The sequence below is a fragment of the Xanthomonas sp. NCPPB 3959 genome (genome assembly GCF_056675575.1).
The window spans coordinates 169,555-284,897 of sequence record NZ_JBWWVR010000004.1 but is presented as its reverse complement, the minus strand read 5'-3'; the positions used below and the strand labels follow the sequence as shown (position 1 = coordinate 284,897).

90 protein-coding genes, 1 other RNA gene and 1 pseudogene (2 of these 92 only partly in view) are annotated in these 115,343 nt (G+C 62.8%); 65 read left to right on the top strand and 27 right to left on the bottom strand.

Going from position 1 to position 115,343, the window contains the following annotated elements; translation table 11 throughout:
• Together ligD and AC1KVG_RS07265 are read left to right on the top strand one after the other, a co-directional pair.
• Nucleotides 1-2,616: the 3' portion of a DNA ligase D gene (ligD, locus tag AC1KVG_RS07270; RefSeq protein ID WP_481093950.1), read on the top strand. It extends 159 nt beyond the left edge of the window; the window shows 2,616 of its 2,775 coding nt (coding positions 160-2,775); its start codon lies off the left edge, out of view; it ends in the stop codon at nucleotides 2,614-2,616.
• 60 nt (nucleotides 2,617-2,676) lie between these two features.
• A non-coding RNA gene (locus AC1KVG_RS07265) (sX9 sRNA) lies at nucleotides 2,677-2,753 on the top strand.
• A gap of 624 nt (nucleotides 2,754-3,377) precedes the next feature.
• Here the strand turns inward: AC1KVG_RS07265 and lldD are convergent.
• From lldD to AC1KVG_RS07245, 4 genes are all read right to left on the bottom strand, one after another.
• On the bottom strand, nucleotides 3,378-4,538 hold the full coding sequence (gene lldD, locus AC1KVG_RS07260; RefSeq protein WP_481093949.1) for an FMN-dependent L-lactate dehydrogenase LldD: 1,161 nt from the start codon (nucleotides 4,536-4,538) through the stop codon (nucleotides 3,378-3,380).
• 241 nt (nucleotides 4,539-4,779) lie between these two features.
• Complete coding sequence (locus tag AC1KVG_RS07255; protein WP_481093948.1) at nucleotides 4,780-6,297, bottom strand: carotenoid oxygenase family protein; 1,518 nt, start codon at nucleotides 6,295-6,297, stop codon at nucleotides 4,780-4,782.
• Nucleotides 6,298-6,324: 27 nt separating this feature from the next.
• On the bottom strand, nucleotides 6,325-6,747 hold the full coding sequence (locus AC1KVG_RS07250; RefSeq protein WP_481093947.1) for a DUF2141 domain-containing protein: 423 nt from the start codon (nucleotides 6,745-6,747) through the stop codon (nucleotides 6,325-6,327).
• Nucleotides 6,748-6,961: 214 nt separating this feature from the next.
• Entirely contained in the window at nucleotides 6,962-7,528 is a 567-nt protein-coding gene (locus AC1KVG_RS07245) for a methyltransferase family protein (RefSeq protein WP_268213612.1), read from the bottom strand.
• 33 nt (nucleotides 7,529-7,561) lie between these two features.
• On the opposite strand from AC1KVG_RS07245, the gene AC1KVG_RS07240 reads away from it, so the two are divergent.
• The 3 genes from AC1KVG_RS07240 to AC1KVG_RS07230 all read left to right on the top strand — a co-directional run bounded on the left by AC1KVG_RS07240 (nucleotide 7,562) and on the right by AC1KVG_RS07230 (nucleotide 10,434).
• Nucleotides 7,562-8,788, top strand: a complete 1,227-nt coding sequence (locus tag AC1KVG_RS07240) for a sensor histidine kinase (RefSeq protein ID WP_481093946.1) — start codon at nucleotides 7,562-7,564, stop codon at nucleotides 8,786-8,788.
• Nucleotides 8,785-9,417, top strand: coding sequence for a response regulator transcription factor (locus tag AC1KVG_RS07235; RefSeq protein ID WP_481093945.1), 633 nt, complete (start codon nucleotides 8,785-8,787; stop codon nucleotides 9,415-9,417). Before AC1KVG_RS07240 ends, AC1KVG_RS07235 begins: the two co-directional genes overlap by 4 nt.
• A 651-nt stretch (nucleotides 9,418-10,068) precedes the next feature.
• The gene (locus AC1KVG_RS07230) at nucleotides 10,069-10,434 is read left to right on the top strand and encodes a hypothetical protein (protein ID WP_481093944.1); all 366 of its coding nucleotides are present in this window, start codon (nucleotides 10,069-10,071) and stop codon (nucleotides 10,432-10,434) included.
• A 229-nt stretch (nucleotides 10,435-10,663) separates the two neighbouring features.
• Here AC1KVG_RS07230 and AC1KVG_RS07225 read toward each other — a convergent pair whose 3' ends face one another.
• Together AC1KVG_RS07225 and AC1KVG_RS07220 are read right to left on the bottom strand one after the other, a co-directional pair.
• Nucleotides 10,664-11,056 carry a hypothetical protein gene (locus AC1KVG_RS07225; protein WP_104551557.1) on the bottom strand — a complete coding sequence of 131 codons (393 nt, stop codon included), beginning with the start codon at nucleotides 11,054-11,056 and terminating at the stop codon, nucleotides 10,664-10,666.
• Entirely contained in the window at nucleotides 11,053-14,403 is a 3,351-nt protein-coding gene (locus AC1KVG_RS07220; RefSeq protein ID WP_481093943.1) for an nSTAND1 domain-containing NTPase, read from the bottom strand. The genes AC1KVG_RS07225 and AC1KVG_RS07220 overlap by 4 nt, the downstream gene beginning before the upstream one ends.
• Before the next feature lie 293 nt (nucleotides 14,404-14,696).
• Here AC1KVG_RS07220 and fabV point away from each other — a divergent pair, with 293 nt between their 5' ends.
• The gene (fabV, locus tag AC1KVG_RS07215) at nucleotides 14,697-15,905 is read left to right on the top strand and encodes an enoyl-ACP reductase FabV (protein WP_481093942.1); all 1,209 of its coding nucleotides are present in this window, start codon (nucleotides 14,697-14,699) and stop codon (nucleotides 15,903-15,905) included.
• 174 nt (nucleotides 15,906-16,079) lie between these two features.
• Nucleotides 16,080-16,367 (top strand): hypothetical protein, encoded by a 288-nt coding sequence (locus AC1KVG_RS07210; protein WP_481093941.1) that lies wholly within the window; start codon nucleotides 16,080-16,082, stop codon nucleotides 16,365-16,367.
• Between the two features lie 193 nt (nucleotides 16,368-16,560).
• Here AC1KVG_RS07210 and AC1KVG_RS07205 read toward each other — a convergent pair whose 3' ends face one another.
• Nucleotides 16,561-17,583 carry a PfkB family carbohydrate kinase gene (locus tag AC1KVG_RS07205; protein WP_481093940.1) on the bottom strand — a complete coding sequence of 341 codons (1,023 nt, stop codon included), beginning with the start codon at nucleotides 17,581-17,583 and terminating at the stop codon, nucleotides 16,561-16,563.
• A 287-nt stretch (nucleotides 17,584-17,870) separates the two neighbouring features.
• Here AC1KVG_RS07205 and AC1KVG_RS07200 point away from each other — a divergent pair, with 287 nt between their 5' ends.
• The 14 genes from AC1KVG_RS07200 to AC1KVG_RS07135 all read left to right on the top strand — a co-directional run bounded on the left by AC1KVG_RS07200 (nucleotide 17,871) and on the right by AC1KVG_RS07135 (nucleotide 36,884).
• A complete protein-coding gene (locus AC1KVG_RS07200) occupies nucleotides 17,871-20,618 on the top strand; it encodes a TonB-dependent receptor (RefSeq protein ID WP_481093939.1) in 2,748 nt (915 codons plus the stop codon).
• A 231-nt stretch (nucleotides 20,619-20,849) separates the two neighbouring features.
• Nucleotides 20,850-24,050 carry a TonB-dependent receptor gene (locus AC1KVG_RS07195; protein ID WP_481093938.1) on the top strand — a complete coding sequence of 1,067 codons (3,201 nt, stop codon included), beginning with the start codon at nucleotides 20,850-20,852 and terminating at the stop codon, nucleotides 24,048-24,050.
• Nucleotides 24,051-24,063: 13 nt separating this feature from the next.
• Nucleotides 24,064-25,041, top strand: a complete 978-nt coding sequence (locus AC1KVG_RS07190) for a pectinesterase family protein (protein WP_481093937.1) — start codon at nucleotides 24,064-24,066, stop codon at nucleotides 25,039-25,041.
• Nucleotides 25,041-26,069 carry a pectate lyase gene (gene pelA, locus AC1KVG_RS07185; protein WP_481093936.1) on the top strand — a complete coding sequence of 343 codons (1,029 nt, stop codon included), beginning with the start codon at nucleotides 25,041-25,043 and terminating at the stop codon, nucleotides 26,067-26,069. Before AC1KVG_RS07190 ends, pelA begins: the two co-directional genes overlap by 1 nt.
• 207 nt (nucleotides 26,070-26,276) lie before the next feature.
• On the top strand, nucleotides 26,277-30,140 hold the full coding sequence (locus AC1KVG_RS07180; protein WP_481093975.1) for a LamG-like jellyroll fold domain-containing protein: 3,864 nt from the start codon (nucleotides 26,277-26,279) through the stop codon (nucleotides 30,138-30,140).
• A 187-nt stretch (nucleotides 30,141-30,327) separates the two neighbouring features.
• Nucleotides 30,328-30,537 carry a hypothetical protein gene (locus AC1KVG_RS07175; RefSeq protein WP_181106940.1) on the top strand — a complete coding sequence of 70 codons (210 nt, stop codon included), beginning with the start codon at nucleotides 30,328-30,330 and terminating at the stop codon, nucleotides 30,535-30,537.
• Between the two features lie 60 nt (nucleotides 30,538-30,597).
• A complete protein-coding gene (locus tag AC1KVG_RS07170; protein ID WP_481093977.1) occupies nucleotides 30,598-30,747 on the top strand; it encodes a hypothetical protein in 150 nt (49 codons plus the stop codon).
• A gap of 370 nt (nucleotides 30,748-31,117) precedes the next feature.
• Nucleotides 31,118-32,020, top strand: coding sequence for a hypothetical protein (locus AC1KVG_RS07165; RefSeq protein ID WP_481093935.1), 903 nt, complete (start codon nucleotides 31,118-31,120; stop codon nucleotides 32,018-32,020).
• Between the two features lie 91 nt (nucleotides 32,021-32,111).
• Nucleotides 32,112-33,254 carry a hypothetical protein gene (locus tag AC1KVG_RS07160; RefSeq protein WP_481093934.1) on the top strand — a complete coding sequence of 381 codons (1,143 nt, stop codon included), beginning with the start codon at nucleotides 32,112-32,114 and terminating at the stop codon, nucleotides 33,252-33,254.
• A complete protein-coding gene (locus AC1KVG_RS07155) occupies nucleotides 33,199-34,533 on the top strand; it encodes a GNAT family protein (protein WP_481093933.1) in 1,335 nt (444 codons plus the stop codon). Before AC1KVG_RS07160 ends, AC1KVG_RS07155 begins: the two co-directional genes overlap by 56 nt.
• A 363-nt stretch (nucleotides 34,534-34,896) precedes the next feature.
• The gene (locus AC1KVG_RS07150; protein WP_481093932.1) at nucleotides 34,897-35,199 is read left to right on the top strand and encodes a hypothetical protein; all 303 of its coding nucleotides are present in this window, start codon (nucleotides 34,897-34,899) and stop codon (nucleotides 35,197-35,199) included.
• A gap of 404 nt (nucleotides 35,200-35,603) precedes the next feature.
• The gene (locus tag AC1KVG_RS07145) at nucleotides 35,604-35,954 is read left to right on the top strand and encodes a SymE family type I addiction module toxin (RefSeq protein ID WP_481093931.1); all 351 of its coding nucleotides are present in this window, start codon (nucleotides 35,604-35,606) and stop codon (nucleotides 35,952-35,954) included.
• 111 nt (nucleotides 35,955-36,065) lie between these two features.
• On the top strand, nucleotides 36,066-36,290 hold the full coding sequence (locus AC1KVG_RS07140) for a hypothetical protein (protein ID WP_481093930.1): 225 nt from the start codon (nucleotides 36,066-36,068) through the stop codon (nucleotides 36,288-36,290).
• A gap of 165 nt (nucleotides 36,291-36,455) precedes the next feature.
• The gene (locus AC1KVG_RS07135) at nucleotides 36,456-36,884 is read left to right on the top strand and encodes a hypothetical protein (RefSeq protein ID WP_481093929.1); all 429 of its coding nucleotides are present in this window, start codon (nucleotides 36,456-36,458) and stop codon (nucleotides 36,882-36,884) included.
• Between the two features lie 598 nt (nucleotides 36,885-37,482).
• On the opposite strand, the pseudogene AC1KVG_RS07130 reads toward AC1KVG_RS07135, so the two are convergent.
• A pseudogene (locus tag AC1KVG_RS07130) lies at nucleotides 37,483-37,746 on the bottom strand (XVIPCD domain-containing protein); the annotation flags it as partial.
• 328 nt (nucleotides 37,747-38,074) lie between these two features.
• Between AC1KVG_RS07130 and AC1KVG_RS07125 the strand changes: the two are divergent.
• The 6 genes from AC1KVG_RS07125 (at nucleotide 38,075) to AC1KVG_RS07100 (ending at nucleotide 47,270) form a co-directional block, all read left to right on the top strand.
• Nucleotides 38,075-38,461 carry a hypothetical protein gene (locus tag AC1KVG_RS07125; RefSeq protein WP_481093928.1) on the top strand — a complete coding sequence of 129 codons (387 nt, stop codon included), beginning with the start codon at nucleotides 38,075-38,077 and terminating at the stop codon, nucleotides 38,459-38,461.
• Between the two features lie 815 nt (nucleotides 38,462-39,276).
• On the top strand, nucleotides 39,277-39,660 hold the full coding sequence (locus tag AC1KVG_RS07120; RefSeq protein WP_481093927.1) for a SymE family type I addiction module toxin: 384 nt from the start codon (nucleotides 39,277-39,279) through the stop codon (nucleotides 39,658-39,660).
• Between the two features lie 240 nt (nucleotides 39,661-39,900).
• Complete coding sequence (locus AC1KVG_RS07115; protein ID WP_481093926.1) at nucleotides 39,901-40,611, top strand: hypothetical protein; 711 nt, start codon at nucleotides 39,901-39,903, stop codon at nucleotides 40,609-40,611.
• Nucleotides 40,612-40,988: 377 nt separating this feature from the next.
• Nucleotides 40,989-45,833, top strand: coding sequence for an RHS repeat-associated core domain-containing protein (locus tag AC1KVG_RS07110; RefSeq protein WP_481093925.1), 4,845 nt, complete (start codon nucleotides 40,989-40,991; stop codon nucleotides 45,831-45,833).
• Nucleotides 45,827-46,273, top strand: a complete 447-nt coding sequence (locus tag AC1KVG_RS07105) for a hypothetical protein (RefSeq protein ID WP_481093924.1) — start codon at nucleotides 45,827-45,829, stop codon at nucleotides 46,271-46,273. The genes AC1KVG_RS07110 and AC1KVG_RS07105 overlap by 7 nt, the downstream gene beginning before the upstream one ends.
• A 529-nt stretch (nucleotides 46,274-46,802) precedes the next feature.
• Nucleotides 46,803-47,270: a hypothetical protein gene (locus AC1KVG_RS07100; protein WP_481093923.1), complete on the top strand. Its 468-nt coding sequence runs from the start codon at nucleotides 46,803-46,805 to the stop codon at nucleotides 47,268-47,270.
• Between the two features lie 122 nt (nucleotides 47,271-47,392).
• Here AC1KVG_RS07100 and AC1KVG_RS07095 read toward each other — a convergent pair whose 3' ends face one another.
• The 3 genes from AC1KVG_RS07095 to AC1KVG_RS07085 all read right to left on the bottom strand — a co-directional run bounded on the left by AC1KVG_RS07095 (nucleotide 47,393) and on the right by AC1KVG_RS07085 (nucleotide 50,400).
• Nucleotides 47,393-48,124 carry a carbon-nitrogen hydrolase family protein gene (locus tag AC1KVG_RS07095; RefSeq protein WP_481093922.1) on the bottom strand — a complete coding sequence of 244 codons (732 nt, stop codon included), beginning with the start codon at nucleotides 48,122-48,124 and terminating at the stop codon, nucleotides 47,393-47,395.
• A 153-nt stretch (nucleotides 48,125-48,277) separates the two neighbouring features.
• Entirely contained in the window at nucleotides 48,278-49,603 is a 1,326-nt protein-coding gene (locus AC1KVG_RS07090; protein ID WP_481093921.1) for a hypothetical protein, read from the bottom strand.
• Between the two features lie 131 nt (nucleotides 49,604-49,734).
• On the bottom strand, nucleotides 49,735-50,400 hold the full coding sequence (locus tag AC1KVG_RS07085) for a hypothetical protein (RefSeq protein ID WP_481093920.1): 666 nt from the start codon (nucleotides 50,398-50,400) through the stop codon (nucleotides 49,735-49,737).
• A 280-nt stretch (nucleotides 50,401-50,680) separates the two neighbouring features.
• Here AC1KVG_RS07085 and AC1KVG_RS07080 point away from each other — a divergent pair, with 280 nt between their 5' ends.
• The gene (locus AC1KVG_RS07080) at nucleotides 50,681-51,301 is read left to right on the top strand and encodes a DUF4142 domain-containing protein (RefSeq protein WP_074058675.1); all 621 of its coding nucleotides are present in this window, start codon (nucleotides 50,681-50,683) and stop codon (nucleotides 51,299-51,301) included.
• Between the two features lie 78 nt (nucleotides 51,302-51,379).
• On the opposite strand, the gene AC1KVG_RS07075 is transcribed toward AC1KVG_RS07080, so the two are convergent.
• Nucleotides 51,380-51,679 carry a hypothetical protein gene (locus AC1KVG_RS07075; protein WP_481093919.1) on the bottom strand — a complete coding sequence of 100 codons (300 nt, stop codon included), beginning with the start codon at nucleotides 51,677-51,679 and terminating at the stop codon, nucleotides 51,380-51,382.
• A 24-nt stretch (nucleotides 51,680-51,703) separates the two neighbouring features.
• Between AC1KVG_RS07075 and AC1KVG_RS07070 the strand changes: the two genes are divergently transcribed.
• The 3 genes from AC1KVG_RS07070 (at nucleotide 51,704) to AC1KVG_RS07060 (ending at nucleotide 54,218) form a co-directional block, all read left to right on the top strand.
• On the top strand, nucleotides 51,704-52,012 hold the full coding sequence (locus tag AC1KVG_RS07070) for a DUF6959 family protein (protein ID WP_481093918.1): 309 nt from the start codon (nucleotides 51,704-51,706) through the stop codon (nucleotides 52,010-52,012).
• Between the two features lie 943 nt (nucleotides 52,013-52,955).
• Entirely contained in the window at nucleotides 52,956-53,321 is a 366-nt protein-coding gene (locus tag AC1KVG_RS07065; RefSeq protein WP_481093917.1) for an Imm10 family immunity protein, read from the top strand.
• A gap of 489 nt (nucleotides 53,322-53,810) precedes the next feature.
• Nucleotides 53,811-54,218: an MAPEG family protein gene (locus AC1KVG_RS07060; protein ID WP_481093916.1), complete on the top strand. Its 408-nt coding sequence runs from the start codon at nucleotides 53,811-53,813 to the stop codon at nucleotides 54,216-54,218.
• A gap of 21 nt (nucleotides 54,219-54,239) precedes the next feature.
• On the opposite strand, the gene AC1KVG_RS07055 is transcribed toward AC1KVG_RS07060, so the two are convergent.
• Together AC1KVG_RS07055 and AC1KVG_RS07050 are read right to left on the bottom strand one after the other, a co-directional pair.
• The gene (locus AC1KVG_RS07055) at nucleotides 54,240-54,923 is read right to left on the bottom strand and encodes a hypothetical protein (protein WP_055825755.1); all 684 of its coding nucleotides are present in this window, start codon (nucleotides 54,921-54,923) and stop codon (nucleotides 54,240-54,242) included.
• 80 nt (nucleotides 54,924-55,003) lie between these two features.
• Nucleotides 55,004-55,891, bottom strand: coding sequence for a hypothetical protein (locus AC1KVG_RS07050; RefSeq protein ID WP_481093915.1), 888 nt, complete (start codon nucleotides 55,889-55,891; stop codon nucleotides 55,004-55,006).
• A 551-nt stretch (nucleotides 55,892-56,442) separates the two neighbouring features.
• Between AC1KVG_RS07050 and AC1KVG_RS07045 the strand changes: the two genes are divergently transcribed.
• The 8 genes from AC1KVG_RS07045 (at nucleotide 56,443) to AC1KVG_RS07010 (ending at nucleotide 69,674) form a co-directional block, all read left to right on the top strand.
• Complete coding sequence (locus tag AC1KVG_RS07045) at nucleotides 56,443-59,559, top strand: maltotransferase domain-containing protein (RefSeq protein WP_481093914.1); 3,117 nt, start codon at nucleotides 56,443-56,445, stop codon at nucleotides 59,557-59,559.
• On the top strand, nucleotides 59,556-62,906 hold the full coding sequence (gene treS, locus AC1KVG_RS07040) for a maltose alpha-D-glucosyltransferase (protein WP_481093913.1): 3,351 nt from the start codon (nucleotides 59,556-59,558) through the stop codon (nucleotides 62,904-62,906). The genes AC1KVG_RS07045 and treS overlap by 4 nt, the downstream gene beginning before the upstream one ends.
• A gap of 11 nt (nucleotides 62,907-62,917) precedes the next feature.
• The gene (gene glgB, locus AC1KVG_RS07035; protein ID WP_481093974.1) at nucleotides 62,918-65,101 is read left to right on the top strand and encodes a 1,4-alpha-glucan branching protein GlgB; all 2,184 of its coding nucleotides are present in this window, start codon (nucleotides 62,918-62,920) and stop codon (nucleotides 65,099-65,101) included.
• Nucleotides 65,102-65,492: 391 nt separating this feature from the next.
• Entirely contained in the window at nucleotides 65,493-65,792 is a 300-nt protein-coding gene (locus tag AC1KVG_RS07030; RefSeq protein ID WP_481093912.1) for a hypothetical protein, read from the top strand.
• Complete coding sequence (locus AC1KVG_RS07025; RefSeq protein ID WP_481093911.1) at nucleotides 65,782-66,054, top strand: hypothetical protein; 273 nt, start codon at nucleotides 65,782-65,784, stop codon at nucleotides 66,052-66,054. Before AC1KVG_RS07030 ends, AC1KVG_RS07025 begins: the two co-directional genes overlap by 11 nt.
• The gene (locus AC1KVG_RS07020) at nucleotides 66,051-67,604 is read left to right on the top strand and encodes a PepSY-associated TM helix domain-containing protein (RefSeq protein WP_481093910.1); all 1,554 of its coding nucleotides are present in this window, start codon (nucleotides 66,051-66,053) and stop codon (nucleotides 67,602-67,604) included. Before AC1KVG_RS07025 ends, AC1KVG_RS07020 begins: the two co-directional genes overlap by 4 nt.
• Before the next feature lie 170 nt (nucleotides 67,605-67,774).
• Nucleotides 67,775-68,239: a metallophosphoesterase family protein gene (locus AC1KVG_RS07015; protein WP_481093909.1), complete on the top strand. Its 465-nt coding sequence runs from the start codon at nucleotides 67,775-67,777 to the stop codon at nucleotides 68,237-68,239.
• A 286-nt stretch (nucleotides 68,240-68,525) separates the two neighbouring features.
• Entirely contained in the window at nucleotides 68,526-69,674 is a 1,149-nt protein-coding gene (locus tag AC1KVG_RS07010; protein WP_481093908.1) for an aldo/keto reductase, read from the top strand.
• A gap of 567 nt (nucleotides 69,675-70,241) precedes the next feature.
• On the opposite strand, the gene AC1KVG_RS07005 is transcribed toward AC1KVG_RS07010, so the two are convergent.
• The 3 genes from AC1KVG_RS07005 to AC1KVG_RS06995 all read right to left on the bottom strand — a co-directional run bounded on the left by AC1KVG_RS07005 (nucleotide 70,242) and on the right by AC1KVG_RS06995 (nucleotide 74,118).
• Nucleotides 70,242-71,189 (bottom strand): rhamnogalacturonan acetylesterase, encoded by a 948-nt coding sequence (locus tag AC1KVG_RS07005; RefSeq protein WP_481093907.1) that lies wholly within the window; start codon nucleotides 71,187-71,189, stop codon nucleotides 70,242-70,244.
• A 200-nt stretch (nucleotides 71,190-71,389) separates the two neighbouring features.
• Nucleotides 71,390-73,012, bottom strand: a complete 1,623-nt coding sequence (locus AC1KVG_RS07000; RefSeq protein WP_481093906.1) for a carboxylesterase/lipase family protein — start codon at nucleotides 73,010-73,012, stop codon at nucleotides 71,390-71,392.
• Nucleotides 73,009-74,118 carry an alpha/beta hydrolase gene (locus tag AC1KVG_RS06995; RefSeq protein ID WP_481093905.1) on the bottom strand — a complete coding sequence of 370 codons (1,110 nt, stop codon included), beginning with the start codon at nucleotides 74,116-74,118 and terminating at the stop codon, nucleotides 73,009-73,011. The genes AC1KVG_RS07000 and AC1KVG_RS06995 overlap by 4 nt, the downstream gene beginning before the upstream one ends.
• A 139-nt stretch (nucleotides 74,119-74,257) precedes the next feature.
• Between AC1KVG_RS06995 and AC1KVG_RS06990 the strand changes: the two genes are divergently transcribed.
• The 10 genes from AC1KVG_RS06990 (at nucleotide 74,258) to AC1KVG_RS06945 (ending at nucleotide 85,349) form a co-directional block, all read left to right on the top strand.
• On the top strand, nucleotides 74,258-75,079 hold the full coding sequence (locus tag AC1KVG_RS06990; protein WP_023902089.1) for a 2-keto-4-pentenoate hydratase: 822 nt from the start codon (nucleotides 74,258-74,260) through the stop codon (nucleotides 75,077-75,079).
• A 36-nt stretch (nucleotides 75,080-75,115) separates the two neighbouring features.
• Nucleotides 75,116-76,114, top strand: coding sequence for a TRAP transporter substrate-binding protein (locus AC1KVG_RS06985; protein WP_006452154.1), 999 nt, complete (start codon nucleotides 75,116-75,118; stop codon nucleotides 76,112-76,114).
• A gap of 10 nt (nucleotides 76,115-76,124) precedes the next feature.
• A complete protein-coding gene (locus AC1KVG_RS06980) occupies nucleotides 76,125-76,646 on the top strand; it encodes a TRAP transporter small permease (protein WP_006452153.1) in 522 nt (173 codons plus the stop codon).
• A complete protein-coding gene (locus AC1KVG_RS06975) occupies nucleotides 76,646-77,929 on the top strand; it encodes a TRAP transporter large permease (RefSeq protein ID WP_481093904.1) in 1,284 nt (427 codons plus the stop codon). Before AC1KVG_RS06980 ends, AC1KVG_RS06975 begins: the two co-directional genes overlap by 1 nt.
• Nucleotides 77,930-78,166: 237 nt before the next feature.
• A complete protein-coding gene (locus AC1KVG_RS06970) occupies nucleotides 78,167-79,750 on the top strand; it encodes a family 43 glycosylhydrolase (protein ID WP_481093903.1) in 1,584 nt (527 codons plus the stop codon).
• Between the two features lie 140 nt (nucleotides 79,751-79,890).
• Nucleotides 79,891-80,949: a LacI family DNA-binding transcriptional regulator gene (locus AC1KVG_RS06965; protein WP_006452150.1), complete on the top strand. Its 1,059-nt coding sequence runs from the start codon at nucleotides 79,891-79,893 to the stop codon at nucleotides 80,947-80,949.
• Nucleotides 80,950-81,407: 458 nt separating this feature from the next.
• Entirely contained in the window at nucleotides 81,408-82,262 is an 855-nt protein-coding gene (gene kduI / locus AC1KVG_RS06960) for a 5-dehydro-4-deoxy-D-glucuronate isomerase (RefSeq protein WP_481093902.1), read from the top strand.
• 159 nt (nucleotides 82,263-82,421) lie between these two features.
• A complete protein-coding gene (gene kduD / locus AC1KVG_RS06955; protein WP_023902094.1) occupies nucleotides 82,422-83,177 on the top strand; it encodes a 2-dehydro-3-deoxy-D-gluconate 5-dehydrogenase KduD in 756 nt (251 codons plus the stop codon).
• Between the two features lie 165 nt (nucleotides 83,178-83,342).
• The gene (locus AC1KVG_RS06950) at nucleotides 83,343-84,005 is read left to right on the top strand and encodes an RpiB/LacA/LacB family sugar-phosphate isomerase (RefSeq protein WP_115037011.1); all 663 of its coding nucleotides are present in this window, start codon (nucleotides 83,343-83,345) and stop codon (nucleotides 84,003-84,005) included.
• 222 nt (nucleotides 84,006-84,227) lie between these two features.
• Nucleotides 84,228-85,349, top strand: a complete 1,122-nt coding sequence (locus AC1KVG_RS06945) for a GDSL-type esterase/lipase family protein (RefSeq protein ID WP_481093901.1) — start codon at nucleotides 84,228-84,230, stop codon at nucleotides 85,347-85,349.
• 69 nt (nucleotides 85,350-85,418) lie between these two features.
• Here the strand turns inward: AC1KVG_RS06945 and AC1KVG_RS06940 are convergent, their stop codons facing one another.
• The 4 genes from AC1KVG_RS06940 to phhA all read right to left on the bottom strand — a co-directional run bounded on the left by AC1KVG_RS06940 (nucleotide 85,419) and on the right by phhA (nucleotide 88,754).
• A complete protein-coding gene (locus AC1KVG_RS06940) occupies nucleotides 85,419-86,702 on the bottom strand; it encodes a type II toxin-antitoxin system HipA family toxin (protein WP_481093900.1) in 1,284 nt (427 codons plus the stop codon).
• Nucleotides 86,699-87,019, bottom strand: a complete 321-nt coding sequence (locus AC1KVG_RS06935) for a helix-turn-helix domain-containing protein (RefSeq protein WP_481093899.1) — start codon at nucleotides 87,017-87,019, stop codon at nucleotides 86,699-86,701. The genes AC1KVG_RS06940 and AC1KVG_RS06935 overlap by 4 nt, the downstream gene beginning before the upstream one ends.
• Before the next feature lie 108 nt (nucleotides 87,020-87,127).
• Complete coding sequence (locus AC1KVG_RS06930) at nucleotides 87,128-87,772, bottom strand: DMP19 family protein (RefSeq protein WP_481093898.1); 645 nt, start codon at nucleotides 87,770-87,772, stop codon at nucleotides 87,128-87,130.
• Nucleotides 87,773-87,863: 91 nt separating this feature from the next.
• Nucleotides 87,864-88,754 (bottom strand): phenylalanine 4-monooxygenase, encoded by an 891-nt coding sequence (phhA, locus tag AC1KVG_RS06925; protein ID WP_481093897.1) that lies wholly within the window; start codon nucleotides 88,752-88,754, stop codon nucleotides 87,864-87,866.
• A 127-nt stretch (nucleotides 88,755-88,881) separates the two neighbouring features.
• Between phhA and AC1KVG_RS06920 the strand changes: the two genes are divergently transcribed.
• Both AC1KVG_RS06920 and AC1KVG_RS06915 read left to right on the top strand, forming a co-directional pair.
• Nucleotides 88,882-89,364, top strand: coding sequence for an Lrp/AsnC family transcriptional regulator (locus tag AC1KVG_RS06920; protein ID WP_104549510.1), 483 nt, complete (start codon nucleotides 88,882-88,884; stop codon nucleotides 89,362-89,364).
• A 220-nt stretch (nucleotides 89,365-89,584) separates the two neighbouring features.
• A complete protein-coding gene (locus AC1KVG_RS06915; RefSeq protein ID WP_481093896.1) occupies nucleotides 89,585-91,789 on the top strand; it encodes a TonB-dependent siderophore receptor in 2,205 nt (734 codons plus the stop codon).
• A gap of 79 nt (nucleotides 91,790-91,868) precedes the next feature.
• Here AC1KVG_RS06915 and AC1KVG_RS06910 read toward each other — a convergent pair whose 3' ends face one another.
• Both AC1KVG_RS06910 and AC1KVG_RS06905 read right to left on the bottom strand, forming a co-directional pair.
• Nucleotides 91,869-92,906 carry a patatin-like phospholipase family protein gene (locus AC1KVG_RS06910; protein WP_481093895.1) on the bottom strand — a complete coding sequence of 346 codons (1,038 nt, stop codon included), beginning with the start codon at nucleotides 92,904-92,906 and terminating at the stop codon, nucleotides 91,869-91,871.
• Nucleotides 92,907-93,183: 277 nt separating this feature from the next.
• A complete protein-coding gene (locus AC1KVG_RS06905; protein WP_481093894.1) occupies nucleotides 93,184-94,029 on the bottom strand; it encodes an ABC transporter ATP-binding protein in 846 nt (281 codons plus the stop codon).
• 151 nt (nucleotides 94,030-94,180) lie between these two features.
• On the opposite strand from AC1KVG_RS06905, the gene AC1KVG_RS06900 reads away from it, so the two are divergent.
• The 4 genes from AC1KVG_RS06900 to AC1KVG_RS06885 all read left to right on the top strand — a co-directional run bounded on the left by AC1KVG_RS06900 (nucleotide 94,181) and on the right by AC1KVG_RS06885 (nucleotide 98,038).
• Nucleotides 94,181-95,386 (top strand): DesA family fatty acid desaturase, encoded by a 1,206-nt coding sequence (locus AC1KVG_RS06900; RefSeq protein WP_481093893.1) that lies wholly within the window; start codon nucleotides 94,181-94,183, stop codon nucleotides 95,384-95,386.
• Nucleotides 95,387-95,447: 61 nt separating this feature from the next.
• The gene (locus tag AC1KVG_RS06895; protein ID WP_481093973.1) at nucleotides 95,448-95,771 is read left to right on the top strand and encodes an EF-hand domain-containing protein; all 324 of its coding nucleotides are present in this window, start codon (nucleotides 95,448-95,450) and stop codon (nucleotides 95,769-95,771) included.
• 60 nt (nucleotides 95,772-95,831) lie between these two features.
• Nucleotides 95,832-96,569 (top strand): ATP-binding cassette domain-containing protein, encoded by a 738-nt coding sequence (locus tag AC1KVG_RS06890; protein WP_268213675.1) that lies wholly within the window; start codon nucleotides 95,832-95,834, stop codon nucleotides 96,567-96,569.
• On the top strand, nucleotides 96,566-98,038 hold the full coding sequence (locus tag AC1KVG_RS06885) for an ABC transporter permease/substrate-binding protein (RefSeq protein WP_481093892.1): 1,473 nt from the start codon (nucleotides 96,566-96,568) through the stop codon (nucleotides 98,036-98,038). Before AC1KVG_RS06890 ends, AC1KVG_RS06885 begins: the two co-directional genes overlap by 4 nt.
• A 121-nt stretch (nucleotides 98,039-98,159) precedes the next feature.
• Here the strand turns inward: AC1KVG_RS06885 and AC1KVG_RS06880 are convergent, their stop codons facing one another.
• Nucleotides 98,160-99,341 (bottom strand): aminotransferase class V-fold PLP-dependent enzyme, encoded by a 1,182-nt coding sequence (locus tag AC1KVG_RS06880; RefSeq protein ID WP_481093891.1) that lies wholly within the window; start codon nucleotides 99,339-99,341, stop codon nucleotides 98,160-98,162.
• Between the two features lie 65 nt (nucleotides 99,342-99,406).
• On the opposite strand from AC1KVG_RS06880, the gene egtB reads away from it, so the two are divergent.
• The gene (gene egtB / locus AC1KVG_RS06875; protein ID WP_481093890.1) at nucleotides 99,407-100,696 is read left to right on the top strand and encodes an ergothioneine biosynthesis protein EgtB; all 1,290 of its coding nucleotides are present in this window, start codon (nucleotides 99,407-99,409) and stop codon (nucleotides 100,694-100,696) included.
• Nucleotides 100,693-101,679: an L-histidine N(alpha)-methyltransferase gene (gene egtD / locus AC1KVG_RS06870; RefSeq protein WP_481093889.1), complete on the top strand. Its 987-nt coding sequence runs from the start codon at nucleotides 100,693-100,695 to the stop codon at nucleotides 101,677-101,679. The genes egtB and egtD overlap by 4 nt, the downstream gene beginning before the upstream one ends.
• A gap of 58 nt (nucleotides 101,680-101,737) precedes the next feature.
• On the opposite strand, the gene AC1KVG_RS06865 is transcribed toward egtD, so the two are convergent.
• From AC1KVG_RS06865 to AC1KVG_RS06855, 3 genes are all read right to left on the bottom strand, one after another.
• Nucleotides 101,738-103,015: a type II toxin-antitoxin system HipA family toxin gene (locus tag AC1KVG_RS06865; protein ID WP_481093888.1), complete on the bottom strand. Its 1,278-nt coding sequence runs from the start codon at nucleotides 103,013-103,015 to the stop codon at nucleotides 101,738-101,740.
• A complete protein-coding gene (locus AC1KVG_RS06860) occupies nucleotides 103,012-103,569 on the bottom strand; it encodes a type II toxin-antitoxin system Y4mF family antitoxin (protein ID WP_481093887.1) in 558 nt (185 codons plus the stop codon). Before AC1KVG_RS06860 ends, AC1KVG_RS06865 begins: the two co-directional genes overlap by 4 nt.
• Before the next feature lie 124 nt (nucleotides 103,570-103,693).
• The gene (locus AC1KVG_RS06855; protein WP_481093886.1) at nucleotides 103,694-107,401 is read right to left on the bottom strand and encodes an indolepyruvate ferredoxin oxidoreductase family protein; all 3,708 of its coding nucleotides are present in this window, start codon (nucleotides 107,399-107,401) and stop codon (nucleotides 103,694-103,696) included.
• 163 nt (nucleotides 107,402-107,564) lie between these two features.
• Between AC1KVG_RS06855 and AC1KVG_RS06850 the strand changes: the two genes are divergently transcribed.
• The 8 genes from AC1KVG_RS06850 to AC1KVG_RS06815 form a co-directional block, all read left to right on the top strand.
• Nucleotides 107,565-108,203, top strand: a complete 639-nt coding sequence (locus tag AC1KVG_RS06850; protein ID WP_317060859.1) for a tetratricopeptide repeat protein — start codon at nucleotides 107,565-107,567, stop codon at nucleotides 108,201-108,203.
• Nucleotides 108,204-108,860: 657 nt separating this feature from the next.
• Entirely contained in the window at nucleotides 108,861-109,778 is a 918-nt protein-coding gene (locus AC1KVG_RS06845) for an AEC family transporter (RefSeq protein WP_481093885.1), read from the top strand.
• Between the two features lie 331 nt (nucleotides 109,779-110,109).
• Complete coding sequence (locus AC1KVG_RS06840) at nucleotides 110,110-110,742, top strand: ParA family protein (protein ID WP_006449221.1); 633 nt, start codon at nucleotides 110,110-110,112, stop codon at nucleotides 110,740-110,742.
• A 14-nt stretch (nucleotides 110,743-110,756) separates the two neighbouring features.
• A complete protein-coding gene (locus AC1KVG_RS06835; RefSeq protein WP_023902098.1) occupies nucleotides 110,757-111,233 on the top strand; it encodes a SixA phosphatase family protein in 477 nt (158 codons plus the stop codon).
• Between the two features lie 3 nt (nucleotides 111,234-111,236).
• Entirely contained in the window at nucleotides 111,237-111,809 is a 573-nt protein-coding gene (locus tag AC1KVG_RS06830; protein ID WP_023902099.1) for a YceI family protein, read from the top strand.
• Entirely contained in the window at nucleotides 111,806-113,839 is a 2,034-nt protein-coding gene (locus AC1KVG_RS06825) for a phospholipase D family protein (protein ID WP_481093884.1), read from the top strand. The genes AC1KVG_RS06830 and AC1KVG_RS06825 overlap by 4 nt, the downstream gene beginning before the upstream one ends.
• Before the next feature lie 241 nt (nucleotides 113,840-114,080).
• A complete protein-coding gene (locus AC1KVG_RS06820) occupies nucleotides 114,081-114,509 on the top strand; it encodes a hotdog fold thioesterase (protein WP_104549524.1) in 429 nt (142 codons plus the stop codon).
• A gap of 21 nt (nucleotides 114,510-114,530) precedes the next feature.
• On the top strand, nucleotides 114,531-115,343 hold the 5' portion of the coding sequence (locus AC1KVG_RS06815) for a lysophospholipid acyltransferase family protein (RefSeq protein ID WP_172839254.1). It continues 87 nt past the right edge of the window; only the first 813 of its 900 coding nucleotides appear in the window; its start codon is at nucleotides 114,531-114,533; the stop codon falls past the right edge of the window.

Genomic DNA, 115,343 nt, shown 5'->3' with positions numbered 1-115,343 from the left:
CTCAAGAGTTGGGCAGTGCCGAAGGGTCCGTCGTTGCGCGTTGGCGAAAAACGCCTTGCGGTTCAGGTGGAAGATCATCCGTTGTCGTACGCCAGCTTTGAAGGTGATATCCCGCAAGGGCATTACGGTGCCGGGCATGTGGATGTCTTCGACCACGGCCATTGGCACTGCGAAGGCGATGCGTTGGCGGCGCTGGAGGCGGGCAAGCTGGAATTCGAGTTGCAGGGCACGCTGCTGCGCGGTGGCTTTGCGTTGGTGCGCACGCAAATGCGCGGCGGCAAACCGCAGTGGCTGTTGTTCAAGCGCATCGATGCCTATGCGGCCGATCTGGATGCCGATGCACTGGTGGCGCAGCAGGCCGCCGGTGCATCGGGTGTGGCAACTTCGGCAACGCGTGCCAAGACAGCGTCGGTGACAACGCGCGGCAAGGCTAGCCGTGCGCAACGTGTGCAGTCAGAAGCAATCGCCGAGACATCGAAAGTGACAAGCAAACGTGTGCGCTCAGGGCGTGCAGAATCCAAACAGTGGCGTACCCGCGCCCTGGCGCTGGACGGCGCGCGAGATGCGCCATGCCCAACCGAGCTGCGCGCGCAGCTGACCCTGCTGCGCGAGCAGGCGCCGGAGGGCGATCGCTGGTTGCACGAGATCAAGTGGGATGGCTATCGCCTGCTGGCCGATCTGGTCGATGGCAACGTGCAGTTGCGCTCACGCAACGACCAGGCCTGGACGCAGCGCTTTCCGGACGTGGTGCGCGCGTTGCAGGCATTGCCAGTGCGCGATGCGCGCCTGGATGGCGAGCTGGTGGTGCTGGACGCGCAAGGGCGCAGCGATTTCTCGGCGCTGCAACGCGCGCTCGATGGCAGCGTCACCCAGCCGCTGCGCTATATCGTGTTCGACCTGCTCGGGGTCGCCGGGGTGGATCTGCGCGAGACCCCGTTGCTTCAACGCAAGCAATTGCTGCGTGAGTTGCTGGGCGATCAACCGGGCACGCTGGCATTTAGCGACCATGTGATCGGTCACGGCCCGGAAGTGTTCGCGGCCAGCGCCGGCACCGGCTGGGAAGGCATCGTCAGCAAGTTGGCTGACGCCCCTTATCGCGAAGGACGCAGCGCCGATTGGGTCAAGACCAAGCACGCAGACAGCGACGAGTTCGTGGTGGTGGGCTACACCGACCCCAAGGGCGCACGTAGTGGTTTTGGCGCATTGCTGATGGCGCAACGCGACGGCAAGACGCTGCGCTATGTCGGGCGTGTAGGCACCGGTTTCGACGATGCCTTGCTCGGCAAGATCACCACGCTGTTGCAGGCGCTGCATAGCGACACCGCCACGCTGGAATTGCCCACGCACATCCCGGGGCGGCCACGCGATGTGCATTGGGTGCGACCGGTGTTGATCGCCGAGGTGGCGTTTCGCGGTTGGGCCAAGGAAGGGCTGCTGCGGCAAGCCGCGTTCAAGCGTTTGCGTGAGGACAAACCCATGAGCGAGTTGGGCGGCGATCGCGCCGCGCCGGGCCAGCCGCGTGCTGCGAGCAAAAGTGGCAGTGCGGCGACGGCCATTGCGCCTGCGTGCAAGACGGCGACGAAAAGAGCAACCAAAACGACAGTGGAAGCATCCACCAAGACAACCAGCAAACGCGTGCGTTCGACGGCATCGAAGACGACCGCCATATCGAAAACTGCAGTGCCCGGATCCAGGGCGTCGAAATCCGCAGCGTCCAAGTCCACTGAGTCCACATCCACGCCCACAGACGGCATCACCATCACTCATCCCGAGCGCGTGGTGTTTCCTGCGGTCGGTATCAGCAAGGGCGATGTGGCTGACTACTACCGCGCAGTGGCGCCGCTGGTGCTGGCGGAGATCGCAGGCCGCCCGTTGTCGCTGTTGCGCTGTCCCGACGGCGCCGGCGGCGAGTGCTTCTTCCAGAAGCACGAAGGTCGCCATCTGGGCGCGCATATCAAGGCGATTCCGCTAAAGCAAAAAAGCGGCACCGAGGACTACATCTACGTCGAAGATGCCGCCGGCCTGCTCGAGCTGGTGCAGATGAACACCCTTGAGCTGCATCCCTGGGGCGCGCAAATCGACGACCCGGAGCATCCGGATCGCCTGGTGTTCGACCTGGACCCCGGCGACGACGTGTCCTGGGCCGATGTGGTCGCCGCCGCGCGCGACATCCGCGCCAAGCTGCGCAGCGCAGGGTTGGAGAGCGCGGTGCGCCTGTCCGGCGGCAAGGGTCTGCACGTAGTGGTGCCGATCGTGCCGGAGGCGGGCTGGGAGCAGGCGCGCGATTTCTGCGAGGCGTTTGCACAGGCACTGGCAACGCACACCCCGGACCGCTACGTGGCGACCATGAGCAAGGCCAAGCGCCACGGCGTGATCTTCGTCGACTGGCTACGCAATGGGCGCGGTAACACCAGTGTGTGTTCGTGGTCGCTACGCGCCCGCGAAAAAGCCACCGTCGCCGTGCCGCTGCGCTGGGAAGAACTCGGCAAGATCAGCGGCCCGGACGCCTTCCCGATGGACAAGGCATTGCAACGTGCCAAGCGTCAACGCGCAGATCCATGGAAATCGGTGCTGGAGTTGCGGCAATACTTGCCCACCGGCGACGATAAGAACTAAGAGCGGCTAACAAACCTACTGCACAGCCCCACGCGGGCGCGGCCTGTGTTCGGAATCGGCATTACCACTCGTACACCCCGGTTCTGAGCGCGCTGTCCGCCCCCCACCTGACGAACGCTCGCTACGTTTTGTTAGCCGCTCTGAGTCGGAAGCTCAGGTCAAATGCCTGGTTGGTCGAGCGCGCGGTGCCCTCACCGCTCGCGGGACACGCCGCAAGTACGTCCATGTAGGCTCGGTGGCGGCATCCATGCCGCCACACGGTCCCGCAATCGGCGAGGACACCGCACCAGAAAGTTTGCGGGCTGTTTTATTGAAAGCTACGCACACCGACCATCTCGACTGGTCCTTGCCCGCCCACCGTCGCAGGACCTTACGCGGCATGGATGCCGCGTAAGAGCTTACAAGGACGTACTTGCAGCGTGTCCTGCGATGGTGGGCGGGCAAGGGCCCTGCAGCAAACTCACAGCGTCGAGGTCGCAGCGACGCCACCGCACCCGACAGTTTGCTGGCTGTTTATTGAAACTATGCGCACCGACCATCTCGACTGGTCCTTGCCCGCCTACCGTCGCAGGACCTTACGCGGCATGGATGCCGCGTAAGAGCCTACACGGACGTACTTGCGGCGTGTCCTGCGATGGTGGGCGGGCAAGGACCCCGCAGCCAAACCGCAGATCATCCGCTCTACAAACGACAGATCCGCACCGCTTAATCCCCGCAACACAACTGAGATCTCACAGTCTTAACTCCTGATTCGAATCTCATCAAGGCGAAACGGAAGTCTCCCGCGTCACTCGGCTCAACGCATCGCCACTGATCTCGGCAATCGAATGCGTGCCGGTCAAGGTCATTGCCACGCGCATCTCGCGTTCGATTAAGGTCAGCAGATTCTCCACACCGGCCTGGCCACCGGCTGCCAGCGCGTACACGAACGCACGCCCCAATAGCACCGCATCGGCGCCCAGCGCCAGCATGCGCACCACATCCAGCCCGCTGCGGATGCCCGAATCGGCCAGGATTTTCAGCTCACCCTTGACCGCATCGGCAATCGCCGGCAACGCCCGCGCACTGGACAGCACGCCGTCGAGCTGGCGGCCGCCATGGTTGGACACCACGATACCGTCGGCCCCGAAGCGCACCGCATCGCGCGCATCGTCCGGGTCCAGGATTCCCTTGATCACCATCGGCCCGGTCCAGAAGTCGCGGATCCATTCCAGATCCTTCCATGAAATCGACGGGTCGAAGTTCGCGCCCAGCCAGCCGATGTAATCCTGCAACCCGGTCGGGCTGCCGCGATACGCCGAGATATTGCCCAGATCGTGCGGCTTGCCGAGCAAGCCCACATCCCAGGCCCAGCGCGGATGCGTCACCGCCTGCAGCATGCGCCGCAGCGACGCGTTGGGCCCGCTCATGCCCGAGTGCGCATCGCGGTAGCGCGCGCCCGGCGTGGGCATGTCCACGGTGAACACCAGCGTGGTCACCCCGGCCGCCTTGGCGCGCTCCAGCGCATTGCGCATGAAGCCGCGGTCCTTGAGCACGTAGAGCTGGAACCACATCGGGCGCTCGATCGCCGGCGCCACTTCCTCGATCGGGCACACCGACACCGTGGACAACGTAAACGGAATCCCCCGCGCCGCCGCCGCACGCGCCGCCTGCACCTCGCCACGGCGCGCGTACATCCCGGTCAGCCCTACCGGCGCCAACGCCACCGGCATCGCCAGCGTCTCGCCGAACAGCTCGGTGCTCAAGCTCAGGTCGGACATATTGCGCAGCACCCGTTGGCGCAGCGCGATATCGGCCAGATCGGCGACATTGCGCCGCAAGGTGTGCTCGGCGTACGCACCGCCATCGATGTAGTGAAACAGGAACGGCGGCAAGCGCGCCTGCGCGGCGGCGCGGTAATCGGAAGCGGCAGAAATGATCATCGAAGACGCACGGCAGCTGCGGGGTAGCCGCTGAGTGTAAGACCATCGGTGTGGTGGGTGGACCGCGCTACAGCGTGCCTGGCGCAGCAGCAGGCCGATGCCGGGTGACTGGCGAGATGGACCAATGCGGCACGCTCGGCAAGTCGGCGTACTGCGCCAGCAGTGCACGCATTGCGGCTGCGGGCAAAGCGATAACAGGCGCCAGCTCAGCTTGCCGCATCACGGAAAAAGGCGCACCGACTCACCCGGCAGCAGCAAAGTGCCCATGAAATCCCAGCGGCACCGCATACGGCAACCAGGCCTGTGCGATCGGCCCGGCGTCCACGTGGCGTGCATCCAGCACCATCAGGCCGGTGCGCGCGCGGGTGGTGTCCAGCACGGTGCCGACCAGCCAGCCATCGTCTGGGCGGTCGCTGCCGGGGCGCGGCACGAACACGTGTTCTTCGGCCAGCATGTCCGGCCCGTAACGGTGCACCTGGCGACGGTCGCGGTCCAGATCGTAACTGGCCACCGCGTTGAGAAACGGCGATGCGGTGGGGCCATCGATGCACGGCGCATACAGCCGCGCGCCGCGCGTGCCGGGCGTACGCGCATCGAAGGTCGGCAGTTCCAGATTGTCCACCGCATGCGCCTGCCAGCGCGCGCGGCCGCTGCGTAGATCCAGGTGCAGGCTGCGCAGCTGCACCGGTGAGGGCGTGGCCGCCGGGTCGCCGTGCATCGCCGCCCGCAATGGCGAGCGCGCCTCCTCCGGGTCGGTGTGGACCAGCGCGCGCACCACGATACGGTTGCGATGTTCGTAGGCATCGGCGAAGTGATAGGCCACCGCGAAGTCGGCTTCGAACCAGCGCGGTTGGTCCAGCGCATCCTTGGGCACCACCGCAATCCGGCACGCGGCGTCGGGGGTGAAGCGCATCTGCTCGAAGAACGGGCCCTCGCCATCCAGCCGGCGGTAGGGCGCCAGCACGAAGATCAGATGCTGCTGCGTCATCGCAAAGCTGTGCAGGTAGCCCGGCGTGTCGGTCTGCAGCAGTTGCGCGCTGCGCAGCACCGCATCGGCGCCGATGTGCCAGATCAGCACCCCGGTGGCACCGATCACGCCGATCGAGCCGAAGTTCCAGGCACTGCCATCGCGGTCGATCAGCGGATGCGCCGAGAACGGCATCGCGGCCAGGTCGTCGCGCCAGGTCACCGGGCCGAGCGTGCCCAGCGCATCGGGATCCAGCTCGATCGCCGAGCCGGCCTCCCACAACGCGAACAGGCGCCCGTTGAGCATCGCCACCGAGGTATTGGCGGTGTTGACGTCGTCGTTGTTGCGCGCCGGTTGCTGGTCCGGCACCGCGGTGCCGGCCGCACGGTAGAGGAAGCGGCCTGCCTGCTGTTCCTGGGTGAACTTGTGGGTGGCCACCATGCGCGCGTGGTGCTGCACCTGGCCGCAATCCAGCCGCCAGCGGTGCACCATGCCGTCGCCGTCGAACCAGTGGTCGTAACGGAAGCCGGCGCGCTCGGTCCAGGCCGGGCCATTGCGGTACAAGCTGCCGGCCAGCCCCTCGGGCAGCGTGCCTTGCACCGCCACGCGGGTAGGGCCCAGGCTCGCCTGGGTGACGCTGCGCCAGCCCAGCAGCCACGGCGCGCGCTGCAGGCCGGCATGGAACTGCGCCGCCTCCATGGCCTGCGCCGGCAGGCTGCGCAGCGACCAACTGGCCAGCGCGGCACTGCCGGTGGCGGCCAACAGGGACTGCAGGAAGCGGCGTCGTTGCATGCGGATGTCCTCGCGTCTGGGCGGGTATCAGCGCATCTCGATGCTGATGCGCTTGCCGCCGGCCGGCAGCTCGAACACCGCCTCGTCGAAGGTCGGCTTGCGCATCGCGCGCGGATTGTTACTGAAGCCGTAGCCTTCCACCGGCATGCCGATCAGATTTGTATCGAGCTTACCGTTGGCGTTTTCGTCGTGATTGATCATTACTGCGTAGCGGCCGGGGGCAAGGTTCTTGAACTGGATGTGCGGCGTAGCGCTGGTGATCGGCACCGTTTGCGCCTGCACCGGCGGCTGTGCGCTCTCCAGCTGCGTAGCCGAGGCGATCACCGCAATGCGCAACTTGCCTTGTTGCGAACGCAGGCCACTGACGCCCACGTCCAGATCGGCGGCTTGAATGCCGGCGCTGCCGAGCAGGCCGACGAGTGCGACAACGACGTAGGTGCGGGCAAGCATGCAAGTCTCCTGACACGGGTGGGGATGCGACGCGTTGGGGGCGATGGTACGCAGCGCCTCGACCCGGCGGCGGTGGTGGCCGTCGCAGATCGCCCCACGCGTGGCTGACCACAGTGCGGCAACACGTCTGCCTGCATGCCACGTGGGCCGAACCCGTGTGCAAGCAGGCGAAGCGCTCCTCATCGCAGGCGCCAGACCGCTGCCTTTGCAACCCTCACCACACCAGCGGCAGCAGGCGCCGGCTCTGCGCCGCATACGCCGGGTACGCAACCGGAAACGCGCGCTGCAATGCGGCTTCTTCGATACGGATGCGGTGCAGGAAGACCCAGGTCACCGGCACCACGATCGCCGCCACCGACAACGCATTGCCCATGCCCAGCGCCAGCCCGTAAAAGGCCAGCAGCGCGCCGGTGTAGGAGGGATGGCGTAGCCAGCGATACGGGCCGCTGCGCACCAGCTGATGATCGGGCTGGATGGTCACATCCACCGTGAACCAGCGTGCCAGTACCTGGATGGCCCACACACGCAACGCCAGCCCACTGCCGATCAAGGCGCAGCCGGCCCACTGCAGCGGCGCGGCCCAGCCCTGCGGCCAATGGGCCAGGCCGCTGTAGGCCAGCACCACCGCCACCGCCACCGCTGCAGACAGCACGCGCCACAGGTGTTGCAGCGTGCCTTGATCGTGTGCGCCCCCATCGCTGGCGCGGCGGCGACGGCTGAGCAGCAGTTCGTAGCCGCCCCAGATCAGATTGAGCGCAAGAAACAGACTGGAAGCAGACATGGCGTGACTCCGTGGCGATGGGGTGGGTTGGTCATGCCAGTGTGCGCACGCACCGCATCCACGACAGGGGCCGCAGGTCATCGATCCCACCTGCCGGAAGTCACTTTCTGCATGCGCACCATTGCCGAGTGGCCGCGCGGCCGTCAGCATCGCCGCATGAACTCTTCCCTGCCGCATCTTTTGCATCCCCTGCGCCTGGCCGGCGCGTTCACCATTGCGGCGGTGGCGTTGTCGTTTATGCCCGATGCGTCAGCGCACGGCGCCTGGCGCTGGGGCGTGTTGGCCGGCTTCACCGCCTTGTTTCTGCTGCACTCCCTGTTGCGGCCGCTGCCTGCGTTGCGCAACGGCGCGTTGCTGCTGCAAGCGGTCCTGGCACTGCTGCTGGTGTGGATGGAGCCGCATGCCGGCACTGCGCCGGTGCTGCTGGTGTTGCTGGTGGCGCAGGCAGGGATGGCCTGGCCGCCGTTGCGCGTGCTGCTGTTGGCGCTGGCGTTGAACGCGGGCATGTACGCGGTGTTGGTGCAGGCCGGGTTCGATCGCGCCTTGTCGATCATCAGCATCTACGCCGGCTTCCAGGCCTTCGCCGCGCTCACCGCGCATTACGCGCGCACTGCCGAGCGTGCCCGCGATGCGCTGGCCTACGTCAATGCCGATCTGCTGGCAACGCGCGCGCTGCTGGCCGACAGCGCGCGCGATGCCGAGCGCCTGCGCCTGGCGCGCGAGTTGCACGACGTGGCCGGGCACAAACTCACCGCGATGAGCATCCATCTGCGCTTGCTGCGTGCCGACACCATGCTGGCGCCGCGCCAGGAGCTGGCGATGCTGGAAGGCCTTGCGCGTGAGTTGCTTGGCGACATCCGCAGCGTGGTGCAGTCGTTGCGCGACGATGCCGGGCTGGATCTGCACACCGCGCTGCATGCCCTGGCCGCGCCGTTTCCCAAACCGGTGCTGCAGCTGCAGATCGACCCGGCCGTACGCGTGAGCGACCCGCAAATCGCCGAAGCCCTGCTGCGGCTGGTACAGGAAGCGTTGACCAATGCAGCGCGCCATGGCGAGGCCGACACCGTGCAGGTGTCGCTGCACACCCGTGACGGCCAGCTGCACATCGACATCCAGGACGATGGCCACTGCGCCGAACAGATCCGCGAGGGCAACGGCATCGCCGGCATGCGCGAGCGGCTGGCGGCCTTGCATGGCCACCTGCAACTCGGCCGCGCCGCACACGGCGGCATGCAGTTGACCGCGAGGTTGCCGGCATGAGCGCGCGCCGCATCGCATTGGCCGACGACCAGGGGCTGGTCCGCGCCGGATTGCGCGCGCTGTTGCAGCAACAGGGCGTGGAGGTGGTCTGCGAGGCCGACGACGGCCAGAGCCTGCTGGACGCGCTCGTCATCAACACGGTGGACGTGGTGCTCAGCGACATCCGCATGCCCGGCCTGGACGGCATCCAGGCGCTGCAGCAATTGCGCGACCGGGGCGACCGCACGCCGGTGCTGCTGCTCACCACCTTCGACGACAGCGACCTGCTGCTGCGGGCGACCGAAGCCGGCGCACAGGGTTTCCTGCTCAAGGACGCCGCCCCGGAAGACCTGCGCGAGGCGATCGAACGGGTGGCCAACGGCGAGACCCTGCTGCAGCCGGTCAGCACCGACCCGGTGCGCGCCCGCTACCAGTTCCGCGACCAGCAGCCCCCGCGCGAGACCTTCAGCGAGCGCGAGGTGGCGATCCTGCGCCTGCTCGCGGGTGGCTATTCCAACAAGGAGATCGCCCGCACCCTGTTCCTGGCCGAGGGCACGGTGAAGAACTACGTCTCCACCATCCTGGAAAAGCTCGGCACCCGCGACCGCACGCGCGCGGTGTTGAAGGCGATCACGTTGCGGGTGATTTGAGGGTTGGGGAATCGGGAATGGGGAATGGGGAATTGGGAATTGGGAATGGGGATTAGGGAGTGGTCAGAGCGGTGCTGGAGCGGGCGCTGGCAGGGTGAGACCGGCGTTGAAGTCGAACCGCAAATCGGAAGCCGGAAGCCGGGAGCCCCTCTCCCTTCGGGAGAGGGGTTGGGGTGAGGGTACGGGGCGAAGCCACACGTGGAATGAGATGACACGAGGCTTCGCCCGTACCCTCATCCGCCCCTGCGGGGCACCTTCTCCCGGTGGGAGAAGGAACTGCACGTGGTCAGCCGGCTGTGACCAGCCGGGATGGCTTGGCATCTGCCTCCTCGCCTCTAGTCCCCAAGATTCGCCTTCGTCGATGGTGGCGCTAGCCCATTCGCCTCGGCCAAAAGGCGGAGCTATACGAGACTGTCACCGTCGCACGCAATGGTCAGGTCAATGCTCAGACACACCGCCACCACTTTGCATCACGCTATCCCACCAGATTGCATAACGTTGTTTCATAAAGGATTTCACGGCTTCGGCAGAATCAGCCAACAACCGTAAGGTTGCCGTCAGGTCGCACCAGCGGCCAGGCGAGAAGGTCGTCTGGCGGCCACCAACGCCGCTCGGGGACGCGCCGTGCTCCGGTCTGCCGCGGAGTCCGTCATGCGCCTGGTCCGATACCTGTTCGTGTTGATCGTCGTGCTGTCCACCAGTGCCTGGGCGGCACCTACCCAGCCCGAATTGCCGGGCAGCTGGCCCCGGGCCGCGCTGTTGACCCAACCCGCCACGGCCGAGCGTGACCTGCGGGTGGCCGTGGATCGCTGTGATCTGGCAGTGCAGGGAGCCGCGGCCGGAGCATGCGATAGCGCGGCCGCCCACTCCAATCAGCGCGGTTGCGCACAGGGCCTGGCGTGTCGGCAAGGGGCAGGGCGTGGAGCTGGCCGTAACGACCGCGACCGCATGCCTAGCGTGCTGGCAACACGCAGCCAGATCAACGTGGCTTTCAGCAACCTGTCTGATCGGGGATGACGGCACGCAGCTGCCGAAGTCGAATGCGACAGTCGGAATGCGGCACCGCACTGACAGACGCACCGGCAAGCGCCCAACCTCGGCGGCGTGACTGTCTGGGCTGAGTGCCTGCCGTTATCCAGTCCGCTTGCGACTTGGCGGCCGGCGTCGTCGTGGGGCAAGGCCCAACTGCCTGGTCCAGCACGCTGACTGCCTGGCGGCGAACCGCCAGACAGATGCCGGCGTGGGATTATTGCGGTGAGATTTGCGGATCGTTGCCGACCTGCGGGTCGCAGCTGAACAAGAGTTTGCGCTTCTCGTCTTCGATGATCACGGTCAAGAAAATCAGCGTCGCCTTGTTATTGCGATTGACGACCGACACGCTGCGCCCATCGTCGGCGATCTTCGGCTCCTCGAGCTGGTCGTGCGCGTCCGAACTCAGCAGACTGCGAATGCGAAACTGATAGGGCACGTCTACATCGAAACGGTAGACCAAGGTCACATCTTGTTGCCCCTTGCCCACCAGCAGCAGGTCCGGCGAGAAGCTGTAGAAATACTCGCCTTTCCCGGTGTTGCCGCCAAAATCTACACGCGCCACGGTGAGAGTGATGATGATGCTCGCGTTCTCATTCGATTCCGTCATGACTTGTCCTGTTCCTTGAATAGCGGGGCATAGAGGGAGACGAATCCCGGGTGGCGGTAGCCCGCGTGATACAGCCATCCGAGCTGTTGCGTAACGGCGCTGCGCTGGCCCAGGTGCACCTGCGCGCGAATCCAGGGGTCGAGCAGGTTCTTGTCGCGGCTGTTGGCGATGTCCTTGCCCAGCACCGCCACCGCGCGTTGCCACGCCGCGCGTGCACCGGCGCTGTTGCCGGCAGCGGCCTGCTGTTCGCCGTGCCAGACCAGCGCCTGGGCCAGGGCCGACAGGCCGAGCAGATCGTCGGGCCTGGCGCGATGCAACGCATCCAGCTGCGCAACGATCGGTGCAAGGCTGTCGGCATTCGTGTCCGAGCGGGCGGTGTGCACCCGCTGCAAGCGCAGCGCGATGATGGCGTCCAGCCATTGCCATTCCGGCAACGGTTGCGCCTGTTTCAGCACATCGGCCATGGTCTGGCGGGCCCGGTCGAGGTGGCGCTCGGCCAGATCGGGATGCCCGTCCAGAGCGGCCATCCAGCCGACCTGTGCGTCGGCGTGCGCCAGATCGCGGCGCCAGGCGACATTGTCCGGTTGCAACGCTACCAGTGCCTGCAGCATGCGCACGCTGTCCTGCGCATCGGCCTGCGCCTGCACCAGATGGCCGCGCGCCAGTGCCAGGTTGGAGGTGCGGATCAGCGATCCGGCCAGACGCCGCCGCCAGGCATGCGCGTCGGGATCTTGTTCGACCAGTGCGCCCAGCATGGCGATCTGCTCGCGGTAGCCCTGCTCGGCGGGTGCCAGCAAACCCTGCATCTCCTGCGTCAGGCTGAGCCAGGACAAGCTGTCGACCAGTTCGTAACGCAGCGATGCGTTGTCTGGCGTGCGTGCCAGCAACTGGCGTTTGAGTGCGATCGAGCGCGCGAAGAAACCGATCGCGGCGTTGGTCTGGCCTTGCTCCTTGGCCAGCGTGCCAAGGTTGTTGAGTGCGTAGGACAGCTCCAGTTGCCAGCGCGGATCCTGCGGCGCGGTGCGCACCAGCCATTCGCAGGCCGCCAGATACTGCGACCAATACCGGTGCGCCAGCGGCAACTGCTTGCCTTTGTAGGCAAGGTCCCCCAGCCAATATGCGGTTTGCCCGGTTTCGGCGTGCGCCTCCAACGACGCGGGCGCACGCACACGCGCCTGCTCGGCCGTGGCAGCGGCACGCGTGAATGCCGCATGCGCTTCGTCCAATTTTCCCTGATTCATCAGCACTTCGCCGGTGGTGCGCAGGGCGCGTGCGTGGTTGATCAGATCGCCGGGCTGCATGCTCGCGTTGGGCAGGCCCTCCAGATAGTGCAGCGCGCGGCTGCCCACGCTGTCGAGCAGTTTGAGGTTGCCCACCGTGCGCAATTGCTCGGCCAGATCGCCCAGCATGTAGCTCACCAGTTGCTGGGCCTGGTCGCGGCGTTGTTCGGCCACTTGCTGCGCTTGCCGCGCTTGCCAGCCGAGCAGCATCGAGGCGCTTGCCAGCACCACCAACAACGTCGCCGCCACCGCATACATCCCGCGCCGTTGCCGCTGCGAGCGCTCGCAGGCATGCAGGAACGCGTGATCCACCGCGCCCAACTCCTGCGGCATGCGCCGCGCCGCCTCGCGTGCTTCGCTCAACGGGCGCCCGCTGTTGAGCAGATGATCGGTGCGCCGGCCTTCGGCGGCCCAGCGCTGTGCGGCCAGTTGCAGGCGTTTGTGGGCCTGCAGCAGGCGGCGGTTTTCGTGGATCCATTCGGCCGCGCGCGGCCATTGCCGCAGCAAGGCCTCGTGCGCAACCGCAAACCCCGGCTCGCCTGCGACCAGTTCGCTGACGAACAACCGCGCATGCACGAAGGCATCCACCAGCACGCGTGCGGCGCTGTTCTGGGGCAATGCCGACCACAACGCACGCCGCGCGGTCACCGCATCGCTGTCGGGATGGATCACGCTCAGCAACGTCAGCACCTCACCCAGCGCGGCCTGCGCGGTGGCCGGCAAGGCACGGAAGGTGTGTTCGGCATGGTGCGCCAACGCGCCTTCCAGCCCACCCAATGCGCGGTAGGCCGCAAAGGTCAGCAGCCCATCGTCGCTGCGTTGCGCGTGCAGTGCATGCAACAAGTGCTGCAGCAACGGCAAGGCATCGGGCTGGCGCGCGGTGGCGTCGCGCAGCACATCGTCCAGGCGGCTGGCGCTGTCGCGGTCTTCTTCGAAGCGCAGCCCGGCCATCGCCGCAGGCACGCGGATGATCTGGCCAATCTCGCCATCGCGTGGCGGTAATAAATCCACATGCCCGTCGCCACGTTTGAGCTCCACGATCTGCGGCAAAGCATCGATCAGGCGCGGATAGAAATCGCTGCGGGTGAGCATCAACACCGCCACCTGCGCGCTGCTGCACAACGATTGCAATGCGGCCGCCAAAGCGGCGCGGTCGGCATCGGTGATACCGGGGGTGGCCACCATAGCTTCGGCATGGTCGATCACCAACAGCAGATGGCGTTGGGTCTGCAGGCTGTCGCGCGCCGGGGCGCTCTGGCGCATCGCCTCGCCGATGGCCGCATGCAGTGGTGCAGGGCGTTGCAACCAATCGGGCAGCAGCGCCGTCTGCGCTGGCGAAAACACCGCGCGCTCGCCCGGCGCCCAGTCGCCGAGTGCGCGTGCCAGTGTGTCGAGGACATCGCCGCCGCGGCATTGCGCCAGGTTGCAATACGCCACCGCCACCGCTTCCAGACCATCCAGGCCGCCGGGCTGCGACAGCAATGGCACCACGCCCGCCCGCAACAACGAGGTCTTGCCGCAGCCGCTGGCACCGCTCACCAGCACCAGCCCGCGTTGGCTGTGCAATTGCGCGCGCAGCGCGCCCAGCACCTGCGCAATCGCATGGCTACGGCCGAAAAACACCGCGGCGTGCGCGGGGTCGAACGCCTGCAGCCCCACATACGGGTTGCCGTGTCCCCACACCTGCGTGCCGATCACCGCACCGCGGTAATCCTCGGGAAAGATCACCTTCGGCAGCAGCCGGTAACCGCGCTTGCGGATGGTTTCGATGTAGCGCGGTTGGCGGCTGTCGTCGCCGAGCTTGCGGCGCAGCTGGGCGATGGTCTTGTGCACCGGGTTGTCGCCGTAAAAGCTGCCGTGCCAGACCTCGATCAACAACTGCTCGGCGCTGATGACCTCGCCAGCGCGCTCGGCCAGCGCGATCAGCACTTCCATCATGCGCGGTTCCAGCGTGATGGTCTGGCCGTCGTCGATCAGCGCAAGCCGTTCCGGTTCGACCAGTAATGGTCCAAGCCGAAACCGTGGGACGGAGCTCAGCTGCGTGACGCGCTCGCTTCGTAGAGACATCGCTCGGATACCGGTCGCACAGCTGGAAGGGACCTCGACGATCGCCAACAGGCGCAGCCAGGCACGGCACGGCAGGCGCAAAAAATAGCACAGGCAGCCCGGCAGGAAATCGATGGTGATCGCTGTTCGTTCGCGGCCGTGCGCTGAAGATGCATGCGTTGCACGCCACACCGTGTGGCGATACCGGCGTCTTCACGCACATCCATACAGCAGCGTGTGTTGCGTATCAGGCTGTTTCGCGCGCAGCCCACCGATTAAGATGCCGCCAGCATCTTGCTGACGAGGAGTACACGTTGATCATCCATCCCAAAGTGCGCGGCTTCATCTGCACCACCACGCATCCGCTTGGCTGCGAGCGCAATGTGCTCGAGCAGATCGCCGCCACGCGCGCGCACGGCGTGCGTAGCGACGGCCCGAAGAAGGTGCTGGTGATCGGCGCGTCCAGCGGCTATGGCCTGGCTTCGCGCATCACCTCCGCTTTCGGATTCGGCGCCGACACGCTGGGCGTGTTCTTCGAAAAGCCCGGCACAGCCACCAAGGCCGGTACCGCCGGCTGGTACAACTCGGCCGCCTTCGACAAGCATGCCAAGGCCGCAGGTCTGTACAGCAAGTCGATCAATGGCGATGCGTTTTCCGATGCCGCGCGTGCGCAGGTGATCGAGCTGATCAAGACCGAGATGGGCGGCCAGGTCGACCTGGTGGTGTATTCGCTGGCCTCGCCGGTGCGCAAGCTGCCAGGCAGCGGCGAAGTGAAGCGCTCGGCGCTCAAGCCGATTGGGCAGACCTACACCGCCACCGCTATCGACACCAACAAGGACGCCATCATCCAGGCCTCGATCGAGCCGGCGACAGAGCAGGAGATCGAAGACACCATCACCGTGATGGGCGGGCAGGATTGGGAGCTGTGGATCGACGCGCTGGAAGGCGCCGGTGTGCTCGCCGATGGCGCGCGCAGCGTGGCCTTCAGCTATATCGGCACCGAGATCACCTGGCCGATCTACTGGCACGGCGCATTGGGCAAGGCCAAGGTGGATCTGGACCACACCGCGCAGCGCTTGAATGCGCGCCTGGGCAAGCACGGCGGCAGCGCCAATGTGGCGGTGCTCAAGTCGGTGGTGACCCAGGCCAGTGCGGCCATTCCGGTGATGCCGCTTTATATCTCCATGGTCTACAAGATCATGAAGGAAAAGGGCCTGCACGAAGGCACCATCGACCAGCTGGACCGCCTGTTCCGCGAGCGCCTGTATCGCGAAGACGGCCAGCCTGCCGAGGTGGACGACGAAAACCGCCTGCGCCTGGACGACTGGGAACTGCGCGACGACGTGCAGGACGCCTGCAAGGCGTTGTGGCCGCAGGTCACCACCGAGAACCTGTTCGCCCTCACCGATTATGCCGGCTACAAGCACGAGTTCCTCAAGCTGTTCGGCTTCGAGCGCAGCGACGTGGATTACGACGCCGAGGTGGAGACGGACGTGAGGTTCGATTGCATCGAGTTGGCTTGATCGCCGGGAGTCGGGAGTCGGGATTTGGGATTCGCAAGAGCGGTGGGCACCACTACCACTACCACTGAGCTTGGCGGGTCCGACTGCGTTGCCTCAGGGACAATCGCCTCCCGCCGGTTGTCTTCAGATTGATGTTACGAATCCCCACTCCCGAATCCCAAATCCCAGCCCCCAATGGACAAACTGATCGCTATCCTGGTGCTGGCCCTCTTGGTCAGCGTGACCTGTGCCGTGCTGCTGCGTTTCGTCAAGCTGCACTGGTCACTCAAGGCAATCTGCAATTTTGTGATCACCACCGCCGTCGTCTGTGCCGTGGTCATGCAGGACGGCTCGGCGCCAGACTTGCAGTTCGCACTGATGCTCACGCTGTTTTTCAGCGTACCGGCGTCGCTGTGCGTTGTGCTGCTGAGCGCAGCGCTGAAATGGATCATCAACAAACGCCGCGCACCTGCGCCCGCCTGAAACGCGTGAGCGCAGCGAGCAATACGTAGAAAGCATCTGCCCGCCGCCCGCGATCGCGCATCACATCGCACAATCGCGCGTCAGCTCTGAGCGCACCGCGCGCTGTTAGCAACAAACCTGGCTAGAGCGCTGAAAGCCAGCGCTCTTACATGCTCTTACGATTCCCCAATCCCGACTCCCCAATCCCAGCTTTTCACCGCCTCACATCAAACCGCGCATCGCCCACACAGGCCTGCACATCGGCCACCGAGAGTGGATTGAAATCGCCGGGAATCGAGTGTTTCAAACACCCCGCCGCCAGGCCGAAGCGCACCGTGTCCTCCAGCGACCAGCCTGCGATCAGGCCATGCAGCACGCCGGCCGCGAACGCGTCGCCGCCACCGATGCGGTCGATGATCGGTGTCAGTTCTTCGCTCGGCGCACGTGCCACTTCACCGCTGCGCGGCACCAGCATCGCGCCCAGGCTGTGGTGGTCCACGTTGTGCGCTACGCGCTGCGTGCAGGCCATCAACTGAAGTTGCGGGAACGCCGCGAAGGCCTGCTGCGCGGCGGCTTCCACGCGCGCTTCCAGCGTGTCCTGCGGGAACTCGCCACCGAGCACCACACCGATGTCGCGGTAGTCGGCAAACACCACATCCGCACAGTCGAACAGCTGGTGCAGGATGCCGCGTGCATCGCCCTGCCAGCGTTGCCATAACTTGGGCCGGTAGTTGCCGTCGAACGAGACCTTGACCCCGGCTGCACGTGCGGCGCGCGCGGCCGCCAGCGTCGCCTGCGCCACATCGGCGCCCAGCGCTGGGCTGACCCCGGACAGATGCAGCCACTGCACGCCCTCAAGCAGGCGCGGCCAGTCGTAGGCATCGGCCGGCGCCAATGCAAACGCCGAATCGGCGCGGTCGTAGACCACCTCGCTGGGGCGATGGATCGCACCGGTGGTCAAAAAGTACAGACCCATACGGCCGTCCACGCGCCGCACATGCCGCGTGTCCACGTCGTGCCGCCGTAGTTCGCCCAGCACTGCCGCACCCAGCGGGTTGTCCGCCACCGTGCTGACCATGGCCACCTCGTGGCCGAAATGCGCCAGCGACACGCCAACGTTGGCCTCCGCCCCACCGCAATGCACATCCAGCCGAGGCTGCTGCAGCAGCAGCTCGTGACCAGGCGCCCCCAGGCGCAACAACAACTCTCCAAAGCACAGGATGCGGGCACGACTCATGCGGCAATTACCTCGTCTGTGTAGTGCGTCACGGGGTGGGGAGACCGGGACGCGTCAGGATGACCATCGGTGTCATTCTAGCCGTCGCGATAGACGGCCAATCACAAGAATAATGCGACGTGTAGGGGCTGGTTGCACCCCTTTTGTGCAAATTAGGTGAGGTTTTCTGCTGCGCTGCAAGATGTTGAACGGCGATTCAGCTGGTAACGTCGTTTTGACCAGCGGTGTCATTACCGCCCACACCCCCGCTATTTCACGTTGTTCATGGACCCTTGGGAGGGGAGGACATGCAATTTCGGACCACCAACCGGAAGACACCGGTTACCTTGCTTGCACTGTCGATCGGCCTTGCGCTGAGCGGCCATGCGGCTGCACAGGACGCCGCCCAGGTACCCACCGAGCCAACGGTCGACCTCGACGCCGTCACCGTCACCGGCTATCGCGCCTCGGTGGAAAAGGCCCTGGACATCAAGCGCGGCGAAGCCGGCGTGGTCGATGCCATTGTCGCTGAGGACATTGGCAAGTTCCCCGACCTCAACCTGGCCGAATCGCTGCAGCGCATCCCCGGCGTGGTGATCACCCGCGATGCCGGCGAAGGCCGCAACATCTCCGTGCGCGGCTTAGGCCCTGACTTCACCCGCGTGCGCGTCAACGGCATGGAAGCGCTCACCACGGTGGGCGGTTCGGACCAGTCCGGCGGCTCCAACCGCGGCCGCGGCTTCGACTTCAACGTGTTCGCCTCGGACCTGTTCACCCAGTTGATCGTGCGCAAGACCGCGCAGGCCGATGTGGAAGAAGGCTCGCTGGGCGCCACCGTCGACCTGCGTACCGCGCGCCCGTTCGACTACGAAGGCCTCACCATCGCCGCCAGCGGCCAGGCCGCCTACAACGCGATGTCCGAGAAGGCCAACCCGCGCGTGGCCGGCCTGATCTCCAACACCTGGGCCGACAACACCTTCGGCGCGCTGGTGTCGGTGGCCTACACCGAGCGCGAGCTGCTGGAAGAAGGCAGCAACAGCGGTCGCTGGGCCAATGGCCCGAGCAACGGCAACTTCGCCGCCAGCCCGGCGTTCCCGCAGGCGCGCGATGCCAACGTGTTCCATCCGCGCTTCCCGCGCTACACCTTGATGGAGCACAAGCAGGAGCGCATCGGCGTGACCAGCTCGCTGCAATGGGCGCCGAGCGATTCCACCGAGTTCTCGCTGGACGGTCTGTATTCCAAGATCGACGCCAAGCGCAGCGAAAACTATATCGAGGCGATCTCCTTCAGCCGTGGCGCCGCGCAGGGCGGCAAGCCGCAGACCATCGTCAACGACGGCTTTATCGATCCGGCTACCGGTGCGATGTTGTACGGCAACTTCGACAACGTCGACGTGCGCTCGGAAAACCGTTACGACGAATGGAACACCGTCTTCAAGCAGCTCTCGTTGACCGGCGAGCATCGCTTCAGCGACGTGTTCAAGATCAGCGGCATGGTCGGCACCTCGAGCTCAAAGCACGAGAACCCGATCCAGACCACGGTGATCATGGACAAGCTCAACGTCGATGGGTACTCCTACGACTATCGCGGCAACAGCCGCAAGCCGGTGTTCAATTACGGCATCAACCCCACCGACCCCAATGGCTGGACCCTGGCCGAACTGCGCCTGCGTCCGCAACAGGTGCAAAACGACTTCGACACCGGCAGCCTGGATTTCGACTGGAGCGTGAGCCCCGGGTTCCGTCTGAAGGGTGGCGTGCTGGCCAAGAACTACACCTTCTCCACCAAGGAATTCCGCCGCGCTTCCGAAGTGGCGGTGCCCACCTTCGCCGATGGCACCCGCATCGTGCCGGCCGACCTGACCGAGCAAACCGGATTGAGCGCCATCAAGGGCTCGCCCAACACCTGGGTGGTGCCGAATCTGGATGCGGTGGCCGATGCGCTGGGCATCTATAGCGGCACCGGCACCTTTGCGCTGGCCGAGCGTGCGGTGAACACCCGCAGCGTCACCGAGCAGGATCGCGGCGCGTATCTGCAGGGCGATTTCTCCTTCGATATCGGCGCGATCCCGTTCTCGGGCAATCTGGGCGTGCGCTATGTGCGCACCAAGCAGGAGTCCACCGGCTTTGCCACCGTCGGCTCCGCACTCGTGCAGACCACCGCAGAGCGCGAGTACAACAACACGCTGCCATCGATGAACCTGGTGGCCGAAGTCAGCCCGGATTTTCTGGTGCGCTTCGGTGCGGCCAAGGTGATGTCGCGTCCGGGCCTGGGTAGCCTGACGCCGGGTGTCACGGTCAACGTCAGCGGCGGTGCGCGCACCGTGAGTGGCGGCAATCCGAATCTGGACCCGATTCTGGCCGACACCTACGACCTGGGCTTCGAGTGGTATTTCCAGGAAGGTGCATTGCTTGGCCTTGGGCTGTTCTACAAGGACATCGAAAGCTTCGTGCAGACCGCACGCGACGTGCGTCCGTATTCCTCCAGCGGCCTGCCGGTGAGCCTGCTCGACGGTACCGGCGCCGGCGTCAACGACGACTTCGTCTTCAGCGTGCCGCTGAATACGCCCGGTGGCGATCTCAAGGGTCTGGAAGCCAATTACACCCAGCCTTTCAGCTGGTTGCCGGGCGTCTGGAGCAATCTGGGTATCCAGCTCAACTACACCTACGTCGATTCGCAGATCCAGTATCTGACCACCAGCGGCGCGGCATCGCTGGAAACCGATCTCACCGGTCTATCGAAGAATGCGTACAACGCCACGCTGTTCTACGAAGGCGAAAAGTTCGCCGGACGCGTGTCGGCCACGCATCGCGACGATTATCTGACCCAGGTGCCGGCAACCGAAACCGGCTTCGACGTGCACGGGATGAAGGCCACCACGATGATCGACGCCTCGCTGCGCTACAAGTTCGACGACAAGATCGAGCTGAGCCTGGAAGGCATCAATCTGACCAACGAAGTGGCCGACGAATGGGTCGGTGCGGCCGCGCAGTTGCCGCTGCAATACAGCGAAACCGGCCGGCAGTTCCTGCTGGGCGTGCGCTACAAGTTCTAACCGCTGTCTACCCGCTGCGCACGCGCGCAGCGGGCCCTATTCCAACGCTTGATCGCCTTGTATGCGGTGCACTGGTGCACGCATGCAACGCGGTGGGCGTGATGTTTGAAAGCCTCCAGCAACTCTGTAGTGCGCGGTTGCGCAGCAGGCGTGTTGGTCGCTCATTGCGACGCCATGGCCTTGGGGGGCTGAGCGCGTCATTGCAGCCAGTGCCAGGGAGAGAGCCGCCTCATGCAAGCCCGTTCGTGTCGTCCTGCCCATGCGGCAGGCGCCTGCCTGTCCGCCGCGCGGTTGTCGGTGGCCATCGTCCTGGCCTTGCACGGTGCCGGCGCTGCCGCGCAAACCGTCGGCCCGCCGACCACACCTACCGATGCGGTGGATCTGGACCGTGTGCAGGTCAAGGCCACCTATCGCGAAAGCCTGCAGCAATCGCTGGACGCCAAGCGCTACAGCGTGGAGCAGGTGGATGCGATCTATGCCGAAGACATCGGCAAGTTTCCCGATCTGAATCTGGCCGAATCGATGCAACGCATCGCCGGTGTTTCCATCGACCGCGAAGGCGGCGAGGGCAAGCAGATCTCCGTGCGCGGCCTGGGTTCGGATTTCACCCGCGTGCGCATCAACGGGCTGGAAGCGCTGGCCACTGCCGGCAGCGGCAGCGATGGCGTCAACCGCAGCCGCGGCTTCGACTTCAATACCTTTGCCTCCGAACTCTTCAGCCGCGTCACCATCAGCAAGACCCAATCGGCGCAGATGGATGAAGGCTCATTGGGTGCCACCGTCGACCTACGCGGCTCGCGCCCGTTCGACTTCGACGGCTTCGAAGCGGCGGCCTCCACGCAATACGGCTACAACGATCTCTCGCGCGAAAAGGACCCGCGTTTTTCCGGCCTGATCAGCAACATCTGGGCCGATGGCCGCGTTGGCGCCTTGATGTCGGTGTCCTACAGCGAGCGCCACTTGCGCGAAGAAGGCTACAACCCGGTGCGCTGGGAGCACGGCAACTACCGCAACTCCAACCAGAGCACCGCCGCCAACAACGGCACCTACGGCTTCTGTTCGCCGGTGGGCTACAACCCGCAGACCCCGCGCAACCCGCTGGCCAACGAAACCCTGGCCGGCGTCGGCTCGCAGGCCAACCAGGACCGCAACAACGGCTGGGGCAGCTACGGCATCAGCGCCGCCAATTGCGGCACCGGCATCCCGCGCCCGGCCAACACGCCGGAGAACATCCAGGCCTACGAGACCGCCACCGACGCGTGGATTCCGCGTTACCCGCGCTATATCCGCACCGATCACGAGATCAAGCGCCTCGGCGTTACCGGCGCGCTGCAATTCAAGGTCAGCGACGACACCCTGCTGAACTTCGACATGCTGTATTCCAAGCTGGACAAGGACCAGCGCGAAGACTCGGTCGGTGCCAACCTGCACCGCACCGCCAACTTCGGCGGCAAGACCCAGATCGCCGTGCGCGAGGCGCAGGTGGACGACCAGAACCGCCTCACCTACGGCGTGTTCGACAACGTCGACTTCCGCACCGAATCCAGCAACATCGAAGAATCCACAGAGTTCAAGCAATTCAGTCTGGATCTGCAGCACCGCTTCAACGATCAGGTGCGCGTGAATGCATTGGTCGGCCACTCGACCTCGGACTACGAGCGCCCCGAGTTTTCGATGGTGAGTTTCGACAACACCAATCTCGATGGTTTTGTGCTCGACCGGCGCAACGGTGGCGACTACCCCAGCATGAGTTTCCCGTTCGATGCGGGTAACCCCAACAACTGGCAATGGCTGGGCTATGGCGCAGTGCCGGTCAACAGCAACGGCACCGCGCGCGGTACCAACATCAGCGAGGTGCGGCTCAACCCGCAGTCGGTGAACAACACCTTCGACACCGCCAAGGTGGATCTGGAATTCAACATCAGCCCCACCTTCACCTTCCGCACCGGGCTGACCTACAAGAACTACGACATGGACACGTCGGAGTCGCGCAACATCTCCTACGGGCGATTGGCGCAGGCATTGCCGGCCGGCGTGGGCGTGAATGAGCTGAGCACCAACCTGGATGGCTTCGGCCGCAGCTTGAACGGCAGCTTCCCCACCACCTGGGTGATTCCGGATTTTCAGAAAGTCGCCGACCTGCTCAACATCAATTGCAACTGCGATACCGGCGTGCCTGGTGGCGATTACCGCCTGGCCGATGTGGGCCACTTCGGCTCGTCCAACAACAATTTCGCGGTCAACGAAAAGAGCCTGGGCACCTACCTGCAGCTCGATTTCAACACGGATCTGTGGGGCCGCGCGCTGCGCGGCAACCTGGGCGTGCGCTATGTGCAGACGCAGATCGCCGCCAGCGGTTATGCGCCGTGCACGGCCACCGCAGCCGGCGCGATTTCGCCTGCGTGCGAGTCGTTCTTCGGCGTGGCCAGCGCCACCGCCGCAGCCGGCGAGCGCCTGCTGGTGCCCACCACGGTCAACCATAATTACCGCGACATCCTGCCCTCGTTGAATCTGTCCTGGGATGTCAGCGACGAGGTTGTACTGCGCTTCGGTGCGGCCAAGACCATGGCGCGCCCCACGCTGGCCTATCTGTCGCCCAGCGTCAGCGGCGGGCCCACCCAGTTCTTCGACGACGGGCGGTTTTTCTCGATCAACCTGGGCAACCCCAAGCTCGACCCGTTCCGCTCCACCAACTACGACCTCAGCGCCGAGTGGTATTTCCGCGAAGGCTCGCTGTTGTCGGCGGCGGTGTTCTACAAGGACATCGACAGCTACGTGCAGCGCACCCGCGTGCTCAGCACCTGGGAGGCGATGGGCTACTCGCTGGATCTGCTGCCCGCCGGCTTTACGCCGGACACCATCTTCAATGTGCAGAGCTACTTCAACACGCCCGGCGGCCCGCTCAAGGGCTTCGAGCTGACCTACCAGCAGGCCTTCGACTTTTTGCCCGGCTTCTGGCGCAATTTCGGCATCCAGCTCAACTACACCCAGGTCGATTCCAAGATCAATTACCTGTTCAGTACCGCAGGCAGCAGCAACACCAGCATCACCACCACCGCCACCGAGCGCGATCTGCTCAACCTCTCGCCGCAGTCCTACAACGCCACCGTCTATTACGACGACGGCCGCTTCAGTGCGCGCGTGTCCACCAGTTACCGCGACGGCTACATCAACAACATCCTCGCCCAGGAAGACGTCTACGACCTGGACGGCAGGCGCCTGGTCACGGCCGACGTGACCGGCAAATACAGCGTGGAAAACGTGGATTTCAACATGTCCTACAAGCTCAACGACCAGCTGTCGCTGACGTTTGAGGCCATCAATCTGCTCGACACCCCCGACCGCCGCTACGTCGATTCCACGCTGGAACTGCCCGACAAGTACACCGTCACCGGGCGCCAGTACTACATCGGCGCGCGCTACAAGTTCTGACAGGAGAACAGCAATGCAACCGCATCGCAGGATCGTGTTACGTACTCTCGCTGCCACCGCCTTGCTGGCGGGGCTGTCGCTCGGCAGCACCGCCGCCATCGCTGCCGACCCGGTCTACACCGTGGCCAAGCAGGGCAGCGCCGGCTACCGCACCGTACAGGCCGCCATCGACGCCGCCGTGCAGGGCGGCAAACGCGCGCAGATCAACATCGGCGCCGGCACCTACCAAGAACTGATCGTGGTGCCGTCCAACGCACCGGCGCTCAAGCTCACCGGTGCCGGCCCCACCCAGACCATCATCACCTACGACAACTACGCCTCGCGCATCAATCCGGCCACCGGCACCGAGTACGGCACCTCCGGCTCGTCCAGCGTCATCATCGCCGGCAACGACTTCACTGCGGAAAAACTCGCCTTCGGCAATCACGCCGGCCCGGTCGGGCAGGCGGTGGCGGTGCGTGTGGATGGCGACCGCGCCGCGTTCCGCAATGTGCGCTTCCTCGGTTATCAAGACACGCTGTATCTGCGCGGCGCCAAGCTGTCGTATTTCCTCGACTGCTATGTCGAAGGCACTGTGGACTTCGTGTTCGGCGCCGGCACCGCCTTGTTCGAAAACGTGCAACTGCACTCGCTGGGCGATGGCTATCTCACCGCCGCCTCCACCCCGCAGGAAAGCGCGCGCGGCTTCGTATTCCGCAATGCCCGCGTCACCGCTGCCAGCGGCGTCTCGCGCGTGCACCTGGGGCGCCCGTGGCGGCCGTATGCCAGCGTCAGCTTCATCAGCAGCCAGCTGGGCGCACACATCCTGCCCGAGGGCTGGAACAACTGGGGCAACGCCGCCAACGAGGCCACTGCCCGCTACAGCGAATACCAGAGCAGCGGCAACGGCGCCAACCCGTCGCGCCGCGTGAAGTGGTCGCGCCAGCTCACCGCTGCGCAGGCCGCCGCGCTGGACCGCAACACCATCCTGGGCAGCTGGAGGCCGTTCTGATGATCCGCTTATCGACAATCGCATTCACCACCGCGTTGCTGCTCGCACCGCTGTCGGCCATGGCCGACAAGATCGCCGACAACATGTTGCTGCTGCAGACCGCCTCCGGCGGTTGGTCCAAGCAATACAAGGGCGTCGCCGTCGACTACAACCGCACCTTTACCGCTGCCGAAATCGCCGAGCTGCAACAGCCGGGGCGCAAGGACGACGCCACCATCGACAACAAGGCGACCACGTACGAAATCACGTACCTGTCCACCGCCTTCAAGAATGAAAAGAACGCCAAGTACATCGCCGCCGCACGCCGTGGCGTGGACTACCTGCTCAAGGCGCAATACGCCAATGGCGGCTGGCCGCAGTTCTATCCGGACCTGTCGTCCTACCACCATCAGATCACCTACAACGACGATGCGATGGTACGCGTGCTCAACCTGCTGCAGGACATCGGCGAGGGCAAGGCCGACACCGGCGCGCAACTGCGCAGCAGCCACGGCGCACGCGCAGTGCAGGCGGTGGCCAAGGGTCTGGAATGCGTGCTTGCTACCCAGGTCAAGATCGGCGGCACGCTCACCATCTGGGGCGCGCAATACGACGAGGTCACGCTCAAGCCGGCCAAGGCGCGTGCGTATGAACTGGCCTCGTTGTCGTCCAGCGAGTCGGTGAGCATCGTGCGGTTTCTGATGCGCCAGCCCAACCCCTCGGCCAAGATCAAGACCGCGGTGCAAGCGGCCGGTGTCTGGTTCGACACCCATCGCATGCGCGATCTGGCCACCAAGAAAATCGACGACCCCACCCAGGAAACCGGCAAGGACGTGATCCTGGTTGCGCAACCGGGTGCATCGCTATGGGCACGCTTCTACGACCTGCAGAATCAACGCCCCTTGTATGCCAACCGCGACGGCAAGGCCTTGACCGACTACATGCAGGTGCCCAACGAGCGCCGCGTGGGCTACGCCTGGCATGGCACCTGGCCGGACAAGTTGTTGAAGGATGAGATCCCCAAGTGGAAGGCCGCAAACGGGCTGTAGTGGACGCAGCCATCGCACCACCGCACGCGGCGCATAGTGGCGCGCGCAGCACGCAGGCACCGCATGTACTCTCGTACGTGCCGGCCCGCTTGCTCGCTGCCCACCGTGCACCGCGTGCCGCGTTGCGGTGGCACGTTGCAGTGTCTGTCGCCCATGCGGTGCGGCAGTGGGTTTGAAACAGACGAGGTGCGTGTGCTGAAGGTTTGGATGGGTTTGTTGTGTCTGATCGCGCTGCCGGAGAGTGCGGCCACCCCCACGGCCCCGGAGTTGTTGTTCCGGGTCTCGGCCGATCGCAGCCTGGAGGCCGATGTGGCCCGCGGCGATCGCGTGCCCAACTTCCGCGACAAGATCGCGCTGGTGCCCACCGGCAAACGCGGCAACGCCATCGAATGGGCCGACGACGGCGTGCTGTCGTGGAATGCGCCCGGCAACCTCTACACCCAGCGCGGCACGCTGAGCTTTTTCTGGCGTTCGCGCTACCCGGTGGGCGAGGCGCCATTCGTGATCTTCCGCGTCGGCTACGCCGACCACACCAGCTGGGACATGGCCTGGCTGCGCATCGACTGGAACGGCCACGGCTTCGATGCCTTCGTCACCGACGCCAACCTCGCGCGCACCCGCGTCTCCTTCAAGCTCGACAAGAATCCGGCCGCCAGCGACTGGACCCATATCGCCTTCGCCTGGGATGAAACCCGCGGCGTGCGCCTGTACGTGGATGGCAAGGAGGCCGCACGCGTGGACTGCGGTGCGCCCTGCGCCAACGGCGGCGCGCTCGACTTCGACGCGGCACTCGACCAGTTCGGCCTGGCCGGCCGCGTGATGTCGCCGCACCAGGTGCAGAGCCGCTACAACTTCCTGCGCGGTAGCGACTTCGACGAGATCCGCATCTACGACCGCATGCTCGATACCAGCGGCGCTGCCGCACTGGCACGCCTGCAGGAGCCCACCAGCGCCGAAGCCGCGCCAACCGACAAGCAATACGCTGCCTTTTTGCATCGCTTTGGCTGGGACAACGGCCACGCACCGCCGCTGCTGAGCGCACCCATCACCCGCATCCGCAAGGTGGAATTCGCAGACGCACGCGACCTCAAGCAATGGATGTGGAAGGCCACCGACGGCATCGCCGAAACCACCTGGCCCGGCGTCTACAACCGCTCACGCCTGCCCGGGCGCGACGACTACTTCCAGCTGCCCGACTGGAACACCTATGTCGAAGGCGGCAAGGCGCTGGACCTCACCCTGCCGGACGAGCCGGTCAACCGCATCGAGCTACGTGGCGCCGCCTATGGCCAGGCCAGCTACACCACGCCCGCTGCCGCCGGTGCAAGCACCGCGCAGGCGCATCCGCTGTTCGACCGCAAGCAAGGCGTGGTGCGCAGCGTGGACCAGTTCCCCGAGCGCCGCGGCGGCATGCTGCGCTTTGCCAACACCGCGCAGGAAACCCCCATCCAGGAAATCTGGGCCTACAACGTGCAGCCGGGCGAGGTGCCCAAAGGCAGCGCGCAACTCAGCTACACCGTGCGCAGCGACATCCAGCCCGACTACGACAACCTCGCCCCCTTGCGCGATGTCATCGCCGGCCGCTACCCGCCGGGCGAGCGCCAGACCGTCATCGCCCTGCCCACCAAGGCACCCGCACGCAAGCGCCCCAGCGACAAGGCCGCAGCAAGCGCGCAGCAGCCCATCGTGCACATCCTGGTGCCATCCAGCCTGGGCAACCCGCCGCCAGACCAGGCGCTGATGCGCAGCTGGTCCTACGGCTGGGAGAACATGCACGACGGCCTCGATGGCATCGCCATCACCCTGCCCGCGCTCAACCTGCCGGCCACCCACAACGGCAGCATCCCGCTCAACATCCGCATCAAGGACCCCATCTGGCCCGCGCGCGACATGATCGATGTCTCGGTAGCGGTTACCCCTGGCCAGGCCCGCACGCTGTGGCTGGACCTGCGCGACAGAATCCTGAGCAACGACAGCCTGATGCTCAGCATCGCCGCCGCCGCGCCCGGCTTCAACGCCAACGCACTCGACGGCACCCAGCTGCAGCTGGTGTTCAAGCCGCGCGCCGAGGCCCTCAAAGAGCACGTGGCCGACCGCTTCAACCAGGTCAAGGACAACTGGGGCTTTTTGGTGGAAGAACACACCACCTCCAAGCGCCAGCTGCTCTACAAGCGCCTGGATGCCGACATCACCGACCTGCTGCGCGTCGACCCAGGCCACGCCCTCGGCCGCCAGTACTGGAACGACATCAGCTACGCCAACCAGGGCGAGTTGCCTGTCGAGATGCCCACCGTACCCAAGGGCGTGCCCGCCTGGGCGTTCTGGCAGCTGCAAGACCTCAGCGCCACTCGCCGCTACATCCGCTGGTGGATCGAGCAGCGCCAGGTGGCCTATGGCGATTTCGGCGGCGGCATCTCGGATGACTCGGACCTGGTGCAGCAATGGCCCGGCGTCGCGCTGATGGGCGTGGACCCGGACATGCTCAACGCCTCCATGCTGGCGCTGTCCGATGCCAACTACCGCAACGGCATGTTCACCAACGGCCTGTCCACCATCGAAACCGACGAGCTGCATTCCTACGAGGAGGGCATCAACCTCAACAGCGCCCTGCTGTATCTCAACTGGGGCGACCCGCGCACCGTCGAGCGCCTGATGGAAACGGTCAAGGCATTCGACACCATCATCCAGGTCAACCCGCAAGGCCACCTGCTGTTTGCCAGCAACTGGTTCGGCGGCCGCAAGGTCTACCGCGAGCCCAACTGGCAATGGCAAAAACCGTACTCCTTCCCCATCGTGCACCCGGCCATCCTGCTGGGCGGCTATAACGCCGACCCCAACAGCCGCCGCATCGTCACCGGCCTGGCAGACGGCTATCTCGCCCACGCCTACACCAACGCCAAGGGCAACTGGGCCCTGCCCAACGAGATCAACTGGCAAACTGGCAAAACCCGCGGCGGCGAGCTGTTCGAAGGCAGCGGCGGCGCCGACACCTTGCACACCTTCTGGGCTGCCTACCGCTTCACCGGCGATGCGCGTTATCTCAAGCCCATTGACTACCGCGTCGCCAACAGCGGCCCCAATGGCCTCTCGCTGCTCAACGAAAACTTCCTCGACGTCATGGGCAAGCGCAGCGACTGGAGCGGCAAGCTGTTAGATGCCGCAAACAAGGACGACGGCAGCGCTCCGGACTTCCCGCACCATGTGGCCTGGGAGCAAACCGGCAACCTCGAGTATCTCGCCGCCATTTACCGCAGCGAGGCAAGAGAGAAACTGCAGAACTTCTACATGAACACCGAAGGCCACTGGTGGAGCGACCGCGTGGAATCCCCCACGGTCAACCTGCAACGCGCACGCCTAGGCGGCGTGGCCCTCAAGCGCAATCAAACCTACCCCGGCCACACCGTGAGCTGGCGCTTCGCCGATCCAGAGGCCGCCACCCAAGTAGCCATCGCCATCCCCGCACCCCAGCAAGACCGCTTCACCGTCATCGCCTACAACACCTCCAGTAAACCTCAGCGCGCCAGCATGACCGGCTGGAACGTCGCCCCAGGCCAATGGCGCATCACCCAAGGCGTGAGCAAAGGCAATGACGGCAAGCTCGACAGCGCAGGCAAGACGCAAGAGTTCGCTTTTGAAAAGAGCGCTTCCATCGACATCGACTTCCCCGCAGGCCGCACCACCGTCCTGCTGCTCGAACGCATTGCAGCCACCACCCCAGTCGAACTGCGCCCGGACCTGGGCATTGGTCATGGCGATGTGCGGGTGACTGCCGATGCCATTGAGGTGACCGTCCATAGCCTTGGTCATGCGGATGCGCCGGCCGGGTTTGTGGTGTTGGAGGATGCGCGTGGGAAGGAGCTGGCGAGAGCGGCGTTTCCGGCACTCGCGGCACCACGCGATCTGCAGCCAATCACCACGCAAATACGCCTGCCGCTAACCAACGCAGCAAATCTAAAAACCGCGCATTTGCGTGTGGTTGCCGAAGGCAAGGTGCCGGAGATTACCGAACTCAACAATAATCTCGCTCTGCCCGCACCGGTTACGCCGGCAACCGCAAAAAACAGCCAATAACCCGAGACACCAAGCTCTTCTCCCGCGCGCGGGAGAAGGTGCCCGCAGGGCGGATGAGGGCAAACCCCATAAAGCCAGCGGTCAATCGCGCAAGCGCATTGACGCAATCCAAAAACTCGGCGAGGATCAAGGCGCGCAGTATTAATGCAGCCGCAAAGCCACACATTTCTTCAGGGGGAAGAAAAAAATGTTGAGCAAGGCATGGAGCATCGTGGCACTTAGCGTGGCCGCACTCGGTTTGTTTACCGCATCCGCGCAGGCGCGCGTCAGGGCCGCCGGATCGCACCACACCACCAGTCACGGCGGTCACTACAGCGCAGGCCACGGCGCCTCGCACAAGGGTGGCAGCTACCGCAGCACCAGTACCAACAACCATTATCGGCGTCACAAGTCCTAGCAGGCCTCAAGCCAACGCCACTCGGAAGGGCAGCGTAATGCAAGAACTAGGACGCGAAGAATGCGCTATCAAAAACTCCTGAAGCTGCTGGCCGGCCTTGCCGGTGTCATGCTCGCAGCGACAGGCACATTGCTGGTGGCGCTGGTTGCAGCAGGCCAGATACGTGCAGTTCCTATCGGCTACCATCTTGCTAGATTGAGGACGCAGTAACTGATTTACATGATTGGATCGGCCTCAACGTCGTGCAAGCCGCCATGCGCTTCAGCCGTGTCTGGTTTCCAGGCAGGCTGATGAATGACATCTGGTTAGGATGCTCAGATTAATTCAGTGCGCAAACTAGCAAGAGAGCAAGGGCTAGAAGATTAATTACCTACTTCCCTATTCGCTGTGTCGCCTAAGTGCTGATGCTTGCATGAAATTTTGAAGGCATACAGAAATACCTTCTGGAGAATCAAAGGATTTGTTCATGGCTCCTCATGTAAATGCAATGATTGCGTCAGTGGATCTAATATGTCCTCCCATCGCTAATAGTAGCGTCTCACACATATCAAAGAATAAGAATTTAGTAAAGATCCTTAGGTTGAGCGATTTCTACATGATCGGTGGGCGGGCAAAAGCTATTTTTTCTGATATACACGCGGATGATGAGGGTAAAATCCACTTTGAAATACAAGTTCAAGGCGGTGCAAGCGGTAAAGGATTTATTGATACTGGTCTGCTTCCCCCAGTCGCGGCTATTAATGAAGAAGTAGAGATCACGATAGGGGTCTCAGACACTTCGATCAGTTTCTACAAAAAAGAAAAGTACGGAATTAAAACCGTCGTCGCAAGCTTCCATCCGGAGGATTTACTTTGGCGTCGGGGCCGCGCAGAAGAATTCATTGGCGGGTTAGAAAACTATCTTGAACTAGCCAGTTATGACCTTTTATATGTAGGCAAGGCAACCGGAACGGATAGCTTCGATAGGTTATTAAAAAAAGGACACGACGCAAGGCAGAAGATTATTTCCGACGAGCCCCAGCGTTATCCAGGCGCGCACGTCAGTGATGAAATTTATTTTTTCTTATTTAAGGTGGAGCCCCTAATAATAAGAAGTTGGCGGCCCGAAGACGTGATTGAAGACAAGGACGTAATGATGTCCTATAGCAATTCGCGGTTGGTGTCTGACGCTGAGAAAGCTTTTGTTAGCCTCCTTAAGCCGAAATACAATAACGTGCTCTATAAAAATTATCCGAAGGGGAAAGACGGAATTTATAATGAAGGCTACACCGGTTATTCGTATTCATTATCTGATGGCTTGGTATTTCGGACTAATTTTGGTTCGATGAAGGGAGCCCGCGAGCGCCGAACCACAATGTCGAATGACGCTGACTTTATTTCAATAAAAGGAGACTCGGTGAAATTGCATATCGCAGGCGTTGACTATGAATTGGACGCATCATGCGCAGAGGACACTCCAGTATCCGGGCCGTTCGACGCATAGATTCTGGATTCGTAATGGCAACGTCCGCTATATGAGCAAGTTTTGGCGATGTTTCATGAGCTATCATGACATGGCTGGATATTAATTAACCTTGCCAATAAAAAACTTATTTGCGTATCTTTATAAAATTCTGTTGCTTGGGGGACTAATGGGTTTTTTTACCGAAGATGAGCTCGCCTCACTAGCTATCGTTAAGATGAACTTCCAGGTTGTAGGCGATGAAGATTTTACTTCACGAGATCGTATGCCTGAGGTTGAGCACGCTGAATTCTTTCTTGCGAGAATTTTGGCTGTTGATATAGCTCCAGTTTTCACGTTTGAAGAAGAAAGTACGACAAAGGCAACGCTTGAAGAGATGGCTTCACGATCCAAGCAATTTGCAACAGGCGCAACAGCGCTAGCGAAAGATTTTCATCGTCTTCATCGAGGCGGACAAACAGGCAAGGGTGCCTTTTTCTGCTTTGAGCTCGCCAGTGGGCGTGCTTCAACAAAGCTTTACGCAATGCTTAAGTATGACTACAGCGAGGTTTTGGCGCCTTCGGTGAAGCGGGCTGGTTCTCAAGATACGAGACAGTTGCGCCGTATTGTGGAGGCATTCGTTAAAGACAAGCGCGCGCTTCAAAAATCAGCAATTTTCAGAGTCGTTAATGATCAGGCGGAATTTTTAGTTGCTGCTAAAGATCGCGCTGCGAGATCACCTAACATAACAGGATTTTATTCCAATTTTCTTGGTGTCAAGCGTGAGCGTGATGATGTAGAGCTAAACAAAGCCGTATCCGATGCTGTTCTGGATCTTCTGAAGGCAGCTCCGGACAACACTTGGCCTGAAGGACGGGCAGTTGCGAGATCGACGGTCGTGGAAATACTCAGGCGCTCGGTTGAAATCAACGATGATACGATTATTAATGCAGTGTTCGTTGCTGCAGGGCGGCCTGACGATGAAGAGATTGCTGAAGATCTGAAGAACCTAACCATGGGGGTGCTGCGTAAGAAGAAGATTGCCGGCCTCGAATTCCCGCCTAATTTAAACGTATTGAAAGCAGCAGCAAAGCGTAAGATTCGTACTAAAGAAAAGATTAGCATCGAGTATCCGGAATCGTTGCAGGACGTACGTGTTACGACTGTCCGCAGGAGCGATGGTTCCGCAACCATAACTATCGTTACTGATAAAATTGAGAGTGAAGAAGTTGTCCCCGAGACCATTAGCGCACTTCGTCGATCGACTGACGGTTAAGCCAGAAATTAGCTTATCAGAAAGCACCGAAGCGTCCGTTACTATTAATGGAGCAAGCGCTGCCGATGCCGTAACGCTTGTTGCTTTGCTTGCATCTCTGAATTGGAACGTAAAAGTTGTAGATGATGCGGAATACGATGTGCCATTACATGCACTTCATGCTGGTGTAGAGCCGTATGCGATCACCTTTCAGAAGCCTTTATTTGATGATGGTATAGGCTTCGTAACTACGAAGGCATTCCACGATTGGCTTTTGATAAACCCAAAAGCTGAAGGCATAGTGCGTGTCGCTAGTTCAACCGTATGTTTTTGTACTATGGGTTTTGTCGTATGTTCTTGGGATGAAGTAGGCTCAAGTAAAGTGAGAGCAGGGGTCAAGTCACCTAGAGATTTAGTAAGGTCAATTGGTACTGTTAATCCACTGCCACAAGATATACGTCCTTTTCTGTTAACAGACAGCAAAAATTTGCCTTGGGGAGACTTAGCTTTTGATGCTTGGATGTCGGCGGCTTGTCGAGCTACGTCTTACTCGGTGGCAGCAGAGGTCGAAGTTTCTAAAGTTACTTTTACTGGTCCGCCAAGACTAGATCTAGATCTAAATGAAGGTCGATTTCTAGATGATCTTGGAAGCGTTGGTTTTCTTGCTCTACAGGCTGCAGCGCTTTGGATCTACGAGCTTGATCGAGAGTCAGAAGTTCGGCATAGAATTTTTACGCACGAATTTGCGAGGATAGCTGAACGAGGACGTGGCCTAGCTAGAGCCCTAGCAGAATCATGTGCTCTTGCTTTAGATGGAGCAAGAATTACATACCAATATGGACTTCACGAGCAAAGCAAAGACGCCATAAAGGGTCTTGGGGAGCTCCGTAAATCGGTTGTAGAGGATACTGCTAAAACTACTGAGGCCGCTCGCCAGCTTGCATTAAGCACAGCTGGAGCTCTATTTTATAGTCTAGGCCTCATAGCTGGAAAAATAACAACATCTATTTCACCATTGCTTTTCGATGCAATGGGAATTCTCGGGGTCCTATATTTGGGTTCAATTATCGGAATAAATTTTCGATTTTTATCGCAGCAAAGGATGCTCAGAGATACCTGGCGCAGAAAGCTATATCGATATCTGACCGATTCCGAATATGAGGATTTAGTTAGTATTCCGGTAAGGTCAGCAGAGTTATCTTTATGCGCCGCGCTTTTTGCTTCATCATTTCTTGGGTTGGTAATGTTTATTTGCGTAATTTTTAATAATCATTATAATTTTTTTCAAGTAATGGGATAAGCTGCCACTGATTTATTGGAAATATTAGCCAAGGGTAAATGGGGCCAGATTTATTTTTTAAGCAGATGGGAGTTTTTACCGTCGCTAGGGCCTAAACGAACAGCCGCCGAGAAATAAGTTGCTGGAGTGTTCTTATACTTCGTCCATGTCTATGGGACTGCCAGTGGATAGCAACTCATAGCTTGAATCTTAATGGTTGACATCCCGACCAATCCGCAGCAATCTCTAACACAAGGAGGGAAGGACGGGGACGGTTTTATTTAAGTAATAAAAATTTCCACGGTTTCATTAATTCAAGCGGAATTTGCTTCGCAACTTGGTTTAATTCAAGGGTGAGCCGTGCGTATCTCTCTGGAGGTTCCAATGATTATCACACAGAAAAATTTTCAGGCCGCGCTAGACTATCTTGTGTCAATTGAGCCCGATCCAAATGCGATTCAAAGCATTGCTCAGTATGACTCATTGATGGCAATCCACAAATCCGGAATTGACGCAGCCAACTCAACAATTCGTGACTACGGAATGCAAATCGCACCGAAAGGGCTGCCCTTTATGCAGGGCGAGCTTCAGTTTGTCCTCAGTCAACAGAATGAACCACTTGCAATTAGCGTTATCAGAGCCGCTGTTAACCGAGACTGGGACGGTTGTGGCGCATGGCGGCAGTAGGAATCGAACGATGGTGTCCAGAAATAGGGTTAGGTTCACTTGTTGAGATAAATCGGCTTGATGAGGCTCATGGATATCTTCCACACTCAACACGGACAGGTCGGCACTCTCAGATCCTTGTCAGCGCTCTGCCGCTCAGCAGTTGACATCCCAACAAACCCGCAGCAATCTCTACCACAAGGAGCGTAGAAACTCCTCAGAGAGCGGTACCCACCTCCGTCAAACCGGTGGGTTTTTTGTGCCTGCAGATTCTGCGGGTGCAACCGACGCGATGCCTGCGTCGGGAGGGCGGCTAATACAACACCCTTCGGGGAAATACGCCCGCCGGCTCTCTGCGGTTTCTAACCTCCCGACATCCCGTCGCCACCCGGCGGCGGGGCCTGTTCGTCAAGGAGGGCTTTGCCATGCGTCGACCCACGTCCCGTCCCACATCAGCACGCAAGCGCGCCACCGAGCTGCCGCCCACCGAGATCGGCTGGCACTCGCTCGACCCCACGCTCAAGCCGCGGCCCTACCTCGAGCGCACGCCCATCCCCCAACCCCGCACCGAAGCCCGCCCCCCACGCCCCGGCCACCCGCGTGCCCCGCACCACTGCACCGTCGGCTACGGCTACTACCCCGCCAGCGATCAACGCATCCCCACGCTACGCCTACGCGGCCGCTGGCTGGAACAACTGGGCTTCACCATCGGCAGCAAGCTCCACATCCGCCTGCGCGATGGCGAGCTGGTTGTCAGCGTCGCACCTACGGACTAACCAGGTGCGCCACGCACGCGCAGCACGCACCCGCACGCCCCGCGCCGAGCGCAGCACGCCAATCGCCACACCGTACGCGCTCCCCGCTCACCGCGCAGAGGAGGGACACAGATGGAGCACCCCGCCGTCGTCTTGCATCTCACGCTGGACCAACGCGACCAGCTCGACCGCCTGCTACGCACCCTCATCGCTCATGGCGACGTGATCGCCATGAGCAAACCGGAGTGCCTGGAGGCGCAGACCCTGCCCACGCTCGGGCAAGCCATCTTCGATGCCGCCCACGCCGTGCGCGAAATCTTTGACCGTCGCATGGAGCACAGCTGCGGCGACCCATAGAAGCACCTGGCAATAATCGGCGAGCCCGAAATCGGATCTTGATAAGGCCGTGGCCGTGCTGCGGGTCGGGTATTGGCTACAGAGGCGTGGAGCGATTGACGGCCGTCAATCAGTCGGTGAGGATCATGCATGCCGCACTGCTGCGGTCCACTCGTAGTCAGGGCGATGAAAAGGTCAGTTAGCCGATTGGATAAGGCGTCAAAGGTCTTTGCATGTTGCTGCGCGCTTCTCACTGCCGCGTTCACGGCTACGACCATTGAATGGCGCGTATTTGCTGGTACAGACAACTGGTGGGCTGCACTTGCTGCATTTGTGACTACCGCGTTGATTGGAGCAGCTCCATACGCCATCTATCTGGTATTCGTACCGGCATCGAAGGCGGGTCCGACGCTGAGGATGATCGTGTTGTGTTTTCTTGTCACTCTTTCAGTCGTACCAAACGTGTGGTGGGCTGTAACAGATGTCCGCACCGGCGGTTGGAATTTTTTCATCGTTCCGACATTTCAGGTGTTCTATCTTCTCGTGATAGTGCCTTTTGTTATTGTGCTGATGCACGCTCTTCGTCGGATACGGCAGCGTGCGCATGACGCCTAATTCTTCACCCGAGCCGACGACGCCGAGCAAAACCATCTTCAATGCCCATGCGGTGCACGATACCGCGGAGCAGTGAGCGGTGTAGGGCGGCAAGCCGCAGTATCGCAGTTGATGCCGCGTCGCGATTCCGTTTAATTCAGGCATCAGGGCTAAAGATATGACTCCACACAGCTTTGTTAATGCGCTAAAGACTGAATGTGCGGATGTCGCCGTTCATGATTGCTTGGAACTTCTCAAAGCCCCGCCGGGGCGCAGGCCCTCTCAATCTCTCGTTATTTTGTCAGTTTGGTATCGTGGTCTTGATTCTGCCGACCAAGCTAACGTTGCCGCTGCATTACGAATGGCGGCTGATGCAACACTGTTCGGGGTCTTATGCGTTATCGACGGCGTTCGCACTATCGAAGACCAGCAAACCAAGTCTGAGTTCAGGCTGACAGCCACATGCAATGGTTCAACATCAATTATCTCGCCTGGGCCGGAAGACCTTCATGATCTTCTCCAGACTGATTCTCTGTAAAAATCGAGGTGTGAAGCGCAGACGCAGCACACACGCGCTGTATCTGGCGTAATGCGCTAAAGGTGAGTGCGAGCTGCAACCTCACACAATGCGATGAGGCGGGGTGATCGATGGCTCTTGCTGCTGATCGTGCTGTTGCGCTTGTTGTTGTTGCCGCTGCGTCTCGCCAAGAGCCTGCAACTGGCTCAGTGACTGCTCCACCGGTTGTGCGATGGCGTCGCCTGTCTTCATGTGCGCCATCAAGTGAGCAGGGTTGTCCAACGCCCCTTGAACAACAAACACGTTCTCCCCTTGCCGCACAGAATCTGTCGCTGCACTCAGTACGATGTGGTCGATCCTTGAGAGCCGTAAGAACGGGGTCAGGTTCATTTCTTCGAGAAAAAATTCCGAGAAACGCGGTTGGGTTCACTTCTTGAGACATGTGGGCCAGATAAGGGCTAGGAGATATGTTTCGCTTGCCGCATTGGCAGGGCGGCACACTTATCAGTGCTCTACCACTCCAAGCAGTTGACGTCCCAACAAACCCGCAGCAATCTCTACCACAAGGAGCGTAGAAACAAGAACGGGGTCAGGTTCACTTATAAGCCAGCCTGACCCCTTCGTTCCATGCCCGCGAATGGATTTTTTAGCCGCGCCGAGCCCGCAGCCTGGGTCGTCTCAATGCAAGGACTAAGTGATTGATATGGGTGTAGACCTTAAAAATAAAGCTGGCACGGAATTCTATTTCTCAACAATAGGATGGTCTTTTTACTTGAACTTGGCATCGGTTTATGGATGGAAGCCAGAAGGGACATCGCCCCCCATTGACTGGATCGATAGAGAACCTTGGGGGGCACATTATGATTGGAACGCGGGGCAATCTGTCGCTGACTCAGACGCAAGGGAGTTGGCTGCTGCGCTGGGACGCTACTTAGCGGACCCACATGGGAGTGAGCGAGCGTTGAGAATTGCGAAAAAATTTGAGGAAGCAGGTATTTCTGTAACCGCCCCTAGCTCTGACGATGAATTTATAGGGGGTTTTATTGATTTCGCCAGGAGCGGAACCTTTGAGATTTGGTAAATGAGAAGAACGGGGTCAGGTGCACTTAAACAGCAGCCTTAGTCGTTGCTTGTTCAGAAGTGAGGGCCGGCGAAAGAACGGGGTCAGGTGCAATTAATAAGTCAACCTGACCCATTTTCTCGTAGTTTCATAGAGCGATTTACGATTGAGGTGTAGATGGACGCAGCACTACTAAACCGGCAACTGGACACGAAACTGGCCGCCGATGGCGTGGTTTCGCGTGAGCTATACCTCCGGCTTGCCGAAGCTCATGGCTATGGAGCTGCAAGCACTATCGGTTGGGTAGAGGCAAGGTTGCGCGTTTTGGCCAAGCGGGTTGAGTCAAGCGCACCTTTAACTCTCTACACACCGCACGGCACCCAACTGATGCTGTGCCAGTCCCTGGTAGAGCTGCAAGCTTGGGCTTCCGAAAATTTCCCGGATGCGAGACTGGAAGTTACGTAGCTCGTCAATTATTCCCTCTAGATTAGGAGGTCAGAGTCAGTTTCATGCCTGATCTAAAACGGCGGTGACCTTGTCAGCTTTTGATCAGCGCTTTGCCACTCAAAGCAGTTGACATCCGAACAAGGCCGCAGCAATCTCTACCACAAGGAGCGTAGAAACTCCTCACGTAGCGGTACCCACCTCCGTCAAACCGGTGGGTTTTTTGTGCCTGCAGCATCTTGCGGGTGCAACCGACGCAATGCCTGCGTCGGGAGGGCGGCTAATACAACACCCCTCGGGGAAATACGCCCGCCGGCTACGTGCGGTTTCTAACCTCCCGACATCCCGTCGCCACCCGGCGGCGGGGCCTGTTCGTCAAGGAGGGCTTTGCCATGCGTCGATCCACGTCCCGTCCCACATCCCCACGCAAGCGCGCCACGGAGCTGCCGCCCACCGAGATCGGCTGGCACTCGCTCGACCCCTCGATCACGCCACGGCCCTACGTCGAGCGCACCCCCATCCCCGAGCCCCGCCCCGACCCCAACAAGCCGCGCCGCCCAGGCCACCCGCGTGCCCCGCAACACTGCACCGTCGGCTACGGCTACTACCCCGACAGCCACCAACGCATCCCCACCCTGCGCCTATGCGGCCGCTGGCTGGAACAACTGGGCTTCACTATCGGCAGCAAGCTCCACATCCGCCTACGCAACGGCGAGCTGGTCGTCACCGTGGCGGATGATGGCGAGAAGGCGACAGATAAGGCAGCCAACAATTGACGGTAGGCACCGACTCGACGAGCATCATGCTGACGCCGGCCGCGCACCAGCACGCGTAGCGCTGTGCTGGTCGCTCCCTGGCGATCCGAGCGTCTTGGTGATGCATGAGGGATTTCGCCGATAAGGAAGATATCCAAGAGCTTTGGAATACGGCACATAATGTTAGCCGTCGGTGCTAGCAGGGCTGCTTTGCCGGTAAGCAGATCAGAGAAGTTAGAAAATTTGATAGGAATGGAAACCATGAGCTCGGAAATTTACCAAAAGACAAACGCGGTACGTGACGAGTTGTTTGAATCTCTGGGAAAGGTCGATCCTGATGTGATCGCGCATGCTATAAACCCGGCCTTTATGGGTGGGCCCAGTTGGCCTGCGCTGAGGCAGGCATTCAGCGTCATTCGCACAAGGGACAGCATTAGGGTGGCAAGCAACGGTCTTTCAGACCCGTTCGATGATGTTGAAGAGCCGAACAACGGCTATAGGTTGGAAATCATCGCGGAGACAAAAGAGAAGTTGACTGGCGACATTGCAGGGTCATGGCTTTTCAAGTTGGTCTACGCACTCTCTCAGCAAGCCGCATGCAGCGGGCAGATGGCCGACTTTATCGAAAGACACGGCGTCATCACGATGGAGCTTTTCGCTCAAGATTGCGGCTTGGAGGACTTCCAGAACGAACACGGCATGGTGGGCGTCATGATTGGGGTTGAGCACCCTGAGCTCCCGAAGAAGATCCAATTTCCCGCGGAGGACGTGTTCCTGGCAGCTGTGCAGATCTTGAAGCCTGACGAACTGGCCTACGTCGCCGAGAAGCGTGCAGAAGGACGAAACCATTTACACAGCCTGATGAAGTCGTCGGGTCAGTACCATTTCGTCAGCCCCGGCCGTGGGTCATTGCTGGAACATGGCGCAAAACCCACCAATAAGGCTTGGTGGAACTACTTTGGGAAGGCTTAGCTGTTACCGCGTAGAGCAGCAACGTTGTTCGTTGGCCTGAGCACCGTTCTTGCATAGGGGCGTATTATAGAGAATGGGGTCGGTTTCACTTAAGAACTCAACTTTGACCCGTCTTCCGGGACATGCATCCGCACGACACAAGCCAGTCCCACCCAGAGGTGTTGACCTAAAGAACGTCGGTCAGAGGTGCCTTCATCACTTGGCCAAACTTCCGTCTAGATGTACTTCTTGAGGCTTACCCTCCTGAAGTCGCTGAGAATTGGCGACGTCGGTTGTCACTCTTGGGGCCATCACCTATTATTGCCACTTGTGCTGACAAGGATTGTCGTATGCGACACGTGTGTATCCCGTTTTTCGCGCTGCCTCTCTCAGGGATGATGAAGAGCATTGCCCATGCGGCCAGCATGCGCCGGGAGGAGATTGATCGCACCAGATCCGCCCGATGGGCGGCCGGACGGATGTTGCCGTTTGCAGCATTTGACTCGATTGAATTGATTGACTTCTTGCAAGGACGCGCAATGACCACCCCGTACCGTAGCCAGAAAGAGACTGGCTCCAAGCGCTTTGCGCTTCTCATGGCGATGCTCTGCCTTTTTTTGGTTTCCCCGCTGGTCTCTGCTCAAGAAAAGAAACAGCAATTTCTTGTGCGCGATGCGGAAGGAGTGTCGCACGGCGTCTACGACATTCAAGCGCAAGCGGAAGCGGCGATCAAGACAATTCCTGGTCCGCAGTACGCGCCGGATGCCTACCGGGATGTCGATACAATCAAGAGTGCGGCGATTCGTGAGGATGGTACGGCACTCATTACCTACTGGATGGGACGCGCAAAAGCAAAAGACGAGGAATGGATATACACCTCGGGTAATGTGCAAGACATACCAACTGAACAAGAGGCTTTTGCCCTGCTTGAACAAAGATCAATGCAAGACGCGCCTCAATGTGGATTGCCATCAATCGTCCCCAAGAATCAATGGGGAGATATCGCCTCAGGTCCTTATCCTGAATATGATATTGGACTCGAAATTCAAGCAAGGCATTACACCGTATATGAATTTTCTGATGACTGTAACGATACCTACGCCCACGGCGATGCGATAAGTCGCAAAAGGCGTATTGAGTGCCCGAAGCAATACACCTCCTGGCACATCAGCGACCAAGGCTGCACGAACAAGGAAATCTTCGCGACCATCGAAGTCACAACCTTGCAATGCGAGGGTCAGCCAGGCAGCAGCCAGAACAGCAGCGGTAACTCCGGCATGGTCGGCAATCCCTGCGACGTCAAGACCGGCGAGAAATTCCAGGCTGAGCGCGATTTCGATTTAGGCTGGCTGGCCCTGACGCGTTACTACCATTCGGGCATTGCACTGAACACTGGAGGGTTCGGGCCAGGCTGGACCTTCTCGCACAGCCTGCGTTTGACGGTCCAGGGCGACGCGCTGGGCCTGGTAGAGGGCAGCGGTTACGCCGTGCCGTTCCGCAAAGTGGGCTCGGACTATCGCGCGGCCAATGCCTCCGGCGAGCGTATCGCCGCCAATGGCGATCAATGGGTACTGTATCGCCAGGACGCGATCTACACCTTCGACGCCCAGGGCAAGCTGATCTCGCGCATGGCAGAGGACGGCAGTGGGCTGGTGTATGCCTACAACGCACGTGGACGGCTGCAGAGCATCGCCTCGCTGCAGGGCCGCTCCATTGAGCTCGTGTACGCCGACGACAGCGACGACGCGCTGATCACTGGCGTCGTCTCCGGTGGCGTACAGCTCGCCAGCTACGGCTACGATCAACAGCGCTTGGTCACCGTGACCTATGCCGATGGCAATGGCCGGACCTATCACTACGAGGACACGCGCTTTCCCCGGCACCTGACCGGCGTTACCACGGAAGACGGCCAGCGCTTCAGCACCTTCGCCTATGACGATACTGGCCGCGCAATCTCCAGCCAGCATGCCGGCGGCATTGATGGCGTCACGCTCGCGTATTCGTCCACCGGCACCGCCGTCACCGATGCCCTGGGCAATACGGTTGATTACACGATGACCACCGCGGGCGGCGAATCTCCTAAGGTCGCATCCGTGGCAAGAAGCGACGGCACGGTGAGCTACGCCTATTACGATCAGGCGACCGACTATCGCAGGAGGCTCAGCGCTGTGACCGACAGGCTCGGGGTGCAGACCAAGCATAGCTATTCGGAGCTGACCGAAAATGGCGTGGATATCAATGTCCACACCGTCCAGGAAGCGTTTGGACTTCAGCAAGAGCGTACGACCACGACCCGGACGACCGACGGCTCCAACCGGATGCTTTCGGTCCAAAGCACTGGACGCACCATTTCCTACACCCGCAACGATCGGCTACAGCCCATTCAAGTGTCGACAATTGGTGCAACGTCCAGCGAGAGGCGCAACGTGGCTTACAGCTACTGCGAGGCATCCGATGTCGCCGCAGCAGATGGCACCTGCCCGGTCCTGGGCTATCTGAAGTCCATCGACGGCCCGCGCACGGATATCGACGACCGTACGACCTACAACTATTACTCCATCGATGCCGCCGGGTGCCAGGCCGGCACCGGACCGTGCCCATACCGCAAGGGCGACCTCAAGCAAACCATCAACGCCCGCGGCCAGATCCGCGAGAATCTGAGCTATGACGCAGCAGGCCGCGTTCTTTCTGCCGTTGACGAAAATGGGGTGCTGACTGATTACAGCTACCACCCGCGTGGTTGGTTGGCATCGACCACGGTGCATGGCGCGACTTCCGCGCAGAATCGCATCACCACGTTCGAGTATTGGCCCACCGGCTTGGTCAAGCGCATCACCCAGCCCGATGGCAGCTACGCTACGTTTGTCTACGACCAAGCCCAACGTCTCACCGATGTCACCGACACGCTGGGCAATACCCTTCATTACGTGCTTGATAAGGCTGGCAATCGTCTGGAGGAGCAGACTAAGGACGCGCAAGGCGCGCTCAAGCGCAGCTTGAGTCGTATCTACAATCAATTGGGCCAATTGGAAACGCAGGCGGACGCGGCTGCAAACCCGACCGACTACGCCTACGATGCAAACGGCAACCTACGCTTGATCACCGACGCATTCGGCCGTAGCACCCTGCAAGAGCACGACCCACTTGGCCGGCTTGCGCGCACGTTGCAGGATGTCGATGGCATCAAGGCCGAAACCAATGTGGGTTACGACACGCAGGATCGCCCGCTGCAGGTCAAGGACCCCAAACGTCTGGACACGCGCTACACGTACAACGGGTTCGGCGACGTCCTGAAACTGACCAGCCCGGATACCGGCGTCACCAGCTACACCTACGACAGCGCCGGTAACCGCGCCACGCAGACCGATGCGCGCGGCGTCATCTCCACCTATGGCTACGACGCGCTCAACCGCGTCTTGAGCATCAGCTACCCAACCGCCGCCTTCAATGTCAGCTATACCTATGACGTCACGCAGAACGTGTGCGCCAGCGGTGAGACGTTCACAGTCGGGCGCCTGGCCAAGCTCCAGGATGGCAGCGGTACCACCCAATACTGCTACAACCGCTTCGGCGAGGTGGTGCGCAAGGTGCAGACGGTCAATGGCAAGACGTTGGTGCTGCGCTACGACTACACAATCGGCGGCCGCCTGCGGTCGATGGTCTACCCGGATGGTACTGCTGTCGATTACGTCCGCAACGCACAAGGGCAGACGACCGAGGTTGGGGTGACCGCACCGGGCGGCAGCCGCCAGCGTCTGCTGAGCGGAGCGACCTACTATCCGTTCGGCCCATCTGCCGGTTGGACCTACGGCAACGGCCGCAAGCTGGCGCGCATGTACGATCAGGATTACCGCCCAAAGAGCATCCAGGACACTCGCAACGGAGGGCTGGAAATCGGCTTCGGCTTCGATTCCGTTGGCGACCTCATTGCCCTGACCCCGGCCGGCAATCCAACACCAGAGCTTCGTCTGAACTACGACGCACTCGGCCGACTCACTGCGCTCAAGGATGGCACTACCGAGACGGTGATCGATGGCTATAGCTACGATGGCACCGGCAATCGCCTGAGTGCCAAGGTCGGCGGTGCTACCCAGGCCTACACCTACCCGGCCACCAACCATCGTCTGAGTGCGGTGGCAGGCGTGGCGCGCACCTACGACAAGATGGGCAACACCCTCACCATCGGCGGCAAAGCGCGCGAATACCTGTACGACACCACCGGTCGCATGACCCAGGTCAAGCGCGCAGGCGCCGCGGTCATGAATTACCGCTACAACGGCCGAGGCGAGCAGGTACGCCGCTATCTGGGCACTACCAACACCTATACGCTTTACGACGAGGCCGGCCACTGGCTCGGTGACTACGACACCAACGGCGCACCCAAGCAACAAGCGATCTGGCTGGACGACCTGCCGGTTGGTCTGCTGGCCAATGGCGGTCAACTGCACTACATCGAACCCGACCACCTCGGCAGCCCGCGTGTGGTCGTGGATGCTGCCCGCGACGTTGCCGTATGGAGCTGGAGCCTGAAAGGCGAAGCCTTCGGCAACACCGCGCCCAACCAGGATCCGGATGGGGATGGCACCGCGTTGGTGTTAGATATGCGCTTTCCCGGGCAGCGTTTTGATGCGGCAAGCGGGTTCAATCAGAACTACTTCCGCGATTACGATGCGGCCACTGGTCGGTATGGGCAAAGTGATCCGACTGGTATAGCGGCAGACATAAGTACCTATTCGTATGTCTCTGCAAATCCTTACGAAATGCTTGATTTACTAGGTCTGGAGTCAGTTGGCTCCTTCAATAATGGAGGGCACAGGCTCTCTTGGGAGAATGGCGTCAACCTCAGAGGGCCAGATTTTGTAAAAGTGTCTTTTAATTACGGTGTTGGCGCCATCTCTTTTGCGCGAGGAAGGAATGGCCGGGTATATATGAGTAAAGGACTAGCAAAAATATATCCGCATCCAATAGCCGCAGGTGTTTCTGCTAGCATCGGATGGGTTAACGAGTGTGAAGAACGTCCGAGCGACGCTACGCTAAATAATCTTTTTACTGGCCCAGGATTAGCTACATTTGGGGCGTACGGGCCATTCGGCGGAGCATATAGCTATTCGCCAGGAGCCGGCTCTACTACAGAAATTGGAGCAGGTCTCGGGGTTTCTATAACTAAAGGTAGTGGCACCGGAGGCTTTGCAGGGGAAATAGGTGAGGTCATCAGCAACGATGGCTGGGGTTGGGCATGGTGAACATCGGAAAATCGATTTTTATAACTATCATTTCTTGTTGCATCTTATATGGTATTTACCTCTCTTCAGAAAAATCCAAAAGTAAAGATTTATCTGGTAAGCCAGGAATTAGAGAATTAGGATCTGAAATCGAGCCGTTCGTGCAGAACTTCGGGGGAAAGCCCATAAATTTCTTTGATCGGCTCAGCATTGCTGGCGGGCTCTCAAGTAAAATCTATTTGAGCGCTGGAAAATTTCCTCCGTTGGCGGAGTTTAGGATGCTTGCATCAAGGTCGGGATGGGTGGAGATTTCGCCTGCAAAATCACCTTACTCGTTGACTTATCGGTTTTGCAAAAAGAGGATGATGCTTTTGCTCGAGCATTCCTACAAATCGCATTGGATTTATGGAATTGAATGGGTTTCGGATGGAGAGGGAGTTTACTACTGCAACTCAACGTGAATGGCTTGGGGTACGTCACGCAAATTTGTGGGGTCAGGTTAATAAGACGCAGGCAGCCTAATACCAATTAGGTGCTATGCAGGTCATCTCACAGGCTGACGCTGTCTCCTCAATCTTCGGGTAATGGCCGGGCTTCGCTGATGCCACGATCGTGTTGTTCTCATATGAGGCGCAGGCAACTCTGCGCCTGGAAATCGCTTACATTGACGCAGAGATACAGAGAGGTGCGACGGTTGGGCCGCGCTTTACTGGCGTGCGTGAGCTTGTGCTCAGCGAGTTAGGGTAGGAGAACGTGGTCGATTGTCTGAAAATCTCAGGGGGAACACTCATGTGCGTACAGCTGGAGGCCTGCTATGGGCTCTGTGGCAACTTCCAATGTACGGGTGTAGAGGTGTCGGGAGTCGCGCCAAACAACTCATTCAAGCCGAAGTCACTTCGCAACTCGGCTTAATTCAAGCATTAGGCGGCAAGTGATAACTCGGCTGTTACTTCTGTTCGTTGGTTTTGATTAAATTCGTTTGGAGCTGGCATGCCACCTGAAGTACAAAAATTGCAAAACGCCATAGAGTCAATTCCTGGCATTACCGATGCAGCGGTGGACAAGGTGGATCTTTCGGATATCACGGAAAGTGACTTCGGTCTTCTTCCGTATGCCGATCTGCCGCTTGGCGCATTGAAGCGTACAAATGGAGGCTTGGCCAACGAGATTGCCATCTCCGTCAATTTTGCTATCACGCGTGATCCGACAGGGCTCAAGGCGCTCGAGCTCATTTCTTGGTGGGTACGCGATTCAGCGCGAGCTGGCGAGCCGATGCAGATCAGGAGCGTCGCGCTCCCGCCCATTGGGGATCAGTTTGGCACGTCACTTCGCTTTTGCATCGATTATTTTTACGCCGATCCTGAGCAGGATATCGGCAGGCTACTGACCAAGGTGGGGACGTTGGCTGATGCGCTCAACAGCGCAAAGAGCCTATATCCCCAGGTCGTTGCTTCCTGACAATGCGTTCAAGCCGAATCCATCTCCGCGATGTACCCACGCGCCTGCCGACGCTGCGGGCGTGTGGGATTGCCGAGTGTCACCGCATAGATAGGCTGCCTTTATTGGTCCTTGGCTTGACCTCAATCCAATCTGAAGACGCCCGCTTCTCCAGTCCGTATGTCATACGCCACTAATGCCTCTTGAAAAGCGTCAGCGCTGCAAACGAGTTCACCGGCACTGTTCCAGATAGCGGACAGACCTGCTCCTATAAAATTATCGGCGGCGCCGATACAGTTCGCCATCATTACAGTCATGGAATGGGTTTTTGCCATCATCGGATAACGACTGTAGGCCGATGCGACGCCTCTCACAGACTTGGCCACGCTTGCCAGATACACGTGAGCGCCTGACTCTGCGGCGTGTTCTGCATGGCTTGCCTGCAGCGACTCGTAGCAGATGGCGGGTGCCAGGACATGATCTGCGTGTCTAAGCACGAGCTGTTCAGTGCCGGGGATGAAAAAAGGGCATTCGTCGACGTGTAGATGCTGCTTGGAATAGGTACTGCGCGCCAGCCCCGGTTGGAAGCAAATCATGCTGATTTTGGTGCCTTTCGTCCCCTTAGTCGGCGCACCAACGGCGATGAGCATGCCATGTCGGTCGCTTAATACCTGAAACTCATCAAAGCGTCGATCAATCGGGTGCACCGCCAGGGCCTCCGCCAGCCCCGGTTGATAACCGGTAAGGGAAAGCTCGGGAAAGACCAGCACGTCGGCATCTTTGCTCGCAGCCAGGCGGGTGACATCGAGGTGCTTACTGATGTTTTTTCCGATCTCGCCAGGTATAGAAGAGATTTGCGCAGCGATTAACTTCATTGCCTGTCTCGTGTGAACGTGTTGAGGTCGCGCATCTTGGCTGGGCGCTTACCTAAGCAACGGCCTCAGGAAGACAGATTGCCTGGATGCTTACCGAACCTCTCCAGCCTGAATTCTGTAAAAAAACGAGGCGCACCGGTTTGAGGCAGGTGTTCATTTGTTGAGCACCGTGGTTCCCCAGATCTGGTCGTAATCGGCATTGTGCGCTTTAGTAAATCCATGGGCATCGCTGAACCCCTCATCGACTTTCTGGCCATCCTTGTAGATCACATAATGGCGCCCGCCGGCAGACTGGTTGCCCGGGTAATGCAGCTGCATCCGGTAGACGAGCCTGCTCTCTTCCGCTGCCGGCGTTGCCTGTTGCTGTCCGCCGCCGCTGGCCATGTGCTTTATCTGCAACAGCGGTGTCGCCTGCTGCGGATGGGCAACAATCCAGCGCATGAAATTGGCTTGGTCCTGGGCTGAGGCTTGCCCGGACGCTGGCCAGATATACAGAAAAGTTGCCGGCGTACCGGGCGCTGTACTGGCAGCTGGCATGTGCCACTCATAGACCTGTTGCTTGCCGTCGGCTGTCGTCATTTCGAGCAGGCTGGCACTGCCTTGCGATGGGGTGCTGGCGGCGACCGGCAGTTCACTGATCGGCACCAGGCGGGAATCCGGTATGGCACCCGCAAGTGCCAGCAGTAGATCGCGCTGGTTTGTCACCTCCTGCGCGTTCAACGACAGCGAGCGCAGGTAGCGCGAACGCAGACTGAAACGGTAGCGCTTTTCCTGCAGGGTGAATTCTCCCTCGACCCTGGATGCTTCGTGCCAGTCGTGTCCGGGCGCCAAATTGACAGTGCCGTGCATGACGCAGAATCCCTGCTGCGACTGCGCCGCTGGCGGGAAGGGCGATGCGCTGCTGGTGATGGAGGCCAGGATTTCCTTGGTGCGCCGCTCGGTGATGTCCTGCAGGCGGCTAATGGCGCTCTTCTGAAAGCGAAAGGTCGTGCCATCGCGATGGACGAAACCGGTGACATGCACCACATTTGGATCGAGCGGCAATGCTTCTTCCTCGCGTGCGACGATCACCCTGCCATCATCCTGCGCCAGCGTTTCTACGGGCTTGATCAGTTGGCGCACCCGGCCATCACTGGCCGATGCTTGCGCGGCCAGCAAGCGCTGCGCATAGCTGGCTGCGTCTTCGCGGTAGGTGTCGATGTCGCCCCAATAAAACTGCGCGGAACTCCCCAGAAAATGCAAGGGCATGTTGGACGTCACGGCAAGCCGCCCGATGCAGTAACTTGTGTTGCCAGTAGTGTCTGCCGATGGCGGCAGCGGCTTGTGGGTGGTGTTGGTCGTGCTGCAAGCAGCAAGCAACGCCAGGGAAAGCCACAGTAGTGCGCCCATCGGGCGTGGGGCGGAACGTCTCAACGCAATTCCTTCAAAACAGCAATCCGCCATGATAAATGACGCCGGTCCACGTGGTGCGTCACCCATGGCCAGGCCACCGGAACCGCACTGCGTCGCTTCGCATCGGCTTTCATGCCGCGCGGTGGTTGATGGCGTGCCTGCCTCCGTTGCGTCTGCCACCGCAGGAGTGCGGCGCACCGGGGTGGCTAGGCTTGCGATTACTTCTTTCGATATACCCCGCCGAAGGAGACGTTCATTCCGCCGCATTCCAGGTTGTCGTCGGCCAGCAGCATGTCGCCCAGCAATTGCAGGCGCACCTTGCACGTGTCCTCGTTGACCTCGACGCGGTTGCCTTCTGGATAGCCGCGCGCGGTGACCGAGCCGGTGTGCGGACCGCCCGGCGTCTGTTCCGGGTCGGGGTAGGCGCTGGGCCAGTACGCATCGCCGTTGACGGTGATGCTGCCGTCTGCGTTGGGGGTCAATTGCAGCGTGTTGTCGCCGTAGTGCCAGTGGCCGTTCCACGCCTGCGGTGTGGGCGTGGCCGCGCTTGGTTGCATCTGCAGGCTCGATTGTGCGACCCAACCAGCATTGCCGCCTCCCTTGTTGGGATAGAGCACGCAGACATAGGCATTGCGGCGCTGCGCCGTCAGGACGATATCGTTCTTGACCACGTAGGCGCGTCCCTGGCATGCGGCCCCGCCCTTGTCCGGACAGCCATCGGTGTCCTTGAGCAGATGCAGGCGCGGCGGGATGACCTTGCCGAGGGAGAACGCCACCGGCGCGCTGGTGAACAATCTATTGCGGCAGGTGGCATCGTCGGTGGCAGGCGCGGCGTGGACCAACGGCGAAACGCCAAACAGGGCAAGCATCCAGGCCTTACGCATCGCAATCACTCCAAATGTGGCGCGGTAGTGTGCGGTAAACCGGGCCGTCTTTCAGCAGGAAAGTGTCACCACACGCCATGCGTACCACAGCCGCGCTGACCCACGTCCAGTTCCAAGCCCGCGTGCAAGCGCGCGCCGCCGCGTGCGGTGCGTGCATGGTGCGGCGTTGTGTCTTCGCCCCGCAGCCCATGCTTGTGTCTGATTAACTCAGTGGAAGTGTATGAGCTCTCTTCACCTGGGGAGGGCGATGCTGCTGTCTCCAATCGAAAGGGAGTCGAGCATGAAACAGTCACTGTTGGTCCTGTCCATCGTCGCGGCGCTGGCGCTCGCTGGCTGCAAGCCGGATGCCGACAAGGAGGCCGCAGCGCCTGCCGCGTCCACCGAGCCGACGCCGACCGGTGGCGCGGCGACCCCGACCACACCGCCTGTCGGCGAAGCCAGCCCGGCGCCGGAAGGCGCGGCGCGTGCGAGTTCCGGAGACGATATCGCCCTGGGCTTGCTCGGGGCGGTGGACAACCACGAGATCGCCGCAGCGAAGCAGGCGCAGGACAAGAAAGTCACAGGCGCGGTGCTGGAGTACGCGAAGATGATGGAAAAAGAGCACACCGAGAACCTGGAAAAGACCAAGGCGTTGGGGACGCTAGCCGAAACCCCGGACGTCAAGAAGCTGGAGAGCAAGGGCGAGCAGGACCTGTCCACGCTGGGGCAGACGTCCGGCAACGACTACGCGGCGGCCTACATCGATGCAATGATCGCCGGGCACAAGGACGCGCTGCAGTTGATCGAGACGCAGATGATGACAGTGGCGTCGACCGAGCCGGTCAAGCAGCACCTGACCGAGACCAAGACGCACGTCGAGCAGCATCTGGCGAAGGCGGAAGAGATCAAGAAGACGATGTAAGCGTGGGTGTGGCAGATCGCCGGTCTGCCACGCCTGGTCTGCAAACGGCGAGTGAGCGCGACGTCGTCGTTTTCGAACTTAGGGACCTGGAAGGGGGATCAGGGAAAAGGCGATTCCTCCCACAACCCCCAACAGCGCCAACACGCTAAGAATTATCGAATACAGACGCCTGGGAAAACTGGGGCGACGCTGAATGGCTCGAAGAATGGCGATCGGAACTAATGCATAGACAGCGCAAAGGGCAATGAAGTACCAGTTGATCTGATAGGAGGAGCCCTTGCCCAGCGCATTTCCGGCTTGAAACAAGACCACTCCACCAACAAGCGATAGGAAAGAGCGGATTGCGAATGCATTATTGGTTCTTGTTTGAATGCTCATACCTTCACATCGCTACAATCTGGAATGTTGCCCCAGCTGGGGTGCTTTATCAACGTGATCTCCTCTTACGCATGCATTGAACGTGATTGCTTCAGTACTAAGTGTCATCGCAACGTTGCAATGACTGGGCGAAAGTCTCCAGGAGTTTTGGTGCAAGGAGATACACTCCATGCGCTATGTGCCCAGGTCGCCGACGCGCTAGCCGGTGGTCCCTACTCTTCTGATGAGCTACACGATGTACACAGCAAGCTGCTCGTGCTGCTTGCACACTACACATCAGTGCTTTGCGAACATCAGTTGGACATTCCGTTCTCCCAGTCTGCTGATGCCTGAAAATTCATCCAGGTAGACTCTGCTTGGCGGGTAGGCTTAACTCAAGTATTAGGCGTCGCATCATGCTTTCCTGGGATCGAGCAGTCCTGCTTATTGGGGTTCTTGTCGCATTACTTGCAGCGCTTCCCGGCACTGGGTACGTCATGGGGCTCGATAAGGTTCACGGTCGCCCGGTGCCCGCTGATCCACATCTTTTTAGCCGGCAGGCCGCTGCCGCCGCATGGGCGCAATGTCGCGAGACACCGCCTGTCGTAGTAAAAGCGACGAACCCTTGGGGAGTGACGGGCATTTTCCTGTTCGGCGATCCCCATCGCACAACACCGGGCGAACGTGCGGCCTGGCGTATTGCCAGCACTCACAACGCGTCCTACCCGGTCGGGAACAAGCTTTGGTGGCATATCTCTGGAGTCGCGCTTACCATTTGGATGACTCGGCATTAGTTTGCGGAGCAGATAGCCGCCACGCTTGCTCGCGACGGCTTGTGCGAGTGACTTAACACTTCTTTCGACCCGACGCCGCTCAGTGATTGCACCTCCATCCGATATCATTGCAGGCCAGTGTGCGATTGCCGCCTGGTTCATTGCAGTCGCAATTGGGATGTTGATTTCGAATCGAAATCTCCGGGGTCATAAGGGAGGCTTCTTCAAGTGCCTCGGACTTGGAAGCTTGGTCATCGGGCTGCCACTGGCCTTCGTGCTGCCCTCATCCGCATACTTGCTGAAGTCCATCGTCATGCTTGTTCTGTCGATCTGCATAAGCGTAATGGGCTTGAAGATGGGATCGCGTTGGCACGCATGGCTCGGTTTATTGGCAGCGTTCTTGGCTTACGTCGCAGTCGGATTTCAGTATATGGTTGTTGAGACGGCGAGGTGAGTGTGGCAGTGAACGAATTGAGGCCTTAGATATCAATACAAGCTCGTTTGAATTTGCAGCAAAAAGCGTAGTGGTGGCTCCCGTCGACGACGGGTTCCACCTGATTGGTTTTAGTGACTGCGAAGTCAATGCCGAGACCTACCTCACGCTTCAACGCGCTTTGACTTTCGATGAGCAAGACGTGGCCTTCGGTATGGATACCTACCACGTCGAGTGGTGCAGCCAAGAAAGATCATCGTACGGTGGCATCTCCCAATTCACGCTTCGGCCGGGCTCTGCGGAGATTGCGTTCAGTTCAAGCGCCGCAAGAGGATTGGGTGGCATGGAACGTCTCAGCATCTTCTTCCAGCTCACACCCTTCGAACAACATGCGTTGCGGGATGCTCTTGGGTACATTTTTGGAGGTGACGGCTGCCTTGTCATGGCCGATGACTAAAAATACTACTGGGGCTGCGCGGAGCTACATGGGCATTTCAACCAACAAGCTTCTTGTACAGCGCCGCCCTCAGCGGACTCGCAGCGCTGGTGCGCCTGGCCTGCCTGATCGTGGGCGCTCGCCTGTTCCGACTCTTGGGAGCTGGTGAACAAATGGCGCAACTGCACTTGGCCGGGCTTGGTATCCTTGGCGGGCTGGTACATGCGGGGATTGGTGCAGCAAGCGCACGATCGTCTCGGCGCACTCGGGCCGGCTTCAAGTACTGCCGAAAGATCCCTGGCACGCTCGGCAGCAAATACGGAGGGATAACCTTGGCATCCTTTCTCTGGCAGAACTGATTTCAGCGTCCGGCCGCATTACCGAGCAAATCGGTGATCTTCTGGATGGCGCGCAATCAAGTTGACTATCGTTGACTAGACCGCTGGCAATCCGCTCACACACACCCACCTTGAAGGCGCCTTTATTTTCAGGCGTCGGCCGGAAGCTGATATGTCACAACCCTTGATTCTTGCCATGGCAGCGCACGTTGCCCTCGCCGCCTTTCTCTACGTGCTTCTCACCGTTGTCCGGGCTCCTGCGGTGTGGGGCATCGGCAGACCGAAGAGCGGCGCGAATCCTTGGGCGGATTTCGAGCCGCGGATCAGCGCCAACCTGTCGAACCAGTTCGAGTGGCCGCTGTTCTTCCATGTCGCGTGCATTCTGCTGATGTATCTGGGGCATGGCCACGACGGCCTCCTGCTGGCGTGGATCTTCGTTGCCGGCCGGGCGCTGCATAGCGGCATCCAGATCCTTACCCGCAATGTCCGGCTAAGAGGGGCTGTGTTCACCATCAATTTCCTGGCCGTGCTAGGACTCTGGGCGCTGGTGGTTTGGGTGGCTTGGTCACCGCCGGTCTAAAAAGGTTCGTCTAGGAAACCCTCAGCGCCGCGCCGCCGGCTCCCGGCGATAGACTCCACCAAAGCTGACGTTCGCACCGCCGCATTGCAGATTGTCCGCAACGACCAACAGGTCGCCAAGCAGTTGCAGACGTACATTGCAGTCATCTTCGTTGACGTCCACGCGGTTGCCCTCGGGAGTACCGCGTGCAGTAACGGCGCCAAAATGCGGGCCGCCTGGCACTTGCTCCGGGGTGGGGTTTGCACTGGGCCAATACGCATCGCCATTGACGGTGACGCTGCCGTCTCCATTCGCGGTCAACTGCAGCTGGTTGTCGCCATTGTGCCAGCGGCCATTCCATGCCTGCGATGTTGGCGTACTCGCACTCGGCAGAGGCTGCAGACTGGCCTGCGCCACCCAGCCGGCGCTGCCGGCGCCCTTGCTGGGATACAACGCGCAGACATATGCGCCGTGCCGCTGTGCCAACACCAGCGCATCGCCTTTGACCACATACGTGCCTCGCCTGCAGGCAGCATCGCCTTTGTCCGGACAGCCGTCGCTGTCGTTGAGCAGATACAACCGCGGCACCGCGACCTTGGCGATCGAGAACCCAGCCGTGCTGCTGGTGAACAAGCCATTGCGACACGTGGTCGCTTCGTCATCGCCTGGTGCCGCGTCGGCTGCCGCCGATACCAGTAACAGGGCCGCTAGCCAGAATCCATGCATGTGTATCAATCCAGGGTTGGAAAAGACCGGAGTCTAAACCAGTCATCTTCTTCTTCCCGGATGAGATCCATGAGCCGCGCTCACCGGCACCGATCAAAGGTTCTGACGCGTGTTTCTTCCGCAATAATCAAGCGGTCTTCCATCTGGCTCAGGATAAACACCGCAGGAACTTCCTTATTGGGCTTGTTTGCGGACGCGGTGATGATGCGCCACGTCCAAGGCGTGCGTGCGAGCAAGATCACCGTGTTGGGCCAGATGTCTTCGCCTTTGCCGGTCATATGATCCCAATCGAATCTGATGGTGTGCTTTGGGTCTGCTGCGTCACGGTCACATGGAATGCCTGCGGTGACCCATGTGCCTTGGAGGTTGCTAGGAAAGTTGGTCTTGGGGACGTTGCGCTGGTAGCTTTCGACGCCAGCGACGCGTGTCAAAGCACCTCGCTTCCACGTATAGGCTCGCGTGTAACGTCCTGGAGCGGGGCATCGGTTCGAGCCATCTGGATTGGATTGCTCCCGTTTGCAGATGTGCGATTTCTTTTGCACGACAAAGTCCACCTCGATGCGATTGCCCTGGACCGCTAAGTCCATGACCTCGCCCGGAATTTGTTCGCTTGCATCTGGCGTGTAGCCGGTCCTGCGTGCTCTGGTTTCCCATGGGTCCATCGGAACGCTGAGGCTCGGTGTCTTTTTTGGAATGAGTTTGCTCAGCACGTTGATCGCGTTGGGACAATCGGACGTGGAGTCGGTGCAATACGAGGAGCCGAGATAGACGATCTCATCGATGCCATCCTTATCCAGATCGATAGCGCGCACGAACCCCGCGTAATCCTCGACGACGATGTCGTCGTTGACGCTGAAGTCCTGCCACAGCCTAACGATCTCTTCGGCACGGCTGGAGGTCAGCTTCTGCTCCTTGGCTGTCGCGACTGTGGCGATGGCAAGCAGCGCCGCCATGACATAGATCCGCATCCTTGCTCTCCTTGCAGGTTGAAGATATAGCTTACAACTCCTCGCAACTTGCCGAGTGCACTGGCCGGATCCACTGGACTGCAGGGCGTTGTTGCCATTGCACGCGGATCCCAGATGTTCAAGACATGCTTGGTAGCGTGTTCGCCATCATGTCTTCTGTTCGATGCACCAATCCAGTGCCTGGTCGCGCGCTCCATGGCGCCACTTGCCGTATGGGCACCCATGCGCACGGTGCGCTCGTAAAGATGCGGTCTGTATTGTGTGAATTCGTCGCCACAGCCGCGCTTGTTTGATTTTCGTCAATTCGACCGACACATGAAATTCGCAGTGAGGGTGCTTGACTGCATGGGTCAAGAATCGTTGCGGAGTTGCGCATGAGTGCAGTCACAGGTGGAAAGGTCGGCCAGGCGGTTAGCCAAGGGGCGATCTGGACGGGAGTTGGACTGGTGCGTCGTGAGCGAGCGCCTGTGGATCTGCTGGGTGGTTCGCGCCGCGTTGCTCCCATTGTCGTCACGGCGCGTGTTTGCGCCGCGGTCTGCTGAGGAGGCGCCATGCGGATTTGTGTACTCAACGAAACAACCAATGAGCAAGCCGGGCTGGAGCAGCGCTGCGTCGCGGCGCGCGAGGCGGGCTGTGGCTATGTGGTGGCGCCGCCGCCGTTCGAGCGTGATGCAGAAGGCCGGCTCAGCGAAGCCGCCAGCGGCAGCGAGGCAGACGCAGCGCGCCTGGGTGAGCTTGTGCAGGCGGCGCAGCGCGCTGGCGTGAAGCTGCTGCTGGATGTGCGCCTGGACGAAGTAGGCGGCGCTAGCGCGGTGGTGCGCGAGAACCCGCAGTGGTTCCGTGCACGCAGCACGGCGGTGCCGGACCCGCGTCAGCCGCGCACCACGCCGGAAGTGGCCGAGGCACGCTTTGCCTACGCGCAGGAAGGTGCGGCGCTGGTGGAGTGGTGGAGCGCGCGCCTGCTGGACTGGGCGGCGCAAGGTGTGGCCGGCTTCCGCCTGCTGCAGCCGCAACAGGTGCCGGCGCAGCGCTGGCGCGAGTTGATCGCACGCGTGCATGCGCAGGCGCCGGAAGTGGTGTTTGCAGCGTGGACGCCGGGCCTGGGCACTGAAGCCTTGCAGCAATTGGCCGGTGCCGGGTTCGATGCGGCGTTCTCCTCGCTCGCGTGGTGGGATGGGCGCAGCAGTTGGTTCTTCGATGAAGACACCGCATTGCGCGCACTTGCCGCCCAGGTGGTTGCGGTGCTGGATGCGCCCGATGGCAAGCGTGCGGCGACGCCTGCGCAGCACTGGCAGCTGGCGCAGGCACTGGGTGGGGCGTGGTTGTTGAACGCTGCGCAGCTTGATGCAGTGCCGTCGAGCATCCGCGCCACTGACGGCGTGCCGGCAAGCAATGCCGGCCTGCGGCTGCGCCCGCTATTACGCGAAGCCACCGGGCTGACGGCCGTGGCGGTGGAGCCGCTCGGCGGCTTGCCCTCGTTGTTGTTGATCAATGGCGATGCCAACCATGTAGTGCCGGTGCCGGCCCCGGATCTGCTGCGTCTGCTCGGCGATGCCGAAGCGCTGGTGGGCGAAGACGGCAGCACCTTGTCTGGTGCGACGCTGGAGGCACTGGAGCCGGGCGAAGTGCGCGTGTATCGCAGTGTGCCGGCGCGGCATGTGCTGGCGGTGCCGCGCATGCGCCCGCGTGCGCAGACCGCGGCCGCGTGGCCACGCGTGTGCATCGAATCGGTGACGCCTTCGGTCGATAACGGCCGCTTTCCGGTCAAGCGCACGGTGGGCGACCGCATCTGCGTGGAGGCCGACGCGTTCTGCGATGGGCACGACCGCATCGCAGTCGCCGTGCTGTGGCGCCCGGCCGATGCAAAGACCTGGGCCAGCGCGCCGATGCGCGCCTTGGGCAACGACCGTTGGCGTGCGGAGTTTCCGCTGGAGCGCATCGGTACCTATGAGTTCCGTGTGGAAGGCTGGCGCGATGTGTTCGCCACCTTGCATGCGGATCTGGAAAAGAAGCGCGCAGCCAACACGGTGCTGCCGGTGGATGTGCAGGAGGCCGTGGCGGTGGTGCAGGCCGCGCATGCACGCAGCAAAGGTGCATTGGCCGAGCGTTTGCAGGCCGTCCTCACCCGCATCGGTGCGCAGAGCGAGCCGTTGCAGCAGCTGGCGATCGTGCTGGAGCCGGACACCGCACAGGCGATGGCGTTGGCCGACGACAAGCCGTTCCGCTCCGAGACGCCGGTGACGTTCCGGGTGGAGTCGGAGCGTCGTGCGGCGCACTTTGCCAGTTGGTACGAATTGTTCCCGCGCTCGCAGAGCGGCGATGCGCAGCGCCACGGCACCTTCGACGATGTGATCGAACGGCTGGCGCATATCCGCGCAATGAACTTCGACGTGTTGTACATGCCGCCGATCCACCCGATCGGTGCGAAGAACCGCAAGGGCCGCAACAACACGGTCACTGCGGTCGAAGGCGAGCCGGGCAGCCCGTATGCGATCGGCGCGGCCGATGGCGGGCATACCGAAGTGCATGCCGAGCTCGGCGGGCTTGATGGCTTCCGCCGCCTGATCCAGGCCGCACGTGCGCACGGGCTGGAAGTAGCGATGGACTTCGCCATCCAGTGCGCGCCGGATCACCCATGGTTGAAGGACCACAAGGACTGGTTCACCTGGCGTGCGGATGGCTCGATTCCATACGCGGAGAACCCGCCGAAGAAATACCAGGACATCGTCAACGTCGATTTCTACGCCAGCGGTGCGGTGCCGGATCTGTGGAATACGTTGCGCGATGCGGTGCTGTTCTGGGTCAACGAGGGCGTCACGCTGTTCCGCGTGGACAACCCGCACACCAAGCCGTTCCCGTTCTGGGAGTGGCTGATTGCCGATGTGCGTGGGCGCCGCCCGGATGTGGTGTTCCTGTCGGAGGCCTTCACCCGGCCGAAGATGATGTATCGCCTGGCCAAGTGCGGCTTCTCGCAGTCCTACACCTACTTCACCTGGCGCAACCACAAGCACGAGTTGCAGGAGTACGTGGAAGAGTTGAACGAAGGCGTGCCGCGCGAATGCTTCCGCCCGCATTTCTTCGTCAACACGCCGGACATCAATCCGCAGTTTCTGCAGACCAGCGGGCGCAACGGGCATTTGATCCGCACCGCGTTGGCCACGACCTTGTCGGGGCTGTGGGGCATGTATCAGGGCTTCGAGCTATGCGAAGCCACGCCGCTGGCGCCGGGCAAGGAAGAGTATCTGGACTCGGAGAAATTCCAGCTGCGCGCCTGGCCCGAACGTGCGCCCGGCGACATCGTCGATGAGATCACCCGCTTCAACCAGCTGCGTCGCATGCATCCCGAGCTGCAATCGCACCTGGGCACGCGGTTCTATCAGGCGCACAACGATCAGGTGCTGTACTTCGGCAAGTTCCTGGACGCCGGTTATCTCTCGCGCAGCCGCAGCATGGTGTTGGTGGCGATCAACCTGGATTCGCAGGCGGGTCAGGACGCGGACATCGAAATTCCATTGTGGGAGTTGGGCCTGCCCGATCACGCCAGCGTGGCGGTGGACGATCTGTGGGACGGCCATCGCTTCACATGGCAAGGCAAGCAACAACACATCCGTTTAGAGGCGACGCGGCCGTTCGCGTTATGGCGCATCCGCGCAGGAGAGGTCGCATGAATGCAGTCCCATCGTTACAAGCCGACGCAGAACAGTCTGCGGTGGTTGCAGATCAGCTTTGGTACAAAGACGCGATCATTTATCAAGTGCACGTCAAGTCGTTCTTCGACTCCAACGACGATGGCATCGGCGATTTTCCCGGCCTGATTTCCAAACTGGATTACATCGCCGAACTCGGCGTGGACACCATCTGGTTGCTGCCGTTCTACCCCAGCCCGCGCCGCGACGACGGCTACGACATCGCCGAATACATGGCGGTGCATCCGGACTACGGCACCATTGCCGACTTCGAGCAGTTGGTGGCGCAGGCGCATGCACGCGGCATCCGCGTCGTGACCGAGCTGGTGATCAACCACACCTCCGATCAGCATTCGTGGTTTCAGCGTGCACGCAATGCGCCGGCCGGCTCGCCGGAGCGCGACTTCTATGTGTGGTCGGACACCGACCAGGAATACGAAGGCACGCGGATCATCTTTTGCGATACCGAAAAGTCCAACTGGACCTGGGATCCGGTGGCCGGGCAGTACTTCTGGCACCGCTTCTATTCGCATCAGCCGGACCTGAATTTCGACAATCCCGCCGTGCTGGAAGCGGTGCTGGAAGTGATGCGCTTCTGGCTGGATCGCGGCGTAGACGGCTTGCGTCTGGATGCGGTGCCGTACCTGATCGAGCGCTCGGGCACCTCCAACGAAAATCTGCCGGAAACCCACGCGATCCTGCGCAAGATCCGCGCCACCCTGGATGCCGAATATCCGGACCGCATGCTGCTGGCCGAGGCCAACATGTGGCCGGAAGACACCCAGCAATATTTCGGCCAGAACGCCGACGAATGCCATATGGCGTTCCACTTCCCGCTGATGCCGCGCATGTACATGGCGATCGCGCGCGAAGACCGCTTCCCCATCACCGACATCATGCGCCAGACCCCGGAGATTCCGGAGAGCTGCCAGTGGGCGATCTTCCTGCGCAACCACGACGAGTTGACGCTGGAAATGGTCACCGATTCGGAGCGCGATTATCTGTGGCAGACCTACGCTTCCGATCGGCGCGCGCGTATCAACTTGGGCATCCGTCGCCGTCTCGCGCCGCTGCTGGAGCGCGACCGCCGCCGTATCGAATTGATGACCTCCTTGTTGCTGACCATGCCCGGCACGCCGGTGCTGTATTACGGCGATGAGATCGGCATGGGCGACAACATCCATCTGGGCGACCGCGACGGTGTGCGTACGCCGATGCAGTGGTCGATCGACCGCAATGGCGGCTTCTCGCGTGCCGACCCGGCGCAACTGGTGTTGCCGCCGGTGATGGACCCGCTGTACGGCTTCCAGGCGGTGAATGTGGAAGCGCAGATCCGCGACCAGCATTCGCTGCTGACCTGGACCCGCCGCGTGCTCAGCGTGCGCAAGCGCTACCAGGCCTTCGGCCGCGGCACCTTGCGCTTTTTGTATCCCGGTAACCGCCGCATGCTGGCCTACCTGCGTTGCTATCAGGACGAGACGGTGCTGTGCGTGGCCAATCTGTCGCATACGCTGCAGGCGGTGGAACTGGATCTGTCCGAGTTCGAAGGCCGCGTGCCGGTGGACATCATCGGTGGCGGCAGCTTCCCGCCGGTCGGCCGCCTGACCTATCTGCTCACTGTGCCGCCGTTCGGCTTCTACGCCTTCCAGCTGGTCAGCGAAGGGACCTTGCCGGATTGGCATGTGCCCACCCCGGTGCCGCTGCCGGATTACCGCACGCTGGTGTTGCGTAGCGATACCGACGAAGGCAACGCGCTGCTGCCGCATCTGTCCACGCTGGAAAGCGAGATCCTGCCGGCCTGGCTGTCGGCGCGGCGCTGGTTCTCGGCCAAGGATCAGGTGCTGAAACACGTGCGTATCTCGCGTCGCACGCCGTTGCCCGGCGATGAGCCGATGAGCCTGCTGGAGCTGGAAGTGGAGCTGGAAGATGGCCGCCACGAGAGCTACATGCTGCCGATCGGCATCGTGTGGGAGCGCGACCACCCCAGCACCCTGGCCGAGCAGTTGGCACTGGCGCGTGTGCGTCAGGGCCGCGAGGTGGGTTACCTCACCGATGCGTTCGCCCTCAAGCCGATGGTGCGTGGAGTGATCGATGCGCTGCGCGAGAATTCCACGCTGGAGTTCCGCGATGGCGACGATGCCTCGCAGCAGGGACAGGTGCGTTTTGAAGCGACGCCGGCGTTGGCCACGCTGGATATTCCGCAGGATCCGGACATCCGTTGGTTGTCGGCCGAACAGAGCAACAGCTCGCTGGTGGTCGCCGACAAGGCGGTGTTCAAGCTGCTGCGGCATGTGGCCAATGGCGCCAATCCGGAGATCGAGATCGGCCGTCGCCTGACCGAAATGGGCTATGCCAACGCCGCGCCCTTGCTGGGAAGCGTCAGCCGCATCGACGCGCAGGGCACCATCACCACCATTGCGTTGTTGCAGGGCTTTATCCGCAATCAGGGCGATGCCTGGCGTTGGACGCTGGACCATCTGGCACGCAGTTTCGACGAGTACGCCACCGCGCAGACCGACGAATCGCGCGCCGAAGCCGTGGCCGGTTACGACGCGTTCGCTGCCGTGGTCGGCAAGCGTCTTGCCGAGCTGCACGAAGCCTTGTCGTGCGAGACCGACGATGCGGACTTCGTCCCGCAGCGCATCGACCTGCCCGCCGCCAACGATGTGGTGGCCGGCGTTGCGCGCCAGGTCGAACAGATGTGGGACACAGTCAACGCACGCCTGGCCAGCAGCGACGACGCGATCGAACGCGACGCACTGGAAGCGGTGCTGGCCGAACGTTCGCAGCTGGAGGCCTTGCTGGCCAAGGCACCGGGCGTGCTCGCCGAGTCGTTGTTGACGCGCGTGCACGGCGACTTCCACCTGGGCCAGATCCTGGTGGCGTTCGACGATGTGATCCTGATCGACTTCGAAGGCGAGCCGGCCAAGCCACTGTCCGAACGGCGCGCCAAGGCCAGCCCGCTACGCGATGTAGCCGGTTTCCTGCGCTCGCTCGATTACGCCAGCGAAGTCTCGGCACGTGGCGAAGAAGGCACTGCCGCACGTGCGGGCGTGGGGGTGGATACGCATCTGGATGAATTTCTGGTGCAGTTCCGTCGCCGCTCCACGCAGGCATTTCTGGACGCGTACCATGCCGTGCTCGATGCCAGTACGCATCCGTGGATCGCACCGGCAGCGTTCAATGCAGCCACGCTGTTGTTCCTGGTGGAAAAGGCCTGCTACGAAGTGCGCTACGAAGCCGCCAACCGGCCCGGCTGGCTGATGGTGCCGGTGGAAGGCTTGCGACGCATCCTGCAACGCGCGCGCGCTGATGCAGGAGACACATGATGAGTGGAGTGATGACAGCAGTGACCAATCGATGGGACCCCGGCGCGACCCGCGCCCTGGCCGAGGCACGCCATGGCGATGCATTCGCCATCCTGGGCGCGCACCCGACCGACAGCGGACGGGTGCTGCGCACCTACCAACCGGGCGCCAACTACGTCAATGCAGTGCTCGACGACGGGCAGGTTATCGCGCTGGAGGCAGGCCCGGAGCCGGGCCTGTTCGCTGGCGAGTTGCCGGCGCAAGGCGCTTATCGCCTGCGCATCGGCTGGCCCGGTGGCGAGCAGGACACCGCCGACCCGTTTGCGTTCGGGCCGCAACTCAGCGACTTCGATCTGCACCTGATCAGCGAAGGCCATCATCTGCAACTGGCCGATGCGCTCGGTGCCAATGCGATCGAGGTCGATGGCGTGCGCGGCACGCGTTTCGCGGTGTGGGCGCCCAATGCCACGCGCGTGGCGGTGGTGGGCGATTTCAATAGCTGGGACGCGCGCCGGCATCCGATGCGGCTGCGGCATCAATCCGGTGTGTGGGAGTTGTTCGTGCCCGATGTCGGCCCCGGTGCGCATTACAAGTACCAACTGCGCGGCCCGCACGGAAACGAATTGCCGGCCAAGGCCGACCCGGTAGCACGGCGTGCAGAGCTGGCGCCGGGCACGGCCTCGATCGTGGCCGACCCCACGCCGCACCAGTGGAACGACGACGGCTGGATGGCCACACGCGCACGCCGTCAGGCGCACGACGCACCGATGAGCATCTACGAGATCCACGCCGGCTCCTGGCTGCGCGAAGAAGGCGTGGACCTGGACTGGGACGGGCTTGCCGATCGCCTGATTCCGTATGTGGCCGATATGGGCTTCACGCACGTCGAGCTGATGCCGGTGACCGAACATCCGTTCGGCGGTTCGTGGGGCTATCAGCCGTTGGGGCTGTTCGCGCCCACCGCGCGCTTCGGCTCGCCGGATGGCTTCGCCCGCTTCGTCGAGCGCTGCCATCGCGACGGGATCGGTGTGATCGTCGATTGGGTGCCGGCGCATTTCCCCACTGACGCACACGGCCTGGCGCATTTCGACGGCACGGCGCTGTACGAGCATGCAGACCCGCGCGAAGGCTTCCATCGCGACTGGAATACGCTGATCTACAACCACGGGCGCCGCGAGGTGTCCGGGTTTTTGATCGCCAGTGCGCTGGAGTTCCTGCAGCGCTTCCACGTCGACGGCCTGCGCGTGGATGCGGTGGCCTCGATGCTGTACCGCGATTACAGCCGCAATGCCGGCGAGTGGGTGCCCAACATCCACGGTGGGCGCGAGAACTACGAAACCATCGCGTTCCTGCGCCGGCTCAACGAGGTGGTGCGCGAGCATGCGCCCGGTGCGGTGATGATCGCCGAAGAATCCACCGCGTTCCCCGGTGTGACCGCCGATGTGGCGCATGGCGGGTTGGGCTTCCACTACAAGTGGAACATGGGCTGGATGCACGACACCTTGCACTACGCCGCGCTCGATCCGATCTACCGCCGTTATCACCACGGCGAGCTGACCTTCAGCATGGTCTACGCGTATTCGGAGCGCTTCGTGCTGCCGATCTCGCACGACGAAGTGGTGCACGGCAAGGGCTCGCTGCTGGGCCGCATGCCTGGCGACGATTGGCAGCGCTTCGCCAATCTGCGTGCGTACCTGGGTTTCATGTTCACCCACCCCGGGCGCAAGTTGCTGTTCATGGGCTGCGAGTTCGGCCAGCCCACCGAATGGAACCACGATGGCGGCATCCCGTGGCACCTGCTCGACGACCCGCGCCACCGCGGTGTGCAGACCCTGGTACGCGATCTGAATCGACTGTATGTCGAATACCCCGCGCTGCACGCCTACGACGACGATCCGTCCGGGTTTGCGTGGGTGGTGGGCGATGATGCGGCCAATAGCGTGGTTGCGTTCCTGCGCAAGGGCAAACGCGGCGATGCACCGGTGCTGGTGGTGATCAACTTCACCCCGATCGTGCAGCACGGGTATCGCATCGGCGTGCCACAGAGCGGTCAGTGGCGCGAAGTGTTCAATAGCGACGCCGGCATCTATGGCGGTGCCAATCTGGGCAATGGCGGCGTGGTCACTGCAGAGCAGCAATCCATGCATGGCCAGACACAATCGCTGCCGCTGCTGTTGCCGCCGCTGGGCGTCATCGTGCTGACCCCGCACGGCTGATGCATCGCATACACCGCCGGACTGCTGGTCCGGCGGTGTGGCACCTGTTAGATTGCGCGCCGTAGAGTGGTAAACGAAACACCGCGAACGCCTTCACTGGCGCGCGGCAGTTTTGTCAGCCGCTTCTTAGGTGGCCCGGGGAGGGCCACCGGGCACAGCCGCCGCCATGCCTTCCGTCGACCGTCTTTGCGGGAGCGTTGTGCGTGGGCGTTTTGATTGCTGTGATTGTTGTTTGGCTTGTTGAGGCCGCTCTCTGCGCTGTGCGCAACAGTGGCTGCGCGCATGCAGGGGTGTGCACGGCACAGCCACTGCGTGCGACCGCGCGACGTGGCTACCGATGGCTTGCCCGGCTTGGTGCGCTGCCTGAGTCCACCTCGACGCAGGCTTGCTCATGAGCAGCATGATGACGTTTTTGTATCTGCTCGCCGCTGCCGCCTCGGCCTTTGCGTTTTATCTGGCAACCACGCATCAACGTCTCGTACTGCGGCGCCGATTGTCTGCGCGCCTGTTGCGCAGCGGTGGCAGCGTGTTGTTGGTGTTGTCGCTGGCCTGCGCCATCCGTGCGCTGGGTGTGTGGGCGGGCATCTTCGCCGCAGTGACTGCGCTGATGCTGGCGGCGGTGGCGCTGCCGTATCTGGATGTCTGGCAACAGGCGCGTGCGCAACGCAGGCAGGTGCGTCATGTGGGCTAGATGGTTGGCTGCCGTGGTGCTGGGCCTGCCGCTTGCGGTTGGCATGGTCGGCTTGTGCGCGTTGTTGCTGCCGGGGCCGCAGCAAAGCTACACGCTGGCGTGGCTGCTGCTGATGTTTCCGGTGTGGATCGGTGCAATGGCACTGCCGTTCGTGTTTCGTAGCGCATTACGCGCCTGGGTGGTTCTCGGCGGGCTGACCGTGCTGTGCTACGTCGCACTCGCGGGCATCAAGGTATTGGGCTGGACGGAGTTGAGCGCATGAAAGCATCGACCTTGCGCGCGTTTCTCTCCGTGCATAGCTGGATGGGCTTGTTGGCCGGCATGGCCTTGTTTATCGCCTTCTATGCCGGCGCCCTCACCGTGTTTACGCATGCGTTGAGCGACTGGCAGGCCACGCCACAGGTCACGCAAAAGGCACCAGCCGATCCGGTTGCCGCAGCGCAGGCCTTGCTGGACGCGGTGATCGCCGAGCATCCGCAGGTGGCCGAATCGTTTCTGGTGCTGCTGCCCGGCGAACACGGGCCGATTCCACGGCTGTATTGGTATGGCGCGCAGGCCGATGCCAGTGGCGGCATGCGCCAATACCAACACGCCGCCGATGGCACGCTGCAGGAGTTGCCGCAGCGCGTGGGCTTTGCCGATTTCCTCTACGACCTGCATTTCACCGCCGGACTGCCGCGTGTGTTCGGCACCTATCTGTTCGGCGTGGTCAGCGTGCTTTACGGGCTGGCCTTGCTCAGCGGGGTAGTGCTGTACGCGCCGGTGTTCTTCAAGGATCTGTTCGCGCTGCGGCTGGGCCACAACCTCAAGCGCCTGTGGCAGGACGCGCACAACGTGGTCGGCATGTTGTCGCTGCCGTTCCATGTGATCTTCGCCTGGTCCGGTGCGGTGCTGTGCCTGGGCGTGTTGCTACTGGCACCGTTTCAGTTTCTGGTGTTCGACGGCAAGTTGATGCAGATCCTGGAGCCGGAGTTCGAGCTCACCCCGCATGTGGCACCGGCCAAGCGTGCCGCTCCGTTACTGCCGGTCGCGGTGCTGCTGGACAAGGCGCGCGCAGCTAGCCCGGGGTTTGTGCCGGAAAGCATCGGGTTTCACGATGCCGGCGATGCCAATGCGCGTGCGGAAGTCTATGGCCACCACGATCAGCGCCAGCTCAACACACTCGGCGGCGTGGCACTGGAAGCGGCAACCGGCAATGTCTTGCGGGTGCTCGAGCCCAGGACGATGTCGGCCGGCACCGCTGCACTGCGTGGGCTGCAGTCGCTGCATTTCGGCAATTTTGGGCATGCGCCGGTGCAGTGGTTGTATTTCCTGCTGGGCCTGGGCGGTGCGTTCCTGTTCTACAGCGGCAACTTGTTGTGGATCGAGGCACGCCGCAAGCGTCGCCTGGTCGAGCAACCGCGCCGCACGCATGCCATGGCGCGCCTCACGGTGGGTGTGTGCCTGGGCAGCGTCGCCGGCATCTCGGCGTTGTTCATCGCGGCGCGGTTTCTGCCACAGGGACAAGAGCGTTATGTCTACTACGCGGTCTTCGAGCTCATGCTGATGTGGGCCTTGCTGCGTCCCACTGCACGCGGCGCCTACGAGGTGTTGCTGGCGTGCGCCGTACTGACGGCGTTGATTCCGGTAGCCAGCTGTTTTTCCGCGCGCGGTGTGATGCTGCCGTGGCAGGACGCAACGGTGCTCGGCGTCGACCTGATTGCGCTGGCCTTGGCATGGACGTACTGGCAGCTGGCACGCGCGAGCAAACGGCGCGGAGTGCAGGGCGATCCGAACAGCGTCTGGGCGTGGGGAGACCGCGCCGCTCCGTGAGCGGTCGCTGTGCCTGCGCGCTGTAGTGCATTGCAGCGCTGCCTGCACAACGCGGGTGTTGCAGACCGAAGATCTGGGCCCGGTTGAGCTCAACTCACGTGCGACGACATGCATGTCACGTACGATCCTTGGCCTCTTGTCGCTGCTGACGTTTGTTTGGGTGCGTTGAAATGTCCACACCACTGCGCATTGGCCTGATCTCAGACACGCACGGCTTGCTGCGGCCGGAGGCGGTCGCCGCGTTGCAGGGCTGCGCGGCCATCATCCACGCCGGCGATGTGGGCAAGCCGGAGATTCTCACCGCGCTGCAGGCGCTGGCACCCTTGCACGTGATTGCCGGAAACATCGACAACACGCCATGGGCAGCCGGGCTACCCGAGACGCTGGATCTGCTGATCGCAGGCGTACGCATCCATGTGTTGCACGATCTGAAAACGCTGGCGCCGGAGGTCGCTGCAGATGTGATCGTCAGCGGTCATTCGCACAAGCCAGCGGTGCACATGCGCGACGGCGTGCTGTACGTCAATCCGGGCAGCGCCGGCCCACGTCGCTTCAGCTTGCCGATCAGTGTGGGCACCTTGTGGTTGGGCGATGGCCCGCCGCGTGCGGAACTGCAAGTGCTACAGCTGCGTTGATCCAGGGCAGATGCCTGCAACAAGCGGTGAGCCACCATGCAGGTGACGCGGTGCGACGGCGTGCATCTGACTTCGATACGCTCGATCCAGCATGCACTGACAGTACGAACGCAAGCTAATGGGAGCGCATGAGTCTGCAAACAACTTTTCGCTGATTTTATGCGGCCTATATGCGTGCATCTGCGCTATCTGTTGAATGCTTGTGCACGCTTGCAACCCATGCGCTGACCCTGTCTGCACGCACGCGGGGCCATCCTTGTGCCTCAAGTCGTTGCAAGGAATCCTCATGAATACACGTCGCCAATTCCTCTCCGCCGCCGCTGCTGGCACCGCTGCGTTGGCCGCTGCGCCGTTGTTGGCACAGTCGTCCGCGCCTGGCAGCGTGATGCCGACGCGCGGCAAAACCACCGTATCGAAGCTGCCTGCCAACGCAGCGACCAAGGGTGCGCGGTATCGCCCTGCGAGCCGTCTAGGCTTTGGTGGCGTGGCGATCGGCAATGGATTCGCAGCGACCAGCGATGCGCAGAGCGAAGCGACCCTGGCAGCGGTGTGGGAGTCGGGCGTGCGTTATTTCGATACCTCGCCGTGGTATGGGTTGGGATTGTCGGAGCGTCGCACCGGTCATCATCTGCACAATCACGCCGCAGACGAATACGTGCTGTCGACCAAGGTCGGGCGCCTGCTCACAGCGACCGACAAACCGCCGAAGACGATGTGGCAGCAGCCCTCGCCCTTCGACTATCGCTATGACTACAGCGCCTCCGGTGTGCGCCGCTCGATCGAAGACAGCCTGCAGCGCCTGGGTGTGTCGCAGATCGATATCGCCTACATCCACGACCTGTCGCCGGAGAACGAGAAAGACCTCGGTATGCCGTGGGAACAACGCTTTGCCGAAGCGGTGAAAGGTGCCATGCCCGAGCTGACCAAGATGCGCAAGGAAGGCCTGATCAAGGCCTGGGGTTTCGGCGTCAATCGTCCGGAACCTGCCTTGCGTGCGATCGAAGAAGCCGACCCCGACATCTTCCTGCTGGCCTGCCAATACTCGCTGCTCGATCACGCGCGTGCACTGCATGACACCTTCCCGAAGATTGCCAAACATGGCGCCTCGGTCGTCGTTGGCGCGCCGCTGTTGGCGGGTTATCTGGCCGGGCGCGAGCGTTATCTCTACGACGGCAGCGTGCCGGAATGGGCGCCGGCCATGCGACAGAAAGCGCTGGCCATCTGCGACCGCCACAACGTGGATCTACGCACCGTCTCGCTGCAGTTTGCCGCCGCACCGCAAGTGGTCTCGGCGGTAATTCCGGGCGCGCGTACGGCAGAGCAGGCGCATGCGAATGCAGCCTCGATGCGCGTGGCGATTCCGGCAGCTGTGTGGGAAGAGCTCAAGCGCGAGCAAGTGATCGAAGCGGATGCGCCGGTGCCTGTTGTGAGCTGATGCAGCTAAGAGCGGCTGACAAAACCTAGCGAGCGAGCGCCTGTCAGTGAGTGCAGTGGTTTTGCCGGCCGCATCTTGGTGGATGCAGTCAGAGGTCCAGATCAGACACTGAGGGGGCCGAATGCGCGGTGCCCTTACCGCTCGCGGGACACGCCGCAAGTACGTCCATGTAGGCTCGGTGGCGGTATCCATGCCGCCACACGGTCCCGCAATCGGCGAGGACACCGCACCATAAAGTTGGTCGGTGGTTGGGTGAAAGCCTGCCTGTGATCGCGTTGCGTATTGCGTTGCTAAGCTGATCGACGCAGCGTTATCCGAACAACACACGTCATGCGTTGCTTGCAACCATGCGCACCGACCATCTCGACGGGTCCTTGCCCGCCCACCGTCGCGGGACCTTACGCGGCATGGATGCCGCGTAAGAGCCTACAGGGACGTACTTGCGGCGTGTCCCGCGATGGTGGGCGGGCAAGGGCCCTGCAGCCAAGCCGCAGATCAGCCGGCCTGCAGTAGCCTGACGTGAAGTAGTTTTGTTAGCCGCTCTAGTTGATCAAATAGAGTGACGCATCAAGGAATCAACAGCGGCCGCAACGCAGGCACCTGCTTTGCCAACTCGTCGGCGACAATCGCCGCGAACATATCCGCGCCGTCCGCACCAAGATGCGTGTAGTCGAATGCGAGTTTGGCCTGGCCCATCGGCTCGGCGCTGGCATTGTCCTGTGCAGCGGCGGGGACGCTGCCAGCTGCCGCGATCTTTGACGACGCCGACACCGGCGCATGCAATGCCTGCGCCGGCGTCTTGCCAATCGTGGTGCCCGATTGCGCGGCAATCACTTGTTCCGGATCGGCAGGGCGCTGCGCCAGCCGCATCGCCAACACCGGGCCCATGCCCTGCACCAGCGCACGGCTGCGCGCATGCAGGTCGATCAACGGCACCTGTAACTCGCGTGCAACTGCGCGTGTTGTCTCCGCCCACGGCGCCAAGTCGTCGATTAATTGGCCGCGTTCGAATTGCCGCCGCGTCAATGGCGTGACCAACACTGGGATCGCACCGGCGGCACGTGCGTCGGCGACATAACGGCGAAGATTCGCCGGGAATTCGGTCGCCAACTCGGTGGAGCGCCCCGGTTTGCCTGGTTGATCGTTGTGCCCGAACTGGATCAACACAACCACCTGTCGATAGCCGCCGCTGCGCAGCTCCTTCAGTGCGATCTCCCACGAGCCTTCGGCGCGATAGTTGGACGTACTGCGGCCACCGCGCGCCAGATTGAGGCAGCTCAGGAACGAGGTCACATGCTGCGCGCAAAAGCTCGGCCCCCAGCCACCTTGCACGGCGGTGGTGGAGTCGCCGACCAGCACGATCTTGCTGGCGGCAAATTGCTTGCCGCTAGCGGCTACGTTAGACGCTGGCACGCCTGCAGTTGATGCATCAACCGGTGAGGCATCTGCAGCGTACGCAGCAGGTGCAGCAATTACTGCCAGCAGAACCAACAGTACAAGAGATGAAAAACGCATGAATCACCCATGAGGAAAGCGATCGGAAAACGCAAGGTAGTCAGAAGGCGAAAGATGATCAGAAGACCGCAGGCAGGCAGAAGAGCTAAAGCACGATGACCCGAGCCGCGCGCTGATGGGCGCCTACACGCACGCCAGGCCGTGCCGCCGCGGAGTGCGATCAGACCACGCTCGACCTCGACCTTGACCACGAAAGTCAGTCAAAAGGTACCGCGTTGAATGAAAGGCGCTTGCTGATACAGCTTGCGCTCGCCACTGCGCGGATCGTGGTCGAGCCGGCTGGGTGTATCGAACAGCAACGTCTCGCGCTGCTGCAACGAATACTGTCGCCAACGCGGCAGACCACGATGATTCGGGTCGCCGTTGCGCGCGAATGCAATCAACGCCTCGCTCATCTGCGCGGCCATGCGCTGCGCATCGGCGCCATCGCCGGTGCGCGAACCCGGTTGCGCAGTGGTATCGAAGACCAGCGGAATATCCAGCGTGTGGAAGGCGCCGAACTTGCCGCCATCCAGTGGCGAGCCCCAATCCAGTTGATAGACCCAGGTGGGTGCGCCTTGACGTGCGCGTGCCTCGGCTTCTTCGACCGCGCCGCGCCACGAGCGCCCTGCGGTGGTCGCGGCGAAGAACACGTCCGATGGCGAATACTGCGGATACAGCCGGCGGTATTCGGCAATCACCACCTGCCGCAGCAGATCCACGTATTGCTGGGTTTCCAGCCTGGCCGGCAGCTCGTCCCAGCTCAGCGCGAAGTTCTTCGCATCGTTGCCGAGAAACGCGCGGGTTTCATCGCGGGTATTGCCGATCACCAGCGGAATCTTTGCCGATTGCAGCGGGGCGGTCGGCCAGAACGGATGCACCGGCACATTGCGCGCATCCAGCACCGGGCCGAAATACAACGCGCTGTTTTCCACCCGCGAGGGATCGCGCACTTGCGCGGCAGCCAGCAGCTGCTCAATTGGTAGCGTGCGGATGCGCGCAAGCGCGCCGGGCGCAAGTTTCAATGCATCCAGCAGCAGTTGCGCGCGCTGGGTGGCCGCGCGCGGGCCGGCCACGGTGACCTGCTGTCCGCTCATGGTCCACGCGCGATGGAACAGGCCGCGTGCGGCGGGCATCGCCATCAAGGTGGCGATCTTGGCGCCGCCACCGGACTGGCCGAACACGGTGACATTGCCGGCATCGCCGCCGAATTCGGCCGCGTGCTGGCGCACCCACTGCAGTGCCTGGATCAGGTCCAGCTGCCCGGCATTGCCGGAGTCGGCAAAGCTCGTATCGCCCAGCTGCGCCAGCGACAGATAGCCGAACAGGTTGAGCCGGTGGTTGACGGTGATCACCACCACATCGCCGCGCTTGCACAGGCGCACGCCGTCGTAGAGCGGGTCGCTGCCGGAGCCGGTGGTGTAGCCGCCGCCGTGGATATAGAACAGGATCGGCCGCTTGCCGCCATCGCGCAGACCCGGCGTCCACACGTTGAGGAACAGGCACTCCTCGCTGGTGGGTTCGCTGGCCTTGGGTTGCGGCGCGGCGGCACCGAAGGCGCTGGCGTCGCGCACGCCCTGCCAGGGCGTTTCCGGCACGGGCGCCTGAAAGCGCCGCGCTGCGGTGTCGCCGCCGTAGGGGATGCCCTTGAACACGCAGATACCTTGATCGCGATAACCACGCAGTGCGCCGCCACGCACGTGTGCCAGCGGCGTACTGTCGTCGCGCGCAGGCGCTGTTGCGACCGCGCCTGCGAAACCCGGCAGCGCAGCTGCAGCGGTGGCAAGCAAGCCACCACGCAGGAGTGTGCGCCGCCGCGCGTCGGGCGTGGATGGTGACGTCATCGCGCGGCGTCCTGCGCCGGTACAGATGCGGGTGCAGGTGCAGCGACAGATGCATTCGCAGTCGTCGCAGTCGAGGGCGTTTGCGCCTTGCTGACATGCGCGATCCAGGCCTGCGCCAGCTGCGGCCACGCGGCCACGGTCAGCCCGGTGCCGCTGGCGGTACCGAAGCCATGACCGCCCTGCGGAAACACATGCAGCTCGCTGGGCACGCCGGCACGCAGCAACGCGTCATGCATCAACAGGCTGTTGCGCACCGACACCACCGTGTCGTCCTGCGCATGCAGCAGAAAGGTCGGCGGCGTGCGTGCATCCACATGCAGGTGCGGCGAGTACGCGCGCACCTGCGCATCGCTCGGAGTGCTGCCGAGCAGGCGCTCGCGCGAGCCCGCGTGTGCGTTTGCGCTGTCCATGTCGATCACCGGATAGATCAGCAGCTCGAAATCCGGCCGCGCGCTCAGCGCATCGGCCGCATCCAGCTTCGGGTACACCTGCGCGGCATAGCGGGTGCCCAGGCTGGCGGCGACGTGACCGCCGGCCGAGAACCCCATCACCCCGACCCGCTGCGCGTCGATGCCGTAGCGGGCGGCATTGGCGCGGATCAGCCGCAGCGCGCGCTGTGCATCGGCCAGCGGCACGTCGGCTCCGTGCGGATGGCCTTCGCCGGGCAGGCGGTAGCGCAACACGAACAGCGTGATCCCGGCCTGGTCGACGAAGCTGGGCACCAGCGCGCTGCCTTCGTTGTCCAGCACGATGCGCTGGTAGCCGCCGCCGGGGGTGACCAGCAGGGCAGTGCCATTTGGCTGCTTGGGCCGGTAGACCACCAGGTAAGGCGTGCTGATCTGCTGGATGTAGCGATCGGGCAGGGCAGGGTCGCTGCTGCGCTCGATGATGCGCTGCGGCTGCTTCAGCGCGCTGTCTCCCGGTGCCATCCCGCTGGGCCATAGCGCGATCCGGCTGGCCTGCTCGGCCCTGGTATCGGCACTGGGCACCTCGGCCGCAACCACCGGCCCGATCAATACTGAGGTCGCCAGCAACACCAGCGGCAGGCACCGCCGCATAGCAACTGAAAACGCCGCAAAACCACGCGTTTGGCTTGTCTGTTCCATCCACCCCTCCCAGGGTTACTTCGCTTTGAAGGCTAACTTTGCCGCACTGCACATTGCCAATGACACCGGTTTACCATATACAGCACACCGTGCCACTGTCGATTGGCAGTGCAACAAAAACACTAGCAGGGAGACACCCTTGAGCAACGACGCCGCCACCCCGCCATCGTCCACATCCATGCTGTCGCAGATCGCCCAGCAGTTTGTGGAGGCACGCCGTGCAGGGGCATCGCTGCCCGACTTTCCCGGGCAAATCCCTGAGGATCTGGTCACTGCCTATCAGGTGCAGGACATCGCCATCAGCCAGTGGGACGACCAGGTGGTTGGCTGGAAGGTGGGTTATATCGCCGCCGAGCGCCGCGACGCCTCCGGCGACGACCGCCTGCTGGGGCCGATCTTCTCGCACAAGCTCTGGAATGCTACCGGTGGAACAACGCAGTTCCCGATCTACCAGGGCGGCTTCGGTGCGGTAGAGGCCGAATACGTACTGCGCCTGGAAGCGGATGCTCCCGCCGAGCAGACCCACTTCACCCCGGAGCAGGCGGCGCAGCTGCCGGCCACGTTGTTCATCGGCGTGGAGATCGCCAGCAGCCCGTTGGCGACCATCAACAAGCTGGGCCCGCGCGTGGTGATTTCCGACTTCGGCAACAATAACGGCCTGATTCTGGGCCCGGAAGTGACCGACTGGCTGGCACGCGACGAGTCCGCGCTGACTGCCGAAACGCTGATCGACGACCAGGTTGTCGGTACCGGTGGAGCCACCACGTTGCCGGGTGGATTGCGCGCCGCCTACGCGTTTGCGCTCAGTCGTTCGGCCCAGCGCGGGCGTCCGCTCAAGCGCGGTGATCTCATTGCAACGGGCAATGCCACCGGTATCCATGACATCGAAGTGGGACAGCGTGCCCTGATTCGCTTCGCCGGCATCGGCGACATTTCCTGCACGGCTGTGTCCGCTACCTGATTCGGACCCAGTGACCAGACGCTTGGGAGGGCGCCAATGATCACACGCAGACATTTCCTCGGTGCCGGGCTCGGTGCCGCCGCGGCCGGCCCCTGGTTGGGCGCCGGTGCCACCACGCCGATCCCCGGCGGGCAATTGTTGACCGCCACCGACGTGCATATCGGCGACTACCCCACCGTGGAAGCGGTGCGGTGGTTCGGCAAGCAGCTCGAAGCACGTACCAACGGCCGGCTCAAGTTGCGCCAATACCACTCCGGCCAATTGGGCCGCGAGTCGGAGGCGATCGATATGGCGCGCTTCGGTGCCATCGACATCACCCGGGTGTATTCGGGCGCGTTGAACAACACCTTTCCGCTCACTCAGGCGCTGTGCCTGCCGTACGTGTTCGACTCGGTGCCGCATCTGCGCCGTGCCATCGACGGGCATGTGGGCGACAGCGTGCTGCGTAGCTTCGAGCAGCGCGACCTGGTGGGCCTGGCGATCTACGATTCGGGTGCGCGTTGCTTCTACAACACCAAGCATCCGCTGCACCGCCCGGAAGATCTCAAGGGCCTGAAATTGCGTGTGGCCTCGTCCGATATCTTCCTCAAGCTGATGCGCATGCTGGGCGCCAATCCCACCCCGATGTCGCTGGGCGAGACGTTCTCGGCGATGGAAACGCACATGATCGACGGTGCGGAAAACAACATGCGCAGCTTCCAGTCCAGCCGTCATTTCGAGGCGGCGCACTACTGGTCGCAGAGCGAGCATTCCTACGCGCCGGACATCCTGGTGATGTCGCGCAAGAGTTTCGAATCGCTGAGCCCGGCCGACCGCGGCCTGGTGGTGGAACTGGCACGCGCCTCGGTGCCGGTGATGCGCAACCTGTGGGATGCCTCGGAAGTGATCGCGCGTAAACAGGTGATCGACTACGGCGTCAAGCTCAATCAGGTCGACATGCCGGCGTTCCGCGCCGCCTCCGCCCCGCTGCTGGCCGAATACCGCAAGCAGCCGGAGATCGAAGCGTTGTACCGCCGCATCCGCGATTTCGCATAGAGGTGATCCAATGACCGAACCCGAGACTCTCGCCGTCCCGGTCGCGCCGTTGCAGCGCGCGCTGGACCGCGTTTCCGACACTGCCGTTGGCGTGGCATCGCTGGCCTTGCTGGGCCTGGTGGTCGTGCAGGGCTGGCAGGTATTCACCCGCTACGTGCTCAACGACTCGCCCAGCTGGACCGAGCCGGTGACGCTGCTGCTGCTCAGCACCGCGCTGAGCCTGGGCGCGGCCGCCGGCGTGCACACCAACCGCCACTTCGGCTTCTATCTGCTGGGCGAACACGTGCCGCCGCTGGTGCGCAAGGTGTTCGACCTGATCCGCCCGCTGATGATCATCGCCATTGGCGCGGTGCTGGCGCGCTGGAGTGCGGCGCTGCTGCTCGATGGCCTGGACATCAAGATGGCCGGCGCGCAGATGCCGCAGAGCATCAACTACCTGCCGCTGTCGATCGGCGGTGCGCTGATGGTGGTGTTCGCCTTGTACAAGCTGTGGCGTGTGCTGCGCCCGATCCACACCGGAGGAGTGCGCTGATGGGCATCGCCATGTTGTTGGGAACCTTCGTGGTGCTGCTGCTGATCGGCGTGCCGGTGGCCTATGCGCTGGGCGCGGCCGCGCTGACCACGCTGCTGTATCTGGACCTGCCCACGGTGGTGCTGGTGCAGCAGATTTCCGCCGGCAGCGGCTCGGCCTCGTTGATCGCCATTCCGCTGTTTATCTTCGCTGGCGAGTTGATGCTGCGCGGTGGTATTTCCGAACGCTTGATCGCCTTGGCCTCGTCGCTGGTGGGGCGCGTACGTGGTGGGCTGGGCCAGGTCAGCGTGCTGTCGTCGCTGTTCTTCGGCGGCGTGTCCGGCTCGGCGATTGCCGACGTCTCGGCGGTCGGCGGCACCATGATTCCGCAGATGATCAAGCGCGGTTACGACCGCGATTACGCGGTGAATGTGAGCATGACCGCCGCGCTGGTGGCGCTGCTGGTGCCGCCCTCGCATAACCTGATCCTGTTTTCCGCAGCGGCCGGTGGCGGCATCTCGATCGCCGATCTGTTCGCCGCCGGCATCTTCCCGGCGCTGTTGATGACTGCAGCAATGATGGTCACCGGCTATGCGGTCGCACGCCATCGCGGCTACGGCACCGAGCCGTTCCCCGGCTGGCGCGCAGTGGCGTTGCGCCTGTTCGGCGCATTGCCGGGCTTGGGGTTGGTGGCGCTGATCTTCATCGGTATTCGCGCCGGCATCTTCACCGCAGTGGAGAGCGCCGCGATTGCGGTGGTCTACGCGTTGATCGTCACCGCGCTGCTGTATCGCCAGCTGCGTTGGGCCGAGTTCTTCGCCGCGGTCACGCATGCCGCGCGCACCACCGGCGTGATCCTGTTCGTGATCGCCACGGCTGCAGTGTTCGGTTGGTTGCTTGCGTACTTGCAGGTGCCGGCGGCCGCAGTGAAGTTCCTGCAGGCCATCGCCGACAGCAAGAACACCGTGCTGCTGATGATCGTGGTGATGCTGTTGCTGCTGGGCATGTTCATGGACCTGGCACCGAAGATCCTGATCTGCACACCGATCTTCCTGCCGGTGGTCAAGGCCTACGGCATCGACCCGATCCACTTCGGTCTGGTGATGGTGCTGGCCGGCGGTATCGGTTTGATCACCCCGCCGATCGGCTCGGTGCTGTTTATCGGCACCTCGATCGGCCAGATCACCATCGCCCAGAGCATGCGCACCATCTGGCCATTCTGGTTGGCGGCGTTATGCGTGTTGCTGATCGTGGCGTTTTTCCCCGAACTGTCGTTGTGGTTGCCGCGGGCACTGCGCGCGTAAGGGCACTACTCCATCCACTGCGTATCCGTCGGCAGGGCGCGGTCGGGGCGAACGAATCGGCATCTACCACGTGCGATTCCACCGCCCCGGCCACCCCATCCGACAGTCGCTTGGCGACGCTGCATGAGCTGTGCTCAGCGCCGCTGCTGGCGGGAGTTTCCGCCGTCATCCCAGCGGCCGACGATCTAAGGCGTCGGCCGCCGCATCGCCCCGCAGGTTGGGGGTCAAGGAGAGAGCATGCGTATGCGTAACACTTCACCCTGTTTGCGTTGGCTGCTGGCCAGCGGCCTGCTGCTGTGTGCCGGGCTAAGCGCTGCGGCCGACTGGAAGCGCGGCATCGAACAGCAGCGCATTGCCGACCAGGGTAACGGCACCTTCCTCAACCCGGTGCTGGCCGGCGATCACCCCGATCCGTCGGTGCTCAAGGACGGCGACGACTACTACCTCACGCTGTCCTCGTTCGATGCCTATCCGGGCCTGCCGATCTGGCATTCGCGCGATCTGGTCAACTGGCAACCGCTGGGCCATGCCATCAGCCAGAACGTCGGCGCGATCTGGGCGCCGGATCTGATCAAGCACGGCAAGCGCTATTACATCTACTTCCCGGCGCGCCGCGGCGACCAGGGCGAGCGCAGCAACTTCGTGGTCTGGGCCGATGACATCAAGGGCCCGTGGAGCAAGCCGATTGACATCGGCCTGGGCAAGTACATCGACCCCGGCCATGCAGTGGGCGAGGACGGCAAGCGCTATCTGTTCCTGAGCGGCGGCGATTACGTGCAACTCTCCGACGACGGCTTCAAGGTGGTGGGCACGCCCAAGCACGTCTACGACGGCTGGAAGTACCCGGAAAGCTGGGACGTGGAAGGCTACGCCCAGGAAGGCCCCAAGATCACCCGCCACAACGGCTGGTACTACATGACCACCGCAGTGGGCGGCACCGCCGGCCCGCCGACCGGGCACATGGTGATCACCGCGCGCTCGCGCTCGATCCACGGCCCCTGGCAGAACGCGCCCAACAATCCGATCACCCGCACCAAGAGCGCCGACGAGCCGTGGTGGTCGCGCGGCCACGCCACCCTGGTGGAAGGCACCGACCAGCGCTGGTGGATGCTCTACCACGGCTACGAACACGGCTACTGGACGCTGGGCCGGCAGGCGCTGCTCGACCCGATCGAGTGGACCGCGGACGGCTGGTTCGTCGCCAAGGGCAGCGACCTGGGCACGCCGTTGAAAAAGCCCAGCGGGCAGGCCTTGCCGCATGGCCTGAGGTTGTCGGACGACTTCCGCGCCAACACGCTCGGCCCGCAGTGGTCGTTCTTCAACCCGGCCGCCGACGAAGCCAAGCGTCTGCAAGTAGGCGATGGCGTGTTGCGCCTGCAGGGCAAGGGCAGCGCCCCGCGCGACGCCTCGCCGCTGACCCTGATCGCGCCCGACCAGGCCTATCAGTTCGAAGTGCAGATGACCGTGGCACCGGGCGGGCAGGGCGGGGCGCTGTTGTTCTACAGCGACAAGCTCTACGCCGGGGTGGGGAGCAACGGCGAGAACTTCGTCATGCACCGCTATGGCGAAGAACGCCCGGCCAAGCTGGCGCCCAGCGGCAAGGGCGGCGCGCTATGGCTGCGCGTCACCAACAACCGCCACATCGTCACCATCCACAGCAGCATCGACGGCACCACCTGGACCAAGTACCCGGTACAGATGGAAGTGTCCGGCTATCACCACAACGTGGCCGGCAAGTTCCTGGCACTGAAACCGGCGCTATATGCGTCCGGCCAAGGCCAGGTGGAGTTCCGCAACTTCCGCTACCGCGCCCTGGACTGATCGTTCTGCACTGCCGGGCATGCTGTGGCGCATCACGCCACGGCGCCCTGGTCATGGCGGATTCGGGACATCGGCAAGCCTGCGAAGGCTTGCCGGCCCGCTGGCCGGTAGAATCCAATCAACTTCAATGGTTGACCGCTATGCCCGCCCGCAAGATGCCTGAAGAGGGAATGCCCGGCCTGCCGAAGGGCAAGGTAGCCACGATCAACGACATCGCCCGGATGTCCGGGGTGTCCAAGAAGACCGTCTCGCGGATCATCAACAATTCGCCGCTGGTCCGCCAGGACACCCGCGAGAAGGTCGAAGCGCTGATGCGCGAGGTCGGCTACTCGCCCGACCCGCTCGCGCGCGGGCTGGCGTTCCGGCGTTCGTTCCTGATCGGCATGGTCTACGACAACCCCACCGCGCAGTACATCGTGGACATGCAGTACGGCGCGCTGGACGCGCTGCGCGGCTCCAGTTTCGAGCTGGTGGTGCACCCCTGCGACAGCCGCAGCCCCGGCTATATCGAAGGCGTGCGCCGCTTTGCCCAGGCGCAGAAGCTGCACGGGGTGATCCTGGTGCCACGCGCCTCCGAGGACCAGGCGCTGGCCGACATGCTGGCCGAGATCGGCTGCCGCTACACCCGTATCGCCTCGGTCGCGCTGGACGCCACTTCGCAGACGGTGATCACCCACGACCGCGACGGCGCCGCCGAGGCCGCCGACTACCTGCTCTCGCTCGGCCACCGCGACATCGCCCTGGTCACCGGCCCCAGCGCCTACCGCTCCTCGGTCGAGCGCACCTCGGGCTTTGCCGACGCGCTGACCCGGCGCGGCATCGAACTGCCGCCCGAGCGCATCGTCGAAGCCGGCTACACCTTCGAATCCGGCGTGGCCGCCGCCGAAAAGCTGCTGCTGGGCAAGAAGCGCCCCACCGCCATCTTCACCGGTAATGACGAAATGGCCGCCGGTATCTACAAGGTCGCGCTGCGCGCCGGCATCAACATCCCGCGCCAGCTCTCGGTGATCGGCTACGACGACAGCTCGCTGGCCTCGCGGCTATGGCCACCGCTGACCTCGGTGCGCCGCCACACCCGCGACACCGGTCGCACCGCCGCCGCGATGCTGATCCAGCCCGACAACGCCCCGCAACTCCCCACCGCCAGCGTGCGCCCGCACCTGATCGTGCGCGATTCCTGCCAACCGCCGGAAGATTGAGCACGTAAAACCTCTCTCCCTGCGGGAGTGCGCCCAGCCTCGCACCCTCATCCGGCGCTACGCGCCACCTTCTCCCGACGGGAGAAGGGAGTGAGCCCCTCTCCCTCCGGGGCGAGAAGGCACGGCTTGCGCGCCATGGGCGCGCGTGCCTTGGAGCGCCCGCGCCGCAAGCGCGGGCCGGGGCGCGGAGCGGGGGTTGGGGTGAGGGTACGGCGGCAGACAGCCATCTGAGAAAGCTTAGCCATGAGCTGACGGAGGAGGCGCACACGAGCCTCTACCCCGCACCCAACACCGCGCGCAGCCTCGCACCCTCATCCGGCGCTTACGCGCCACCTTCTCCCGCAAGGAGAAGGGATTCCCACGCTATCGTGCACTGCGCAATGACACCGGTTAACCAGAGCCGGTAGACTATGCCGGTGCAAGCCAATATCCCCCTTGCTTGCTACCGGAGATCGCGCATGTCCCTGTACTGCAAGACCCACTACGCCACCCATCCCGATGCCATCAAGGGCGCCAGCAACGACGACCTGCGAGAGCTTTATCTGCTCGATGGTTTGTTTATCGACGATGCGGTGACCCTCAAATACACCCACTACGAGCGCTTTGTGCTCGGTGGCGCGGCACCGCTCGGTAAAACGCTGGAGCTGCCCAAGCAGACCGAACCTGCTTCCGCTGCCGGCCATCCGTTCCTGGAGCGCCGTGAGCTCGGCATCCTCAATGTCGGCGCCGGGACCGGCACCGTGACCGTGGACGGCACCGCCTACACGCTCGGGCCAAAGGACGGCCTGTACGTGGCAATGGGCAGCACCGAGGTCACCTTCGCGTCCGTAGACGCCAGCAACCCGGCCAAGTTCTACCTGGCCTCCACGCCGGCGCACGCGCGCTTCGAGACCAAACAACTCTCGATCAAGGATGCGGTGGCACTGGAGCGTGGCGCGCTGGAAACCAGCAACGAGCGCACCATCTACCAGTACATCGTGCCGGCCACCTGCCAGTCCTCGCAGTTGCTGCTGGGCCTGACCGTGCTCAAGCCGGGCAGCGTCTGGAACACCATGCCGCCGCATCTGCACGACCGCCGCAGCGAGGTGTATTTCTACTTCGATCTTGGCGCCAACGACCGCGTCTATCACTTCATGGGTGAGCCGGACGCGCAGCGCCACATCGTGATCCAGAACAACGAAGCGGTGGTGTCGCCGCCGTGGTCGATCCACATGGGCGCCGGCACCAGCAATTACGCCTTCATCTGGGCGATGGGCGGCGAAAACCTGGATTACACCGACATGCACGTGCTGGACATCTGCCAGCTCAAATGACGCTGGCGCTTGCAAGGCAATACTTAATCAGCGCAATAACTCGGTTAATGCGATTCATCAGCCAAGTTAATGCAATAACTCCATCAATGCGTGGCCGCGCAGCGCGCGGACGCAACACACTCATCCAACGTGGCATCACCCAGCAGGAGCGATAAGGTAATGAGCAATCCGTTCAGTCTCGAAGGCAAGGTCGCACTGGTCACCGGTGCCAACACTGGCCTGGGCCAGGGCATCGCGCTGGCACTGGCACAGGCGGGCGCCGACATCGCCGCCGCCGGCATCCAGGCGCCGACCGAGACCGAAGAACTGGTCAAGGGCCTGGGCCGCCGCTTCATCGCCATCCAGGCCAACCTGATCAGCCTCGAGCCAGTCGAGCGCATCCTCAAGGAAACCCTGGACGGCCTGGGCCGCCTGGATATCCTGGTCAACAACGCCGGTCTGATCCGCCGCACCGACGCGGTGGATTTCAGCGAGCAGGATTGGGACGACGTGATGAACGTCAATCTGAAATCGGCCTTCTTCATGGCCCAGGCCGCCGGCCGCCATTTCATCGCCCAGGGCAGCGGCAAGATCATCAACATCGCCTCGATGCTGTCGTTCCAGGGCGGCATCCGCGTGCCGTCGTACACCGCCAGCAAGTCCGGCATCGCCGGCATCACCCGCTTGCTGGCCAACGAGTGGGGCAGCAAGGGCGTGACCACCAACGCCATTGCGCCCGGCTATATGGCCACCGACAACACCGCCCAGCTGCGTGCCGACGAAGCGCGCAACAAATCCATCCTGGACCGCATCCCGGCCGCGCGCTGGGGCGTACCGGCCGACCTCGGCGGCACCGCAGTGTTCCTGGCCAGCAGCGCCTCGGATTACGTCAACGGCGCCATCATCCCGGTCGACGGCGGCTGGCTGGCACGCTGAGAAAACCGCGTCGTTCCCTTCTCCCTCCGGGAGAAGGTGCCCGAAGGGCGGATGAGGGTCGGCATGCACGCGCACGACCCGACCCAGACACTCATCAAGTCCGCCACCCAAGCGCACGCATCACCACATTCCAAACAACTTTCCCCAACCCAATCGGAGCACCCCATGAAAATCGCACTCATGAATGAGTTTAGTCAGGCCGGCAAGAACCCGGTGATCCTGCAGCAGCTCAACGACGTCGCCAGCGAACAAGGCCACAGCGTGTTCAACGTCGGCATGGACGGCGACAACGACCACCGCCTGACCTATATCCATCTGGGCATCGTCGCCAGCCTGCTGTTGAACTCCAAGGCGGTCGACTTCGTCGTCGCCGGCTGCGGCACGGGTCAGGGCGCGATGATGTCGCTCAACGCGCATCCGGGCGTGTTCTGCGGCTACTGCATCGAGCCGACCGACGCCTACCTGTTCGCCCAGGTCAACAACGGCAATGCGCTGTCGCTGGCATTCGCCAAGGGTTACGGCTGGGGCGCGGAAATCAACGTGCGCTACATCTTCGAAAAGGCCTTCAGCGGCGAGCGTGGCCTGGGCTACCCGGCCGAGCGTCGTGAATCGCAGGCCGCCAACGCCGGCATCCTCACCCAGCTCAAGCAGGCCACCGCCAAGTCGTACATCGACGGCCTGCGCGCCATCGACCCGGAGCTGATCAAGCAGGCCGTCGGCGGCGAGCGCTTCCAGCAGTGCTTCTTCGACAACGCCCAGGACGCCGAGATCCGCGCCTTCGTCGCCGGCGTACTGGGCAAGCCGGAAGCCGCTGCTGCCGCAGCGTAACTAGCCAATGCGTTTTAGCCCCTCTCCCGCCGGGAGAGGGGTTGGGGTGAGGGTACGGCGGAAGACAGCTGGCCTAAACGGAAAAGGCTTGAAAGGCTTGAGACGACAGTAAGGCCGTCCAACATTTCCGATGCCGCCGCACCCTCATCCGCCCTTCGGGCACCTTCTCCCGATGGGAGAAGGGACACCGCGCTGTCCTAAACACTCTTCTCCGGAGCCACCATGCGTCTGCTTCTGTTCGCATCGTTGCTGCTGCTCTCCGCAAACCCCGCCCGCGCCGAACCACACCGCATCTTCATCGCCGGTGATTCCACCGCCGCCGAATACGGCCCGGAGCGCGCGCCGCAAGCCGGCTGGGGCCAACTGCTGCAAGACTGGTTCGACCCTGCGCAATGGCAGGTCCGCAACCACGCCAAGGGCGGCCGCAGCACCCGCAGTTTCATCGCAGAAGGGCACCTGGACGCCATCGCCAACCAACTGCAACGCGGCGACATCCTGCTGATCCAGTTCGGCCACAACGACGCCAAACACGAAGACCCGACCCGCTATACCGACGCGCACAGCGACTATCAGCAGTTCCTGCGCCGCTACATCGCCACCGCACGCGACAAGGGCGCCACGCCGATCCTGATCACGCCCGCCGCTCGTTTGCTCTACGACTTCGGCGCGCTGCTCGACACCCACGGCCGCTATACGCTGGCCATGCAGCAACTCGCAGCGCAAGAGCACGTTGCCCTCATCGATCTCAACGCCAGCTCCAGCGACTGGATCCGCGCACTCGGCGAACAGGCAGCCAAACCGTACTTCCTGTTCGTGCCCGAACAAGGCAAGGTCGATGGCACCCACTTCAGCCGCGCCGGTGCCACCGCAATCGCCTGCCTGGTTGTGCATGGCTGGGTGCAACTGCAGCCAGCGCTGAAACCGCAACTCCGCCGCGACGCCGATTGCGGCGCAGCCCCCGACACGGCCGCACAACGCGCCGCGCAGGCGCATCCCTCGCTGGTGGTGCACGAACGCGACCTCGCCCGCGAGCAACCCGGCCCGCACGGTGGCGCCGGGCCCACCACGGCGTACCCCTTCTTCGCCGACGCACCGGAGCTGAAATTCGTGCTGCGCAAACGCGTGCTGCACAAGGGCGCGGGCATCGGCCTGCACTTGCACGACAAGGACGAGATCTATTACATCGTCAGCGGCCGCGGGCTGTATGCACTGGATGGCAAGCAATACGAAGTCAACGCAGGCGATGCGCTACTGACGCGGCCGGGAAGTACGCACGCGTTACAGCAAACCGGAGAAGAACCGTTGGTTGTATTGCTGGCATACACGGTGGCGCCGAAGATATAAGCCATACGTCACTGATACGTATCATCGATCTCCCGGTTGCGATGCTCACGATAAGCCTTGAAATCAAGCCTATCGCATCGGATCAATCACCGATTCCATCGCCACTATCTCTGCGCGGCTGGCGTTGCATCGCACAGCTTCCTGTTGCCACCGCGCAACCGCCGCGCGTACTTCTTCGATGATGGCCAATGCCTGCGCTCTGGTCAGCCGATAATACTCGTGCGTTTCCATCAATAGCGCCGTATCGGGTATGGTGTCGTCAAGACTGATGGCCAGCACGTGCACGTCTTTGTCCTGGTTTGGATTGACGTCGAACGCAGGTGCCAAACGCCAGCCGTCGTGCTCACGCAGGAATCCATGATTGCGTAAGTGATCGTCGCGATTGCCGACCAGTATGTTGAAGGCGACGCGGCGGAATAACTGGTGCAGATCATGTTGAATCGCGTGTGTTGCGCCAACGACTTCGATGGCATGCGCAATATCGACGTAAGACGACGCTTCGCTGTGTTCCACATCCAGCAGCGTAAATGCCGAGGCATATGCACGGCGGCTATGCGCAGTGCGATCAAAGCGCTGCACCGCGAACGTGGTGCCGTGATTGGACAGTTCCAGTGGTTTGGCGGCAGGCATGCTGATGCCCGCAGCCAGTGACAAACGGTAGGTGATGTATTCCCATCGCCCCACGTCGTAGAGGTCGTCAGCGGAAGGAAATTTCGCCAGCCAGAGAGAGCCATCCGTCTCTCTGACACTGGCCTTGGGCCTGGCGCCACCAAGCGAAGCGCCGGGTGCGATCAGTTGCTTGACCCACGTGAGATCCATGTCGCTGTCATCCATGTCATCGCGCTCAAGGCGCCGAGCAATCGCTTCCAACTCGCGCAATTGCGTCATGGGCGGTGCGCTCAATGCATGGTCGTCGAGGTGTCGGCCGGTCGTGCTGTCGCGCAACCTCAGCGCGCCCATGCGGGACGCATCGTTGACGCCGATCAGATAATCCCAGGGCCGCAGTGCACGAACTTTTCGGCCTTGTTCGCGCGCCATGATCACTTCTCTGCGCTTCATCAGCAGTTTGCCCCAGCGATCGGGCGAACAATCCAGAAAGGCACCGGTCAACTCGGACGCTCCGGCGCGTGCAATCGATGCGCCTGCATAGAGCGGCAGTTGCGGGTCGAGCGCGAACGCGCGAACGGGTGTCTCGTTGGCCAGCCAGCCGGCGGCATATTCGAACTGCAGTGTCTCGCCGCGGCGGCTGTATTGGCGTGTCAAATACCCAACCAGGGAGCTGCCGCCCAATGATTGATCCTCTAACCACACCTCGACCTTGTTGATGTCATGCGCCAAGGGAGCCGAACTCATGGCTCGCTCCTGATGGAGGAGGGCCCCGGGCGACGCAGCCTGCTGTCCTGCAGCTGCCTCCCCAGCGGATCGGTCTGCGCCAGCAGATCGATGTCCTTGTCCAGACCAAGCACGGTCAGTACACGGAGAACGGTCGCCAGACTGGTCGATGGATCGCCGTTTTCCAGCTTGGCCAGGGTTGGCACGCTGACGCCGACGCGGGTGGCCAGCTCGCGCTGGGTCATCTCGCGACGCAGTCGTGCGGCGCGCAAGCGTTCTCCCAGCGCCTCGATTTGGCGCTGGGCACGCGGCATGGTGGGAGGGACGCGTTTGGCCATACCAAATTAAATTACTCTTTAGCAGTATAAAAGCAACTTAATTTTGTATTCGGCTGGTCTGCTTGTTAGGGTTTTATGCCTTGTCGTAAGCGCTGGTACCTGCACCCCTCAGGCCTTGTCCACCCCGTAGTGGGTCAGCCCCAACCGCGCCAGTTCGCCGGAGCGGCGGTAATAGACTTCTTCCCAGCCATCCACGCGCTGGCGGTCGGTCTCGTTCATGGCGTCGAGGATGTCTTCGATGCTGAGCAGATTCGGGTCTTCTTCCAGGCGTTCGAACACTGCGCCCAAGCCTTCGATCGCCTGGCGTGTCTGCGCTGCGCCCATCGCCGCCAGCGCCTGCAGCGCGTAAGTGCGCGTGGTGGCGTCCCAGCGATCGAAATAGCGCGCGTAGCCGCTTTCGACCATGTCCGCGTCCAGCCGTGCCAGTGCAACCAGCTCGCGCTCGCCGGGGGTCAGCGCATCCAGGTGTCCACGCAGCATGGTCAGTTTGGTCTGCGCGCGCGCACTGCGGCGGCGCCACAACAGCTCGGGCATGTTGAGCAGGCCCTCCGGGGTAGGCGGCGCGACGGCGGGCCAGTTCACCCCAAAACCGTCTTCGGTGAGCTGCCACTGCGCGCGCTGCGGCGCCGCCGCCTTGAACAACAGCCGATGCGCCTTGATGGGCTCATCGATACGGATGCCATTGGCCAGGGTGAACAGCAGGCGGGTGTCGTCCAGCTCCAAGCGCCGGATGCGTAGCTGCGTCAGGTCCATTGAGCGAAGGCGGTGTGGGGAGGTTTGACCTTAGTCCGCGTGGGCAGTGCTGTCGAGTCGGTGCAGCGATCTTGCGCCACCCCGGCACCGCTCACACATCGCCCTCGCGACTCCAACCTTCGCCAGTGCCGTGCTGAAGCACCCGATCTGTGACCAGCACATCGCCGGCCGGCACCTGCGCTTGCTGCGCAAGATCGGCATAGATCGGGGTGAAGTCTGGCGCGGTGGCGGCCATCAATTGCGCGAAGCTGTCGATGACGAAATAGGTCTTTTGAAAGCTGTCGATGCGGTAGCGCGTGCGCATGATGCGTTGCAGGTCGAAGCCGATCCGGTTGGGCGCTGGCGATTCCAGCGAATGCAGCGATTCGCCCTTCGACGACACGATGCCGGCCCCAAAGATGCGCAACCCTTGCGGCGTTGCGATCAGGCCGAATTCCACCGTGTACCAGTACAGGCGGGTGAGGTTCTGCAGCGCGTCCGCGCCGATGCCGTGCGCCTTGACTCCGCCACGGCCGTAGGCCTGCATGAAGTCGGCAAACAGCGGGTTCATCAGTAGCGGCACGTGCCCGAACAGGTCATGGAACAAATCCGGCTCGGCGATGTAATCGATCTGCTCGGGGCGGCGAATCCACCACGTCACCGGGAAGCGCTTGTTGGCCAGATGTTCGAAAAAGTCGAGCTCCGGCAGCAGCCCTTGCACGCCGACCAGGGTCCAGCCGGTGGCCGCCTGCAGCACGGCGTTGAGCGCATCGAACCGCGGGATGTGGGTATCGCCCATGCCCATCGCATCCTGCGCCTGCAGGAATTCGTCGCAGGCGCGCCCGACCAGCAGCTCGCGCTGGCGCCGATACAAGCTGCCCCAGGTGGCATGGTCGTCGGCGCTGTAGCCGTCCCACGGCTGCTCGACCACGGCGGTGGTGTAGACCGGCACATAGCCCTTGTCGGTGAGCTGATTCTCGACGCGTTGCGGTGCGGTGTTCATGCGGCAGCAGTTCCCGATGATCAGCGCTCACCTTAGCTCGATGGCCGCGCAACGGGATTGCGAACCTTGCGCGGTCAACGCCAGATGGCGCAAGATTCGTGCGTCATCTTCTGCTGCTGCGCAACATATGGACCAGCCAATCGCCTTGGACCGCACCGATCTGCGCCTGCTCGCCCTGCTGCAGACGCAGGGGCGCAGCAGCAATGCGGAGTTGGCGGTGCAGGTCAATCTGTCGGCATCGGCCTGCCTGCGCCGCACCCAACGGCTGGAGGCGGCCGGCATCATCGCCGGCTACGGCGCGCGCCTGGATGCCAAGGCGCTGGGACTGGGACTGCAGGCGTTCGTGCGCGTGCAGTTGGAGCAGCACGGCCAGGCCGATATCGAACACTTCGCCGAGGGCGTGCGCGGCTGGGACGAGGTGGTGGCCTGCTGGGCGCTCACCGGCGACATGGATTACCTGTTACAGGTGCAGGTGCGCGATCTGGAGCATTTTTCGCGGTTTCTGCTCGACCGCCTGCTCAACGCCACCGGCGTGTCCGACGTCAATTCCAGCTTCGTGTTGCGCACCGTCAAGGCACCGGAAGGCTTGCCGTTGGCGCATCTGGCCTGAGCCCGCAGCGCTGCATGTGGGCGGGGCGGCACACTGTGACTTGCCTCTCAAACGCTAACGATTTACATTTGCATAAATTCTGGCCGCGTCCGGTCATGTCGTTCCCCGTCGATCCGCCAGCCCCGCAGGGCCAGCCAGCTCGTCGCCCGAGTGGGACGCGCACGCCTGCCTGCAGCTTCCTGACGCCCAGCGTCCGCACCGATCGATGAGAACCCCTCCAATGCCCGCGATTTCCGCCCCTCTGGCCACGCTGTCCGCCGCCTTGCTGTGCGCGCTGGCGATGACGACGTCCACTGCCCACGCTGCCGATGCCACCAGCGCCAAGACGCTGGACCAGGTCAACGTCAACGGCACGGTGAGCCGCGCGCAGCCGGCCACCACCACGCGCCTGCCGCTGACCTTGCAGGAAACGCCGCAGTCGGTGAGCGTGATCGGGCTGCAGCGGCTGGAAGACGAGTCGCTTTTCAGCATCGACGATGTGATGCGTAATGTCACCGGCGTCAACGTGTCGTTCTACGACACCCAGCGTCCGTTGTATTTCGCGCGCGGCTTCCAGATCACCGACTTCCAGGTCGACGGCTTGCCCACCTACAGCGGTTCCACCAACCAGGAATACGACACGGTCTTTTACGACCGCATCGAAGTGATCCGCGGCGCCAATGGCCTGCTCACCGGCGCGGGCATTCCCTCGGCCACGGTCAATCTGCTGCGCAAGCGGCCCGGCAAGGAGTTCGATGCCTCGTTCGCGGTGAGCGCGGGCACCTGGGATTTCCGCCGCATGCAGGCCGACGTCAACGCACCGCTGACCGAAGACGGGCGCTGGCGCAGCCGCGTGGTGGCGGCCTGGCAGGATCGCGATTACTACTACGACCGTTACCACGACAACAAGATGTCGGGCATGGCGGTGCTGGAAGGCGACCTGACCGACAGCACCACGCTTACCGTCGGTTACCAGCGCCAGGACAACAGCCCGGTCGGCTCGACCTGGGGCACGGTGCCGTTCTTCGCCGCCGATGGCTCGCTGGCCAACCTGTCGCGCTCCACCAACCTGGCGCCGGAGTGGACCCGCTGGCAGCGCGAAACCAGCACCGCCTTCGCCAACCTGGAACAACGCTTCGGCGAGGACTGGCTGTTGCGCGTCAACACCGCGCACACCAAGGGCAATGTGCAGAGCCTGCGCGTGTACGGCACCGGCTATCCGGCCGCCGATGGCAGCGGCATGTTTCTGCGCACCGGCACTGGCGAGACCGAAGACACCCGCGACAGCGTGGATGTGTATCTGTCCGGTGGTTTCTCGCTGTTCGGCCGCCAGCACGATGTGGTGGTCGGCGGCAGCTGGCAGGATCTGCAATCCACCTCGTATGGCGTGGCGCAGACCTATCCCGACGACTGGGCCACGTGCCCCAACGACTTCGGTCCGCCCGAGCGCTGCTATTTCATTCCCAACATCCGCAACTGGGATGGCAATGCGTCCGAAGTGACCTATGCGCGCACCGGCCGGCGCAGCGAAGCGCGCACCACCCAGCGCGGCGTGTATGCCTCCACATGGTTTCGTCTGGCCGATCCGCTGTCGTTGATCGCCGGCGCACGCCTGAGTTCCTGGGAAACCCGCACCCAGGCCTTCGACACCAGCGGCACCTACACCGGCACCAGTGGCCGCTACGAAGTGAGCGACGAAGTCACGCCATACGTGGGCCTGGTCTACGACATCGTGCCGGACGTCTCGCTCTACGCCAGCTACACCGAAATCTTCAATCCGCAGAACTACCGCGACAAGGACAACAACCTGCTCGCGCCGGTGGAAGGCTCCAACCTGGAAGCCGGCATCAAGGCGCAGTTGCTCGACGGCCATGCGATGGCCACCGCCGCCGTGTTCGAGGCCAAGCAGGACAACTTCGCCGTGCGCGACATGACCCAGCCGGAATCCTCGCTGCCGGACGGCAATTCGGCCTACATCGGCATCAACGGCACCAAGAGCCGTGGCTGGGAAATGGATATCAACGGCGAGATCCTGCCCGGCTGGACCGTCAATGCCGGCTTTACCCACGTCAAGGTGACGCGCCCGCCCACCGATGCGATCTACGCCAACCTGCCCGAGGATTATCTGCAGCTGTCCACGCAGCTGCGCCTGCCCGGCGCCTGGGAGCGCCTGAGCATCGGCGGCGGCGTCAGTTGGCAGAGCGCGGTGCGCGGTTTCAATATCGAGCGCCCCAACGGCGACGGCAGCGGTGCCACCACACCGGTCACCGTGGTGCAGAACGCGTACGCCTTGGTGCACTTCAACGCCAACTACCGCATCAGCGATCAGTGGACTGCCACGCTGGCGGTGCGCAACGCCTTCGATAAAACCTACTGGGCCAACCTGGACTACCAGAACTATGGCGAGCCGCGGTTTGTCAGCGTGTCGTTGCGTTGGCGGTATTGAGGCGTTGCCGATGATGCTGATGCTTTACAGGTAACGCATCGCGGCCAAGGCCGCTCCTACAAGAGCAGTCTTGGCCGCATCACGGCGCCACGCAGGCCGCGTCCTTGCCGCGCAATTTCTCCCAGCGCGAGCGATCTTCCAAACAACGCCGATACGCTTCTGCTTTCGCTGCGGCAGCCTGATCGGCCGCCGTGCGGGTGGCGCTACTGCGCTGCGCCTGCAACTGCGCGATCTTGGCGCGGATCTGCGGCATCGCCGCCATCGCGGCGCGCTCGCCTTCCAGGATCGCCGCGCCACGCTGGTTGAAATCGGCCGAACCGATGTCGCTGACCTTGGGGCGGATCACCACATCGGCACGTTTGAGTTCGGCCTCGCCCAGGCGCTGGCCCATGATCGAGATCGACTGGTTGACGGTGCCCAACAGATCGCCAGGATTCTTGCCGCTGGCCTTGCTGGAAATATCCACCGCCACCACGAACTCCGCGCCGAGCTGACGCGCGGCATCCACCGGCACCGGGCTGACCACGCCGCCGTCGACATAGTGGTACTGGCCGATGGTCACCGGCTCGAACACGCCGGGAATACTGCTGGACGCGCGCACCGCCTGGCCGGCATTGCCGCGCACGAACACCGTGCGCTCGCCGTCTTCCAGGCGCGTGGCGACCGCGGCGAAGGGCTTGCGCAACTTGTCGATCGGTTTACCGGCGAGCTGCTCGTTGACGTAGTCCTGCAGCTTCTGGCCCTGCACCAGCCCGCCGGAGAAGATCCGCACATCGCGGATGCTGGTCTGGTCGAGCGCAACGGCTTTTTCCTGCATCTGGAATGCGTCCATGCCGCTGGCATACAACGCGCCGACCACGCTGCCGGCGCTGGTGCCCGACACCACCACCGGCGCAAAGCCGTTGGCTTCGAGCATCTTGATCACACCGATATGCGCAAACCCCTTGGCCGCACCGCCACCGAGCGCCACACCGATCTTCACCGGCTTGGCAGTGCTGGCAGAGGGCGCCTGCACGACAGGTGCCGGCATGGCAGGACGCGGTTCACCGCCGCAGGCCGAAAGCAGACCGAGCAACGACATCAGGGCGAGAAAGCGTGGGCGGCGGAGCGCGGTCATGGCGACGGGATGTTGGATGGATGGCGAGGGAGAATACACGCGTCGCGCGACCCGCTGCTGTTCCTTCTCCCCCCGGGAGAAGGTGCCCCGCAGGGGCGGATGAGGGTACGTGCGAAGCCTCGTGCCATCTCGTTCCAAGTGCGGCTTCGCCCCGTACCCTCACCCCAACCCCTCTCCCGCAAGGAGAGGGGCTTGATCTCATGAAGGTTCGAGCACGGTTGCCCAATGCACGTCTCCCCGATGCACGTCCCTATCCGAGCCCACGCCCGCAAGCAACTCAGCCTTCCCCAACCGTCGCCCAATAACGCTCGCCATCGCGCTGCACCCGCACCGGGCCGTCGAACACTGCCGACAGGCTGGCGTCGGTGAGCAGCGCATCGCGCGTGCCATCGGCCACCACGCTGCCGCCGCGCAGCAGGATCACCCGCGCGATCTCCGGCACGATTTCTTCGATGTGGTGGGTCACCAGCACCAGCGTGATGCCTTGCTGGGCGAGGTGCCGCATGCTGTCGAGCAGGTGTTGCCGCGCGACCAGATCCAGACCGGTGGACGGCTCGTCCAGCAGCAGCGCCTGCGGCCGGTTCACCAACGCACGCGCGATCAGCACGCGGCGGGTTTCGCCGGCCGACAACTCGGCAAATTGCCGATCCAGCAGCGGCAGTGCGCGCGCCAATGCAAGCGCCTCACGTGCCCGCGCGCGCATGTCGTCGCTGACGTCGCGATGCGGCGGCACCACGTAACTGGCGAAGAAGCCGGACAGCACCGCGCTTTCCACATCCAGCCCCGGCATGTCGGCCAGGTTGACGCTCAGATCGCCGGTGACGATGCCCAACTGCGAGCGCAAGCGATCCACCTGCCAGCGCGTCTGGCCCAGCACTTTCACCGCCGGCTGGCCGTCGGCACGCACCAGCGGATACAGCTCGCGCGTGATCAGTTTGATGAAGGAGGATTTGCCGCAGCCATTGGGTCCCAGGATGGCGGTGTGTTGCCCCAGTGCAATGCGCAGGCTCAAGGCGTGCAGCACGCGCACCTGGCCACGCATCACGCTGGCATGGTCGAGTTCGATCAACGGGACGGCATTTTCAATAGCAGAAGTCGCAGAAAAACCGGCAGCAACAGTCATACGGATGACATCAACTAGGTGGGGAAAGGGGACGTGTGAACCGCTTTAGGAATGCAGGGCGCACCCTACGCATCCGAAGGGTGAAGTTTGCCGCCATCGCCCCCATCATGTCTGCATCGACCAAAGAGATGGCGCCGCTGTGGAACTGCCGATGTTGTCTGATCCGATCATCGACTTCCTGACCTCCGGCGTGGCCGGGTTGGGCGTGTGGGGCATGCTGGCGGTGCTGCTGGTGTTCACCCAGCTCACCATCTTTGCGGTGACCTTGTACCTGCATCGCAGCCAGGCGCACCGGGGTGTGGATTTTCATCCGCTCGTTGCGCACGTCTTCCGTTTCTGGACCTGGCTGACCACCTCGATGATCACCCGTGAATGGGTGGCGATCCATCGCAAGCATCACGCCAAGGTGGAGACCGAAGAAGACCCGCACAGCCCGCAGACCAAGGGCATCCGCCAGGTGTTCTGGCGCGGCGTGGAGCTGTACCGCGAAGCGCGCGCGCAGCGTGCCGATATCGAGCAGTACGGCAAGGGCGCACCCACCGACTGGATCGAGCGTCACCTGTACACCCCGCATGCCAATGCCGGCCCGATCGCGTTGCTGGTCATCAACGCGGTGCTGTTCGGTCTGCCGGGCATTGCGTTGTGGGCGATCCAGATGGCGTGGATTCCGTTCTGGGCCGCCGGTGTGGTCAACGGTCTTGGCCACTGGTGGGGTTATCGCAATTTCGAATCCGCCGACACTTCCACCAACCTCACGCCGTGGGCGCTGTGGATCGGCGGCGAAGAACTGCACAACAACCATCATGCGTTCCCGAGCTCAGCGCGGTTTTCGATGCGGCGCTGGGAGCTGGATATCGGCTGGGTTGCGATTCGCGGTTTGCAGGCCTTGGGCCTGGCCAAGGTGCTGCGCGTGGCGCCATCGCTGGATATCCGCCCCAACATCGCCGTGCCCGATGCCGACACACTCAAGGCATTGCTGTCGCATCGCTTCCAGGCCATGACCGACTACCAGCGCAACGTGCTCAAGCCTGCACTGCGCGAAGAAGCTGCCGCTACCGGCGCCAAGTTGCGGCAGTTGCTGCCGCGGCGCTTGCGCAAGGGCCTGGTCGACGACGGGCGCTGGCTCAAGCCCGACGCGCGCGAACAGTTGCAGCGCTGGGTGGCCGAGCGCCCGCGCATGCGCACGCTGGTCGAGTACCGCGCGCGCTTGACCGCCGTGCTGGAAGCGCGCAGCCATGATGCCTCCGAACGGCTCAAGCACCTGCAGCAGTGGTGTCACGAGGCTGAAGCCAGCGGCAATGCCGCCTTGCAGGCGTATGCGGCAAGGCTCAAGGGTTATGCGCTGAGTGGGTCTTAAGCGTAGTGGCACGCGTGCCGATGCGCGCGCGCGTGGATCGCATGGCTTGATCGTGCGCAGCATGCTGATGGCGTGTGGGGCATGCATTCCGGCGGTTGTCGCGCAGGCCCAGGTGCAGGACAGCCAGCAATATCTGCAGCGCATGGATACCGACGGCGATGGACGTGTCAGCCGCGACGAATATCTGGCCTGGATGAGCTACGCCTTCGATCAGCGCGACCTGGATCACGACGGCGTGCTGCAGGGCGATGAACTGCCGGGTCGTCGCGGCAAGCCGATCACCCGCGCGGCCCATCGCGCTACGCTGATCGAGCGCTTCGCGCGGCAGGATGCCAACGGCGATGGTCATCTGAGCGCGCGCGAGTTGCTGGCACCGCCGCGGTGATGTGCGCCGGCACGCTTGCCTTCGCGCTCGCCTGACGCCAGGCCCGGCAAGCTCGTGCACATGTTCACTCTCGACCAGGTCAGCCGCCGCTACGGCCAGGCCATTGCCCTCGATGCAGTCACGCTGACATTCGCCAGCGGGATCACCACCGCCTTGATCGGCCCCAGTGGCGCCGGCAAGTCCACCGTGCTGCGTATGCTGGTGGGGCTGGAATGGCCCGACAGCGGCACGGTCGCCTTCGACGGCACGCCGCTGCAACGCGCCAGCCTGCAGGCGCAGCGGCAACGCATCGGTTATGTGATCCAGGAAGGCGGGCTGTTTCCGCATCTGGATGCGCGCAGCAATGTGGTGTTGCTGGCGCAGACGCTGGGCTGGGCGCGGCAACGCATCGATGAGCGCCTGGAGACCTTGTGCGCGCTGTGCCAGTTGCCGCCGGACTTATTGAAGCGCTACCCGGCCGAGCTATCGGGCGGACAGCGCCAGCGCGTGGGCTTGATTCGCGCCTTGATGCTGGATCCACCGGCCTTGCTGCTGGACGAGCCGCTCGGCGCACTCGACCCCATCGTGCGCTACGACCTGCAAGCGCAGATGCGCGAACTGTTCGCCCAGCTCGGCAAGACCGTGGTGCTGGTGACGCATGACGTGGCCGAAGCTGCTTATCTGGCCGACACCCTGGTGCTGATGCGCGCCGGCCGCGTGGTGCAGCAGGGCAGTGCACGCAGCTTGCTCGAACATCCGGCCGATCCGTTCGTGCAACGCTTTCTCACTGCGCAACGCAGCATCGGCGAGGCCGCATGATCGCGCGCGTGTTGCTCGCACTATGTGTACTGATCTGCAGTGCCGGCGCGCATGCCGCGCAGGTGACGATCGGCTCGAAGAACTTCACCGAAGCGGTTTTGCTGGGCGAGATCGCCACCGCTGCCGGCCAGCGCGATGGCGTGGACGTGCAGCACCGCGCGCAGCTCGGTGGCACCCGCATCCTGTGGCGCGCGCTGGAGACCGGGCAGATCGATGCCTATGCCGAATACACCGGCACGCTGGCGCAGGAGCTGCTGCAGTTGCCCAAGGCCAGCCAGGCCGAACTGCGCGCCGCACTGGACGCGCGCGGACTGGCGATGACCGACTCGCTCGGCTTCCAGAACACCTATGCCTTCGGCATGCGTGCCGAACGCGCACAGGCGCTCGGTATCGCGACGATGTCGGATCTTGCACGGCATCCAACGCTCACCATCGGCCTTAGCAACGAATTCATGCAACGCGCCGATGGCTGGCCTGGCGTGCGCGCGGCGTATGCATTGCCGCAGACTGCGACCGGGCTGGATCACGATCTGGCCTATCGCGCGCTGCAGAGTGGGGCGATCGAAGTCACCGATCTGTACAGCACCGATGCGGAAATTCCGTATTACCACTTGCAGGTGCTGCGCGACGACCGTCGGTATTTCCCCGAGTACCAGGCCGTGTTTCTGTATCGCAAGGACCTGGCGCAACGCGCACCGGTGATGCTGAAGACATTGCAGGGGCTGCAAGGCCGCATCGACGAGGCGACCATGCAGCGGCTCAACGCGCAGGTGAAGCTGGAGCGTCAGTCCGAGGCGGCGGTGGCAGCGCAATGGCTGGGCGTCACGCCTGCATCCGAAGCCGATTCGCGTATCACGCGCCTGCTGCGGCACACGCGCGAACATCTGGCCCTGGTCGGCATCTCGTTGGGCTTTGCGTTGGTGATTGCGTTGCCGCTGGGTGTGCTGGCGGCGTGGCGGCCACGGCTCGGTCAGGTGGTGCTGTCGTTGACCGGCGTGCTGCAGACACTGCCATCGCTGGCGGTGTTCGTCTTCATGATTCCGCTGTTCGGCATCGGCGCCAAACCGGCGATTGCCGCGTTGTTTCTCTACAGCCTGCTGCCGATCGTGCGCAACACCTACGCCGGGCTGACCTCGATCCCGCGCGAGCTGCGCCAGACCGCTCAGGCCATCGGGCTGCCGGCGTGGACGCGCTTATGGCGCGTGGAGTTGCCGTTGGCGCGTCGCACGATCGTGGCCGGCATCCAGACCGCAGCGGTGATCAACGTCGGCACCGCCACGCTGGGCGCATTGATCGGTGCTGGCGGTTACGGCCAGCCGATCCTCACCGGTATTCGCCTGGACGACATCGGCTTGATTCTGGAAGGCGCGATTCCCGCGGCGGTGCTTGCACTGCTGGTGCAGGCGGCGTTCGAAGGCCTGGAGCGCTGGGTGACGCCGCGCGGATTGCGGCTCAGCCAGCGCGGTTGAGTGGCAGTGCAACCCTATGTTCGCCATGAACACGTAGGAGCGGCCTTGGCCGCGACAGGGCTTTACCCCGGTAACGCCCCGTCGCGGCCAAGGCCGCTCCTACGAGGGCAGGCTTACTGCTTCATTCGTTTGGCAGCGCCGCAATCAAGCGTGAAAGCGCATTCTCGGTGACGCTCATGTGTGGTGCGATACGCAAACGTCCGTGTCGCCGTGTGCAGATCGCACCAAGCTTGCTGAACGTTGCCGCCACTGCATCCAGCTGATCTGCTGGCGGCTGCAAGGCCGTGAGATGCGGTGCATGCCCAGGCGTGCACCAGCCGCCCAGACCACGTGCGTGCAAGGCCGCATCCCACTGCGCAGTGAGCGCACCAAGCGCCTGCCCAATGCGTGCCGGTTGCCATGCGGTGACTTGCTGCAATGCCACCGTCGCCATCGCGATCCGCAAGGGATCGGCAACGCCGCCGGCATCGAACCGTCGTGCACCGCTGTGGTACGGCGGCGCTTTGGCGACCGGAAAGTCCCAACTGCTGCCGGCATCGCGGCCGATCCAGTGTTCTTCGATCGGCACGCCGTGCGCACGCCACTGCGGTGCCACCCACAGCCAGGCCAATCCCATCGGCCCGAGCAGCCATTTGTGGCCGACACTGACCACAAAATCCGGTTGCCAGCGCGGTAGATCGGTCGGCAGCACGCCCAGGCTCTGGCTCAGATCCAGCACCAATGCCGCGCCGCGCGCGTGCACCGCTGCGCTGATCCGGTCCAGGTCCAGTTGCCGCCCATCCAGCCAGTACGCATGCGGCAGCGTCACGATGCGTAACGCAGGGGTGTCGGCAATCGCCTGCAATACCGCATCGGTGAGTGCGTCGCCGCTGGCCGTCGGCACCGCCACGATATGCGCACCGACTTCCACACAGCGCCGTTGCCAGATCAGCAAGTTGGACGGGAATTGTCCCTCCAGCAGCAACACCGCCTCGCCGCGTTGCAGCGGCAGGTTGCGTGCGGCAGTGGCCAGCCCATGCGCGGCCGAGGGCAGCATCGCCACGCCATCGGTGTCGTGGTCGAACAAGCCAGCGGCAAGCGCACGCAAACATTCGATGTCGTGCAGCCACGCATCGAACGGCAGCCGCCAGGGTGTGGCCATCGCGTCGATGGCCTGGTGCGCCACCGTTTGCACGGCGCGCAACAGCGGCCCGCGCGAGGCGGCATCCAGATACGTGATGTCGATAGGCAACGCGAATGCCTGCTGCCGATGTGCCCAATCGATGGGGGAGGGGAGCAGGCTGGACAGGGAAGACGTGGACATGACCACAGCTTACCGCTGGCTGCCACGCTGCCGACACGGCGCGTTCACGGTCGCTCCTCAAGCATATGCTCATGTCTGCACTCTCCCCCGTGCTGGTCGACCACCAGCAACAGCAGCTGACCCTGCTGGAACGCTTCGCGCAGACCCGCGCGTTGAGCGATCGCCTCGCCGCACCGCTGAGCGCCGAAGACGCGATGGTGCAGAGCATGCCCGACGCCAGCCCCAGTAAATGGCATCTGGCGCATACCACCTGGTTCTTCGAACGCTTCGTGTTGCAGACAGATCCTGCGTACCGCGTGTTCGATCCGGCCTGGGATTTCTTGTTCAACAGCTACTACCAAAGCGTCGGCCCGATGCATGCGCGCGCGCGTCGCGGTGTGTTGTCGCGGCCCTCGTTGCAACAGGTGCGCGATTACCGCGCTGCGGTCGATGCACAGATGCAGCAGCGCTTGCGCGATGGGCAATTAGACGCCCAGGCCTGCACCATCGTGCAACTCGGGATCCAGCATGAGCAGCAGCATCAGGAGTTGCTGCTCACCGACATCAAGCATGCGCTGTGGAGCAATCCGTTGCAGCCGGCCTATCGCGATGCGCCCGCACCGCCCGCCGCCATTGCCAGCACGCTGCGCTGGCATGCGCGCGACGAGCAGATCGTGGAGATCGGTGCAGCCGCGTGGCCGCAATCCGAAGCGTTTGCCTACGACAACGAATCGCCGCGTCACCGTGTGCTGGTCGGCGCGCATGCGCTGGCCAATCGCGTGGTCAGCAATGCCGAATTCCAGGAATTCATCGACGCTGGTGGTTACCGCAGCGCCGGCTCCTGGCTCAGCGATGGCTGGGCGATGGTGCAGGCGCAGGGCTGGCAGCGTCCGTTGTACTGGGATGCAGATGGACGCGAGTTCACGCTTGATGGCTGGCGCGCGCGTGATGCACATGCACCGGTGTGCCATCTGAGTCTCTTCGAAGCCGATGCCTTCGCACGTTGGGCCGGCGCGCGTCTGCCCACCGAAACCGAGTGGGAGCAAGCCGCGACCGGTGTGCCGGTGCAAGGCAACTTAGTCGATACCGACGCGCTGCATCCACGCGGCGCCGAAGCGGTGGATACCGGCCTGCAGCAGTTGTTCGGCGATGTCTGGGAGTGGACCGGCAGTGCGTATCTGCCGTATCCGGGTTTCGCGCCGTGGCCCGGATCGCTGGGCGAATACAACGGCAAATTCATGAATGCGCAATGGGTGCTGCGCGGTGGCAGTTGTGCCACACCGGCCAGCCATATCCGCGCCAGTTACCGCAACTTTTTCCCATCCGATGCGCGTTGGCAGTTTGCCGGCGTGCGCCTTGCCAAGGATCTGCCTTGAACGCCGCCGCCCACGCCACCCAACGCGCTCACGCCGCGCTGACCGATCTGCAACCGCAACCGGACGACATCACCGCCGATGCGCTGGCGGGTTTGGCCCAGACGCCCAAGACGCTGCCGTCCAAGTACTTTTACGACGCGCGTGGTTCGCAGTTGTTCGAAGCCATCACCCAGCAGCCGGAGTATTACCTCACCAGCACCGAATTGCGTCTGCTGGAAGCCAGCATGCCGGCGATCGCGCAGGCGATCGGCCCCGAGGTGCATGTGGTCGAATACGGCAGCGGCAGTGGCCGCAAGACCGAGTTGCTGCTGCAGGGCCTGCGCGATGTGGTGGCCTATACCCCGCTGGAAATCTCGCGCAGCGCCTTGCTCGACAGCACCGCGCGGCTGGCCCAGCAATTTCCGCAGATCCAGATGCTGCCGGTGTGCACCGACTTCACCAAGCCGCTGCGGTTGCCCGATGCGCAACGTCCGGCGCGTCGGCATCTGGTGTTCTTCCCCGGTTCCACGCTGGGCAATTTCACCGACGCCGCTGCCATCGAGCTGATGGATGCGATGCGCCAGACCATGGGCAGCGATGGCTGCGCGTTGATCGGGATCGATCTCGACAAGGATGCCGCGCTGATCGAGGCTGCCTATAACGATGCCGCTGGCGTCACTGCCGAATTCACCTTGAATCTGCTCGCGCGGCTCAACCGAGAGATTGGCAGCGATTTCGATCTGGAGGGCTTCCGTCACCATGCGGTGTATGCACGCGAACGCGGCCGCATCGAGACGTTTCTGATCAGTCAACGCGCCCAGCACGTGCACGTAGGCGGCAAGGACTTCGACTTTGCCGAAGGCGAGGCGATGCAGGTCGAATACAGCTACAAATACACCGACGCCCGTTTTGCCGAGCTTGCCGCTGCCGCCGGGCTAAAAGTCACGCACGGCTGGAACGATGCCAAGGACTGGTTTGGCTTGCGCTTGTTGCGGCCGCTGTAACCGGCTGCTTTTTTCGAATGTTATCGGTGCTTGGCGACGTGATGGCCGTGTCGGTGCCTCAAACTGATTGAAGTAGTTTGAGCGCCCGCTGACATGCGGCGTGGATTGCGTCCACCAGCGCGTCCACGATTGGATGCTCGACGCCTTCGTTTCGAAGTTCGACAGCAAGATCCTGCGCGTGGTCCGGCAGCTGATTGGCAGCCAGGCGCATCCACGCGAGGCAAGCCGATGCCTCCAGGCGCATCTGCAGCGCAAGCTGTTGCCAATCGCTTGAACGGACATCCCACCAGCGATAGTGGCTGCCGATCTTCATCGCCAGCTTGAGCTTGCGCTGTTGCAGATGCGGATAAGGCAGGGCGCTGGAGATGTCGTACAGCGGCGCCAGTCGCACTTGTCCCGCCTGGCCAAGCAACAACGAATAGTTCTTCGCATGCGCATCGGTGCCGCCGATCAGGTAATTGAAGACCAAGGCCTGAAACAGGCTTTCAACGTCTTGCCGCGCGTGCGAGGAATGCATCCACAGCAGCTGCGCGATCTCGGTTGGTCCCGGGCCACCCTGGTTTTGATACTTGATCTGCGGCATCACTCCCAATGCCTGGCAGAAGTCTTCCTGATGGATGCGCAGCAGCGTGCCCTGGGTTGCGATGCGGTCATAGCGCTCGACACAGATGGCCGTCTCATCGCCAAACCTCAGCGCCTGGCCCGCTGCAGTCGACAGGCCGATCTTGCGCGCAAGGCGCAGGCAAAACAGTTCGTTCTCGACGAAGCCGTCGTATTCGCCGCTGGGTGGTTTGAGGATATGCGTGGTTGGAATGCGTCCGGCCGGGATGGCCCACTGCTGTCCGTCGTGCAGCAAGGCAATCTTGGCCTGCGCGCCGGCTAGACTGAATTGACCGACGTCGTCGATCTGGCGTGCTGCACCGACATCCTGGCGCAGCCTGCGCAGGCGCATTTCCAACGCGCTCTCGGTGAGAGGCTCGATGCTGTCGTTGGCGCCGGACATGACGTCCTCAAGCCGGGCTGGAGTGACGAATTGCACCGCACCGGCACAGTCCTCGCCAACATGCGACAACAGCGCCAACGGGTTGCGCGGCGAGACCTGAAATCTGGATGCCCAGCGTTGCAAGGTGGTTTCATTGTCGGGTAGCAAGCCCCAGACCACCGCGTTGACCGCATCGGTTGGGTGATGCTCCCGGCTGAGCGGAATGTTCAACGAAAGCGGTATCGCATTCGCCGATGCTCGCCAGGCAGGGTCGTAAGCAAATCGCGCACGGCCAGTAGCGTCGGCATCCAACTGGCCGACCACTTGGCTACCGATCAGTGCAATCAGCTTCACTCGGTCTTCTTCTTCCTGCTGATTGATCGCGCTTTTGGTGTGGCAGGTGTGGTCTTGCTACCGATGTCTGGTGCACGAGCGTTTTGTGAATTCGCCGCATCAGTCTCTGCTGCCTCTGCAGACGGCTGCTGCGATTTGCGCGGGCCGGCGCTTTGCGAAGGTTCCAGGACATGGAATGCACTCGGCTTGCCCACGTTCTTCAACGCGTAAAGCGAACTGAGCGGACGCTGGGTGCGATTGCGTTCGACGATGTCATCCAGGTTGATCGATGGCATGGATGCGCGATCGGGTGGAAGACGACGTCGAGCATCGGCGCCGCCCGGGACAAGCAGCAACTCAAGGCCCAGCACCTGCAGCGCGCGCAGGATCAGTTGCAGCTCGGCGCGTGGCTTGCCTTTCTCGATATCGACGATCCACTGCCGACTCGCGCCGATTTCATTGGCCAGACGTGCCTGATCCCAGCCCCGGCTCTTGCGAGTGGCGCGGATAACATTGCCGATGTCGGCAGGGGTACGCACAGTGTCCATGGTCTGAATGTAAGCGATCGGCGACATGGATTCAATGTCACCGTTCGCTTACATTCGGCTTGGGATTTGCAACACCTTAAGCCCCGGACCGCGCTGTGATGGCGAATGAGTTCGTTCGGTTACATATACGCGATGTAACCGTTCGGCGACATCAAGCCGCCTGCACCACATGCAGCGCCTTGGGATTGCGCCACTGCACCAGCAGCGCGGCCTCGCGTGCCTTGGCTTCGTGCAGATGCGCGTGCTTGATATGGCCATAGCCGCGGATGTGCTCGGGAATGCTGGCGATCTGTGCGGCCAGGCCGACGTTGTCGGCATCCAGGCGCTCCAGCAGCGTTTCCACCGTTGCAACGTAATCAGTGATCAGTTGGCGTTCGCTACGCCGCTCGGCGCTATAGCCGAACACATCGAGCGTGCCGCCACGCAGGAACTTCAACCGCGCCAGCAGCTTGAAAGCGTTGAACATCCACGGCCCGTACTCACGCTTGATCAGGTTGCCGTGCGCATCCTTCTTTGCCAGCAACGGCGGCGCCAGGTGGAAGCGCAGCGTGTAGTCGCCTTCGAATTGTTGTTGCAGCCGGCGCTGGAAGTCGCCGCGCGTGTACAGCCGCGCCACTTCGTATTCGTCCTTGTAGGCCATCAGCTTGAAGGCATAACGCGCGACCGCTTCGCTCAATGCGCTGCTGCCGGGCGCACGTTGCGCCTCGTGCGTGCGTACGCGTTCGACCAGGGCGCGATAGCGCTGCGCGTAGGCGGCATCCTGATAATCGGTCAGAAAGCCGACGCGGCGCGCGATGGCTTCATCCAGCGACTGCGCCAGCTGCTCGTCGTCAAGCGGATGCGTCGGCGCATCGACATCGCCATGCAGCGTGTTGCCCGTGCTTTGCGCCAACGCACGTGGCGCGCTCTGACCGCTGAGATCGTGCTCTTCCCAACTGCCGGGCGCACGCGCTTGCGGCACCTCGCCATGCGCGATGGCCGAGTCGCCCACGCTCGGCAAGCCCGCAGCACGCCGCACTGCCGGCAGATCGACCGCGGCCAATCGCCCCCACGCGAACGCCTGCTGATTCATCGCCACCGCCGCACCGTTGAGCTCGATCGCACGCATCAGCGCCGTATGCGACAACGGCACCAGCCCGTGTTGCCAGGCATAGCCGAGCACGAACAGGTTGCTGGCGATCGCATCGCCCAGCAGCGCGGTGGCCAGTTGCGTGGCATCCAGCAACAGCGGCTCCTGGCCGCCCAATGCGGTACGCACGCCAGCGATGATCTCAGCAGCGGGGAACTGCAGGTCCGGCTGGGTGGTGAAGTTGCCCGGCATTGCTTCATAAGTGTTGAGCACCACCTGGGTGCGGCCATCGCGCACCTTGGACAGGGCCCAGTAATCGTTGACCACCACCATGTCGCAGCCCAGCACCAGATCCGCTTCGCCGGCAGCGATTCGCACCGCGTGGATATCGGCCGGTCGGCGTGCGATGCGGATATGTGTTGTCACCGCGCCGCCCTTCTGCGCCAGGCCGGTCTGATCCAGCACTGTGGCGCCCTTGCCTTCCAGGTGCCCGGCCATGCCAAGCAACGCACCGATGGTCACCACGCCGGTGCCGCCGACGCCGGTGATCAGAATATTCCAGGGTTGTTCCAGCGTGGTGCGTTGTGGCGGCGCGGGCAACGTGTCGAACAGCGCGGTGGCATCGCGTTGTTTGCCCTTGCGCGGCTTGCCGCCATGCACGGTGACAAAGCTCGGGCAAAAGCCAGAGACGCAGGAATAATCCTTGTTGCAATTGGATTGATCGATCTGCCGCTTGCGTCCGAATTCGGTTTCCTTGGGCAGCACCGACACGCAGAAGCTCTTTTCGCCGCAATCGCCGCAACCTTCGCAGACCAGCGAATTGATCATGACGCGCTTGGGCGGATCCACCAGCTTGCCGCGCTTGCGCCGGCGGCGCTTTTCGGTGGCGCAGGTCTGATCGAAGATCAGGATCGACACACCCTTGACCGTGCGCAACTGCTGCTGCACCGCATCCAGTTCGCCACGGTCATGAAAGGCGACATCGGCGGGAAACAGATCGCGTCGCCGCGTCCATTTGCCGATCTCGTCGCTCACCACCACGATGGCGTGGATGCCTTCGGCGCGCAGTTGATGGGCGATGTCGGGCACGGTGAGGGTGCCGTCCACCGGCTGGCCGCCGGTCATGGCGACCGCATCGTTGTAGAGGATCTTGTAGGTGATGTTGACGCCGGTGGCGACCGACTGGCGGATCGCCAATGAGCCGCTATGAAAATAGGTGCCGTCGCCCAGGTTCTGGAACACGTGCGGCGTCTCGGTGAACGGCGCCTGCCCCGACCAGGTCACGCCTTCGCCGCCCATGTGGGTGAAGGTGTCGGTGGAGCGGTTCATCCAGGTCACCATGTAATGGCAACCGATGCCGCCCAGCGCACGCGAGCCTTCCGGCACCGCCGTGGAGGTGTTGTGCGGGCAGCCGGAGCAGTAATGCGGCACGCGCGGAAACAGCGCGCGCGGCAAGGCCATTTCGGCTTCCTTGCTGTCCATCCAGCGCAGCCGCTGTTCGATCGAGTCGGTCATCGCGCTGGATGGAAGCGCAAATCGCTGGATACGCTTGCCGATCACCGCCGCAATCGTGGCCGGCGTCAGCTCGCCGGTGGAGGGCAAAATCCACGCGCCGTGCTCGTCGTATTTGCCGACGATGCTCGGCCGCGCACCGGCGCTGGCCGGCCAGTTGTAGAACAGCTCCTTCATCTGGCGCTCGATGAAGGCTTTCTTCTCCTCCACCACCAAGATGTCTTCGAGCCCTTGCGCAAACGCGCTGATGCCCACCGGCTCCAGCGGCCAGGTCATGCCGACCTTGTAGACGCGGATGCCGATCTGCGCGCACGCCTGCGCATCCAGACCCAGGTATTCCAGCGCCTGCAACACGTCCAGATAGCTCTTGCCGGTCGTGACGATACCCAAGCGTGCGTGCGGCGAATCCAGCACGACGCGGTCGATGCCGTTGGCGCGCGCAAATGCCTGCGCGGCGGCGATCGCGTAGCGGTGCAGACGCATTTCCTGATCCACCGGCGGGTCCGGCCAGCGGATGCTCAAGCCGCCTGGCGGCAACGCAAAGTCCTCTGGCAGCACGATGGTGCGTGCGAACGGATCCACATCCACCGACGCGGAAGACTCCACCGTCTCGGCAATGGTCTTGAAGCCGATCCAGCGCCCGGTATAGCGGCTCATCGCCCAACCCAGCAGGCCCATGTCCAGGATGTCCTGCACCCCGGCCGGGTTGAGGATCGGCATCATCGCGCTGACGAATTCTTCTTCCGAACCGTGCGGCAGGGTCGAGCTGCGGCAGGCATGGTCGTCGGCGGCCAGCGCCAGTACGCCGCCATATGGCGAAGTTCCGGCGGCATTGCCGTGCTTGAACACGTCGCCGCTGCGGTCCACACCCGGGCCTTTGCCGTACCACATGCCGTACACGCCCTGCACCTTGGCACCGGGGAACAGATTGGTCTGCTGGGTGCCCCAGACCATGGTGGCGGCCAGGTCTTCGTTGAGGCCGGGGGTGAAGGTCACCCTGGCCGCGTCCAGATGCTTGCGCGCGCGCCACAGCTCCAGATCGAAACCGCCTAGCGGGCTGCCGCGGTAGCCGCTGATGAAGCCGGCAGTCGCAAGGCCGGCGGCGTCATCGCGCAGGCGTTGCATCAACGGCAGCCGCACCAGCGCCTGCACGCCTGACAAGTAGATGCGGCCATCGGCGCGCGTGTACTTGTGCTCCAGCGTGTAATCCGCATCCACCTGGCCGAGCTCCGGCGTGTTGGCAGAGTCGGGGGAAGAGAGTGCAGCAGTACTGGTCATGGCTTGCCCGGAAAGGGTGGCTGGAACCCAGGGCTCCAAAACGGCCTAACAATTGTAACAGCCGCTATTCACATGCCTGGCACACCGGGTGTGCATCGCAGCGACACTGAGGTTAGGATGGGACAGGGTTGGGGTTTGTCGTGTGTCGCAAGGGGAAAAACCAGTGAGAACGAAGTTCGCATGGGCCATTGCGTTGGCCCTGCTCGGGAGCGTGTGGTCGTTGGCGCAAGCGCAGAGCCTGCCCAAGCCCAAGGAGTTCTATTTCGACGAAGACCGCGGCACCACCAAAGCCGTGGTCGCCGTGCAGGGGCAGGGCGATGCGGTGGTCGACCGCCTGGCCGCGATGGTGCAGCGTGACGCACGTGCCGCCGAGCCGCGCGCGCAACTGGCCTCGCTGGCCTATGCCGGTGGGCGCACCCAGTTAGGCGACGAGCTTTACCAGGGGGCGTTGGGCCTGGTTTCCAGTGGTAGCCAGCAATATCGTGCTATCACCTGGAACTATGGCTGGGATCTGTTGCGTGCCGACAAGGCCGACAAGGCCTTGCAGCTGTGGGCCAACCTGGCCAACGGCCGTCCGGCCGCGCCGCAATGGCTGCCCACGACCGCAGCGCTGGCGCTGTGGCGTGCCGGGCGCAAGCAGGAAGCGGTCGAGTGGTATGCCGCCGCCGTGCGCACCTGGCCTGAACGCTGGAGCAGCACCGCCAACTACGCCAGCCTGCTGCCGGACTGGCGCGAAGCAGAGCGTGCCAGCCTGGCCGAGGTTTTCGCTGCGTGGCAGGCGAACCCGCCGGCGTTTCCGTAAGTCTTGGCATCGCGCTGCAGTTAACCGCCGCAGCGCGATGCCCTGCATTAGCCGAATCTGCGCAATAGGCAGGCTTTTTCATCCAGCCAACGACCAACGCCTTGACGAGGCGAGGGCTCCGCATATTCGACGTACTTTTTTTGGGCGACCGAGCGAAACCGCCAGGATTTGAAACGTAGACCCGGTGACATGAGTCGAAGGTGGAGAGATCAGTTGCAGAGCGGCTGATCTGTGGCTTGGCTGCAGGGCCCTTGCCCGCTCACCATCGCGGGACACGCCGCAAGTACGTCCGTGTAGGCTCTTACGCGGCATCCATGCCGCGTAAGGTCCCGCGACGGTGAGCGGGCAAGGACCAGTCGAGAGTGTCGGTGTGCATGGTTTTAAAATAGCCACCGACTAACTCTCTGGTGCGGTGTCTTCGCCGATTGCGGGATCGTGTGGCGGCATGGATGCCGCCACCGAGCCCCCAGGGACGGGTTTACTGCTTGTCCCGCGAGCGGCGAGGACACCGCGTACTCGACACACTGGTTTCGGATAGGCAAACGATGGAAGTCTCGCTGCTTCGGGTTAGCGCGATGCCAAGCCAGCCCTCCGCCGATGCCTGTGCTGCGCGCTATGCGATCCTGTGCATCGCTTTCCAACGGACACGATCACGCCATGGCGGTGGATGCATTTGCGTTGATTCTGGCGATGTTGGGGCTGGGTCTGCTGTTCGCCCGCTTGCGGGTGCTGCCGGACAACAGCGCCGACGTGCTCAATCGCATCGTGTTGTATATCTGCCTGCCGGCCTCGGTGCTGACCTATGTGCCGCGCCTGCATCTGGATGCTTCGCTGGGTGGGGTGATCGCCACGCCGTGGGTGTTGACCGCGATCATCGTGCCGCTGCTGTGGGGCTGTAGCCGCCTGTTTCGGTTCAAGCGCGAGGAATACGCTGCGCTGCTGATGTGCGTGGTGTTCACCAACTCCAGCTTCATCGGCTTTCCGATGGTGCGCGCGTTGATCGGCGATCACGCGCTGCCGTATGCGGTGGTCTACGACCAGTTCGGCACTTTCGTGCTGCTGTCCACGTTTGGGTTGTATGTGCTGGCGCGCTATAGCGGCGACACCCCGCCTACCGCGCGGATGATCCTGCTGCGGGTGCTGCGGTTTCCGCCGCTGTGGGCGCTGCTGTTCGCACTGACGTTGATGCCGGAGCAGCCGCCGACCTGGATCGGTTCGGGATTGAAGAGCCTGGCCGATGCGATGCTGCCGCTGGTGATGCTGGCGGTCGGCTTTTCGCTGCAGTTGCGCTTGCCTGCGGACGAGTTAAAACCGCTGGCAGTGGGGCTGGTCTTCAAACTTGCGTTGATGCCGGTCCTGGCGCTGCCATTGTCCTGGGCGCTCGGCTTGCATGGCGCGATGTTGCAGACCAACGTCCTCGAATCGGCCATGCCCACCATGATCACTGCCGCCGCATTGGCCATCTCGCATCGGCTGGCACCGCGCCTGGCCGCAGCGATGGTTGGCTACAGCATCCTGCTGTCGCTACTGACCTTGCCTGCCTGGGCCTGGTTGCTGGCACGTCTGGTGGCGTGATGCCAGGCGCGAACTTGCGCTGCCACTTCGGTACTGCCGCATCGCAGGTTCAACGCGCACCCGCGTTAGCCTCGCAGCCAATGCTGCACTGCGATGACAATGCGCTGCATGCAGAGCCGCCAATTGACACCACAGCGCGCGAGGTCATGACGCAGGCGCGCAGGTCGCGCAGAAGCTGCTGCGCACGCGCGCTGCACAGGGATTTTCCGAGCATGGATCACGGCTGTTGGAAGATCGCCCGGCTGGCAGTCGAGCGGTTTAACGTCTTTCGACTACTTCCTCACCGTGCCGCGGTGTACGCTGCCGGCTTGCTCCCGGAAGCGAGGCGTGCATGAAGACAGTCCTGGTGGCCGGCTCCAAAGGCGGCGTAGGCAAGACCACGATCGCCACCAATCTGGCCGCACATGCGGCCTTGCAGGGCCAGCGCACCGTGCTGGCAGATGCCGATCCGCAGGGCTCGTCCACGCGCTGGGCGCAGCGTCGCGCCAGTCTGGAAAGTGCGGTGCTGCCGATCGACGCCACCCGCCGTCGCAACTGGCAGGCCGCAGTGCCCGATGGCACCGATCAGCTGATCATCGATGCCCCGGCCGGGGCAATGGCCGACGACCTGAGCGGATTTCTGGACCACGTCGATGCCATCGTGGTGCCGGTGCTGTCCTCTGCACTGGATATCGAAGCGGTGGTGGGCTTCCTCAACACGCTGGCCAAGGTGCCGCGCGTGCACCAGCGCAAATTGCCGGTGGGCCTGGTGCTCAATCGCGCCCGTCCGTGGACCCAGACCTCGCAACAGGCTGCCGAGATGATCGGCACCTGGCCGTATCCGCTGGTGACCCAGCTGCGCGACACCCAGGCCTACGTGGTCATGGCCGGGCTGGGGCGCAGCTTGTTCGATTACCGCTCGGCGCAGGTGCGCGACCATCAACAGGACTGGGAGCCGCTGTTCAAGTGGCTCAAGAAGGCCTAAACCGGATAGTTTCTATGCGCGAATTGATCTTGTTGCGACACGCCCACGCCGAGCCGGCCGATACCGGCCAGGCCGATCTGGACCGCCCGCTGTCCCCGCACGGCATTGCCGAGGCGGAATCGGCCGGCCGCTGGCTGCGCGAGCAGCGGCTGGTGCCCGACCGCGTGTTGTGCTCGCCGGCCCGGCGCGCCCGCGAGACGCTGGAGGCGGTACTGGAGCTCACCGGCTATATCGAACAACGCCTGGACGAGCGCATCTACGAAGCGACGCCCGGCACCCTGGCCAGCCTGGTGGACGAACACCGCGACGCCGAGCGTTTGCTGCTGGTGGGCCACAACCCCGGGCTGGAGCGGTTGGCAGCGCTGATGCACAGCGGCCAGACCGGCGACTACCGTGGCATGCCCACCGCCGCGATCGCTTTGCTGGCGCTGCCGCTGGAGGCCGCCATCGAACCGGGAATCGCCCGCCTGACCGCCTTCTGGTGGCCTTGATCCGTGTCATCGTCGCTGCGCTGGTACGCCTGGCTCGCGCTCTGGGTCGCTCTGCCCTGTATGGCGCAGCAGAAGGTGCATTCCATCGACCCGGTGCAATCGCGCTTCGGGTTCGAGATCAGAACGCGCTTCGGCATGAAGATCGAGGGGTTCTTCCCGCGTTTTCGCGGTGAGCTGGTGGAGTTGCCCGACAAACGCCAACAGGTGCGCTTCCGGCTGGACGCCACCCAGGTGGAAATCCCCGGCAAGGACCGCTACACCGCGTGGATGCGCGGCGAGGATTTCTTCGATGTCGCCCAGTACCCGGTGGTGGAATTCGAGTCGCTTCCCTACACCGAAGCGGTCGTGAAGCAGGGGGGCGACATCACCGGCAACCTGACCATTCGCGGAATCACGCACATCGAGACCTTGCATGTGGCGCCAGCTGAATGCGCGCGGCCGGGCTATGATTGCGACGTGATCAGTCGTGGGACGGTGCTGCGTGGACGTTACGGAATGAATGCGTGGCAGATGGCCTTGGGCGACAGGGTAACGTTCGTTCTGCGTGGGCGGTTGCAGGAGGCGCGGCGCCCGTGAGTTTCCTGTTGAGGGTGCTTGTGCTGGCAACGCTGTTGCTCGGCACCGGATGCGCCGGCCTGTCGCAAATCGAACGCAACCGTGCGGCAGGCGTGGCTTCTGCCGCGCGCAGCACGCTGGTGAGCTGCACCCAAGCCAATCGCTGTGCGCTGTCCTCGCCGCTGCGCGCGCTGGGTGGCGAGGCGATCACCAGCTCCACTGCGGCTGCGCCGCGGCACTACGCCACCATCGTCGATCGTGGCGAAGAGTCGTTGGTCGCGCGGCTGAATCTGATCCGCAGCGCCACCCGCAGCATCGATCTGCAGACCTATATCTTCGACAAGGACGACAGCGCGCGCATGGTGCTGGATGCACTGATCGACGCGGCGCAGCGCGGGGTCAAGGTGCGCATCCTGATCGACCAGCTGTCGGCGATCGCCGATCTGCAGATTCTCGGCGCGCTGTCCAGCACCCATGAAAATCTGCAGCTGCGTATCTACAACCCCACTTTCGGCAAGGTCAAACTCAACTACTTCGACTATGCCGGCAGCGTGGTGTGCTGTTTCCGTCGCTTCAACCAGCGCATGCACAACAAGTTGCTGGTGGTGGATGATGTGCTCGGCGTGGTCGGCGGCCGCAACTACCAGGACGACTATTTCGACTGGGACAGCGAATACAACTTCCGCGACCGCGACGTGATTCTGGCCGGCCCGGAAGTGCGTGCGATGGCAGCCAATTTCGACGCGTTCTGGCGCGCGCAGCGCAGCGTGCCCGCCGAACGCCTGAACGATGTCGGCCGCCTGCTGCTGGAACAGGGCGCGCCGAAAATGCCGCCGGCCGACATCCGCCGACCGGAGCGGGTGGCACGCGTCGACCGTGAGGCGCGCGATGCGCAATTCATCCGCGATGCGTTCGTGACCCCGGCCATGCCCGTACAGCGCGTGCTGTATGTGGCCGACCTGCCGCAAAAACACCGCAAGGAACATGCCGCCAAGGCGGTGTCCACCGCGCCGGAGCTGGACAGCCTGATCGCCGGTGCGCAGCAGGAAGTGCTGCTGCAGACGCCGTATCTGGTGTTGTCCGATGAGGCACAGGCGATCTTCCGCACACTGCGCACGCGCCCGCAGCCGCCACGCATCGTGGTCTCGAGCAATAGCCTGGCGGCCACCGACAACCCGATCGTGTATGCGCTGTCGTACAAGTTCAAACGCCGCAACCTGCGCGAGCTGGGCTTCAACATCTACGAATTCAAGCCATTTCCGCTGAATGCACCGGTGGACTACGCCAATCTGGTGCCCGACCCGCTCAATCCGCAGGCCGCCGAGCCGGTCGAGGGCGACAGCAGCATCAATCGCGTGATCAGCGGCAGTGCGGCCGGCAACGCGGTGCGTGGCAGCGGTGGCAGCAATAGCAACAGTGGCGGCGGAACACCGGGGAGTGCCATTCGCGGCAGCGGTGGTGGCGCGGGACGTGCGCCCGGCGGCAGCGAGGTCGACCGGCGTGTGCTGCGTACCGAAACGCGGCCCTCGTTCCTGGGCACACGTGCGGTCAACAAGCCGCTGCCGGTTACCCGCGCCGGCGCGCGCATGGGCCTGCATGCCAAGTCGTTGGTGGTGGACCGGCGCATCGGCGTGATCGGCACGCACAACTTCGACCCGCGCAGCGAGAACTACAACACCGAAGCGGCGGTGGTGATCGACGATGCGCGCTTTGCGCAGGCGCTGGCCGCCAGCATCGAGCGCGACATCGCCCCGGAAAATGCCTGGACCGTGGCCTCGCGCGAAAAGCCGCCGGTGCTGAGCGGACTGAACTACAGCGTGGGCAAGGTGTCCGAATCGTTGCCGGTGCTGGATTTCTGGCCCTGGCGCTATGCCACCAATTACGAATTCCAGCCTGGCCCCGGCTGCCCGTTTCCACTCAAGCGCCAGGACCCGCAGTTCCGGCAGTGCTACGTGGCGGTGGGCGACTTCCCCGAGGTCAACGTCGGCCCGAAGTGGTTGCTGGTGCGGATGCTGACCGCCTTCGGTGCCGGGCTGGTGCCGATTCTGTGATCGCATAGGCGCGCCGCTCACTGGCCGCTATCGTGACGATATGTCTCTGGCGCGGAGACGGAACTGCGCCTGGATCAATCAGGGCAGTCAGCGACAGTTGAACCAGATCCTCCGGGCGCAGATGCTGTTGCGATTCCCGATTCCCGATTCCCGATTCCCGATTCCCGATTCCCGATTCCCGATTCCCAATCCCCAATCCCCAATCCCCAATCCCCAATCCCCAATCCCCAATCCCCAGCCTATGACCTTCCGCGACCCCGTCGATCTTGCTGCCCTCAATGCCTCCAGCCGCGACACCTTGATCGAACATCTGGGCATCGTGTTCACCGACGCCGGCGACGATTGGCTGCGCGCCACCATGCCGGTGGATTCGCGCACCAAGCAGCCGTACGGCTTGCTGCACGGCGGTGCGTCGGTGGTGCTGGCCGAAACCCTGGGCAGTAGCGCCGGCAATCTGTGCGTGGATATGACCACCCAGATGTGCGTGGGGTTGGAGATCAACGCCAACCATCTGCGTGCGGCGTATCAGGACGTGGTCACTGGCACCGCGCGCGCCGTGCATATCGGGCGCAGCACGCAGGTGTGGGATATCACCATCGAAAACCCGGCCGGCAAGCGCGTGTGCGTTTCACGGCTCACCTTGGCCGTGGTCCCGCGCAGCAATGGCTGAGCCCGCCGTGCAAGCACATGGGTGGAACAGCGCCACCCGCTGCCGGCACTGCGCGCGTGCCAAGCTGCTGTCACAATAGTCGCGCTTCCTTCCCCTGGTACCGGTCCCGTTCCTGCAATGAGCGAGTCATCCCTGGACGCCACGCGCGATGCTGGCGGCGTGCTGCGTTGGTTCCGGTACCTGTATCGGGTACCGCTACTGCTGGTGCACCTGAGCATCTGTCTGCCGATCACCATGCTATGCGTGGTGGCGCCGCCGCTGGCGCGCATCCGTACCGGCCACGACGACACCCTGGACGAGTGGATGATCCGCTGGTGGCAGGGCAATCTGATGCGCATCTTCGGATTTCGTTTGCGTCATTTCGGCACTCCGCTGCCGGGCGCTGCGTTGTTCGTTGCCAATCACGTCAGCTGGATCGACATCTCGATGCTGCATAGCCAACGCGTGATGGGCTTTGTGGCCAAGCGCGAGATCGCCGGCTGGCCGCTGGTGGGCTGGCTGGCGGCCAAGGGCCAGACCATCTTCCATCAGCGCGGCAATACCGAATCGCTGGGCGGCGTGCTGCAGGAAATGCTGGCGCGGCTGCAAAGCGGCAAGCCGGTGGGCGTGTTTCCGGAAGGGCGCACCCGCGGCGGCACCGAGGTCGGCCCGTTCCATGCGCGCATCTTCCAGGCCGCGGTCGAGGCCGGCGTGCCGGTGCAACCGGTGGCGTTGCGTTACGGCGAGCGCGGCAATGCGCAGGCGGTTGTGGCGTTCGGCGAGCGCGAGAGCTTCTTCGACAACATCGTGCGTCTGCTCGGCGAGCCGGCGCGGCTGGCCGAAGTGCATTTTCTC

Excerpts from the sequence above, each read along its gene's own strand:
- AC1KVG_RS06965 (WP_006452150.1), top strand. The coding sequence starts at position 79,891 with ATGCCCGCCCGCAAGATGCCTGAAGAGGGAATGCCCGGCCTGCCGAAG.
- AC1KVG_RS06860 (WP_481093887.1), bottom strand. The coding sequence starts at position 103,569 with ATGTCGCCGATCGCTTACATTCAGACCATGGACACTGTGCGTACCCCT.
- AC1KVG_RS06900 (WP_481093893.1), top strand. The coding sequence starts at position 94,181 with ATGTTGTCTGATCCGATCATCGACTTCCTGACCTCCGGCGTGGCCGGG.
- AC1KVG_RS06910 (WP_481093895.1), bottom strand. The coding sequence starts at position 92,906 with ATGACCGCGCTCCGCCGCCCACGCTTTCTCGCCCTGATGTCGTTGCTC.
- AC1KVG_RS07175 (WP_181106940.1), top strand. The coding sequence starts at position 30,328 with ATGTTGAGCAAGGCATGGAGCATCGTGGCACTTAGCGTGGCCGCACTC.
- AC1KVG_RS06995 (WP_481093905.1), bottom strand. The coding sequence starts at position 74,118 with ATGGAACAGACAAGCCAAACGCGTGGTTTTGCGGCGTTTTCAGTTGCT.
- lldD (WP_481093949.1), bottom strand. The coding sequence starts at position 4,538 with ATGATCATTTCTGCCGCTTCCGATTACCGCGCCGCCGCGCAGGCGCGC.
- AC1KVG_RS07070 (WP_481093918.1), top strand. The coding sequence starts at position 51,704 with ATGTTGCCCCAGCTGGGGTGCTTTATCAACGTGATCTCCTCTTACGCA.
- AC1KVG_RS07200 (WP_481093939.1), top strand. The coding sequence starts at position 17,871 with ATGCAATTTCGGACCACCAACCGGAAGACACCGGTTACCTTGCTTGCA.
- AC1KVG_RS06895 (WP_481093973.1), top strand. The coding sequence starts at position 95,448 with ATGCTGATGGCGTGTGGGGCATGCATTCCGGCGGTTGTCGCGCAGGCC.
- AC1KVG_RS07240 (WP_481093946.1), top strand. The coding sequence starts at position 7,562 with ATGCCAGTGTGCGCACGCACCGCATCCACGACAGGGGCCGCAGGTCAT.
- AC1KVG_RS07245 (WP_268213612.1), bottom strand. The coding sequence starts at position 7,528 with ATGTCTGCTTCCAGTCTGTTTCTTGCGCTCAATCTGATCTGGGGCGGC.
- AC1KVG_RS07080 (WP_074058675.1), top strand. The coding sequence starts at position 50,681 with ATGAAACAGTCACTGTTGGTCCTGTCCATCGTCGCGGCGCTGGCGCTC.
- AC1KVG_RS06970 (WP_481093903.1), top strand. The coding sequence starts at position 78,167 with ATGCGTATGCGTAACACTTCACCCTGTTTGCGTTGGCTGCTGGCCAGC.
- AC1KVG_RS07140 (WP_481093930.1), top strand. The coding sequence starts at position 36,066 with ATGGAGCACCCCGCCGTCGTCTTGCATCTCACGCTGGACCAACGCGAC.
- AC1KVG_RS07180 (WP_481093975.1), top strand. The coding sequence starts at position 26,277 with ATGGGTTTGTTGTGTCTGATCGCGCTGCCGGAGAGTGCGGCCACCCCC.
- AC1KVG_RS07120 (WP_481093927.1), top strand. The coding sequence starts at position 39,277 with ATGCGTCGATCCACGTCCCGTCCCACATCCCCACGCAAGCGCGCCACG.
- AC1KVG_RS06905 (WP_481093894.1), bottom strand. The coding sequence starts at position 94,029 with ATGACTGTTGCTGCCGGTTTTTCTGCGACTTCTGCTATTGAAAATGCC.
- AC1KVG_RS07005 (WP_481093907.1), bottom strand. The coding sequence starts at position 71,189 with ATGCGTTTTTCATCTCTTGTACTGTTGGTTCTGCTGGCAGTAATTGCT.
- AC1KVG_RS06940 (WP_481093900.1), bottom strand. The coding sequence starts at position 86,702 with ATGAGTTCGGCTCCCTTGGCGCATGACATCAACAAGGTCGAGGTGTGG.
- AC1KVG_RS06885 (WP_481093892.1), top strand. The coding sequence starts at position 96,566 with ATGATCGCGCGCGTGTTGCTCGCACTATGTGTACTGATCTGCAGTGCC.
- AC1KVG_RS07105 (WP_481093924.1), top strand. The coding sequence starts at position 45,827 with ATGGTGAACATCGGAAAATCGATTTTTATAACTATCATTTCTTGTTGC.
- AC1KVG_RS07255 (WP_481093948.1), bottom strand. The coding sequence starts at position 6,297 with ATGCAACGACGCCGCTTCCTGCAGTCCCTGTTGGCCGCCACCGGCAGT.
- AC1KVG_RS07210 (WP_481093941.1), top strand. The coding sequence starts at position 16,080 with ATGGACAAACTGATCGCTATCCTGGTGCTGGCCCTCTTGGTCAGCGTG.
- AC1KVG_RS07015 (WP_481093909.1), top strand. The coding sequence starts at position 67,775 with ATGTCCACACCACTGCGCATTGGCCTGATCTCAGACACGCACGGCTTG.
- AC1KVG_RS07085 (WP_481093920.1), bottom strand. The coding sequence starts at position 50,400 with ATGCGTAAGGCCTGGATGCTTGCCCTGTTTGGCGTTTCGCCGTTGGTC.
- AC1KVG_RS07110 (WP_481093925.1), top strand. The coding sequence starts at position 40,989 with ATGAAGAGCATTGCCCATGCGGCCAGCATGCGCCGGGAGGAGATTGAT.
- AC1KVG_RS07235 (WP_481093945.1), top strand. The coding sequence starts at position 8,785 with ATGAGCGCGCGCCGCATCGCATTGGCCGACGACCAGGGGCTGGTCCGC.
- egtB (WP_481093890.1), top strand. The coding sequence starts at position 99,407 with ATGCTCATGTCTGCACTCTCCCCCGTGCTGGTCGACCACCAGCAACAG.
- AC1KVG_RS07025 (WP_481093911.1), top strand. The coding sequence starts at position 65,782 with ATGTGGGCTAGATGGTTGGCTGCCGTGGTGCTGGGCCTGCCGCTTGCG.
- pelA (WP_481093936.1), top strand. The coding sequence starts at position 25,041 with ATGATCCGCTTATCGACAATCGCATTCACCACCGCGTTGCTGCTCGCA.
- AC1KVG_RS07090 (WP_481093921.1), bottom strand. The coding sequence starts at position 49,603 with ATGGGTGACGCACCACGTGGACCGGCGTCATTTATCATGGCGGATTGC.
- AC1KVG_RS07145 (WP_481093931.1), top strand. The coding sequence starts at position 35,604 with ATGCGTCGACCCACGTCCCGTCCCACATCAGCACGCAAGCGCGCCACC.
- AC1KVG_RS06855 (WP_481093886.1), bottom strand. The coding sequence starts at position 107,401 with ATGACCAGTACTGCTGCACTCTCTTCCCCCGACTCTGCCAACACGCCG.
- phhA (WP_481093897.1), bottom strand. The coding sequence starts at position 88,754 with ATGAACACCGCACCGCAACGCGTCGAGAATCAGCTCACCGACAAGGGC.
- AC1KVG_RS06915 (WP_481093896.1), top strand. The coding sequence starts at position 89,585 with ATGCCCGCGATTTCCGCCCCTCTGGCCACGCTGTCCGCCGCCTTGCTG.
- AC1KVG_RS07190 (WP_481093937.1), top strand. The coding sequence starts at position 24,064 with ATGCAACCGCATCGCAGGATCGTGTTACGTACTCTCGCTGCCACCGCC.
- AC1KVG_RS07020 (WP_481093910.1), top strand. The coding sequence starts at position 66,051 with ATGAAAGCATCGACCTTGCGCGCGTTTCTCTCCGTGCATAGCTGGATG.
- AC1KVG_RS07095 (WP_481093922.1), bottom strand. The coding sequence starts at position 48,124 with ATGAAGTTAATCGCTGCGCAAATCTCTTCTATACCTGGCGAGATCGGA.
- AC1KVG_RS07045 (WP_481093914.1), top strand. The coding sequence starts at position 56,443 with ATGCGGATTTGTGTACTCAACGAAACAACCAATGAGCAAGCCGGGCTG.
- kduI (WP_481093902.1), top strand. The coding sequence starts at position 81,408 with ATGTCCCTGTACTGCAAGACCCACTACGCCACCCATCCCGATGCCATC.
- AC1KVG_RS06985 (WP_006452154.1), top strand. The coding sequence starts at position 75,116 with ATGATCACACGCAGACATTTCCTCGGTGCCGGGCTCGGTGCCGCCGCG.
- AC1KVG_RS06975 (WP_481093904.1), top strand. The coding sequence starts at position 76,646 with ATGGGCATCGCCATGTTGTTGGGAACCTTCGTGGTGCTGCTGCTGATC.
- AC1KVG_RS07075 (WP_481093919.1), bottom strand. The coding sequence starts at position 51,679 with ATGAGCATTCAAACAAGAACCAATAATGCATTCGCAATCCGCTCTTTC.
- AC1KVG_RS07195 (WP_481093938.1), top strand. The coding sequence starts at position 20,850 with ATGCAAGCCCGTTCGTGTCGTCCTGCCCATGCGGCAGGCGCCTGCCTG.
- AC1KVG_RS06880 (WP_481093891.1), bottom strand. The coding sequence starts at position 99,341 with ATGTCCACGTCTTCCCTGTCCAGCCTGCTCCCCTCCCCCATCGATTGG.
- AC1KVG_RS07220 (WP_481093943.1), bottom strand. The coding sequence starts at position 14,403 with ATGTCTCTACGAAGCGAGCGCGTCACGCAGCTGAGCTCCGTCCCACGG.
- AC1KVG_RS07225 (WP_104551557.1), bottom strand. The coding sequence starts at position 11,056 with ATGACGGAATCGAATGAGAACGCGAGCATCATCATCACTCTCACCGTG.
- AC1KVG_RS06935 (WP_481093899.1), bottom strand. The coding sequence starts at position 87,019 with ATGGCCAAACGCGTCCCTCCCACCATGCCGCGTGCCCAGCGCCAAATC.
- AC1KVG_RS07170 (WP_481093977.1), top strand. The coding sequence starts at position 30,598 with ATGCGCTATCAAAAACTCCTGAAGCTGCTGGCCGGCCTTGCCGGTGTC.
- AC1KVG_RS07115 (WP_481093926.1), top strand. The coding sequence starts at position 39,901 with ATGAGCTCGGAAATTTACCAAAAGACAAACGCGGTACGTGACGAGTTG.
- AC1KVG_RS07010 (WP_481093908.1), top strand. The coding sequence starts at position 68,526 with ATGAATACACGTCGCCAATTCCTCTCCGCCGCCGCTGCTGGCACCGCT.
- AC1KVG_RS06820 (WP_104549524.1), top strand. The coding sequence starts at position 114,081 with ATGACCTTCCGCGACCCCGTCGATCTTGCTGCCCTCAATGCCTCCAGC.
- AC1KVG_RS06945 (WP_481093901.1), top strand. The coding sequence starts at position 84,228 with ATGCGTCTGCTTCTGTTCGCATCGTTGCTGCTGCTCTCCGCAAACCCC.
- AC1KVG_RS06930 (WP_481093898.1), bottom strand. The coding sequence starts at position 87,772 with ATGGACCTGACGCAGCTACGCATCCGGCGCTTGGAGCTGGACGACACC.
- glgB (WP_481093974.1), top strand. The coding sequence starts at position 62,918 with ATGACAGCAGTGACCAATCGATGGGACCCCGGCGCGACCCGCGCCCTG.
- AC1KVG_RS06950 (WP_115037011.1), top strand. The coding sequence starts at position 83,343 with ATGAAAATCGCACTCATGAATGAGTTTAGTCAGGCCGGCAAGAACCCG.
- AC1KVG_RS07100 (WP_481093923.1), top strand. The coding sequence starts at position 46,803 with ATGCCACCTGAAGTACAAAAATTGCAAAACGCCATAGAGTCAATTCCT.
- AC1KVG_RS06840 (WP_006449221.1), top strand. The coding sequence starts at position 110,110 with ATGAAGACAGTCCTGGTGGCCGGCTCCAAAGGCGGCGTAGGCAAGACC.
- treS (WP_481093913.1), top strand. The coding sequence starts at position 59,556 with ATGAATGCAGTCCCATCGTTACAAGCCGACGCAGAACAGTCTGCGGTG.
- AC1KVG_RS06890 (WP_268213675.1), top strand. The coding sequence starts at position 95,832 with ATGTTCACTCTCGACCAGGTCAGCCGCCGCTACGGCCAGGCCATTGCC.
- AC1KVG_RS07135 (WP_481093929.1), top strand. The coding sequence starts at position 36,456 with ATGAAAAGGTCAGTTAGCCGATTGGATAAGGCGTCAAAGGTCTTTGCA.
- AC1KVG_RS06920 (WP_104549510.1), top strand. The coding sequence starts at position 88,882 with ATGGACCAGCCAATCGCCTTGGACCGCACCGATCTGCGCCTGCTCGCC.
- AC1KVG_RS07230 (WP_481093944.1), top strand. The coding sequence starts at position 10,069 with ATGCGCCTGGTCCGATACCTGTTCGTGTTGATCGTCGTGCTGTCCACC.
- kduD (WP_023902094.1), top strand. The coding sequence starts at position 82,422 with ATGAGCAATCCGTTCAGTCTCGAAGGCAAGGTCGCACTGGTCACCGGT.
- AC1KVG_RS06980 (WP_006452153.1), top strand. The coding sequence starts at position 76,125 with ATGACCGAACCCGAGACTCTCGCCGTCCCGGTCGCGCCGTTGCAGCGC.
- AC1KVG_RS07000 (WP_481093906.1), bottom strand. The coding sequence starts at position 73,012 with ATGACGTCACCATCCACGCCCGACGCGCGGCGGCGCACACTCCTGCGT.
- AC1KVG_RS07060 (WP_481093916.1), top strand. The coding sequence starts at position 53,811 with ATGTCACAACCCTTGATTCTTGCCATGGCAGCGCACGTTGCCCTCGCC.
- AC1KVG_RS07055 (WP_055825755.1), bottom strand. The coding sequence starts at position 54,923 with ATGCATGGATTCTGGCTAGCGGCCCTGTTACTGGTATCGGCGGCAGCC.
- AC1KVG_RS06845 (WP_481093885.1), top strand. The coding sequence starts at position 108,861 with ATGGCGGTGGATGCATTTGCGTTGATTCTGGCGATGTTGGGGCTGGGT.
- AC1KVG_RS07030 (WP_481093912.1), top strand. The coding sequence starts at position 65,493 with ATGAGCAGCATGATGACGTTTTTGTATCTGCTCGCCGCTGCCGCCTCG.
- AC1KVG_RS07250 (WP_481093947.1), bottom strand. The coding sequence starts at position 6,747 with ATGCTTGCCCGCACCTACGTCGTTGTCGCACTCGTCGGCCTGCTCGGC.
- AC1KVG_RS06835 (WP_023902098.1), top strand. The coding sequence starts at position 110,757 with ATGCGCGAATTGATCTTGTTGCGACACGCCCACGCCGAGCCGGCCGAT.
- AC1KVG_RS07150 (WP_481093932.1), top strand. The coding sequence starts at position 34,897 with ATGATTATCACACAGAAAAATTTTCAGGCCGCGCTAGACTATCTTGTG.
- AC1KVG_RS07050 (WP_481093915.1), bottom strand. The coding sequence starts at position 55,891 with ATGCGGATCTATGTCATGGCGGCGCTGCTTGCCATCGCCACAGTCGCG.
- AC1KVG_RS07205 (WP_481093940.1), bottom strand. The coding sequence starts at position 17,583 with ATGAGTCGTGCCCGCATCCTGTGCTTTGGAGAGTTGTTGTTGCGCCTG.